Here is a 115343-nt window from a genome sequence, read left to right as displayed (position 1 = left end):
CGCACGGGCGGCTCGCGATCCGCAGCGGCGGCCACTGTTTCGAGGATTTCGTCCACCGCGAGGGGGTCGACGAGCTCCTCGACCTTAGCGGACTGTCCGAAGTGGACTACGCGGACGGCGTCTACTCCGTCGGGGCCGGGGCGCGGCTGCAGGACGTCTACGAACAGCTGTACCGACGCTGGGGCGTGACGATCCCCGGCGGGATCTGCTATTCGGTCGGCGCGGGAGGGCACATCACCGGCGGCGGCTACGGCCTGCTGTCGCGGCGGGACGGCCTTACCGTCGACCATCTGTACGGCGTCGAGGTCGTGCTGGCCGACGGCCGGACCATTGTGGTCACCCGCGATTCGTCCGGGCCCGAGGCCGACCTGTTCTGGGCACACACTGGGGGTGGCGGCGGCTCGTTCGGCGTGGTGACCCGGTTCCTGTTCCGGGAGCCGCTGGTGCAGCCGCCGCCCGAAGTGCTCGTCACGGCGTTGTCGGTGCCGTGGGCCGAGCTCGACGAGCAGCGGTTCGCCCGGCTGCTCGGCGGCTACGCGCGCTGGCACCACGAGCACCGCGCGCCGGACTCGCCCGGCGCGGAGCTGTCGAGCCTGCTGATGCTGAACCATCGCTGCAACGGAACGGTCGGCCTGGTGGCGCAGATCGACGCCGGTGCGGCGAACGCGGACCGGGTGCTGAGCGAGTACCTTTCGCGCGTTCTCGGCGAACTGGCGACGACCGGGTTCGCGCGGGCCGGCGAGTTCGGCCCGATGCCGGGGCTGGCGCGCCCGCGGCGGCTTCCTTGGCTGCGGGCGACGCGGTTCCTCGGCACGAACACGCCAGTGCTCACCGACCCGACGCTGCGCGGCGAGCACAAGTCGGCCTACGTCCGGAGCACGCTCCCGGAGCCGCAGCTGCGGACCGCCTACGAGTACCTGACCCGGCCGGACGTGACCAACCCGGACACGATGCTCGTCGCGTTCTCCTACGGCGGCGCGATCTCGGCCGTCGACCCGGCCGCGACCGCGGTGGCTCAGCGCGACAGCACGTTCAAGCTGCTGTATCAGGCTTTCTGGTCCACTGCGGACGCCGACGCGGCGAACATCGGCTGGGTGCGGGACTTCTACCGCGCGATGTACGCGGACACCGGCGGAGTTCCGGTGCCGGGCGAGGTGGCCGACGGGTGCTATATCAACTACCCGGACGCGGATCTCTCCGATCCGGACTGGAATACCTCCGGGGTTCCGTGGCACGACTTGTACTTCAAAAACAACTACGCGCGGTTGCGGCGGGCGAAGGCGCGATGGGATCCGGAAGACGTGTTCCGGCACCGCCAGTCGGTGCGCCCGGCCTAGCGCGGGCCGAACCACGCGGCGAGGGCCTCGGCGAGCCGCTCCGCGTCCTGCCCCGCCCACGCGACATAGCCGTCCGGGCGCAGCAGGATCGCCGGTTCGCCGAGGTCCTCGTCGTGCGCGACGACGTCGACGCCGTCCTTCCACCCCGCCGCCGCGTCGGCGAAACCGGCTGTGCCCGGGCCGAGCAACAGCACGGGACGCCCCCGGTGCAGCACTTCGGCGACCGTCCGCTCGCCGAGCGGGAAATTCGGCAGGAACTCCCCCGCCATGCCGCGGCCGTCGCCGTACCGCACGCCCTGCGCGCTGATCCGGTCGCTGAGCAGCCGGTTGCCGTCCGAAGTGGACAGCAGGTCGGCGACCAGTGCGCGCAACGGCTCGAACTCCGGGCCCGGGCGCATCAGCGCGGCCTGGGCACGGGTGTTCTCGACGACCGCTTCGGCGACCGGATGCCGTTCCGTGTGATAGGTGTCCAGCAGTTCGTCCGGAGCCGTGCCCGCGACGACCATGGCGAGCTTCCAGCCGAGGTTGAACGCGTCCTGCAGGCCGAGGTTGAGCCCCTGCCCGCCGAGCGGGGCGTGCACGTGGGCCGCGTCGCCGGCGAGCAGGAGCCTGCCGCGGCGGTAGCGGTCGGCCAGCCGCGTGAAGTCGCTGAACCGGCCGACGAACGTCGCGTCGGACATCGGCACGTCGCGGCCGAGAATGCGCGAGGCGGCCGCCCGCAGGTCCTCGATCCCCGCCGGGGCTCCGCGTTCCGGCAGCGGCTCGGTGAACTCGTGAGTGAGGATCCGGCTGTGCCCGGACGGGTTGACATTGATCAGCGTCCAGCCGGTCGGCCCCTGCGTCCAGCCGGGCGGCACCCGCGCGGGATCGTCCAGCCTGGCCAGGCCGAGAAGCCCGGCGAACGTGGCCGGATGGGTGGTCCCGGCGAACCCCGCCGCCTCGCGGACCACGCTGCGGGCGCCGTCGCAGCCCACGACGTAGGCGGCGGCGAGTTCGCCATGGTCGGTAGACACGCTGACCTGGCCGCCGTCGTCCCGGATCCCGGTGACCCGGTGGCCGCGCAGGATCGTGACGCCGAGTTCGCGGGCCTTCGCCTCGAAGAAACGCTCGATGTCGGACTGCGCCTGGCCGACCATCGGCGCGCCCTCGAGAGCGGGCGATTCCAGCGTCAGCACCGGACGTCCGCCGAAATGGAACGGGACCTCGACGACGGCTCCCGGATCGCGCGGCGGGTTCGGCTCGGGCAGATAACCGCGGCGCAGCAACGACTGTGCGGTACGCGCGTGCAGGGTGCCCGCGCGTGGTTCGTCGTGGGTGGCAGTGAGTTTTTCGACGACCGTGGCGGGTACGCCGTGCCTGCCGAGTTCCGTGGCCAGCAGCATGCCGACCGGCCCGCCGCCGACGACGATCACTCCGGGCATCTTCCCCTCCTTCGCTGCGGAGCCGAAAGGTACGAGGTCGTAATGTCCGTCATTGTAGAGTACGAGGATGGAGCGTGACTTCGTCGACGACGTCCTGGACCAATGGCGCGCGCAACGCCCGGACCTCGACCCGGCCCCGCTGTCGGTGCTGGCCCGGCTGACACGGATCGCGCGCCGGGTCACCCGCCGCCTCGACGAGACGCTGAAGGACTACGGCGTGCTCCACGCCGATCTGGACATCCTCGCCACCCTGCGGCGGGCCGGGCCGCCGTACGAGCTGACGCTGTCCGAGATCGCGCGCTGGATGCTGGCGGGCAACAGCACGATGACCAGCCGCCTGGACCGGCTGGTGGCCGCCGGGCTGGCCGACCGCAGGCAGAACCCGGAAAACCGCCGCACGGCGCTGATCCGGCTCACCCCCGCCGGACTGGCTCTCGTCGACGAGGCGGTCGCCGCGGAACTGGCCGCCCAGGAGACGCTGGTGAGCGGCCTGAGCGGCAAGGAGCAGCGCGAACTGGCCGATCTGTTGCGCAGGCTGTGCCGTTCCATGGGCGAGATTCCGGAGTGAGCTTCGCGGCGGCGCTGGGTTAGACCCGGGGCGGAGGGTGCGGGCGGCGCTCACCTCGGGCGGCCAGGGAGGGGGGTGGCCGGGGCAGCCGGATGCGGGGCAACCGCGTGCGGGGGGCCAACCGGATGGGGCACGACCGGGTGCCGAGGGCGGCCACGTGCGGGGGCAACCGGATGCGGGGCGACCGGGTGCAGGGCAGCAGGACGCGGAGTGACCGGATGCGGAGCACCGGACCCGGGGCAGCCGCGTGCGGGGCGAGCGGATGCGGAGCAGCCGCGTGCGGGGCGAGCGGATGCGGAGCAGCCGCGTGCGGGGCAGCCGCGTCCGAGGCAGCCGCGTACGGGGGTTCGCCCAGCTGGACGAACCCCCGCCCCGCTCACCCGATCTGATAAGCCCGGATCACCGTCTGATTCACCGCGTTGCCCTTGTCATCAACCGCCTTCGCCCGCAACGAGGCGAACCCGCTCGCCGGATGGCGGACCTTGGCCGTCCACTTAGGACCATCCGAAGCCACCTCGACCGGTTGCCAGGTGGCACCGTCGTCGTAGGAGATCTCCACCGACAGCGCGGTGACCTTCGGCGGCGAGTCCTGCCGGGTCACGGTCACCGGGAAGCTGATCTCCTTGCCGCCCGGCACCATGTTGCGCAGGTCCGCAGGCGGGGCGAACCCGACCGCGAGCATGCCCAGCGGGCCGTCCGCCGCCAGTGTCGGGGCGACGGTCCACTCGCCGCTGAACTTGGTGGAAACGGGCCACCACGGCTGGTCCCTGGTCACGTCCGCGGTGATCCGGTACGTGCCGTACCGCGCCGGGGCCTGGAAAACCCCGCGGCCCGGGGAGTTCTGGGTGCCGAGCAGCTGACCGTCCAGGTAGGCCGAAGTCGTTCCCCGGTCCAGTTCCTTGGTGTAGTCCGCGCTGCTGCCGTGCCCGGCGGCGTCGGAGAACACCGGCAGCGTGACGTCGAGAGCCCAGTCCTTGGTCCGCCACACCCACGGGCGGCCCGTCCCGGTCGGCCCGGCGAAGGAGGGGCCGATGACCGCGGCGTTCCAGTCGGTGCGGGAGGAACTGCCCGCCGCCAGGGAGCGCTGTCCCTCGACAAGCGTGCCGCCTTCGCGAGGGTAGTCACCGCTGAAATCGACGCCCTGCACCTGGAACCGCCAGTCGCCCGGCGTGAAGTAACGCCGTTGCTCGGACTGCGGTGCGGCGCTCTGCGCGCCCCGGTTGATCTCCCCTTCCGGTCCCACCGCGATCGGGTACACCATCGGGAGGAATTCCTTGGCGTAGCCGTGGTAGGCCATGGTCACCTCGGCCACGTCCGCTGCCTTCGCGTCGTGCGACGGATCGGCGGGGATGCTGCCCTGCGACGGGTAGTACAGGTCGTACTGGTAGTCGCTGCGGTCCCGCACGGTCAGCGAGGAGGTCAGCCCGCCGGCCTTGGCCAGTGCGACGAAGCGGTCGGCGGTGTATCCGTCCAGCTGCAACGTCGGCAACGACCACTTGTCGGGCGCGGTGCCGACCAGCCTGGCCGCGGCACCGGCGTCAACGAGGCGGAAGGCCGCGAGACGCCCGCCAGCCGCCTTCACGTTGTCGATGCGCTTGCCTGCCTCAGTAACGAGAATGCCGTCCGGAAGGTCGAGCACCACCAATTTATCCTTGGCATCCACTTTGGACAGATCAGCCTCAGAGCCGGTGCCGCCGTAAACGACGCCCAGCCGCTGAGCGGACGGCGGAACGCGGTCGGAGAACGGGGTGAAGCCCGCGTCCACGGCGAACGGGCTCGTCCCTTCCGCGGTGAATTCCATCCACGGCTGGTAGAGCCGCATGTCCTCGGTGAAGCGGAAGTACTTCGAACTCGCGCCCGGGGTGGAATAGGCATAGAGCCGCTGGAATTGCGCACCCGCGGCCAGCGAGAGCGACACCGGCTCGCGCGGTCCCTCGGGGCGGGTTTCGAGCCGGGCGCCCAGACCGCCGTCGAGGGCCCCCGTCTGATCCGTGCGGATCGTCACCGGCTTGGCCTGGCGGGCATCGAAGGACACCGTCGCTGTGCGGGTCACCTTGAGACTGGGGTTGGCGAACGCGGTGATCTCCACCGGCGCGTCCGGCCTGCGGCTCGTGAGCCCCGCGCTCAGGGTGTACTCCCCCGGCGGCACCCGCAGCGGCTTTCCGGCATACCCGAAGAAGCTCGCTCCGGTGCGGACGTTGACGGCAACGGAGGTCTGGTAGTCCTGCGCGCCGGGGGCTTTGCCGTCTCTGCCCAGCATGTTCACCGAAAGGTCGTACAGCTCCGGCTCGTCCTTCACTCCGACCGGGGTGCGCACCTGGGCCTTGCCGTCCGCGGTGCCGGCCAGCAGCAGCCCCGTGTAGGTGCCGGGTTTGCCGGTCTTCGAGGTGAACGTGATGTCCACAGTGGACTTCCCGCCCGCAGGCACGGTGATCGAGTTCGCCGAGAGCTTCGCCAGGTTCGCGGCGGACGGCTGCCCTTGCTTGTCCGCCAAGGAGAAAGCCAGGTTCAGCGTGATCGGAGCGGTGCCGGAGTTGGTGTAAGCAACCGTGCGCTTGTCGGTCTTGCCGGACCACCGCACGACGGTGTTCACCGTCGCGGGCTCGGACCGCACGGCCTGGGTCACCGCAGCGGAGACGTCGAGCCGTCCGCTGCCGAGGGCCTGCACGCCGATCCCGGGCAGTTCTTTCGCCGTGCCGACCAGTCCGGCCTTGAGTTGTTCGCCGGTCCACTCAGGATGCTGCTGCGCCAGGATCGCGGCCGCTCCCGCGGTGTGCGGAGTGGCCATCGAGGTGCCGGAGAGCGTAGTGTAATGCTCGTCCACCGGCGTGCCCAGTGCGGTTCCCTTGGCGCGCGCGGCCACGATGTCGCTGCCCGGGGCGCCGATTTCCGGCTTCACCGCGCCGTCGCCGACGCGCGGGCCGCGGTCGGAGAACGGGGACAGCGCGTCGGATTTGGTCACGCTGCCCACCGCCAGCGCCGCATCGGCCGTGGCCGGGGAACTCACTCCCTCATCCTGGCCCGAGTTGCCGGCCGCGACCACGAACAGCGTGCCGTACTGGCTGCTCAGCTTGTTGACCGCCTGCGCGGCGGGATCGGTGCCGTCGGTGGGCTCGGTGCCGAGGCTCAGGTTGACAACCTTCGCCTTGGCCTCGCGCGCGGCCCACTCCATCCCGGCGATGATGTCGGATTCGCGGCCCGAGCCGCCGTCGTTCATCACCTTGCCGATAGCCAGCTTGACGTCCGGGGCGACCCCTTTGTACTTGCCGCCCGAGGCCGCGCCGGAGCCGGTGACGATGGAGGCGACGTGCGTGCCGTGCCCGTTGCCGTCGGCCACGCTGCCCTTGCCGCTGAAGTCCTTGCTCAGCGCGACTTTCCCGGCCAGGTCGGGGTGCTCGGCGTCCACTCCGGTGTCCAGGATCGCCACGGTGACGCCCTTGCCGGTGTAGCCGGCTTGCCACGCCGCGGGCGCGCCGATCTGCGGCACGCTTTGGTCCAGCGAGGCGCGCACCTTGCTGTTGAGCCAGATCTTGCTCGGCCCGCCGGAGAGCGCGGCCGGTCCGCCCGCGCTCAGCCCCGCCCAGAACGTCTTGGCGTCCTTTTTGGACTCGGCGAGTTCGGTGTAGCCGAGCTGGTCGAAGCTGCGGCCGCGCTGGGCGCCGGACGGTGCGGCTGAGCGGGCGGTCGCGCCGTCGGCGTACTCGGCCAGCAGAGGCAGCGTGCTGGTGGCAGCGTCGTCGTAACCCTGGCGGATCAACCCGGTGATGTTGAACAGTTCCCGGTCGAGTCGGCCCGCTTCGACGAGAGGAATGGCGGAGACCGGCATCAGATACGAGTCGGCGCTGTTCCCGTGCCGTGTCCCGAACTGGACGTACGGCGTGCGTCCGGAACGGGCGTCGTCCGGCATGGCCAAGGACCAGCGGCCGTGCGCGTCCCTGCGCGCGCTGACCTGGTCACCGGTGATCAACGTGACCTGGTGGCTGACACCGCCTCCCGCCGCTGGCGGCGCTTCGGCCGCTTGGCCGGGCGCGGCAGTCAAGGTCGCCGCCGCGCAGGCCATGGCCAGCGCTACGGCAGTCAACCGTCTCCGTGCTGTCATCAGTGCTCCCTCGTGAGGTGATCTCCGGGTTTCCGGAGAATGGGGAAACATTTCGGGCCGATCGGCGGGTCAATACCCTGGCGGGACAACTCCCTGTTCGTCGGCGACAGCGGTTCGCACCGAACTGGAAAAGGTCACGGTTCCGGGTTTGACGCCCGCGGTCGTGATGTCGTTTTCCACCGGCTTGAGCTGCGTCCGGCGTTCCCCGATGAATTCCCCGGTAACGGGGTCGACGATGATTTCCATCCGGAAAGTGCCGTCGACGGGGTCCACGCCCAGCGCGACACCGGTACGGCCGTCGAGGTTGGCCGCCTGCTCGGTCACCTTGAGACCGGGGATCTTGGCCACCGCGCGGTAAAGCGACTCCTTGAGGTCGGCAGGCAGGGTGCCGGTTTTGAGCAGTTGCGCGGCGAGGTTCAGCACCCCGCCGAGCTTGGGTTTGTTCACCACCGAAAGGTCGGCCGCCATCAAGTCGTACAGTTTCCGCGGATCGCGCGGCAGCTCGTCCAGCTGCCGTTCGGTAGGTGCGCCCCATTCGTCGTCGCACCGGCCGACGACGGCCATGGCTTTGGCGGGAAACTTTCCGTTCGCGGCTCGCCATTCGCCGCTCGGCCAGTATTCGCGGAGGTCGGCATCGCGGTTTCGCTCGATCCGCTCGGTGGCGGTCTTGAGCGCTCGCTCGTCGCCGACGAGCCATTTCCGGTTCCCGGTGGGCGCGGTTCTGAGCAGCCATTGCCCGGCGAATTCGCTGGGCTGCCAGGTTTGCGTCAGCCGTTCGCCGGAGAAGGCGGCCGGGATCCGGCTGTCGTTCCACAGGAGCCAGGTGCGGGTCGCGATATAGCGAAACTTGCCCGCAGGGATGGGATCCTCGCCGGCAACGCGGATCTTGTCGGCGGCGCTCTTCAGTGCCTGCTGCACCGACACGAACCGCACCCGCGGCGCGGCTGCCGACGATGGGGCCGAGTGGTCGCCGAGGTCGGCTCGCGTGATCGCCGCCGTGGCGCCGACCGTCATCACGAGAGCCGCGGCGGCGGCACCGATCCGCCAGCGCCGCCCGGTGGGAGACACCGGCTTTCCCTTGACCTCGGTCAGCGGAGTGATTCCAGGCGCGGCAGCGTCCTTTCCCTCTATGGACCGCACTGCGTTCAGCAGGGCTTCGTTGGCGGCGGCCAAGGGCTCCTGACCGGGGAGTTCCTTCGCGCGCAGCAAGCACAGCGCCTCGTCCAGCTCTTCGTTCGTCCACAAGCGACGGACGTTGTCCTCAGTCATCGGTGCGCTCTCCTTCCGGGCTGTGCGGCGCCCTGGGTTCGGCTTGGGCTCGAAGCAGCCGCCTGACCCGGTGCAGCCGCGAACGGACAGTGCCCGCGGGAATGCCGAGCACCGCTCCGATTTCGCTGGCGTCCAGCTCTCCCCAGCTGGTCAGCAGCAGCACGTCCCGGTCCCCCGGGGCGAGACCGGCCAGCGCGGCGGCCAGTCCCCGGACCCTGGCCTGAGCGTCGACCAAGTCGGCCACCCGATCGGCATGGCCTTGGGCGACCGGCGCGCCGTGCTCGTCGTGGGCGGCCGCCCGCAAGTACCGGCTTTCGGTCCGGGCGTGGCGGCGCAGCAGGTTGGTGGCGATGCCGAACAGCCAGGCGCGGGCGCTGGCCCGTGCCGGGTCGTAACTGGCCCGCCGCTGCAACGCGGTCAGGAACGTGTCGCTGACCAGATCGTCGGCCACGGACGGCCCGGCGCGGCTGGCCAGATACCGGCGCACGTCTCGGGCGTGTCTGTCGAACAGGTTCTGGAAGACCGAGTGAAGGTCGCCCCCGCACAAGTCCGGTCGATCGTCACCGTCCGCCCCGCTTGCCGCGGCGTACCGCTCAGCCCTGGTCACATCGGATATTCGCCGGAGCCGCCGGAAGTGTTCATCGCCGACCGCGCGCGAGCGGGCCGGGTGAGGTCATGCCTGGCAGCAGCCGCACCGAACCTCACGCACACTCCGCTCGGTGCGTCGCACAGCACTCCGCCGCCGATTGCCCGATACCCTGCGCCCGGGCAACTTGCACGCTCAACGGAAAGGGGGCCGTTCTGACCGCGGCAGAACCGTCGGCGATCACCGAACCAGTCGCGAAGTTCGAGGATCTCGGCTCGGCAGACCTGGTGGTCGACGCCTGGTACCCGGGCGGAACCAGGGGGAACGTCAGCGACGACCCGATCGCCAAGCTCGTTCCCGGTGTGGGCAACCAGGGCGGATTCCGGTACGTCGGCTCGCCCCGCAAAGGCGTCGTCCGCTTGGCGGTCCTCTACACGACCGGGCACCAGGTCGACTGGCCGGACGCTCTCGACCTCCAGACCGGACTGTTCACCTACTACGGGGACAACCGCAAGCCCGGCCACGAGCTGCACAACACCAGCCGCGGCGGGAATCTGCTGCTCCGAGAGGCGTTCAACGCCTCGCACGGCCCTCCCGAGCAGCGGCAAGCCGTTCCGCCGTTCCTGCTGTTCGAAAAGGCAGGACCCGGCCGCGCCGTACGGTTCCGCGGACTGCTCGCGCCCGGCGGACCGGCGCTGACCTTGGACGACGAACTCCAAGCAATCTGGCGCACCACCCGAGGGCAACGGTTCCAGAATTATCGCGCCCGCTTCACTGTCCTGGACTGCGCGGTCATCCCCCGGACCTGGCTCCGTCACCTCGCGGACGGCGGAGATCCGCTCGACGGAGGCTGCCCGCCGCAATGGAGTTCCTGGGTGCAGGGACGCGCATACACCCCGCTTACCGCACCGGCCACATCAGCAATCCGCAGTCACGACGCCCAGCTCCCGCAAGACCGCGACGGCAAAGCGATTCTCACCGCCGTCTACGAATACTTCCAGGGCCGTCCGCACGACTTCGAGGCGTGTGCGATTGCGCTCTGGCGGCTCATCGCGCCCGCCACTGGGCGATGCGACGCCACCCGCCCCAGCCGCGACGGCGGACGCGACGCCGTCGGCGAGTACCACATCGGCCCGGCTGCCGACCGGATCGCCATCGACTTCGCACTCGAAGCCAAGTGCTACGCCACCAGCAACTCAGTAGGCGTTCGCGAAGGAAGCCGCCTCATCTCACGTCTTCGTCACCGCAACTTCGGCGTGCTCGTCACGACGTCCTATTTCAACCGGCAACTCCAGGAAGAGATCCGCGACGACCAGCACCCCGTCGCGCTGGTGTGCGGCCGCGACATCGTCGACATTCTGCGCGAGCACGGCTACTCCACCGTCAAAGCCGTCACGGCCTGGCTTCAGCAGCAATTCCCGCGCACCTGATTTCCCACGGACCTCCGCCGCGCCGTCCTGCCGCGCTGCGCAGGCCGCGGGGAGCGGTCCGGCAGAATGACGGACATGGCGGGGACCTACGAGGGGCGAAATTCGATCAGCGGCGACGCGTCGGGCAACGTTGTCCAAGCACTGCACGTCGATTCCATCACCGTTCACCGGGCGGGTCGCCCGTCGACGGCGCCGCGGCAGCTCCCGGCAGCCCCCCAGACGTTCACCGGACGCGAAGCCGAGCTGGGTCAGCTGACGACGGCGCTCGACGGTGCCTCCGAGCAGGGTTCCACGGTGGTGATCTCCACGCTGGCCGGTTCCGGCGGGATCGGGAAGACGTGGCTGGCGTTGCACTGGGCGCACCGGCACCAGGATCGTTTCCCCGACGGGCAGCTGTTCGTCGACCTGCGCGGCTTCGGCCCCGACAACGACCCGATGCCGCCTTACGAGGCGGTACGCGGTTTTCTCGACGCCCTCGGCGTAGCACCGGACGGCCTTCCCGCGGAACCGTCAGCGCAGGCAGCGCTGTACCGCAGCCTGGTGGCCGAGCGGCGGATGCTCATCGTGCTCGACAATGCCCGCGACAGCGAGCACGTCTTCCCTCTGCTTCCCGGCGGTGCCCGGTGCACGGTGCTGGTCACCAGCCGGGACCGGATGGCCGGCCTGCTCACCCGGCACAGCGCCCGCCCGGTCACCGTCGATGCGCTCGACGACCACCAGTCCCTTGCGCTGCTGGCCCGCCGGCTGGACGCCGACCGGCTGGCGGCGGAACCTGCTGCCGTGGCCGAACTGGTGCGCTGCTGTGCCGGGCTGCCGCTGGCACTGGGCATCGTCGCGAGCAGGGCACTCCTCGATCCGGATATTCCGCTCGCAGATCTGGCCGCAGAACTGAGCGACACCGCCACCCGGCTGCAAGCCCTCGACGAAGGCTCGAGCAGCAGCCTGGACGCGGTACTGTCCTGGTCCTACCAGGCGCTTACCTCGGAACAGGCCACCTTGTTCACGCTGCTCGGCAACGCACCCGGCTCCGACATCAGTGTGCCCACCGCGGCCAGCCTCGCGGGCAAGCCGGAGCACGAAACACTCGCGATCCTGCGGTCGCTCGAACGCGTGTCGCTCATCGAGCATGCTTTCCCGCGCTACCGGATGCACGACCTGGTCCGACTCTACGCCTCACGGAAGGCCGAGCCCTCCAAAACAGACCCAGCCCTGCGCCGCCTGGTGACCTTCTTCTGCCACACCGCGCACGCCGCCGACCGGCTCATCGCGCCCGGCCACGCCCCCATCGAACTCGACGGCCTCGACGACGGGTGCGTACCTCGGGAATTCGCCGGCCGCGACGATGCCTGGGCCTGGCTCACCGCTGAGCAGGGCAACCTGATGGCCGCGCTGCAGCTGGCCTGGAAACGGCGCTGGTGCTCCGCGGTATGGCAGCTCGCCTGGACCCTGACCACTTTCCAGCTCCGGCAGGGTCACTTCCAGGACAACCTGACGGCCTGGGAAGCAGGGCTGGCTGCGTCCGAACACCTGGCCGATGTTCGTCTGCGCACTCGTGCCTACCGCCACTGCGGCCGCGCCGCAGCGCAGCTGGGCCACCACGACGACGCCCTCCGTTACCTGGATCAAGGCATCGCCTGGGCACACGCACACAAGGACCGGCTGGGCGAGGCCCACACCCATCGCGCGCTGGCAGTCGCCTGGGAACAGCGTGGCGACAACCGGACAGCGCTGGGCCACTCCGAACGCGCTTTCCGCTTGTACAAAGATGTCGGCGCGGTCGCCAGCAGCGCTCACGCTCTCAACGAAATCGGCTGGTACACCGCGAAACTCGGCGATTACGACCAGGCACACCAGCACTGCACCCAAGCCCTCGAGCAATGCCGAAACCAGAACGATCACAGCGGCGAAGCGACCGCATTGCTCCGTCTGGGCTACATCGCCCACCACACCGGCAATTGTGAACGTGCGATCGACACGTGCCAAGAATCGCTTTCCATCTACCGAACACTCGGCGACGCCGCGTCCGAAGCCGCCGCGCTTGACCTCCTCGGAGACGTCTACGAAACGCGCGACAGGGCAGCGGCCCACGACGCATGGCAACAAGCTCTTCACCTGTTTCGATCCCAGCACCGCGACGAGGACGCCAGCCGGGTCGGGGAGAAGATCGCCGCAATCAGCTAAATCACAGGTGCCGTCCGGGTCTGCGACGCAACTGCGCGGACCCGATCTTGAGGCAAGAGGATCAGGTTCTCATGAGCGCGTCGAGCAGCTTCGACAGTGCGGTCTGCGCGGAGGCGGAGACGTAAGGCCCGACCGCGACCAGCGACGCGATGAGCGCCGAAGCCTCGCCCGGGGTGAGCGCCACCGGAGGCAGCTGCTGCCGCGCGTCGATCCGGTAGCCGCCGCCACGGCCGCGCCTCACGTCGATCGGCACGCCCGCCGCAGTCAGGCGGGCGGTGTCTCGTTCCACGGTCCGGACTGCCGTTCCCGTCCGGACGGCCAGCGCCGACCCGCCGGCACGAACCGGGGCGCCCGGGCACGGAGTTCTTCGATGAGCGCGTGCTGCCGCAGCTACTCCGCAGTGCGGCGGCGGCTCGGCTGGGCGCTCGTCGGATTCGGCCTCCGGCTCATCCGCCCTCGCTCGCCGCGTGTTCGGCGATGACGAGGTCGACCGCGCGGCGGACCCGAGATTCCTCGGGCAGCTCGCCGAAACAGCGCGCATCCGCTTCGCGCAGGACGTGCTCGAGCCGTTCCGCGGGCACCTGGCCGAGGTCGGCCAGCACGTCCGACAGCAATACCAGCATCTCCCGCACGACATCGGGGTATTCCGGCGTCTGGCCGGGGTAGACGATGTCCTGAAGGTCGGCCTGTTCCAGGCAATGCGACAAGATCGCGGCAGTCTGCGCGAATTGCCGGTTCAACACCGCCTTCACTGCCGCGTATTCTTCCGGCGTATTCAGCAACGCCCAGAAAGGGGCGCTGCGCGACCGGATGTCCTCCGGGAGCGCTCCGCCGTCGAAATCAGTCGCCGCCCAAACAAGGGCTTCCCAGTCGACAGCCTCCGCCGCCGCGCTGATCAGCTTCGCCGCCTCCTGCACAGAGCTGGGTTCGGGGGCGTGGCCGAGGCTGCGGGCCATGGCTTCGCCGACGATGTCGTGGAGCTGTCCGGCGGGCACGCGGCCGAGATTCCCGTTGGCCTCAGCGAGAAGAACGATCGTCTCGAGGACGACGTCGTTCTCGCCGCCGAGGTTTCCCGGGCCCGCGACGTCGCGGGCGAGCACCGTGTCGAAGCTGTCGGCGAGCAGGCTGGCCAAGCGGGGGAATCGGCGGTACAGCACGTCGCGCACGACACGGCGTTCGCCGTCGGAGCCGAACCGCCAGAACGCGGTCGGCGGAGGCTTCGTCTGTCCTGCGGTCACTTACCCTCGCTTGATCAGGATGGTTTTGAAGACGGCGTTTCCGTTCGGTTTGATCTGGTAGACAGCGTAGGTCTTGTCGTTCAGCGGGACCAGCAAGCGGTCGACGCGGGAAGTGTCGGTGATGGTCCCAGTGGGGAAGCCGTTGCCTTCGATCGACTTTCCGAGCCCCTGCACCGCTTCTCGTGCGGTTTTCTCGTCCGGGAATCCGCCCCGTCTCCATCGCTCGTCGTCGCCGAGATGCCGCACCTCGCTGTTGACCACTTTTCGCGGTTTCTCGCCGATCTTGGGCAGGGTGACGCGGGCGGCTCCTTCGCCGATCTTGCCTGCTTCGCGGATGATCTTGGCTCCGCGGCCGGCCGCCCCGGCAGCCATCATGGTGCAGGCTTTAGCGTCCATCAGGGCGCAGGCCTTGATGTCGGAGAGGAAATAGTCGTAGATGAAGCCCGCGAAGCCGCCGAGGGGACCGTCGGGGCGGCATTCGTCGGCGGTGCCGCCGAGGGCGTAGCAGACTTCGGCCTGCGGCCAGGGGCCGCGGGAAGCGAACTCGAGGGCTTCTTGCCAGGTGAAGCGGCGCGAGCCGGTGTAGCCGAGGCCGCGCAGGGCTTCGTAGCGTTCGTCGGACAGGTCGTGCCCGAGCGCGGGCTGGGCGAGGTCGTCCGCGGCGCTGCCGTCGGTGGTGTGTTCCTCGGGGTTGGCTCGGTTGAGCCGGACTTCGGCGGCGACCTTCGCGTAGTAGATGCGGTAAGCGGCGTCGGCGGCGTCCCGGGCTTCGGCGGCATCGTGGGCGGCATCGGCTGCCGAGATGGCGGCGCGCGAAGCGGAAAGAGCGGCCTGCTGCGCGGAAACACGTGCGGTGGCGGCGAAGCGGTAGGCACGCTGCGCCGCAGCAGTGGCGGTGGTCTGGGAATTGTTGGCTTGGTCGGCGGCCGCGCGGGCTTTCCGCGAGGACTCGGCGGCCTGGTTGGCGGAGTCGGAGGCGCGCTGGGCGGCGGCACGGGCTTGCGCGGTGAAGCCGGCGGCCTGGTCGGCGTAGACGCGGGCGCGCTGTGCTTGTTCCGCAGCCTTGTTGGCGGCGGCCAGTGCGGCGGGGACGGCGTTCCAAGCGTCGGCGGCGTCGCCCGCGGCGAGCGCGGCGGCTTCGCGGGCCAGAGTCAGGAAATGCTCGACACTCGCGATGTGCGCAGCGGTCACCTGGTCTTTCGCGAGGGCGAGGTGCTGGCCGCGGTCGAGGAAGTCCCGGACCCCGGTCGCGGGACCGGCGAGGGCTTCCTCTGCGGCGTCGCCGAGGTTCTGCAGTTTGTCGGTACGCGCCTGAGCCCCGATGCGGGCGACCGCGAGGACGTCGTCCCGCTGCTGCCGGTACGCCTGGGTGCGCGAGAGCAGGGCCCGCACGTCGGCCGCGTTCCCGGCGAGCGCCGCGGTCGCGGCGTCGACGAGGGCCTGCTGTCCCGCGGTGCGGGCGGTGTCCAGCACGGCCCGGGCGGCGTTCTGGTCGTCGGTGTCGCGGCCGGGATAGGTGGGATCGGCGAGGAAGCTCCGGATCTGCTCGATCGTCCCGGCCGCCGCGCTCGCCGCTGCCGCCCTGAGCTTGTCGGGGTCGCCGGCGTCGGGAACGACGGTGCCGGGGTCGGCGAGCATCGCGATCCGGTCCCGGTCGTCGGCCTCGGCGGCTGCGCCGAGACCGGCGTAGGCGACCAGTTCGGCCTCGGCGTCGGTGCCGCCGAGCGCGGTTTCGGCGACCGTCCGGGTCCAGGGGCCGGTGGCGGGGTTCTCGGCCAGCCGCAGCGCGGCCTGCCTAGTCAGGCCTGCCCGTGCCGCCTGGGTGGCGTGCGGGTCGCGGGCCGCGGCGAGCAGTTTCTGCGTCTCGGAGTCCCAGCGGCCGGTTTCGGGCCCGGCGGCGGGGTTGTCGCTGGCGGGGTCGTCGGGATGCTCGGCGTTCGGCTGGTCGGCCGCCGCGCGGGCGAGAGCGAGTTTCTGGTCGTGTTCGCCGGTCAGCAGGGCGGCTTCCGCTTGCCGTGCCTTGTCTGCGATGGCCTGGGCTTTGTCCGCGGCGTCGCGGGCGTTGTCAGCGGCGGCGGTGGCTGCCTTCGCGGCGGTGACGGTGGCCTGCGCGGCCGCGGCGGCGTCGCTGGCGTGGGCCGCCGCTGCTTCGGCCTGACTCGCCGACGATTCGGCGAAGTCGGCGGCGTTGTCGGCGTTGTAGGCAGCCATGCGGGCGGCGTTGTCGGCCTGCGAGGCCAGGTTGGTCGCGGTGTTGGCTGCCGCGCGGGCGTGCACAGCCTCGGCCTGCGCGCGGGCCGCGGCTCGCGCCGCCTGCCGGTAGTGCGCGTTGGCGGCCCCGGCCCAGCGGGCAGCATTCGCCGACGCCGCTGCGGCAGCGGCGGCCTTTTCCCCGGCTCCGGCGGCGGCGGACGCGGCGAGGCCCGCCTGGATCGCCGCGTCCCCTGCGGCGCGCCCAGCCTCGGCGGAGGTACGGGCTCCGGCAGCGGCGTCGCGCGCGGCGTTCGCGGCGGCGCGGGCATCGGCAGCCTTGCGCGCGTCTCCCGCCGCAGCCGCTGCGGCGCGCGCGGCTTTCCCTGCCGCGCGAGACGCGACCGCAGCCGCGGCGGCGGCGCGCGAGGCCGCCGACACCGCCGTGCGCGCGGCGGCTGCGGCAGCCTTGGACGAGGCCACGGCCTGCTGGGTCGCCTGCGCGGCCCGGCCGGCCAAATCAGCGGCGCGGGCCGCTTGCTCGCTGGCCTGCCCCGCCTGCTGCTCCGCGTTCCCGGAGGTCCACCCGGCCTGGTCGGCGGCCCAAGCGGCTGCGTCGGCGAGCTTGACCGCGCGGGCGGAGGAATCCTTCGCCACCGCGGTCTGCTCAGCTGCCTGCTGCCGAGCCCACTGCGCCTGCTCGGCCAAGGTCTTCACCGAGAGCAGTTCGTTGTCCCGGGCGACCGCGAGCGCGTACCCGAAGTCCAGGAACTCCCGCTCCTCCTCCGGCGTCCCGTCCAACGCGACCTGGATCGCCTGGTAGACCGCGGATCCCCGCGGCGCGGCATCCAGCAACCGGGCTACCCGCATGTCCACGTCGATGTTCTCGGCGATAGGCCGTTCCCTGTCCAGGAATCCCCGCAGCGCCTCGACGCTGCCCTGGGACAGAGCCGTGTCGGCGCGGCGGCGCACCTCGGTGCCCTCCGCCGCCCCCGCGCGGACCTGCTCCACCTGGACGCGCAGGTCACGCTGATACCCGCCCCGCCACCCGGAGTCCAGGAACGTCCTCAGGTCCTGCGCCGAACCCGCCAGGGCTCTCCCGGCGTCCTCGCGCACCGCGGGGCCGCCCCCAGCGGCGATCTGCTCGACCTGCGCCCGCGCGTCCTGAAGGTCCGCAGCGGCCTGCCCCGTGTCCAGGAACGTCTTCAGCTGCGCGTCCGTGCCGGTCAGCGCCGCACCCGCCGCGACGCGCACCGCCGGGCCGCCGTCCCGCCACACCGCGAGCACCTTCTCCCGATCCGACACGACCGGCGCGGTGACCGGAGCGGGATCCGCGGACGCCGCAGGCGCGCCCGTCAGGCCCGCCGTCACCGCCAGCGCCAGCGCTGCCGCCACCACCCGCGCCGCCGCGCCCCCGCGCACGGCACGACCCGTCCCTGAAGTCCGCACTTGCCCATCCCCCTCGGAAACACGGAAACACGCGCACAGATTTCGCGCATGAGAAATTCACGCCGCGCTGAGATACGTCGAGCACGCCGTGGCAAAGAGATTTCCGGCCCCCGGTTCCGGACGGGACGAATAGTAAGCATCGAGACAAGTGGATCACGCAGGTTTGTGACGTGCGTCATACTCGACAGCCAGGACATGGTACGGGACAACAACTTTTCCACTGTTGGCAATTACCCGATCTTCCGGATGGCCGAGAAAATTGTTTTCCGGCGAAAATAACGAAAGACCTCTTCCCGCTTGAGCCGGTTTCGGAGCGTTTAGGATGTCGTACCGGCGTTGCCGCGATCTCGCGGCACGGAGCCCGCGATTTCGGGCACGCCGGTTCACGATGCTGGTTCTACGAGGGGGAATTGATGGTGCGCGTGTTTCGGACCGGCGTGATCGCCGCGTGCGTCCTGGCCGGGCTGAGCTTGCCGGGCGTGGCGGCGGCCGCGGACCCGGTGCCGCTGGAGCCGGTGAGCTGCGCCGGGCGGACCGACGTGGTGCGGGTGAAGTCGTCGTCGGGCGACGGGCGGCCGGTGTGCTTCGAGATCCCGGACGACTTCGGGGAATACGCGGTGGACGTGCCCGGCGCCTACCTGCTGTCCGGCGACGCCGCCCACCCGATCACCGTCACGCTCATCGACGACGCCGGAAAGGCGGGCGCGGTCGACATCGACCTGGGCGGCTGGACCTCCGTCGGGGCGGGCAAAGAGGGCACCGCCGCGTCCGCGCTGCGGCTCATCAGCGCCGCGACGGCGAAAGGCTACGCCGCGGTCACCGCCGAACGGCAGCGGCTGGCGACCGACGAAGCGGCCGAATTCTTCCTCGGCAGCCCCTACGGCCACGTGCAGCGCGCCAACCCGGCGGCCGCCGAAGCCCCCGAACGCCTCGGCTGGATCCAGCAGTACGAGGCCGGCGCGATCTACTACACCGCGACCGGCGGCGCCCACGCGATCTACGGCCCGCTCTACGCGCGCTACCTGAAAACCGGCGGACCCGCCGGTCCGCTGGGCTACCCGGCCACCAGCCAGGCTCTCGGCGGCGAGATCATGCACGCCGACTTCACCGGCAACCCCGCCGGCGGCGGGGCCATCTACTGGACGCCCGAAGCCGGTCCCGGCGACGATGCGCGCGCTCTCTACGGGCCCGTCTGGGAAAAGTGGGTCGCACTCGGCCGCGAAGCCTGGTTCTCCCACCCCCTCACCGGGCTCGCCCCGACCCCCAATCCGCAAGGTCCCAACGGAGCCGGGTCCTACGTGCATTTCGGCCAGCCCACCGACGCCGGCTTCAAGGACCCGAACGGCCCCGCCAACGCCTCGGTCTACTACAGCGAGCAAACCGGCCAGGCCCACGCTGTCCAGGGCTCGATCCGGCAAACCTGGCGCCAGAACGGCTGGGAACAAGGCCGTTTCGGCTTCCCCACCACTGACGAGCAAACCACCAGCACCGGCTGGACCCAGCGCTTCCAGCACGGCGCCATCACCTGGAACCGCGGAGCCAGTGCGCCGATCCTCACCTTTTTCTGAGCTGTCCCGCTCGGTTCTTCCTGGCAGCTGTGCATGCGGTTTTCGCCGCGACGCAAGGAGATTCTAGATCCAGTGCCGACCGGCAGCGGCTTGCTTCTCGACGCCGCTCCCGGTCGGCACTGAGCACAACGGCGAGGTACGAGGCACCACGCGGCCTGGCGGGGAGGGGTCCCGGCGCCACAGGGGTTCCCTGTGGCGATGAACGAACCCAGAGCTGACAAGTGGGCCCGGCGCCGTACCGCTCGCCGTGCCGGTCCCCCGCCTCGAATTCCGCTCCCGGGCACAGTGCTCGCGAAGCCCGCGAACCTGAAACGAGCTTTCGTCCTCTGGATGATCGTCGGCGTGCCCACAGTGCCGGTCATCATCGGCATCGTCATCGTGCTGGCGGCGTTCTCGTTGCGTGCCGGGTACCGGGGCGCGCGGATCCTGCTCACCGTGTTGGGAGCGCCGGGGCTCATTTCACCAGTCACCGTGCCGATGACGATGATCGCCAATCCGGCCTACGCAGCGTACTTGCTGATTCCGCTGGGCTTCGCCGCGATGGTGATCGCGGCGGTCGTCCTCATGTGGCGGCCGGAGGTGACCGCCTACTTCGACGCCACCCGCACCCGATGCTGACACGCCCCCTCTCCCCCGCGTCTGAGCCGTGACAGCCGCGTGTCCGCCCAGCAGGCGAATGTGGTCACAACGAACCGCAAACCCAGCCAGGGAGACCGAAAATGTCCACGTTCACCACCCCGAACCCCATCACCGCCGCGCTGACCACGGCCGGCGCCCGCGTCCGGATCACCGCGGGCGAGCGCGCCGAGACCGTTGTGCGGGTGCAGCCCGTCGACGCGGCGAACTCCACCGACGTGAAGGTCGCCGAGAAGACCAAGGTCGACTTCGCCGGCGGCGTGCTGGCGGTCAAGACGACCAAGTCCGGCCGGCAGACCGGCTCTGTCGACATCGCGATCGAACTGCCCGCCGGGTCCAAACTGGTCCTGAACACCGCGTGGACCGACGTGCAGGCGGACGGCGTCCTCGGCGACTGCGAGGTCAACATCGGCTCGGGCCAGGTCCAGCTCGACCAGGTCGCCGCCCTGCGCGGCAACCTCGGCGCGGGCGGGCTCGCGGTCGGGCAGGTCGCCGGCGAAGCGGTCGTCGAGGGCAGCACGGCGGGCCTGCGGATCGGCGAGGCCGGCGGCGAGGTCCGGTACCAGGGCACGAGCGGCAAGGTCTGGATCGGGCACGCCCGCTCCGACGTCGACCTCGGCGGTTCGAACGGCAGCTTCGAGATCGGCACGGCGGACGCGAGCGTCGTCGCCAAGGCCGCCAACTGCCCGATCCGGATCGGCCGGGTCACGCGCGGCCAGGTGGAGCTGTCGAACGCGGCCGGCGGAATCGAGGTCGGCGTCAGCGCGGGCACCTCCGCCGCCGTGGACGCGAAGAGCACGAAGGGCCTGGTGCGCAGCACTCTCGGCACGCCGGACAGCTCGGGCGTCACGCTCAAGGTGCACGCCCGCACGCGGCTCGACGACATCGTTCTCTATTCGGCTGCCTGACCTTCCTTGCGGATGGCAGGATCGGGCGGGTGCAGATCAAGATCCTGGGTCCCTTCGAGGTCCGCGACGGCGGCGTGGCCGATGTTCCGGGCGCGCGGCTGCGCGGGTTGCTCGTCGCCCTCGCGCTCCGGCCGGGCCAAGTGGTCCCGAAGGCGACGCTGATCGACTGGATCTGGGGCGAGCACCCGCCCGCCGAGGCGGCGAATGCCCTGCAACGCCTGGTTTCCCGGCTGCGCAAGGCACTGCCGGGCGCCGTGGTCGAGGGGATGACCGACGGCTACCGGCTGGCGATCGACCCGGACGCGGTCGACGCCGTGCGCTTCGAGCGGCTTGTCGCCCAGGCCCGGGAGGACCACGGTCCCGGGCGGCTGCGCGAAGCGCTGGAGTTGTGGCGCGGTCCGGCGATGCAGGACGTCGGCTTGCCGGACAGCGAGGCGTTCGAGGCGGCGGCTACCCGGCTGGAAGCCCTGCGGCTGGCGGCCACGGAAGACCGGTTCGAAGCAGAGATCGATCTCGGACGCGGCGCGGACCTCGTCCCGGAACTGACCGACTTGGTGGCCGCGCACCCGGTGCGGGAGAAGCTGGTCGGCGCGTTGATGCGCGCGCTGGCCGCCGCGGGCCGCAACACCGAGGCGTTGCAAGCGTTCCAGCGCGTCAGGGAAACGCTGGCCGACGAGCTGGGTGCCGACCCCTCGCCCGAACTGTCCGCCTTGCACGTCGCGTTGCTGCGGGGCGAAGTGGGACGGCGCGAGGAAAGCCGCAAGACCAACCTGCGCGCGGAGTTCACCAGCTACGTCGGGAAAGAGGCCGACGTCGCCGCGGTCCGCGACCTCGTGTCGGGCCACCGGCTCACCACCCTGATCGGACCCGGCGGATCGGGAAAGACGAGGCTGGCCACGGAAACCGCCCGCACGATGGTGGCTGACTTCCGCCACGGCGCGTGGCTGGTGGAGCTGGCCGCGATCGGCAGCGGCGACGACGTCGCGCAGGCCACCCTGTCCGGGCTCGGCCTGCGCGACGCGCTGCTCGGCGAACCTTCCTCCGCGGATCCGGCGGACCGGCTGATCTCGGCGATCCGCGACCGGGAAGCGTTGCTGGTGCTGGACAACTGCGAACACGTCATCGAGTCCGCCGCCGCCCTCGCGCACCGGTTGCTCGGCGAATGCCGCGGGCTGCGGATTCTCGCGACGAGCCGGGAACCGCTGGGCATCACCGGGGAAGCGTTGTGGCCGGTCGAACCGCTCGCGCGGGCCGAGGCCGTCCGGCTGCTGCGGGACCGGGCTACGACGCGACGCGACGATCTCGCCGACGACCGGACGCTGGCCCGCATCTGCACCGCACTGGACGGGATGCCGCTGGCGATCGAACTGGCCGCGGTCCGGCTCCGCACGATGTCCGCCGAGCAGCTCGCGGACCGCCTCGACGACCGGTTCCGGCTGTTGACCGGCGGCAGCCGCACCGCTTTGCCCCGGCACCGGACGTTGCGCGCGATGGTCGACTGGAGCTGGGAACTGCTCAGCGACGGCGAACGGCTCGTGCTGCGGAGGCTGTCGGTGTTCGCCGGCGGCGCGAGCCTGAAAGCGGCGGAACGGGTCTGCGCGGGAGATCTGGTCGACGAGTACGAGGTGCTCGACCTGCTCACCGCGCTCAGCGACAAGTCGTTGCTCGTCGCGTTCGGCGAAGGCGAGCCGCGGTACCGGATGCTCGGCACGATCAAGGAATACAGCGCCGCACGGCTCGCCGAAGCCGGCGAAACCGACCTTGCCCGCCAGGCTCATCTCGCGTACTTCACCGAACTGGCCGAGACCGCGGAACCCCACCTGCGCCGCGGCGAGCAGCTGGAATGGCTCGCCGTTCTGAAGGCAGAGCACGACAATCTCGTCTCCGCGATGCGCGGCGCGCTCGCGACCGGCGACGCGCACGCCGCGATGCGGCTCGCCGCCGCCTGCGGCTGGTACTGGTGGCTCGTGGGCCGCAAGGCCGAGGGCATGGAGCTGATCACCGCCGCGATCGCGACTCCCGGCGAGGTCCCCGACGAGATCCGGGCAGTGGTGTACGCCCTGACCTCGATGTTCATCACCTCCGGACCCGGCGATGTGCCGGAAGCCGCGGAGTGGATCCACAAGGCCTACGAATTCGGCAAGGACGGCCGGCACTACCATGCGGCGCTGCGGCTGGTGGTGCCGCTGGAGCGGATGCTGCGCGACCCGGACGCGACCCTGACCGCTTGGGAGTCGCTGCTGGCCGACGACGACCCGTGGGTCCGCGCGCTGTCCCGGCTGCACATCGGCAAGATGCGGATGATGCTCGGCCAGGACTGCGAATCGTGGTTTGACGAAGCGCTGGTCGAGTTCCGGGTGCTCGGCGAACGGTTCGGCATCGCGTTCGCGCAGACCGAACTCGCCGATCGCCTGGCCGTGCGCGGCGAGTTCGCCGAGGCCAACGAGCACTTCGGCCAGGCGGTCGCCGTCGTCGCCGAACTGGATGCGCTCGACGACGTCGTCCAGATGCGCATGCGGCAGGTGCGGCTGCACTGGCTCTCCGGCGACAAGGACGCCAGCGCCGCCGCCGTGGCCGAGGCGAAAAGCCTCGCGGAAGGCGTCACGTGGCCGGGAACGCTGGCTTCGCTCGCGCTGGTCCGGGCGGAGCTGGCCCGGTGGAACGGCAACGCGGAGGCCGCCTTCGACCAGTTCGGCCACGCGATGAGCCTGCTGGGCGAAGAAGCGAGGCAACCGCATCTGCGCGCCGCGGACCACGACCTGCGCGCCTGGTTCGCCGCCGATCTCGACGAGGCACGCGAACACCGTGCCGCGGCTTGCCGTGCGGCGGCGGAAACCGGGCACGCGCCCGTGCTCGCGCAGGCGATCGTCGGGGTCGCGGACCTGGCGCTGCGGCGCGCGCAGTACGACCACGCCGCGCGCCTGCTGGCGGCGAGCGCGCGCGTGCTCGGCCAGAAAGACCTGTCAAACCCGGACGTGCCGCGGATCGAGCAAGAGGCGCGCAGCCACCTCGGCGACGAAGCGTTCGACCGGGCCACGCGGGAGGGCGCGGCGAGCGACTGGACCGAGCTGACAGCAGCGCCGCTCGCGTCCTGACGCGGCTCCCGGCTCGTGTCAGGGCCGTGACTGCCCGGTGTCTGACCTCTCGGCGATCGTGGTGACATCAAGCCACCACGAGAGGATTTCCGATGAGCCAGCAGGGTTCCCCGCTCCACGGCCTGCCGATGGACCGCGACGCCGGCCCGTTCGACCCGCCCGCCGCGATCACCGCGGCGCGCGGGACCCGCCCGGCCAGCCCGATGCTCTTCCCGGACGGCCACGAGGGCTGGCTCGTCTCCGGGTACGACGCCGTCCGGAAGGTCATGTCCGACGCGCGGTTCAGCAGCCGGCAGGACCTCGGCGTCGTCCACGTGCCGTACGAGACGCCGGGAATGCCGGTCGCCACCGAACCGTCGCCGCAGATCCCCGGCCTGTTCATCAGCATGGACGCGCCCGACCACACCCGGTTGCGGCGCAAGCTCACCGGCGCGTTCACCGTCAAGCGGATGAAGCAGCTCGAAGACGGCATCATCGCGATCACCGAACAGCAGCTGGACGCGGTCGCGCGGCTCGCGCCGCCGGTCGATCTGGTGCGGGAGTTCGCGCTTCCGGTGCCGTCGCTGGTGATCTGCGAGCTGCTCGGCGTCCCGTACGCCGACCGCGAGACCTTCCAGTCGAACTCGTCGAAGTTCATGGAACGGGACGTGAACCTCGAAGACAAGATGGCCGCGTTCGGCGCGATGATGGGCTACCTCGGCCAGCTGTGCGCGGACAAGCGCGCCGAGCCGGGCGAGGACATCCTCTCCGACCTCGCCCGCGACGAGGACATCAGCGTCGAAGAGCTGACCGGCATGGCGTTCCTGCTGTTGCTGGCCGGACACGAGACCACCGCGAACATGCTGTCGCTGGGCGTTTTCGCGCTGCTCGAGAACCCCGCGCAGCTGGCCGAACTGCGCGCCGACCCGACGCTGTTCCCGAACGCGGTGGAAGAGCTGATGCGCTACCTGTCGGTCGCTGACATCTTTTACCGCTACGCCACCGAAGACGTCGAACTCGGCGGCGAAACGATCCCGGCCGGTTCGACCGTCGTCGTCTCGCTGCTCGCCGCCAACCGCGACCCGCACCGTTTCGAGAACCCCGACACCCTCGACCTGCACCGCAAGGTCCGCGGCCAGGTGGCCTTCGGCCACGGCATCCACCAGTGCCTGGGACAGCAGCTGGCCCGCATCGAGATGCGCGCCGGGTTCGAGGGGCTGCTGCGCCGTTTCCCCGACCTGCGGCTCGCGGTCCCGGCCGCAGATGTGCCGCTCCGCACCACCATGAACATCTACGGCGTCCACGAACTCCCGGTCACCTGGTCCTGACCCCTGCTGTCCTTTTAGGAGCGAAACCATGAACGCATGGACTGGCATGCTGCCCGTCGACGACACCGAACTGTACGTCCGCGACACCGGCGGCCCCGGCCGTCCCGTCGTCTACCTCAACGGCGCCTACGCCGACCAGAACCACTGGAAGCACGTCATCGCCGACCTCGGCCCCGGCTACCGGCACATCAGCTACGACGAACGCGCCCGCGGCAAGTCCCGGCGCTCCGGGGACTACACGTTCGAAGGGGCCCTGCGGGACCTGGACGCCGTCCTCCGCGCGAGAGGCGTCGAGCAGCCGCTGCTGGCCGGCTGGTCCTACGGCGGCATCCTCGCCTGGCACTGGACCGACCGGCACCCGGACCGCGTCGCGGGCTCGGTGATCGTCGACGCCTTCCCGGTCGGCCTGACCGGCGAGGCCGGGCACGAGCGCATCCGCAAGACGTTCCGCCGCTACCGGTTGCTGCTGCCGATCGCCGCCCGGTTCGGCCTCGGCGCGCGGATGAGCGCCGACGAGCACGCCGACATCAACATCGAACTCAACGAGATCGCCGCCGCCAGCGTGCCGGTGCTGGAGCGGGCGACCCGGCCGGTGAAGTTCGTCCTGGCGTCCGGCGACAGTCTCGGCAGCGAGGCGGGGGAAATGGAGGAGGGCCGCAAGGTGCTCGACCGGATCCTGGCCGCCAATCCGAACGTCACGCTGAGCGCGAAGGTCGCGAGCAACCACAGCAAGATCCTGAGCAAGGACTCCCCCGCCGTCGCGCGGGCCATCCGGGAGCTGGAGCGGGTGCGCGAGCGCTGACGGGGCGGAACCCACGCGAACGGCTCCTTGACACCCCACGGCCGTCATTCATACATTCAAACATCCAGTGTATGAATGACACAGTGCGGGAATGACACAGGGAGTTGATCCCCATGCGGCTCGGCAAAACCGCCGTCGTCCTGGGCGGGAGCGTCGCCGGTCTGTGCACGGCGGCGGCGCTCGCCCCGCATTTCGACCAGGTAGTGGTGCTCGAACGCGACGAGCTGCCGGCGGGGGCCGGGCACCGGCGCGGCGTGCCGCAGAGCAAGCATCCGCACTTCCTGCTGAACTCGGGCCGCCGCGCGATCGGGGCGCTCCTGCCCGGGTTCGAGGACGACCTCGTCGCCGCGGGCGGGCTGCACCTGATGCCGTCGATGGACGCGGCCTACCTCGACGGGGAGGGGTGGTCGGCTCGCAAGCGCAGCACGATGACGATGATCTACAGCTCGCGGATCCTCATCGAACGCGTGCTGCGCGACAAGGTCCGGCAGCTGGCGAACGTCGTCATCCGCGAAGGCGCGAAGGTGCACGGCCTGACCACGCGCGGCGGCGGCACCCGCGACGGGGCGGTGACCGGGGTCCGCTTCTCCGCCGCCGGCGGCGACGAGCACCTGGACGCCGACCTCGTGGCGGACGCGATGGGCCGCGGCTCTTCAGCCGGCAGCTGGCTGGCGGCCGCGGGCTGGCCCGAACCCGAGATCCGGACCCTCGACGCCAAGGTCACCTACACCTCGCGCTGGTACGACCTGCCCGCCCCCGCCGAGCGGCCCCCGTCCTGGTGGTGGCAGCACCTGGTGATCATGCCGACCCCGGACAAGCGCGCCCATCCCGCCGAGCACGAGTTCCTGGTCAACTTCTTCCCGGTGGAGGGAAACCGCGTCATCGCCTGCATGGGTTCCTGGGGCCTCGAAATGCCGCGCGACACCGAGGCGTTCACCGCGTCCGCCCGCCGGGTGCGCACGCCGTTGTTCGCCGAGGCGATGGACCGCTGCTCCCCTGTCTCGGAAGTCCATCTGACCCGGTCGACCGGCAACAAATGGCGGCGCTACGACCTCCTGCGCACGCCGCCGAAAGGCCTGGTGTTCATCGGCGACTCGATCTGCGCGTTCAATCCGTTCTACGCTCAGGGCATCAGCTCCGCTTCGAGTTCGGCGTTGCTCCTGCGCGAGCAGCTTTCCCGCACCACTCGACTCGACGCCAAGTTCTTCGCGCGATTCCTTGCGCAGCAACGCAAACTCCTCGGCGTTCCGTGGCGGCTCGCAATGGCGAGGGACCAGGGTTACGCCTGCGCGACCGGCACCGAGCAGTTGCCCGAGTGGAAACGCCGCTTCCTCTCCGCGGTGTCCGCCCCGGCGTTCAGCCTCATCGTCGGCGCGGCCCGCGAATACCCGGTCGTCGACGAGCATTTCGCCAAGGTGTTCAATCTCGACGAATCGCTGGGAGACATGCTGGCGAATCCGCGGGTCCTCGCGGGGCTCGTGCGCTATCGCCTGCGCGTGGCGCTGGGCCGCCGACGCGTCCCGGCCGGGTTCGATCCGCAGGCCGAACCGCCTGCCACGGACTACTCGCCGGACAGCACCGCGACCCTCGCCGCCGCACGATGAGCGCCGCGTGCGGGCCGGACGCCGAGGCGGTCACCCGCGGCCTCGGTTTCGACTGCCACGACGTCTCCCCCGTGGTCTCGCTGCGCGCCCCGTGGGATCTCGCGCACTGGACGATGCCGCTGCTCGAACTGCTGGTCGTCGCCGGTGCGGTTTTCGCGCTCGTGCACGCCGTCCGCCGCCACCGCGCGGGCGATCCGGCCAATCTGGCGCTGTGGTTCGCTTCGCTGGTCTATCTCTTCGTGACCGAGCCGCCGCTGTATTTCCCGGAATGGTTCGGGCTCGACAAACTGTACGGATTCATCTTCGCGCACAACCAGTTCACCGTGCAGTTCATGGCGGACCGGCTGCCGCTCTACATCGTGGCGTTCTACCCGATGATCAGCCAGCTCGCCTACGAACTCGTGCGGTCGCTCGGGATCTTCCGCCGCCGCGGCCCGTTCGCCGGGGCGGTGGCCGTCGCCTTCGCCTGCCAGGTGTTCTACGAGGTCTTCGACCAGCTGGGCCCGCAGCTGAAATGGTGGGCCTGGAACCCGGGCAACCGCGTCGTCAACCATCCGGCGCTGGCGTCGGTGCCGATGACCAGCATGCTGCTGTTCGCCTCGGTTTCGATGGGAGCCATGACCTACCTGGTCGTCCGCCTGGCCGGCACGTCGCCTCGCCCGGCACGGTCGCTGGCGCCGCGCGTCCTGGCGGCTGGAGTCCTCACCCCGCCGGCCATGGCGATCGCCGGAATCCCGTCGAGCCTCTTCGGCGGCGACCGTCCCGACCCGGCCGCGCAAGCCTGGATCCTCGGCGCCGAACTGGTGCTGATCTGGCTGGCCGGCGCCTGGATCGTCTTCTCGCGAGCGCCGGATCGCGAACCCCTGTCTGCCTTCGCCCGGTTCTATCCCGCCGCCTACCTGGCCGGGATGGCGGTGTTCTGGATCAGCGCCCTGCCGTCCTACTTCTCCGCGCACCACGGCGTCACCAGCGACGGCACGCCCACCGGAAGCGGCCTCTACGCGCTCGCCTGCTTCCTGGGCGCCGGTTTGCTGCTGGCCGCGCTGTACCGGCGGAACCCGGTCCGGCGAACGGAGCCTGCCGCTGCCTGACTCGTTCCCTTCGGGGAGGATGAGGCGCATGGGGCATCACGGATGGCAGGGCAACCCGCCCGGCACCGAGGACGAGGCGCGCCGCCGGATCGTCGAGGCGGCGACGGCCTGCGTCGACCGCGTCGGAGCCGCCAAGACGAATCTCTCCGACGTCGCCGCCGAACTCGGCGTGACCCGGCAGACCGTCTACCGCTATTTCCCCCGCCTCGCCGACATTCTCCGCGCGGTGGCGCTGGCCGGCGTCGAGGAGTTCGCCGAGCGGATGGAACGCCATCTGGCCGCGTTCGGCAGCGCCGAAGAGGCCGCCGTGGAATCTGTCGTGTTCGCCGTCCGGGCCGTGCCCCGCGACCCGCGCCTGGGACTCCTCCTGCAGGCGGACGAGACCGACTTCTTCACCGTCGAAGTCACCTCTCCCCTGGCCTTCTCCCTCGGCGCGCGCATTCTCCGCAACCTGCCCGTCGACTGGCCCGCGGCAGGCGTCGCCACCGACGACGACCTCGAAGGGCTCGCGGAAATCCTGATGCGGCTCTTCATTTCCTTCCTGCACTACCCGACGCCGGGGCTCACCGACGACCGGTTGCGCGCGCTCGTCCGCCGCTGGATCGGGCCCGCCCTTCGCGGCTGACGCGGGTCAGCCCCCGCGGGCACGACGAGCTGCTCATCCGCCGCCGACGCACCTCCGGAGCGACGGGGCCGCGGATTCCGCGCCCGGCTTCTGAACGCGTCGTTCCCGGGCGAGCCGAAACCCGTGCCGGACCGGAAACTCGTGGTCCGCATGATCACCGGCGAGGGCGTTTCCGGCGGGCGCTTCCGGGTACGCAGTCCGCGAACAACTCCAGCGCGACTGCGCCCGGGACGAATCCCGGCGCGGCGCGGGCCCCGCTGCTTCCCTCGGCACGGCCCGCACCTGGATCGCCCGTTCCGAGCTGAGGAGGAAGGCTGTTGCCATCAGAAATCCGCCGCCGCTATGCCGGCGAGGCCGAACGGCCGCTGGGCGGCTATCTGGCTGTCTTGGCCGCGTACGGCGGGGCCGCCGGCGGTCTTGCCGTGCTGGGCCGGGCCGTCGGCGCGCGCCTGCCCGAACGGTGGGGGCTCGGCGACACGATTCTGCTGGCCGCCGCGACTTTCAAGGCGAGCCGGCTGCTCAGCAAGGATGCCGTCACCAGCCCGTTGCGGGCGCCGTTCACGCGTATGAGGAGCCGGCCGGCGAAGGCGAACTGAACGAATCAGCGCGCGGACACGGGGCCCGGCATTCGGTGGGAGAGCTTCTCACCTGTCCGTTCTGCCTCGCGGTCTGGGTCGCGAGCGGGCTGGGCGCCGGCCTCGTCTTCGCTCCCCGCGTGACCCGCTTCGCGGCGACCGTGCTGACCGCGGTCGCCGGTTCCGACGCCCTCCAACTGCTCTACGACGCCGGGAAGAAACTGGCGAGCGAGTAGCTGGCCCGTGTGCGCCGTTCGCGCTCCGAGACCGGAGCCGCGCGCGTTGCGGCGGTGTCGTACGCCCCTCTCCGCGAGGGCAGTGCGCCGAGAACGCGTTTCCTTCCGGTACAAGGGCTTGCGTTCTTTCGCCTGACCCGGGCGAGGGCGTCGCGCGACAGCTCCGGGCGAGCCGGGAGCCTCCGGACCGCCCGGAGCCGGCTCAGCTCCGGATTTCCTTCCGGCCGGATTTCCCGCCGTCGCCGATCTCGATCCTGCGGGGCTTCGCCTTTTCCGCGATCGCGATCCGCAGGGTCAGCACGCCTGCCTCGTAGTCCGCGGTGATGCGGTCGGCGTCGAGCGCGTCGCCGAGGAACAACTGCCGGGAGAAGACCCCGAGCGGCCGTTCGGAGACCTGCATCTGCACGTCCCCGCCGGCATGCTGGGGCCGCCGTTCGGCCTTGACGGTGAGGACGTTGCGCTCGACGTCCAGTTCGATGGCCCGGGGATCGACACCGGGCAGATCGAAACAGACGATGTATTCGTCGCCGGCGCGGCAGGCGTCCATCGGCATCGCGGCCGGCCTGGACCAGGTTCCCGGGGTCCCGGCCCCGAAGACCTGCTGAGCGAAGCGGTCCAGCTCGCGGAACGGGTCAGTGCGCATCAACATCCGGTATCCACCTCCACCTTTCAACGTTGGGCGTCAACACGCACCATCGTTGTAGCATGTCATCGGATCGATGACAACAGAGATGTCGTCCAGAGGACGACGAGTTTCCCGGACCCTGCCGGAGCCAAGGCCACGGCGGCGTCGGACGCACCCGGAGCGGGTCGGCAGACCCTTCGCCCGGCGACGTCCTCCACGCCTCGAAGCAAGCCAGCGGCCCTCGCCCAGAAGTGTCCATTGCGGACAGACCGCTGCCCGATGCTCCGCCCGGCATTTCCCCGCCGTCGCGGCGATCGGCGGGAAGCACGGTTCGACCGTCCCGCTCGCCCGGCTCTCTCTCCGCCGGAAAAACCCGGCAGCCACAGGCGCGCGGCCGCGCGGCAATTCCGGCGACGCGAACGGATTTCGCCCCGCCCGGATCTCGCGTGGCCGCGCAACGGATTCCGTTCCCGCCGCACGGAATATTCTCTTCCGCCCCGCCGCACCCGGCCGCCACCGCCGGTTGACCCGATCCGCCGGAAACACGAAAACCCTGATACGGCATGGAGGTGCCCGGCAACCGGACTACCGGGAGACACGGGCAGCGGAGTCAGAAACAGGAAAGAATCACGCCACGTTCCGCTCCGCCCACACTATCAGGTAAACGCCCGGTCCTCGCGACTGAAACCCATTGTGCTCGCGTCCGGGCGCTCGCATTCTGGTATTCGGAAACCCATCGACCGCCCACTACCCAAGGGGACTATCAGATGGCTAGCGCACCTGCGGATTCCGTCGACTCGGTGATCGCGGCGGAGTTCGACAAACTCGACCTCAACCACGACGGCCGCCTCGACTGGACGGATTACGAACTCCTCATCGACCGCTACCGGAAGACGGCGGGGGTCGGCGACGACGACCGCCGGATCAGGGAACTCCGGGCGTTTTACCAAATGCACTGGATGGAGCTGCTGCGGCACTCCGGGGCTTCCGGGGACCGCTTGTCGAAGGACGAGTTCGTCGAGGCCACCCGGCGCGCCACGGGCGATGCGAGCCGGATGGACAGCGCCAAGGTCGGCGGGCACGTGATCTTCGATCTCGTCGACGCCGACGGGGACGGCAGCATCAGCAGGGAGGAACTCGGCCGCTATCTCCAGGGCGTATGGCAGATCGACCAGTCCGACCCGCGCTACGACTTCGACGCGATGGACGCCAACAAGGACGGCGTGATCTCGCGGGACGAGTTCGTCAGCGGGATCCAGGAACTCCTTCAGGGCTAGCGCCGGAGCCGCCCGCCGCGGCCCGAGGAGTGCCGCGGGAGCACGGAAGTGACGAGTTCAGCCGGTATTTCCCGATCCGGGGCCGGAATCGGCCGGGCGAAACGTCGGCACGTATGCCTTTCGTCGCAGCATGGTTCGCGCGCGGAGGGCATGCGTGCCGACAATGCGTTTCGGCTGCGCTCGGGGGCCGGGCGGCAATAAGGGGTTTTCCCGCAGTGGGCAGAAGCGGCCGGGCGGGTCACCACCGGACGGCCTTCTCCACCGACGAAAACCGCCGGGCATTCACCGCCCGACAGCCCTCGCCACCGGCACAAGCCGCCAGCCGGTCACCACCGCACGAGCACCCGCTCCAGCCCGCCTACCACCAGCCCCTCCCGCACTCCCAGCTCCGCGGACGGCTCGGCCAGTTCCAGCGTGGGCAGCCTCCGCAGCAGCACCCGCAGCACGGCGTGCAGTTCGACCCGGGCGAGCGCCTGGCCGATGCAGCCGTGCGGCCCGGCGCCGAACGCGAGATGCGAGTTCGGGGTGCGGCGCAGGTCCATCCGGGCCGCGTCAGCGAAGGCGCGTTCGTCTCGGTTGGCCGCGCCGATGCTGCACACCACCATCGAACCCGCGGGCACGGTGCGGCCCGCGACCTCGATTTCGGCGGAGAGGTACCGCGGCACCCCGAAGCCCGGATTGGCGTCGAAGCGCAGCGCCTCTTCGACGGCGGTGCGGATCAGGCCCGGTTCGGCGCGCAGCCGGGCCCAGCGGTCCGGTTCGGCGAGCAGCAGCGCGGCCGTCTTGCCGATCATGCCCGCCGTCGTCTCGTAGCCGGCGACCAGCAGGCCCTGGCTGGTGCCGATCAGGATCTCCTCGGGGAGGCCGCCGCCGAACCCGTCGGCGAACCGGATGAACTCGCTGATCAGGTCGTCGCCGGGGGCGGCGCGTTTGGCGGCGATGTGCGCCGAGAAATAGGCGGCGAACTCCGCCTGCGCGGCGTCGATCTCGGCCTGGGTGAAGCGGGTCATCGCAAGCATGGTGTCCGACCAGTGCGCGAACCGGTCCCGGTCGGCGTCCGGCACGCCCAGCTGGTCGCAGATCACCCATCTCGGCAACGGAAAACCCAATTCCCGCAGCAGATCCGCGGGAGCCCCGCGCTCGATCATCGCGTCCACGAGGGATTCGGCCATCTCCTCGATCCGCGGCCGCAGCGCCTGCACGCGCTTCGGCGCGAACGCCCGGCTGATCATCTGCCGCCAGCGCTGGTGCAGTTCGTCTTCCGTCAGCTTCTCGCCGAACACGCCGCCGCCCTCGTTCGCGGTGACCCGCGCGGCGTCCGCGCTCTCCGGGTGCCGGGCGAACCGGGGGTCGGACAGCACCCGCCGGACGTCCTCGTACCGGGTGAGCAGCACTGCCCGGTCCCCGCTGGGCAACCGCACCTCCGCCGCCGGCTCCCCCGCCCGCAGGGCCGCCCATTCCGGCGGCGGGCTCAGCGCGTCGGGAAGACGGAACGGGTAGGCGGGCGCGTCGTCGCTCATCATGGACTCCCGAAATCGGCTCGGCTGCTCGATATCAGCGGGAAAATTCCGCGTGGATCGCACGAGCACGATAACACCTGGACGTCCGGGAAATTCTTCTCGCGCCGCGCTTTCCGGCACGAGCAACGGAGAATATTCCACGCCGCGCGGCTCGCCATCGACTGGACGGCAATTCCCTTGACGGGGAGCGACGCGGCGTCACCTGTCCGGGTTCCGGCACGGACGAAATCTCCCAGTGTCACCACAGAAAGGGGCGTCCGGGACCGACCGCGCGCCGCGCTCACAGCTCGCGAAAATCGCCCGGTAAGACTAACCCCGGAAGACTCGAATTCACCGAAACTCCCCTGTTCGGAGCGCATCCCCGGAATAGCGCTCCCGTGGACCGACGACTGCGTGCACGGTACCTTTCCCCGATTGGTCCGGACGGGCAGTGCGGAGCACTCGATCTTGGGAAAATTCCCCCGAGGGGTTGTTGTTTCTCCTCTTCCTCCTCAATTGTTGAGGACACCGGGCGTCCCCGGGCAAACGACCGCGTACGGAAGGGTGGGCACCGGATGGACCGCGAACCTCGCGAGGAAGCCGCGCACGCCGACCCGCCGTCGATCTGGCGCAGGTACAACGCGGACGGCGCGTCCCCCGAACTGGTGCCGGTGCGCGCGCTGCGGCCGGGCGATTCGCTGCGGGTGGCCGGGGTCGACGACGAGCACGCGGGCGTGCTGGCGAAACTGGACATCCGGCTGCCGCCGATCATCGTGCACCGGGCGACCATGCGGGTGATCGACGGGGCCCACCGGCTGCGCGCCGCGGAACTCGGCGCCCGCCGGCTCATCGAGGCGCGGTTCTTCGACGGCGACGAGCACGACGCGTTCGTGCTCGCGGTGGAGGCGAACACGGCCAACGGCCTGCCGCTCTCGCTGACCGACCGCAAGGCGGCGGCCGGGCGCATCATCCTGAGCCACCCCGCGCGGTCGGACCGGTGGATCGCACAGGTCACCGGGCTGGCCGCGACCACCGTCGGCGCGATCCGCAGGTGTTCGAGTGTCGAGGACGCACGGTCGAACACGCGGGTCGGCCGGGACGGCAGGCTCCGGCCGCTCGACAGTTCGGCGGGCAGGCGGCTGGCCGGGGAGCTGATGCGGGCGGACCCGAACCGGTCGCTGCGCGACATCGCCCGTGCCGCGGGCATCGCCCCGTCCACCGTGCTCGACGTGCGCAACCGGCTGGATCTGGGCCAGGCGCTGGTGCCCGTCCAGCGGACGGGCGGGTCGCGGCAGGCCCGGCGTCCCGCGCCCGGGCCGGACCTGGACCCGGCGGTGATCATGCAGACGCTGCGCCGGGATCCGTCGCTGCGGTTCAGCGAGGCGGGCCGGGCGCTGCTGCGCTGGCTGGACGCGCACGTCCTCGCCGGCCAGGCCGCCGCGCCGCCCGCGGAAAGCATCCCCCGGCATTGCCTCGGCACGGTCGCGGACCTCGCCCGGCACAACGCCCGGTTCTGGGCCGCGTTCGGCGAGCAGGTCGACGAATTGCGCCACCACGGCCGTCAGGCCGAGCGCGCCTGACCGCACCGCCGCCCGGCGAAATCTCGCGAACGACAGCCGATCCGCCGCGGAACTCCCCTCCGGTGCCCGCACCCAGCCCGAAGCCCAGATCGGACCCCCGCATGCAGCGCACCGATTCCGCTCGCGTGGCACTGATCACCGGCGGCCGCGGCTTCATCGGCACGCACCTCGCCGCCGGCTTGGCGCGTCAGGGACTTCGCGTGGTCGCCGCCGACCGGACCGCCTCGCCGGACGATCCGGTCGAGTCCGTCCGCCTGGACGTCACATCGTTCGCCGAATGCCTCGACCTCGTCCGCGAGGTGAAGCCGCACCTCGTGTTCCATCTGGCCGCGTTCTCGACGGTCGACTCGGCGTTCGGCGATCCGCACGCCTCCCTGGCCACCAACATCGGCGGGACGGCGAACCTGCTCGAAGCGGCGCGGGCGGTCCGCGGCGGCCTGACCAGGTTCGTGCTGGCCTCGACGGACAAGGTCTACGGGGAGCTGACCGGCGACGCGTACGTGGAGACCTCGCGGCTCGACGCCCGCGGGGTCTACGACGTGGGCAAAATGGCCGCCGACAACCTCGTGCGGCTCTACGGCGACGAATTCGGCCTGCCGGTCGCGATTCTCCGGCTGTGCAACGTCTTCGGGCCGGGCGATCCGCACACCGCGTCGCGGATCGTGCCGCGGACGCTGAGCAGGATCTTCGATCCCGCCGGGCCGCTTCCGCCGGTGATCTACGAGGGCTCGATGGCGCACGGCCGCGACTACGTCTACGTGTCCGACGTCGTCCGGGCGCTCGCGACGATCGCTTTCGACCCCCGGGCGCGCGGCGAGGCTTTCAACATGGTTCCGGCCGCGCACCGCACCACTCTCGACCTGGTGGCGGAAATGATCGAGCAGGCCGGGAAAGCGTGCGAACCGCACGACCGGGAGCAGGCGGCCGCCATTCGCAAGAACGGCTACGAAGTGGTGCCCGGAGCCGGGCTTCCGAGCGCACTGGAAAAACAGCACTGCGACGGACGGAAACTCTGCGCGCTGGGCTTTTCCAATCAGGTTTCGATGACCGAAGGGCTGCGCCGCACCATCGGCTCTTTCCTGCGCTGCCGGTTGGCCGCTCGTCGAACACGCTGATCGCTTGCCGCCCGCGACAGGCGTGGCTACGTTCAGGAAACCGGCCGGAGAACGCTGATTCCCGCCCGGATTCCCGGACCACGAGCCCTCGTATCGGAGGAGCGCAGCAATGGCGGTACTCGGCCGACGACCGGTTTCCGGCACTGCCGAGACCAGGACGCGCAGGCAGGCTTACGAGCACGAGCGGAAAACGAAATCCGCCGCGTTCTTCCGGCCGCGAAGCGCTTCGTGCCCGTGGTGCGATTCGCACGACATCCGGCACCGGATCACCGTCGCAGACACCCGGCAGTGCAAACCCGGCGCGTTCGATGTGGACGAATGTTCCGCGTGCGGCCACATCTTCCAGAACCCGCAGCTGACCGAAACCGGGCTGGCGTACTACTGCCGCGACGTCTACGACGGGCTGGGCCGCGAGCACTACGCCGCCATGGCCCGGCGATCCCGCTCCGCACACCGCGCGCGAGTCCGGTCGATCGGCGTCCTGGCCGCGCCTCGGCGCTGGCTCGACGTCGGGGCCCGGCAAGGACATTTCTGCCGAGAGGCCCGCACAATGCTTCCCACGACGGAGCTCTGGGCGCTGGACCCGAGCCCGGAGATCCTGGCGGCGGCCGAACGCGGCTGGGCCGACTTCGCGGACCGCGCTCCGCTGGCCGAGTTCGCCGAGGAACACCCGGCGGAATTCGACGTGGTCAGCCTGATCCACTACCTGGAGCGCACCGCCACGCCGCAGCAGGAAGTAGATTCCGTGCGCAAGGTGCTCCGCCCCGGCGGCGTCGCGCTGATCGAACTGGTCAACCCGCAGAGCCGTTTCGCGCGGCTGTACGGGAAATACTGGTACTGCTGGATGGCACCGCAGAACCTGCATCTGATGCCGTGGCGGAACCTGTGCCAGCTGCTGAAGGAACGCGGCTTCGCGGTGGCCCGGGTCGAACTCGGCGCGGCGAACAAGCCGTTCGACACCTTGGCCGCGTTGCTCACCGCGCTCAACCACCGCCTGCCGCCGGCCAGATCCTGGCCGTGGCTCAGCCGTCCGGCGGGCCTGCCCGGCAGGCTCTTCCGAAAAGCGGCGCTGGCCTTCGCCGCACCGGCGCTCGGACTCGCACTGGTGCTGGACCTGGTGTCGCAGGCAGTGGTGCGCCGCGGGCAGGGCGGCAACACCTATCGGATCGTCGCCGTGGCGCGCTGACCCGGACTTCGTTGCGCGGCAAGGCTTCATCACACGGGAAGGCGGAGCGGGATTGGACGTGCACGAGCTTCAGGCCCGGGCGGAAAAGGCCGCGGAACGCGCGATCACGAACCTGTACGATCGGCAGCGCGAGGACGGTTCGTGGGTGGACCGGTTGTCGTCCTCGGCGATCTCCACCGCGCTCGGCGCGCTTTCGCTCCACCGTGCCGATCCGGTCGGGTACCGGGACCGCGTCGACGCGGCCGTCCGGTGGCTGCGCGCCTATCAGCGCGAGGACGGCGGCTGGGCGATGGCCGACGCCGAGTGGCCGAGCAGCCCGGGAATGACCGCGTTCGGCCTGGCTGCGCTGCACGAGATCGACCGGGACGGCGCATCCGACGCGATCGAGCGGGCGTGCGCGTTCCTCGACGACAACGACGCGGTGAACGTCGTTCCCGGCCTGTCCGGCACGGCCCCGAAGACGTGGCCCGCCGCGCTGCCGACCATCTGGGCGCTGACCGGCCTGCGCGACTTCGAGCAGCAGCCGGACCTTCCGGTCGAGACCGTGCTGGTGCCGCGGAAGTGGCGCAACAAGGTGTCCATCGCGCTGCCCGCCATCCTCGGCCTCGGCATCATGCAGAGCCGGACCATGAAGCGCGGTCTCCCCCGCAGGCTCCTCGGCCGGATCGCCGAGCCGAAGGCGCTGGACTGGCTGCGGGAGATCTCGGGAACCAACGGCGGCATCGAAGAGTGCCCGATGATCGCCGGTTTCGTCTACCTCGGGCTGCGGCACGCGGGCGTCGGCACCGATCTGCAGCTGTCGTCCCTGCACTACCTGTTGCAGACCCAGCGCGACGACGGCTCGTGGGCCATCGACCGGGACCTGGAAATCTCGGTCACCGCCTACGCGGTCATGGCGCTCAGCGAATTCCGGGACCCGGCGGACGATCCGCTGCTGCGCAGGACCCGGGAATGGCTGCTGCGCAACCAGTGGACCAAGCCGTTCCGCCAGTTCGGCATCCCGGCGGGCGGATGGGGCTGGGCGAACCCGTCGGGCTGGCCGGAGTCCGAGGACACCGCCGTCGTGCTCGGCGCGCTGGCCGACCTCGGCGTGCCCCGTGCGCACCCCGCGGTCCAGCTCGGCATCCACTGGCTGCTGAAGATGCAGAACCGCGATGGTTCGTGGTCGGAGTGGGTGCGCGACACGCACATCATGAACGACCGGCCGTGTCCCGGCGTCACCGCGCACGCCGTGCTGGCGCTGCACCGGTTCGGCCTGCCGGACTCCCCCGGCTCGGCCCTCGCGCGGGCCCGCGAGTACCTGCGCGACCACCAGGACCGCGACGGTTCGATCGCGTCGGTGTGGTTCCGCGACAACACCCACGGCACCAGCAGGCTGCTGGAGGCGTTCGCGGCGACCGGCGAAGGCTGCTCGCCCACCGCCGGGGCGGCCCGGAAGTGGTTGCTGGCCAACCAGTCCGGCGACGGAGGCTGGCCGCTGCGGCACGAGCTTCCGCCGGAGGGCAGCACCGCGGAGGAGACGGCGTGGGCTTTGTTCGCGCTCCTCGCGGGCGGTGAAGACCCGGGCGGCCCCGCCGTGCTGCGCGCCGTGGAGTGGGTGGTGAACCACCAGGACGACCAAGGCGCGTGGCGGCCGAGCAACGTCGGGCTGTACTTCGACGACCTCTGCTACACCGACGACTTGATCGCGCACACGTTCGCGCTGCGCGGCCTCGGCCGCTGGCTCAAGGCGATGGCCCGCCGCGACGGAGCCGAGCGATGACTGGGCTGCGCGAGCGACGGGCCGCCCTGGACGCCTCGCCGGTTCGCCGATCGCTGCCGCCCGGGCCGCGGCTGCCCGCGCTCGTGCAGACCCTGATGTGGGCGGCGGCTCCGGTGCGATTCGGCAGTTCCTGCCTGCGGCGTTACGGCCCGTTGTTCACCGCTCGCATCCTCGGTTTCGGCAACGTCGTCTATGTCTGCTCTCCGGAGGGCATCCGCCGGATCCTGCGCGACGACGCAAGCGACTTCACCGCGGCCGCCGCGAACGAGCCGATCAAGTTCGTCGTCGGCCGCCACTCGCTGCTGATGTCCGACGGAAGCAGGCACGCCAGCCGCCGCAAGGAGCTGATGCCGCCGCTGCACGGCGGCAACGTCGCCGCGTACGTGGAGGTGATGGTGTCCATTGCGGAGCAGGAGATCCGGCGCTGGCCCGCCGGGCGCACCGTCCGGCTGCTCGACTGCTTCCAGCGGGTCACGCTCGAGGTGATGATCCGCGCGGTCTTCGGCATCACCGACTCGGCCCGGCTGGACCGGCTGCGCGTGCTGGTGCCGCGTCTGCTCGACCTCAACCCGCTGCTCGTCCTGCTGCCCGCGCTGCGCCGGAACTTCGGCGGATTCGGCCCGTGGGCGCGGTTCCAGCGGCTGCTGCGCGAGGTCGACGGGATCATCTACGCGGAGATCGCCGGCCGGCGGGCAGCGGGCCCAGCCGTCAGCGGCCGCGACGTGCTCTCGATTCTCCTTGCCCGCCAAGGCGAACCCGTCTCCGACGACGAGTTGCGCGACCACCTCGTCACTCTGCTCGCCGTCGGCCAGGAGACGACGGCGACCCAGCTGGCGTGGTTTTTCGAACGCGTGCTGCGCACTCCCGGCGCGCTCGACCAGGTCCGCACCGCGGCCCTCGGCGCGGACTCGAAGATGCTCGACGCGGCCATCCACGAGGCGATCCGCCTCCGCCCGTCCACTTTGGACGTAGGCCGGATCGGGACCCGGCCGTGGACCTGCGGTGCGTGGACTTTCCCTGCCGGGACGATGTTCGCGGTGTCGCTCGGCCTGCTGCACCGGTCCGCGGACCTCTACCCCGAACCCGAGACCTACTCGCTCGGGCGGTTCTTCCCCGCTGAGCCGCCGAGCGCGCACTTCCTGCCCTTCGGCGGCGGCACGCACCGGTGCCTCGGCGCGTCGCTGGCGATGGTCGAGATGCGCACGATCATCAGCACGATCCTGCGGCACGTCCGGCTGGAACCCGCTCGCACCGCGCCGGAGGCGGTCGCGCCGAAGGGGCCGATGCTCGTCCCCCGCCGGGGTGCGGAGGCGGTCGTGACGGAAAACCGCCTGCTGCCGAGCGAGCCGGAGGTCCGGGCGTGAGGGATTCGACCAGGGATTCGGCCGTGGCCGCCGCGCGCTTCCCGTTCCCGCGCGCGGCCGCCTTGGACCTCGAGCCGGAATACCGGTTCCTCCAACGATTCGAGCCGGTCAGCCGGGTCGAATTCCCGTACGGCGAGCCAGCCTGGCTGGTCACCCGGTACGCCGACGTCCGCACAGTGCTGACCGATCCGCGGTTCTCCCGCGCCGCCTCGCTGGGGCGCGACGTCCCCCGGGTCACCGAGGAGAACTTCACCGGCGGGATCGTCGCGATGGACCCGCCGGAACACACCCGGCTCCGCTCGATCTGCCGCCACGCGTTCGTCCCGAGGACTGTGGCCCGGTTGCGCGACCGCGCCACGGCGATCGCCACCGAACTGATCCTCGACGCTGTCTCGGGCGAGGAATTCGACGCCGTCGAGGAGTTCGCCCTGCCGTTCACCCTGAAGATGATCTGCGAACTGCTCGGCGTGCCCTACGCCGAGCGCGCCCGCTTCCGGGCCTGGGCCGAAGCGGGACTGGCGACCACCTCGATCTCCGAGGCGGAGCGGCTGGCCGCGACCGGGAAGATGTGGGACTTCGTCGTCGCGCTGGTGGCGCAGCGGCGGCGGCGCCCAGCGGACGACCTGATCTCGGCGATGCTCGCGGCGCAGGCGACCGGCGACGCGACCGACGCCGAACTGGTGATCGTGGTGATGACCGTGCTCGTAGCGGGCTACGAAACCACGTCCGCCCAGCTGCCGAATTTCCTCTACCTGCTGCTGGCCGACCGCGCCCGGTTCCAGGCGCTGGCGGGCGACCCGCGGCTGATCCCGTCCGCGGTCGAGGAGCTGATGCGCTACGTGCCGCTGGAGGCCAACGGCACGACCCCGCGCTACGCCGTCGAAGACGTGGTGCTGAGCGGGACGCGGATCGAGGCGGGCTCGCCCGTCGTGCCCGCGTCCGCCGCGGCCAACCGGGACCCGGACGTCTTCGCCGACCCGGACCGGCTCGATTTCGCCCGCGCGCCCAATCCGCACCTCGGGTTCGGCGCCGGCGCGCACTTCTGCCTCGGCGCGCCGCTGGCCCGGCTGGAACTGCGGGTGGCGCTGGAAGTGCTGGTCTCGGCGGCGCCGGGACTGCGGCTGGCCCGCGGCGAAGCGGGAATCGACTGGAAGACCGGGATGCTCGTGCGCGGCCCTTCCCGGCTCGCGCTGACCGAGAGGACTTGAGCCCGATGTCCGACCTCTCCGGAGGAACGCAGGCACCGCCCGCCACGTCCCGGCGGCCGCCGCCGGTCGAACGGTTCCGGCCCGCCGACCTCGACGGCTTCGACTGGCGCAAGCTGCGCGCGACCTGTCCGGTGTCACCGGTGGCCGGGCCGGACGGCTCGCGCGTCTGGCTCGTCAGCCGCTACCAGGACATCCGCAAGGTATTGAGCGGCCCGGCTTTCAGCGTGTCGCCGATCGACCCCGAAAGCGGAACCGGCACCGCCGAGGCGAACGAGTCGATTTTCCAGGACCCGCCGGAGCACACCCGCCTGCGCGGCCTGGTGGCCGGCCCGTTCGCGGCGAGCCGCGTCGAGAGCTGCCGGCGTTCCGTCCGCGCCAAGGCCGGCCAGTTGCTCGCCGAGGCGGGGGCCGCTGCCGGACCGGTCGACGTGATGGCGGATTTCGCGAAACCGCTCACGATGAACGTCATCTGCGAGGTGGTCGGCGTGCCGGAGCCGGACCGGGCGATGTTCCAGCGGCTGTCCGACCAGCTGCTCGTGCCGTTGTCGGAGGCACAGGGCGCGGTGGCGATCGCGGGCTGGAAGCAGCTCAACGACTACGTGCGCGAGCTGATCGCGCACCGCCGCCGCACGCGCGGGACCGACGGCTCCGACCTGCTCGCGCACCTCATCCGGGCCCAGCGGGAGCAGGGCGCGGTCGACGACGTCGAACTCGCCACGATGGTGCTCGGCCTGCCGGTCGCCGGGTACGTCAGCACGGCCAACGCGATCTCCGTGGCGGTGCGCTACCTGCTGGAGTTCGGGTGGCTGGCCCGGTTGCGCACCGCGCCGGACGGGCCGGACCTGCGCGCGAAGTTCGTCGAGGAGGTGCTGCGCGTCCAATCCGGCGAAAACGGCGAGTCGATGCCGCGGTTCGCCGTGCGGGACGTCCGGATCGGCGAGGTCGCCGTCGGCAAGGGAGACCAGGTGGTGGCCCCGCTCGTGGCGGCCAACCGGGACGAGGAGCTGTTCGCCGATCCGGACGTGTTCGACCCGCGGCGGCCCGGGCTGGCCAAGCACCTCGCGTTCGGGTTCGGCGTCCACCGCTGCCTCGGCGCCAACCTCGCCCGGCTCGAACTCCAGGTCGCCGTCGACGCGCTGGTCGGGTGCGGACTGGAGTTCCGGATGCTGGAAGCGTGGAAAGCGGTGCCATGGAAGCAGAACATGCTCGGCGACCGCTTCCCGGAACGGATGCTGGTGCGGGCGCGCCCGGCGGGCGGGGGTGCCTGATGGGACGGCAGGTGCTGTTCGCGTCCGTCCCGGCGTGGGGCCATGTCTACCCGGTGCTCGCCGGTCTCGCCGAGCTTGCCCGGCGCGGGCATCGCGTGCGCTGTCTCGCGTCCGGGAGCTTCGCGGCCGAGGTCGGCAAGGTCGTCGAGGTGGTGCCTTACGAGTCGCCGATGGACTCCGCGCAAGCGGACCTGGCCGACATGGGCAAGGTGCTGCCGTTGCTGCTGGAGGAGACGCGGGCCTCCTACGCGGCGCTCGGCCGGGCCGTTGACGAACACCGACCGGACGTGCTCGTGTCGGACGTGCTGGCGACGTCGGGGTGGCTGCTCGGCCGGGCGCGCGGCGTCCCGGTGGTCCGCACGTGGCCGGTTTTCGCGTCGAACTCCGAGTTTTCGCTGCACCAGGACTACCAGTCGCGAACGGACACCGGCGAGTCGATGTCCGCGTTCTTCGGTGCTGCGGCGGGGTTTCTGCGGGAGATCGGCCTGTCGTCCGAGGTGTCGCCGGAGGAGTTCTTCGACAACGAGGCCGAGCGCAACATCGCGTTGTTTCCTCGCGAACTCCAGCCGCGCGGGGAAACGTTCGGCTCGCGGTTCACCTTCATCACGCCGTGCGTGCGGCCCGCCGAGCAGTCGCCGGAACTGGCCTGGTTGCGCCAAGCCGAGCCGCTCGCGGTGGTTTCGCTCGGCACGGTCTTCACCGGAAACCTCGATTTCTTCCGCGCCTGCGTCGAAGGAGCCGACCGGCTGGGCTGGCACACCGCCGCCGCGCTGGGCGCCAAGGTCTCCCCCGCCGACGTCGGCCCGGTCTCGGAACGCGTGCTGCTGCGGGCGAAACTCCCGATGATCGACGCGCTGCGGCACGCGTCGGCCGCGATCACCCACGGCGGGCTGACGAGCACGCTGGAGGCACTGGCGCAAGGCGTTCCGGTGCTGATCGCGCCGCAGATCGGGGAACAGCGCGCCGTCGCGGACCGCGTCGAAGCGCTCGGCCTCGGCGTCCGGCTGACCGAGCCGTTCACCTCGGACCAGCTGGCGGACCTGCTCAAGCGGGTCACCGACGACGCCGCCATGGCCGGGCGGCTGGCCCGGTTCCGGCAACGGCTGCGCGGCGGACAAGGCGCGGGCGAGTTCGCCGACGCCGTCGAGGAAGCGTTCCCGGCATGACCGAAACGACGGAGGCGACAAAGGACCGCCTGGCCGGACCGCTGCCGGACTATCCGTTCGGGCGCGACTCGATCATCGACCCTTCGCCGGAGCTGGCGCGGCTGCGCGAGTCCGCACCGATCCGGAAAGTCCGCACCGTGGCGGGAACCGAGGCGTGGCTGGTCACGCGGTACGCGGAGGTGCGCGCGGTGCTGAACCACCCGGCGTTCGGCACGCAGTACCCGGGAACGATGCCCGCCGCGGACGAGAACAATCTCGCGGCCGGGTTCATGTTCCTCAAGGACCCGCCCGAGCACACCCGGTTGCGGCGCAGCGTGAGCCGGGCGTTCACGGCCCGCCGGATCTCCGAAACGCGCGAGCGCGCACAGGAGGTCGCCGACGGCCTGGTGACCGCGATGCTGGCCGAGGGCGGCGTAGTCGACGTGCAGGAGGCGTTCGCCTATCCGCTGCCGATCGCGATCGTCAGCGAACTGCTGGGCATTCCGGCGGCGGACCGCACGCGGTTCCGCGGCTGGGCGGACGTCGTGCTCCGCTCGGCCGGCGGGTCGGCCGAAGACCTCGGGACGGCTTTCGCGGACCTGCAGCGGTTCGTGGTCGACCTGGTCGCGGCGAAACCGGACGGCGGGGATCTGCTCAGCGACCTGGCCCGGGAGTCCGCCGGACCGGACGGGCTCAGCAGGCTGGAGATCTCCTCGATGGCGATGGGCCTGCTGATGGCCGGTTACGTCACGACCGCGTCGGCGATCGCGCACGGCCTGCTCCGGCTGCTGGGAAACCCGCCGGTGCTGCGCGCGGTCCGGACCGGCGAGGCACCGATCGGCGAGGTGGTCGAGGAACTGCTGCGGCTGCAGGACGAGGAGGTCGGCATCCAGCGGATCGCGCAGTCCGATGTGGACATTTGCGGGGTGCGGATCGCCGCGGGCGAGACGGTCATCGCGTCGCGGGTGGGAGCCAACCGCGACCCGGCGGAATTCGCCGACGCCGAGGCGATCGTCCCCCACGCCGGACGCAGCCCCCACCTCGCGTTCGGACACGGCATCCACCACTGTCTCGGCTCCGCGCTCGCCCGGATGGAACTGACCGTCGGGCTGGGCACCCTGCTCTCCCGGATCCCCGGCATCCGGCTCGCCGGTCCGCCGCACGAGGTGCGCTGGCGGGCCGAGGGCATGGACGTCAGCATCGAGCGGCTTCCCGTCACCTGGTGAACTCCTCGTCCGGGGCTGGGCCTCTCGCGTCACCACGGCAAAACCGAATCGGAAGGTGGTTCACCACATGGACAGCATCGTCCCGCGGCTGGCCCGGCCCTACGACACCGCGGCGATGGACGCGGCGTTCCGGGAGGAGGGCGCGGTCGTCCTGTCGGGCGCGTATTCCGGCGAGGAGTGCGACACCTACGTCACCCAGGTGCAGAAGTACCTCGCCGAGAACCCGGACGAGGCGGAGTACGCGGCCAACTCGCTGCTCGCCCAGTTCCAGGGCGACACCTCGGTCACGCTGCACCAGCTGATCGGCACCGTCCCCAGCGCGGCGGACATGGTGCTGCACCGGGACATCGTCAGCGCCGCCCGCCGGCTGCTGAAGCCGTTGTCGGACACGATCCTGCTGATCATCGCCGAATACATGTGCCGCAAGCCCGGCGCACCGCGCCAGGAGCTGCACCGCGACACGTTCTCGTGGCGGCACGCCCCGTACGGGGAGAATCCGATCGCGCTCTCGGTGATGTGCGCGATGAGCGACTTCACCGCCGAGAACGGGGCGACCTGGGTGGTGCCGGGCGCGCACACCGGTTCTCCGCTCGACCCGCCGCCGGACTGGAGCGAAGCGGCTCAGGTCGAGATGGCGAAGGGCGACGCGCTGCTGTTCCGCCAGGACCTGTTCCACGCGGGCGGCGCGAACACGACCGAAGCGGACGAGCGGCAGATCCTCTCGTTCGGATTCCAGGTGGGCTGGCTGCGCCCGGTGGAGAACAGCCTGCTGAGCGTCCCGCCGGAGAAGGTCGCGGAGCTGCCGTCCGAACTGCAGGAACTGCTGGGCTACTCGCACGAGCTGGTGCTCGGCCTGTACAAGGGCGGGGATCCGAGGAACGCGCTGAAGGTCTGAATTCCGCGGGTGCGGGACCCGGCGGGGCCGTTCACCCGCCGGGTTCGTACCGCGTCCGCATCAGCCGCCGGGCCAGGACGGTCAGCAGCAGCGACGGCACCCCGATCGCCAGCGCCAGCCCGGCGCGACCCGCCGCTGCGATCAGGAAGGTGCCGAGAATGATCCGCTCGACCACCACGATTTCGTGGGCCCGCACGCTCACCGCGCGGGCGATCGGCCGAGGCGCGCGGAGCACGCTGCGCAGCGACACCCAGCCCAGCGCGATCGCGACGGAAAGCGGCACGCAGTAGGCCACCGGATCGACCCGGTCGCCGAGCACCGCCAGTCCGGCCAGCGCCAAGGCGACCCAGCCGGCGTAGAACCCGGTCAGGCCGCGGAGAGTCGCCTCGTCGCCGCGCTGGACCGGATAGGTCAGGCAACCGCCCCGGCGGTCCCCGTCGCGGTCGCACAGCGCGCCGAGGAGATTCGACCCGGAGTCGTGCACCCAGAACATCAGCGACAGGACGACCAGCTGCGGCGCGGGCAGCGGCTGCACAGTCATCGAGCCGTAGAGCACCGTGAGCGCGCTGGGCAGGCCGCGGCTGGCGTTGCCCCACAGCCCCTTCCCTTTCAGGCACCGCGCGTACGCGATGCCGAACACCGTCGCCGGTATCGCGAGCAGCACGGTCAACGGATTGACCACCACCGCCAATAGACCTGCCGCGCCGATGAGGGACACCATCGCGTTGCGCGCGGTGAGCGCGCGGATCCGGCCGGACGGTATCGGCCGATGCGGTTTCGTGAGACCGTCGAGCTCTCGATCGAAATAGTCGCCGCCGTACAGCGAAGCGAGCCAGGCGAGCGTCGGGACGAACCAGGCCGGAAACAGCAGCGTGAATCCCGCGTCCGGCCGGGTGAGAATCGCGCCGCTCACCCCGATGGCACCGGCGTAGAAAACAGTGTCCGGGCGGCACGCCTCGACATGGGCGAGCATCCGGGCCTTCAGGGAATAGGCGCTGTGCATGATCCGGAAGGTAACAAGAACAACTGCTGTTCGGCGGCATCCGGATCGACGGCGAATGGAGAGTGCCGAATGGCTTCCTCGGCGAATGTGATCGGCGCCGGAATCGCGGGGCTGTCCGCCGCCGCGGCACTGGCCGGCCGCGGGTGGACCGTGCGTGTCTTCGAACGCGGCCCGGAACTGCGCGCCGCGGGCGGCGGGATCGGCATCACCCCCAACGGGATGCTGGCCCTCGACGCGATCGGCGTCGGCGACGCGGTGCGGGCCCGGTCCGTCGTCCAGCAGGAGGGCGGGGTGCGGGCGCCCAGCGGCCGGTGGATCGCGCGCAGCTGCCTGCGTTTCGTCGAAGAGCGGTACGGCGAGCCGATTCGCGCCCTTCCCCGGTCCGATCTGGTCACGGCACTCGCGGACGCGCTGCCGCCCGGCACCGTCCAGTTCGGAGCGCGCGCTGAACCGCGCAGCGCGGGCGACGCGGATACGCCCGCCACGATCCGGGTGAACGGGGCCGAGCTGGAATCGGATCTCGTAGTAGCCGCCGACGGCATCCGCTCGGCGGCCCGCCGCGCGCTGCATCCGGGACACCCCGGGCTGCGGTGCACCGGCGCGGTGAGCTGGCGCTGCGTGGTGCCCGCCGAAGGACTCGAACTGGCGGCGGCGGAGACCTGGGGAGCAGGACTGCGGTTGTCGATCCTGCCGCTGCCCGGCGGGCTCGTGCACTTTTCCGCGCTCGCCAAGACAACCGGACGCCACCCGGCGAACCCCGAGGACGGTCCGGTCCCGCTCTTCGGGCACTGGCACGAGCCGATCCCCCGGCTGCTGGAACGCTCGGCACGGGAGGTGCTGTTCTTCGACCGGATCGAGGAACTGGCGCGTCCGGTCGACCGGTTTTTCTCCGGCCGCCTGGTCCTGACCGGCGACGCGGCGCACCCGATGACGCCCAACGCGGGCTCGGCGAACCTCGCGCTGGAGGACGCGGTGGAACTCGCGCACGCCGCCGGCCCGGGCCGGTCGTGGAACGAACTGCGGGCGGGCCTCGTCCGCTACGACGCGAGCAGGCGGCCGCGCGCCGCCCGGCTGAGCCGGATGTCGCGGTGGATGGGCCGGTTCGCCGAACTGTCCTCGCCCGCGGCGGTGGCCGCCCGCACCGGCGGCGTGTGGCTCGGCGGATTCCTTCCGGAAACGGTTTCCCGGCGTTCGATGGACGCCATTGTCCGGTGGGCGCCGCCGATCGGCTGACCGGGACGGCGTTCGCCGCGATTTTATTGCGCGGCACGAATGGAGCTGTTTGACTTCGGTTGCTTTCTTCTCCGCGACTGCCGGAAATTCCTACGCGAAGACGGGACAGAATGGAAACGCGGGATTTCGAACTGCGCATCGGCCGGAACATCATCGGCAAATACCGTGGGGACCGGAACCGGCCGGCGGTCTTCTCCTCGGCCGGTCTGGAATGGGATCTGCTCGACGAGGTGTGGCCGCCGACCTATTCGCCGGGCGGCGAACTGTTCGCCGGCCGGATTCCGTTCGGCGGCATGTCCTCGTTTCTGGAGATGGGCTGCGGAACCGGGATCATGTCGGTGCTCGCGGCCCGGGCGGGGGTCGAGCGCGTGCTCGGGCTGGACATCAACCCGGCGGCGGTGCGCAACACCGAGCTGAACGCGGAGCGGCACGGGGTCGCCGGCCGGGTCTCCGCAAGGGAGAGCGACCTCTACTCGGCGATCGGGCCGGACGAGCGGTTCGACGGGATCTACTGGAACCCGCCGTTCCTGAACGCGCCCGGGGACCGCGTGGACTCCTCGGTCTGGGACGAGACGATGTTCGACCCGGATTACGCCAAGCTGCGCCGGTTCCTCGCCGAAGGCCGCGCACTGCTCACCGCGCGGGGCAAGGTCTACCTGTGGTTCGGCGAGGCGCTGGGCAATCCGGCGCTGGTCGGCGACCTGGCCGAAGAAACCGGCTACGACCTCGGCGTGCTCGCCAAGCTCGAAATGGCCGAAATCCCCGAGGCGCTGGCCGATGCCTTCCCTGCGGACCTGATCGGCGGGGACGGGGGCCAGGACGCGGCCTGGCATCTGCACTTGCTGGAGCTGAGCCCCCGGCAATCCTAGGCGGCGAACCGCCGTCCGCCTTCAGAACCGTCGACCAGCACGAGGGGAATCAGCAATGTCGGATCGGCCGCTTCGGGTCTGGCTGGTGCAGCAGGGAGTCTGGGCGATGTCGCTCGAATCGATGCCGCTGGCGTCGGGCTATCTCAAGGCGACCGCGCTGCGGGACGAACGCGTCGCGGCCGCCGCGGAGATCGAGATCCGCAACTTCGACGGCGGGGCCACGCTGTTCGGGATGGCCAACGAACTGTTCGCCGACGGGGCGCCGGACGTGCTCGCGTTCTCCGTGCTCGGCTGGAACTACCGGGAGTTCGCCGCGCTGGCCGAGACGTTCAAGCACCTCAACCCGGACGGCTGGGCGGTTTTCGGCGGCAACCACGTCTCCGGGCAGGCCGAGCGGGTCTTCGGCATGCACCCGTACGTGGACGTCGTGGTCAACGGCGAGGGCGAGTTCACCTTTCGCGACCTGCTGCTGGCCCGCCTCGACCGGACGCCGGTGCGGTCGCTGCACGGCGTCGACGGCATCTCGTTCCGCGACGAAACCGGTGCGGTGACGACCACAAAGGACCGGCCGCGCATCGAAAACCTCGACGACATCCCCTCCCCGTTCCTCACCGGCGCGATTCCCCTGACCGGCAAGGACGGCCGGTTCCGCTACGACGTCGCGCTGCTGGAGACCAATCGCGGCTGTCCCTACAAATGCTCGTTCTGCTACTGGGGCGGTGCCGTCGGCCAGCGGGTCCGCGCGTTCTCCCGCGAGCGGCTGCGCCAGGAGATCGAGATCTTCGCCCAGCACGAGGTGCACACGCTGGTGCTGTGCGACGCGAACTTCGGGATGCTGCCGATCGACCTGGAATTCGTCGAGGACGTCATCGAAAGCCGTGCCAGACACGGCTATCCCAAGAGCATCGAGACGTCGTGGGCGAAGAACAAGTCCGCCGTGTTCTACAAAATCGTGAAGGCGATGAAGGACGCGGGGCTGCATAGCTCGTTCACCCTCGCGCTGCAGACCCTGGACGAGGACACGCTGGACCTGATGAACCGGCGCAACATGAAGGTCAACGACTGGGAAAGCCTCGCCGAATGGCTGGGCAAGGAGGGGCTCGACTGCTACGCCGAGCTGATCTGGGGCGCGCCCGGCGAAACGGTCGAGACCTTCATGAAGGGCTACGACCGGCTGGCCGGCCACGTGTCGCGGGTCGCGGTGTACCCGATGCTGATCCTGCCGAACACCACCTACCACGCCGAACGGGAACGCTTCGGCCTCGTCACCGTGCGCGGCAACACCGACGACTTCGAGTACCTGCTGTCGCACGACACCATGTCGCCGCGCGACAACCAGTACATGCACCGCTTCATCTTCGTGTCGCGGCTGATCGCCGAGAACCCGGTCTTCCGCTACGTCTGGGGCCCGATGCGCGTCCTCGGCGGGATCACCCAGTCCCAGCTGATCCGGTCGCTGATGGACTTCTTCGAGAACGATCCGCATCCGGGCACCGAACCGTTCCGCTCCGGCATGGTCAATTCGTTCACCGACTCGGACGTGCTGGCCCCGGTGGTCGCCCTCCTCTACGGCAGCGAAGAGGCGAAGGACATGCTGCGCCGCTGGTGGCGCGAATCCGTGCTGCCGCTGGTTCCGGAAACCGCTCGGTCCATTGTGGACACCGTCTTCGAGTTCGACCTGATCACCCTGCCCGCCTACACGCTCCCGGGCCGCATCCCCTCGCCCCGCCGCGCCGGCGAAACTCTGCCCGAGGCCGTGATCGACGGCGAGCGCTACTACGTGCGGCGCGACATCTGGAAAGGCTTCGACGTGCCCGCGTTCACGCTGGCGCTGCTGCGCGAAGAGCCGTGGGAGCACCTGCTCGCCGACACAGTCAGCTCCGTCTATTACAAGGTGGGCGCCGATCGCTTCCTGCCGTCGACCAACCACGAGGAAATCATCTACTACATGGGCAGGCTCGAAACGCAGCTGGCGCGGCGCGAGTCCCTCGCCCAGGAGGGACGACGATGACTGTTCAGGCAGCGGCGGAGACCGCGGAAGGCGGCGCACGAGCGTTCGCCCGGTTGCCCGGCTCCGGCGTCCCCGCCGCGCTGGTCGAGAAGATCTGCGACCGGCTGGCCGAACGCTGGCGGGCCGAGACGAGCCTGCTCGGCACGATGTGCGCGGAGGCGCTCGTGCCGTCCGGCAAGCTGTTCCGGCCGATCCTGCTGCTGGAATCGGCGCTGGCGGTCGGCGGCGACGCCGAGGTCGTGCTGCCCGCGGCGGTCGGCGCGGAGTGCGGGCACGTGGCGAGCCTGGTGCACGACGACATCATCGACAAGGACGACCTGCGCCGGGGCAGGCCGTCGGTGCAGCACAAATTCGGGGCGGACAACGCGATCCTCGCCGGGGACGCGTTGATCTTCGACCTGTTCATCGCGCTCGCCGAATGCCGCCGCACCGGAGCCCGCGACGACCGGATCGTGGCGGCGCTCGAGGTCGTCGCCCGGTGCGGCATCGACCTGTGCCGCGGCCAGAGCCTCGAAGCGGAACTGTGCGAACGGAGAGACTTCGACCTCGACGCCTACCTGACCGTGGTGCGGCTGAAGACCGCCACGCTGTTCAAGAGCGCGTGCGAATGCGGCGCACTGCTGGCCGGCGCGGACGAGCGGATGGTGCGGACACTGGGCAGCTACGCGGAAAACCTGGGCTGCGCCTTCCAGATCCAGGACGATCTGATGTCCTACACGCGGGAGGCCGACGTGATGGGCAAGCCCGGCACCAGCGACGTCCGCAACGGCAGGGTGACGCTGCCGGTGATCCTGGCCTACCAGGCAGCCGCGCCCGACGACCGCGCGGCGGTCGCCGAACTCCTCTCCGGCGACGGCGATCCCGCTGTCCGCCGGGACCTGCTCGTATCCATTATGGACCGTACCGGCGCACTGACCGCCGCCGGTGCGCTGGCCAGGAAGTACTCGGAGAACGCCGTCGCCATGGCGAGCAGGCTGCCGTTCACCGCGAGCCGCGGCCGGTTGTGCGGCTTCGCGCGGGCGGCCGTCGAACGGGAACGGTGACCATCCGATGCTTCTCCGGACGGGAAATTCCCTTGGACGACACCATGACCCAGCGCGCTGACCTGCCGACCAGCCCCTTCGCCCGGCCGGACCTGCTCGCCCTTCCCCCGGCGCTGCGGGAGATGCGGGACCGGTGCCCGGTGTCCCGGTTCCGGACCATGGTCGGCGACGAGGCGTGGATGGTCACCGGGTTCGACGAGGCGAAACGGCTTTTCACCGATTCGCGGCTGACCCGGTCCCACCCCGATCCGGAGAACGCCCCGAAGGTCACGCATTCCGCGCTGGTCGACGGTTCCGGCTGGGACTACGAGGACAATCAGTCCGAATTGGACAACGAGGCCGCGATGCACGCCCTGCTGTCCAAGTGCTTCTCGGCGAAGCGCATGGCCGCGCTGACGCCGTGGATCGAAGAACTGGTGGACCGGCTCCTCACGGCCATGGCGGAGCACGGCGCCCCGGCGGATCTGATCGAGTCGCTCGCCGGGCCGCTTCCCGCACTGGTCATCTTCGAACTGCTCGGCGTCCCGCGCGCCGAGCACGAGCGCTTCCTGAAGTGGTCGCGGCAAAGCGCTGACGCCGCGGACTCGCGGGCCTCCGGTGCCGCTGCGGAAAAACTCTTCGCCGGGATGAGCGAACTCCTGGAGCGCAAGCGGGCGGAACCGGCCGAGGACGTGCTGTCGGATCTCGCCGCCGCGTGCACGTCCGGCGCGCTGACGATGCCCGAGGCGAGCGCGACAGCGAGCGGCCTGCTGTTCGCCGGGAACTCGACCACCGGCGACGTCATCCAGTGGGGTGTCCTGCACCTGCTGGCCAATCCCGGGCAATCCTCGGCGCTGCGCCGGGATCCCGCGTTGCTCGCCTCCGCCGTCGAGGAAATCCTCCGCCGCCGGATGACCGGCGGGGACACTCTCGCGCACTACGCCGCAACGGACATCGAGATCGGTGGAGTGACGATCAAAGCGGGCGAAGCCGTCGTGATCAACTTCGTCGGGGCGAACCACGACCCGCGCACGTTCCCTCAGCCCGAACAATTCGACATCGCCCGGAAACCCAATCCGCACTTGGCTTTCGGGCACGGCAGGCACCTGTGCGTCGGCCGGAACCTGGCGCGCGCCGAACTGCGGGCGGTGTTCGGCAGGCTCTTCGCGAAGTTCCCAGCCTTGCGCCTCGCGGTGCCGGTGCGGCAGTTGCGACCGAACGACAATCCGATCGTCGGCGGCCTGCGCGAATTGCCGGTGGCGTGGTGACCGCGCACCGGCCGGACCGAGAGGCAGCGACGACGGCACAGGAAGACGCCGCTCGGCTGGTGAATCTGGTGTTCGGTTTCGTCCCCGCGCAGATCGTGCGCACGATGGCGACCCTTGACCTCGCCGACCGGCTCGCCGACGGGCCCGCTTCGCCGGAAGAGCTGGCGAAGCTGACCGACTGCCACGCACCGTCGCTTCGGCGGTTGCTCCGCGGCGCTGCTTTCGTGGGCCTGCTCGCGGTGAACGAAGACGGCGCCTATGAACTCACCCCGGCCGGGCATCTGCTGCGCGCGGACGTACCGGGCTCGGTGAAGCAGCTGGCGGTGTACTTGACCGGCGAACCCACCTGGAGCGCCTGCGGGAGCATCGAACACACCGTGCGCACTGGGCAGCCCGCGGTGGACCACGTGTCGGGTTACGCGTGGCTGGCCGAGAACCCCGCGGCGCAGGCCGAGTTCTACGAATCCTGCGCGGCGGTGGCACGGCAGGACGTGCCGCAACTGGTCGAAGCCTTGGACCTGTCGGGCGTCCGCGATCTCGTCGACTTGGGCGGCGGCAACGGCATGCTCATGGCCGGGCTGCTGGCCGCACACCCCGGGCTCCGCGGCGTCGTCTTCGACCAGCCAGCGGGTCTTGCGAACACTCGCCACGTGCTGCTGGAGGCCGGGGTCACCGACCGTTGCGCGCTGACCGCCGGGGACTTCCTCGCCGATCCGCTTCCGGACAGACGCGACGCCTACGTGCTCAAAAACGTGCTCTGCGACTGGGGCGACGACGACGTCGTCCGCATCCTGCGAGGCTGCGGTCAGGCGATGCGCGCCGACAGCACGTTGTTCGTGCTCGACATGGTCCTTCCGGAGGGGAACGCCGCGCCCGATCCGGTGGCCGCGATGAGCGACCTGTGCACGCTCGCCTGCGGCGGCGCCGTCCGGACCGAGAGGGAGTTCCGCGACCTCTTCGCCGCGGGAGGCTTGCGGTTGGCGGAGGTCAGCGGGGGCGGAGGCGCTACCCGCATCCTGCGTGCGGTCAAGGCTTGAGCGCGGCGCCCGGACCGCCAGCACAGTCCTCTTCGGACACTTCACGCGGAGACCACGCCCCGGACTTCTCAGCGCCTCAGCGATCCCGCCGGGATCACCGGGCCTGGTTCATCGCCTCGATCAGGGACTTCGGCCGCAGATCGGTCCAGTTCGCCTCGACGTAGTCCAGGCAGTCCCGGCGGCTCGCCTCGCCGTGGACCTTCGTCCAGCCGCTGGGGATCCCGGCGGAGGCGGGCCACAGCGAGTGCTGCCCCTCTTCGTTGACCAGCACCAGAAACACGCCGTCTTCCTGATCGAACGGATTGCTCATCGTCAGCGCCTTCCTCGCGGGTCCGCCCTTTCTAGCGAATCGCCGCGGGCGGGTTCCAGTGTTCGGCCGGCCGGTCGTCCTCCAGCAAGGCCGCGAGGTCCGACCACGCCGCGGCGTACATCCGCGCGAAGTTCGCCACCGGCGACGCGCTGTGGCTCGGCACCGACCGCGCGTGTCCCGCCCACTCCCCCATGCCCGCGGCGTGCCGGTCGAGCCATCGCAGCAGGCCGCGGCCGGTTTCGGTGAACCGCAGTGCCGGGTCCCGCTTCATCTGCTCCAGCGACTGGCGCAGTTCCGCCGCCGACGCCTGCCAGGCGCGGCTCTCGGCGGGCCGCCGCTCGCGGGCCTGCCGCTGCGCGGGGACCGGATCGTCCCCGGCCGCCAGCCGCCGTCGCACGTCCTGCACGGTCGCGGGCGAGATCCCGGCCCGCCGGGCGATCGAGCGCAGCGAGGCCTGCGGCTCCTCCGCCAGCAGTTTCCCGGCCAGGCGGCGGCCCACCGCCGCGTTGACCGGACGGCGGCGGCCGTCCCGTCCCACCCGGGCGTTCGACTGCCGATCCTCGTCGGTCGAACGCTCGCGCAGCGCGGCCACGGTGCCCGCGGCCAGTCCGGCCGCCGCCGCGATCCGGCGGTTCGACCAGTGCGGGTGCGAGGCGAGGATCCGCTGCGCCGCCGCCCGCCGGTCGGCCCGCGTCAGCGGCAGCCCGTGCGCGGTGTTGAGGCACACCGACAGCACGAACGCGTCCGCTTCGCTGCCCTGGTAGCAGTGTGCCTCAAGGTGCGTGGTTCCGCGCAGCAGCGCCGCGCGCACCCGGTGCGCGCCGTCGATCACGCGCATCGACGGGACGTGCACCAGAATCGGCGGCAGCTCGCCGCCCGCTTCGGCCAGGGATTCCGTGTGCGCTTCGTTTTCGCCCGCCCGCCGCGGCGAACCCGCGACCGACAGCGCGGCGACCGCCACCAGCTCCACCGGGCAGCGCCCGAGTTCGGCCCGGACCCAGTCCGCGCAGGCCCCGGACACACCGCTGCCATCCGCCCGCACCATCAGCACCCCACAGGAATTGTCGCGCCACAGAACATGAATGGAAAACTCGCGGTGCACGGAAACCGGCGGAAGCGACACCGGCGCTCGTCCGGCGACCGACCCCGGGCCCCCAACCCAGCCATGTCCCCTCGGGCCCCCAGGCCACCCATGTCAAGGCATACTGACAATCCGAGATTAGCAACGGAATTCTCGCCCCCGCAACAAGACGGAAGTCCCGCGCGCGGCGCCGCCGCACCGCGAATCGCTGGGCTGTCCGAGTGATCCGGCCCCCGGGGAAAGGGCCGCGCCGGTCCACCCTGGACACGACGCGCGGGCTCGGCTAGGAACGGGGACAGGACAATCGACTGGGGCGAAGGGAAAACCGCCGTGACCGCACCGACCGGCCCGCTGGCCGGCCTCCGGGTGCTCGAACTGGCCGGGCTCGGGCCCGCGCCGCACGCCGCGATGCTGCTGGCCGATCTCGGGGCCGACGTGGTGCGGGTCGACCGGCCCGGCGGCGGGTTCGACGTCGCGGGCGGACGGCCGGACCATCTGCTGCGCGGCAGGCGGGCGCTGGTCGCGGACCTGAAATCGGCGGCGGGGCTCGATCTGGTGCGCCGTCTCGCCGTCCGCGCGGACGTGCTGCTCGAAGGATTCCGGCCGGGCGTGGCCGAACGCCTCGGCGTCGGCCCGGACGACTGCCTCGCCCGCAATCCCCGGCTGGTCTACGGCCGCATCACCGGCTGGGGCCGCACCGGGCCGCTCGCCGACCGCGCCGGCCACGACATCAACTACCTCGCGCTGACCGGCGCGCTGCACGCGATCGGCACCGGCGACCGCCCCGCGCCCCCGCTCAACCTGATCGGCGATTTCGGCGGCGGTTCGCTGTTCCTGGTCGCCGGGGTGCTCGCGGCGCTGTGGGAGCGGGAGCGCTCCGGGGCCGGCCAGGTGGTCGACGCGGCGATGATCGACGGCGCCGGGCTGCTCATGCAGATGATCTGGATGCTGCGGGGCTACGGTTCCTGGCAGGACGAACGCGCGGCCAACCTGCTCGACGGCGGCGCGCCTTTCTACGACACCTACACCTGCCGCGACGGCCGCTGGGTCGCCGTCGGCGCCATCGAACCGCAGTTCTACCGCGCGCTGCTCGAAGGTCTCGGCCTGGACACCGAAGACCTGCCCGGCCAGCAAGACCGCGAAGGCTGGCCGGTGCTGCGCGCGCGGTTCGCCGGCGCGTTCGCCGCGCACCCGCGCGATCACTGGGCCGAGGTCTTCGAAGGCACCGACGCCTGCGTGAGCCCGGTGCTCTCGCTCGACGAGGTCGCCGAGCACCCGCACAACCAAGCGCGCGGCCGGTTCTTCACCCGCGACGGGATCCGGCAGCCCGCCCCGGCGCCGGAGTTTTCCCGCACCGTCCCCGGCGTTCCCGCCGCTCCCCCGCCGCCCGGCGCGCACCACGAAGCGGTGCTGCGCGACTGGGCCGCCTGAAGCCGTCCGGAAGAGGAAAACCGATGCCCGCACTGGGGAACTACAGCGCCGACGACGTCCGCGCCGCGGTCGGGATGCCCGCGGCCGTGGGCGCGGTCCGCGAGGCGTTCGCCGACCTGGCGGCCGGGCATTTCTCCCAGCCGCCCCGGCTCGTCTTCGGCACCGACGAGCAGGCGGTGCTGGTGATGACCGCGCACCACGCTCCCAGCGGCGCGGCGGTGGTCAAGACCGCGGGCGTGGTGCTCGACCGCGACCCGGCAATTCTCGCGACTCTCGTGTGGACGGACGACGGCGGCCAGCTCACTGCTGAGGCGGGCGCGGTCACGGCCCTGCGCACCGGTGCCGCGGCGGGCGTCGCGACGGATCTGCTCGCCGCGCCGGACGCGACCGGGCTCGCCCTGCTCGGGGCCGGAGCGCAGGCGGCCGACCAGGTCCGCGCGGTGCTGGCGGTCCGCAAGATCAGCGAGCTGAGCGTGTGGAACCGGAGCGCGCAGCGGGTGAGTCCGCTGCTGGACGTGCTGGCCGCCGAGTTTCCCGGGTTGCGTGTACAAGTAGCGGCGAGCGCCGCCGAGGCGGTGGCCGACGCCGACGTGGTGTGCTGCGCGACCTCGGCCGAAGACCCCTTGTTCGAGCTGTCCGCGTTGCCGGAACGCGTCCACGTCAACGCGATCGGCTCGTTCCGGCCGTCCATGCGGGAGCTCCCCGCCGAGTTGCTGGCCACCGCTTCGACGGTGCTGGTCGACCAGTTCGACGCGGCCGCCGGAGCCGGGGAAATCCGGCACGCGCTGGACAACGGGCTGCTGGAGCGCGAAAGCGTGCTCGAACTCGGGGACGCGTTGTCGAAGCCGCCAGAGGCGACCGGGCGCACGGTGTTCAAATCGGTCGGCGTGGCCGCCCAGGACTGGGCCGTCGCGCGGTTGCTGGCACAGCACGCGCGCCGCTGAGCAAACGCCGCCAATTCGCTTTTTTATCAGTTTTCCGCGTCTCATTTGGCGTTCAATCGACGGCATTTTCCGGACGCATTTCCCTCGCTAGTTTGACGGTTGCCGGTACCGCACGAGCGAGGGGTTTTTCGTGGCCAGTCCCAATCTGTCCCGCGTCGCGGCCCAACAGCGCGCGGCGCTGCTGGCCGTCGAGTCGTACCGGATCTTGCTCGACCTGACCGGCGACGCGACTTTCTCCTCGACCACCACGGTCCGGTTCGCCAGCGCCCGGCGCGAGCCGACCTGGATCGACCTGATCGCCGACCGCGTGCACTCGGCCACGCTCAACGGCGTTCCGCTCGACGTGTCCGGCTACCGCGAAGAAGACGGTCTCGCGCTGCCCGAACTGGCCGAGACCAACGAACTCGTCGTGCACGCCGAGTGCCGGTACATGAACACCGGCGAGGGCCTGCACCGGTTCGTCGACCCGGTCGACGACAGCGTGTATCTCTACACCCAGTTCGAGACCGCCGACGCGAAGCGCATGTTCGCCTGCTTCGACCAGCCCGACCTGAAGGCGAGCTTCACCCTCGAAGTGACCGCGCCCGCCGAGTGGTCGATCGTCGGCAATACCAAACCCGCAGCAACCCACGATGCCGGGAACGGCGCGGTCACCACGGCGTTTACGCCGAGCGCCCGGCTCCCGACTTATCTCGTCGCGCTCGTCGCGGGTCCGTTCGCCTCGTGGCACGACACCTACCGCGACGAGCACGGCGAGATCCCGCTCGGTCTCTACTGCCGCGCGTCGCTCGCCGAGCACCTCGACGCCGACCGGCTGTTCGCCGAGACCAAACAGGGTTTCGCCTTCTACCACGAGAAATTCGGCACGCCGTACCCGTTCTCCAAGTACGACCAGCTGTTCGTACCGGAGTTCAACGCGGGCGCGATGGAAAACGCCGGCGCGGTCACGTTCCTCGAAGACTTCGTGTTCCGGTCTCGGGTCACGCACTACGCCTACGAGCGGCGCGCCGAGACGCTGCTGCACGAGATGGCGCACATGTGGTTCGGCGACCTGGTCACCATGCGCTGGTGGGACGACCTGTGGCTGAACGAGTCCTTCGCGACCTTCGCCAGCGTGCTCGCCCTGACCGAGGCGACGGAGTACCGGAACGCGTGGACCAGCTTCGCCAACGTCGAAAAAGCGTGGGCATACCAGCAGGACCAGCTCCCGTCGACGCACCCGATCGCGGCCGACATCGTCGACCTGCACGCGGTCGAGGTCAACTTCGACGGCATCACCTACGCCAAGGGCGCGAGCGTCCTCAAGCAGCTCGTCGCCTACGTCGGCCTGGACAACTTCCTCGCCGGGCTCAAGGTGTACTTCGGCAAGCACGCCTGGGGCAACGCCACGCTCGCCGACCTGCTGGCAGCGCTGGAAGAAGCCTCTGGCCGCGACCTGTCGTGGTGGAGTGCCGAATGGCTGGAAACGACCGGCCTGAACACCCTGCGGCCGCGCTACGAAGTCGACAGTGAAGGCCGGTTCGCCAGCTTCGCCGTCGAACAGAGCGGTGCCGAACCCGGGGCGGGCGAACGCCGGACGCACCGGGTCGCCATCGGCGTCTACCGGTCCGACGACGCCGGGAAACTGGTGCGCGCCAACCGGATCGAGCTGGACATCACCGGCGAGCTGACCCCCGTCCCCGAACTCGACGGCACCCCGGCAGGCGAGCTGGTGCTGGTCAACGACGACGACCTGACCTACTGCGGCCTGCGCCTTGACCCGCGGTCGCTGACGACGCTGATCGACCGCATCGCCGACATCACCGACCCGCTCCCCCGCAGTCTCTGCTGGTCGGCGGCCTGGGAAATGACCCGCACGGCCGAGTTCCGCGCCAGGGACTACGTCAAGCTGGTCGCCGGGGGCATCGCCGCCGAGACCGAGCTGAGCGTGGTGGAAACCCTGCTCACCCAGGCGCGCACCGCGCTCGATTCCTTCGCCGACCCCGAATGGGCAAGGCAGCACGGCTGGCCGGAATTCGCCCGCGTGCTCCGGAAACTGGCCGCCGACGCCGAACCTGGCTCGGACCGGCAGCTCACCTTCGTCAACGCGCTGGCCGCCGCTCCGCTGGAGGACGCACTCCTCGACCAGTTGTCCGGCTGGCTGGACGGAACCGCGCCGCTGGCCGGATTGACGGTGGACACCGACCTGCGCTGGCGGTTGCTGCAGGCACTGGTCGCCCACGGTCGTTGCGGGGAAAAGGAAATCGGCGCGACGCTCGAGCTGGACGACACCGCCGCGGGCCGACGGCAAGCGGAACGGGCCCGCGCCCTGATCCCCACCCCGGAAGCGAAAGCCGAGGCGTGGCGGCGAGCGCTGACCGACGACGAACTGCCCAACGCGGTCAGCGACGCCATCGTCAGCGGCTTCCGCCACCCCGCGCAGCGCGAACTGCTGACCGGGTACGGCGCCCGCTATTTCGCCGAGATCGGCGAGGTCTGGGCGCGGCGGTCCAGCGAACGCGCGCTGCCCGCGGTGGTCCACCTCTTCCCCGGCTGGGAACTGACCCCGGGCAACCTCGCCGCGGCGGACGACTGGCTCGCCGGAGAGCACCCGGCCGCGCTGCACCGCCTGATCGTCGAGCTGCGGACGGAAATGCTGGTGCGCCCGCTCGCCGCCCGCGAGCGCGACCGGAAACCCGCGTGACTCCCCCGTACAACCCGGAAACCTGCGGACGAGAGGGCATCCTTCGGTGGACTTCAGCATCACTGCCGAGCAAACGGCGCTGCGCCGGTCGGTCATCCGGTTCGCCAGGGCCGAGCTGAACGAAGCGGCGGCCGAGAGCGACCGCCACGCCCGGCTGGACCGGGAATCGTGGAAAAAATGCGCGAGCTTCGGCCTCACCGGCTGGCCGATCCCCGCCGCTTACGGCGGATCCGGGCTCGACCCGGTCACCATCGCCGTCGGCCTCGAAGCGCTCGGCTACGGCTGCCGGGACAACGGCCTGGTGTTCGCGCTGAACAACCACCTCTGGGCGTGCGCGGTCTACCTCGTCGAGCACGGCACCGAGGAGCAGAAGCAGCGCTTCCTGCCGGGACTGGCCGACGGTTCGCTGATCGGGGCGCACGCGCTGACCGAACCCGGCTCCGGCTCGGACGTGCTGGGCATGCACACCACCGCTGTCCGCGACGGCGACGAGTACGTATTGCACGGCACCAAAACCTTCATCTCGAACGCCCCGGTCGCCGACGTTTTCCTGACCTTCGCCCGCACCGGCGGCCCGGACGCCCCCGCGGCCGGCGCATTGACAGCGTTCGTGGTGACCCGCGACCTGCCCGGGGTCTCGGTGACCCGCAGCTGGGAGAAGGCCGGGCTGCGGTCGACCGAGATGGGGCAGGTGGAATTCGACGGCTGCCGGGTGCCCGCGGACCGCCTGCTCGGCGCCGAGGGCAACGGGTTCAACCTGTTCACCAGCTCCATCGACTGGGAGCGCAGCCTGCTGTTCGCCAGCCAGATCGGCGTGATGGACCGGGTGCTCGACGACTGCGTCGCCCGCGCCCGCGACCGCGTGCAGTTCGGCAAGCCGATCGGCGTCAACCAGGCGGTCCGGCACCGCATCGCCGACATGAAGGTCCGCCTGGAGCTGGCCCGGCTGGCGCTGTACAAGGTCGCCTGGCGCAAACGCGAGGGCCACCTGGCTCCGCTCGACTCCGCGATCGCCAAGCTGGCGATCAGCGAAAGCCACCTCAGTTCCATGCTCGACGCCGTCCAGCTGCACGGCGCGCGCGGGTACCTGACCGAGTTCGGCGTCGAACGCGAACTCCGGGACGCGCTCGGCGGCACGATCTACGGCGGCACCTCGGAAATCCAGCGCGACATCGTCGCCAGCCTGCTCGGCGTGCCCGGCTGAGCGCAACCGCAGAGGAGCCACCATGGCCGAACACCGCATCGCGCTGACCGAACCGCTGCCCGCCGAACTGGCCGGCGAGCTGGCCCAGCGCGTGTACTTCCTTTCCGAGTCCATTGTGGACTTCAAGCTGCCCGGGGACGGCGGCGACCTGACCGAGGTCGTGCTGAGCACCGACGGTCCCGCCGACCCCGGCGCGCTCGCGGCCAAGCTCAACCGGATGGCCGACGAGGAGGTCCGGCCGCAGCGGGCCGGGCCGCCGAGGATCGTCTGGACCTCGCCGCATTCCGGCGCGGTGCACGACGTCGCCGAGGAACTGCTCGGCTCGGGCGAACTCGTCCACATGGGACCCGGGCAGTTCGCCCTCGGCCCGGTCGTCACCGGGCTGATGGAGTACTTCGACCGGCGCCTGACCGGACTGGTCTCCGCCGAATTCGGGGCGCGCCAGTACCGGTACCCGACGCTGATCGCGACCGAGACGATGCGCCGGTGCGGGTATTTCAGCTCGTTCCCGCACTTTTTGATGCTGGTCACCCGGCTGCACGCGGACGCGGACAACTACCGCGGCTTCCTCGCCGACGTCCAGGCCGCCGACGGCGGGCTGCCCGGGCTGCTGGACTACTGCGGGGACACCTCGCACTGTCTCCCGCCGACCATGTGCTACCACACCTACCGGCATCTGCAGGACCGGCCGCTGCCCTCGCCCGGCCTGGTGATCACCGCGCGCGGCAAGTCCTTCCGGCACGAATCGCGGTACTGGCGCTCGCTGGAACGCCTGTGGGACTTCACCATCCGCGAGATCGTCTTCCTCGGCGACCGGGAAACGGTGCTCGACCAGCGGCGCCGCATGCTGGAGCTGACCACCGCGTTCGCCGCGGAACTGGGGCTGGGCGGGCACTGCGAGGTCGGCAACGACCCGTTCTTCGGCAGCGTCGAATCCCCGCAGCGGGCGTGGTCGCAGCGGCTGCTGGAACTCAAATACGAACTGCGGCTGCCGATCGGGCCGGACAAGACCCTCGCCGCCGCCTCGTTCAACTTCCACGACGACTTCTTCGGCCGGTCGTTCGGGATCAGCCCGCACGACGGCGGGCCCGGCCCGGTGATCACCGGCTGCGCGGGCGTCGGCCTGGAGCGGTTCACCTACGCGTTCCTGTGCCGCCACGGCGTGGACCCGGCCGGATGGCCGGAGGACGTGCGTACCGAGACGAATCCGAGGGTGAGGCTGTGATGGTTGCGATGGCTGTGCCGCAGGCAAAGGAAAACATCGGCGTCGTCGGCGCCGGCACGATGGGCACCGGGGTGGCGCACCTGTTCGCCGCGGCCGGGCACCAGGTGGTGCTGGTCGACACCGCCGAGGCCGCGCTGACCAGGTCCCGCGAGCTGATCGAGCGCAACGTGGCCTGCTACCCGCTGGTCGACGCTTCGATGCCGCGGCTGGACCCGGCGGAGGTGACCGGCCGCATCGTGTTCTCCGGCAATCTCCACGACCTGAAGAACAGCGACTTCGTGGTGGAGAACGTCACCGAGAAACGGGAGATCAAGGAAGCGCTGTACCCGCAGTTGGACTCGGTGTGCCCGCCGCACTGCGTCATCGGCGTGAACACCTCGGCCGTCTCGATCACCCGGCTGGCCGGGCGCACCGAACGGGCCGACCGGGTGATCGGCACGCACATCATGAACCCCGCGCCGCTCAAGCCGCTGGTCGAGGTGATCCGCGGGACGCACACCTCGGCCGCCACCGTGGAGCGCACCCAGGAGCTGTTCCGCTCGGCGGGCCGCGACAGCATCGTGGTCAACGACGCGGCGGGCTTCGTGACCAACCGGGTGATGATGCTGACCGTCAACGAGGCGATCTTCCTGCTGCACGAGGGCGTCGCCGATTCGGCCGCCGACATCGACCGGCTGTTCAAGGACTGCTTCGGGCACCGGATGGGGCCGCTGGCCACCGCCGACCTGATCGGCCTCGACACCGTCCTGCTGTCGCTGGAGGTGATCCACGACAGCCTGCGGGACAGCAAATACCGGCCGTGCCCGCTGCTGACCCGGCTGGTCGACGCCGGGCTGCACGGGGTCAAAACCGGCCGCGGTTTCTACGAATACGCCTGAACGAAAGGTGCCATCCATGGAGAACCACCTGACCACGGTGCGCGAGTTCATCACCGCGCACCTCGGCGGCAAAACCCTGCCCGACGACGAGGACCTGTTCACCGGCGGGCACCTGAACTCGCTGTTCGCCGTGCAGATCGTGGTCTGGCTGGAAAAGGAGTTCGGGATCGCCGTGCGCGGCGGGGATCTCACGCTGGACAACTTCCGGTCGATCGGGGCGATCGCTTCGTTCATCGAGGCCAACAACGCGCCGGTCGGCTGAGACTGGCGCACCGAGAAGCCCCCGCTTCCCAAGGAAGCGGGGGCTTTTCCCTGCGCGCCGCTGCCGTCGCCCCGGGCCAAAGTCCGTGAGGGGAACCCCGAAGGAATCAGATTCCTTCAGGGTTCCCCTCACGGACGTCAGCGGGAGCGGGGAGCCAGAAGCTCAGTCAGCCACGCGTTCGGTGTACATCTTCGCCGCCGAAAGCTTGTCGATCTTCGCGTTCAGATCGTCCAGCGAAGCCTTCAGCTCCGTCAGCTCGTTGATGTGCGCGGTGTTGTCCCCGCTGCTGACCGGGGCCTTGATCGAGCCCCAGATGTCGTTCTCGGCGTGCTCGACCTCCTTCAGCACCCGGTCGATGACGCCCTCCGTGCTGCGCACGATGCTGGCCAGGTACAGGAAAATCGTGTTCTTGTCCCGTTCGACCAGCGTCTTGGTGCTGTCGAGGATGTCGTTGATGTAGTTCTTGATGAAGTTGCCCTCGGCGGGCTTCTTCTCTTCGGTCTCGGCCATTTTCTTCCTCTCCTTGGGTCTCCGGGCCGCCTTCGCGTCCCGGTCAGGCCCGGCGCACCGCCACCGGGATCCGCCGCGGCGCCCACATGCCCTGCTCGTAGAAGGGCAGCGGGTCGCCGCTTTCGATGCGAAGGTCGGCGAAGCGGTCGAACAGCAGGTTCGCCGAGACCGCCGCCTCCATCCGGGACAGCGGGGCTCCCACGCAGAAGTGGATGCCGTGCCCGAAACTGATGTGCCCGTTGGGCGTGCGGCCGATGTCGAACTCGTCGGGCCGCTCGAACCGCCGCTCGTCGCGGTTGGCCGAGGAGAACCAGAGCATCACCAGCGACCGCGCCGGGATGCCGACGCCGGCCACCTCGGTGTCCTGGCTGGTCACCCGCATGAACCGGGTGCCCGACGGCCGGTAGCGCAGCACTTCCTCGACCGCGGCCGGGATCAGGCTCCGGTCGGCGCGCAGGCGGGCCGCCACGTCCGGGTGCTCGTCCAGGCAGAGCAGCATGTTGCCGATCAGCCCGTTGGTGCTGAAGTGCCCGACGAACAGCAGCGCCAGGCAGATGTTGACGACCTCGTCCTCGTCCAGCCTGCTGCCGTCGTCCTCGGCCGCGGCGAGTTTGCTGATCAGGTCGTCGGCGGGGGCGGCGAGCCTGCCGCGGTACTGCTCGGTCAGGTAGCCGCGGATCTCGCCGGTGACGCGGCTCATCATGCCGCCGTAGCCCTCTTCGTCGTCGGTGGGATCCCCGACCTGCAGCGACGCGAGTTTGTCCGCGTAGCTCAGGAACAGCTGGCGGTCCGACACCGGCACGCCGAGCAGTTCGGCGATCAGCATCGCCGGCAGCGGCCAGACGAACTTCTCGACGAGGTCGAACCGGTCCTGCCCGTCGAGTTCGTCGAGCAGCGCGTTGCCCAGTTCGTAGGTGCGGCGCTCGTATTCGCGCACGTTCGTCTTGGTGAACGCCTGGCCGACCAGCGAGCGCAGCCTGCGGTGCTCGGGCGGGTCGGTCCACGCCGGGTTGCCGCGGGTGATGTCCTCCGCGCCGAGCACGTCGCGGTTGAGGCCGGAGGAGAACACCCCGGGATCGCTGGCCACCCGCCGCACGTCGTCGTACCGGAAGATGTGGAACACGCCGTGCTCGTCGCGGTGCACCGGTTCCTCGGCCCGCATCCGCCGCAGCCATTCCAGCTGTGCCGCGCCGCCGTCGGTCAGCGGCGGGGGCGGCCCCGGACGCGTGGTTTCGGTTGTCGTGGTTTCGGTCAACTCAGCCTTCTTTCCCCTGGCTCGCGCTCAGCCGCTCCAGGCGCTGGTGCAGTTCGTCCACATAGGTCTCGGATTCGGGCTTCATCAGCACGCTGCGCAGGATCCGGGTGGACTTCGCGTCCGGCCGCACCTGCGGGTGCAGCTGCGCGAACGCCTCGCGTTCGATCCGCATCAGGCTCAGGAACACCGGGTCGGCGCCGTCGTGCATGCCCGCCTCCAGCATCGCCGCGCAGGCGCGGTCGATCCCGGACAGCGAATCCCCCGCCCGGCGCGGGAAGTAGGTCACGATGTCCAGGTCCGGTTCCTGGTGCAGCCGCAGCCGGTCCGAATCCGCCATCAGCTCCGAGAGGCGCAGCGCGGCGCGGCGGTTGGCGGCGAGCACCTCGCCGAGGCCGTCCGCGGTCGGGGCCAGCAGCTGGAAGGTGAACCACAGCGCGGCGGCCGTCGCCCCGGCCCGCGAGCACTCCAGGCTGATCTCGCCGAGGTGCAGGTCCGCCGGGGTGAAGTAGGTGTAGGGCGAATCGTGCACGTAGAACTTCGCGACGTCGGGATCGGCGAAGATCACCGACCCGCAGCCGTAGGGCTGCAGGCCCTGTTTGTGCGGGTCCACCACCACCGAATCGCAATCGCGGATCGCCGCCCACGGCGCGGGGTCCAGCCCGAGCGTGCCCGCGAGCACCGAGTAGAACCCGCCGTAGGCGGCGTCGACGTGGAACCGCACGCCGTAGCGCTCGCGCAGTTCCATCGCCTCGGCCAGCGGGTCGAGCGCGCCGACGCCAGTGGTGCCGAGGGTGAGCACGACCGTGCCCGCCTTCCCGGTGCGCAGCAGGTCTTCCAGCGCGTCCAGGTCCATCCGGCCGTACCGGTCGGCTGGCACCGCGTAGGAGTCCATGCCCAGCAGCCGGGTCATCCGCTCGTGCGTGTAGTGGCTGGCCGAGCTGTAGGCCACGCCGCGGTCCGGGTGCAGGCAGCGGGCGACGTAGAGCGCCTCCAGGTTCGCCATGGTGCCGCTCGAGGTGAGGTGCCCGAGATGGGTCTCGAAGCCGAACATGGCGGCGAGCTGGTCGATCACCTCCCGCTCCATCCGGTCGGTGACCGGGCCGCCATCGGAGGAGTGGTTGTTGGGGTTGATCAGCATCGCGCTGAGGTAGGCGACCACCGCGGCCTCGTGCGGCGGCTTGAGCATCTGCCCGATGTAGCGCGGGTGGAAGAACGGGTAGTTGCCGTGCAGCAGCTTCTCGTAGTTCTCGAAGACCGTGCCGAAACGGTCGTCGCTGATCTCCAGCGAGGGATGCCGCTCGTACGGCGCGAAGGTCGACGTCCACTGCCCGTGCCCTTCGACCGCACGCCCGATCCAGTAGGGAAGATCCACCGTGTCCAGCCTTTCGAGAAGCTTCACCTGGTGACGGTCACCGGCAGCGTCTTGATCCCGTTGACGAAGTTGGACCGCAGCCGGGTCACCGGGCCCGCGAGCCGGATCTGCTCGACTCTGGCCAGCAATTCCTCGAACAGGATCCGCAGTTCGAGGCGGGCCAGCGCGGCGCCGAGGCAGAAGTGCGGACCGCCGAGCCCGAAGGTCAGGTGCTCGTTGGGCTTGCGCCCGACGTCGAACTCGTACGGCTTCTCGAAGGCGGCCTCGTCGCGGTTGCCGGAGGCGAACCACAGCACCACCTTCTCGCCCGCGCGCACGCGCCGGCCGCTGATCTCCGCGTCCCGGGTGGCCGTGCGGCGGAAGTGGTAGACCGGCGACGCCCAGCGCAGGAACTCCTCCACCGCGGTGTCCAGCAGCGCCGGGTTCTCCTTGAGCCGCCACCATTGCGCCGGGTTCTCCGCGAGCGCGTGCACCGCGGCCGAGATGGCGTGCCGGGTGGTTTCGTTGCCCGCGACCACCAGCAGCAGGAAGTAGTTGTCGAAATCGGTGGGCGTGAGCGGGATCCCGTCGCGCGGCACGGTGTTCACCAGCCTGCTGACCAGGTCGGTTCCGTTGCCGCCGCGCCGTTTCCCGGCGAGCGCCCGGCCGTACTCGAAGATTTCCAGCGCGGCCGGGCTGCGGAACGGGACGTGCTTGTAGCGTTCGCTGTCCTCGCTCTCCAGCAGGACGTCGGCGCAGTCCGGGTCGTTGTTGCCGATGATCCGGTTGCCCCAGGCGATCAGCTTGCCGGTGTCCTCGGCGGGCACGTCCAGCATCAGCCGCGCCAGCACCATGATCGGCAGCTCGGCGGCGATCTCGGCGACGAGGTCGAACGAATCCCCGGCCAGCGCGTTGTCCAAAGTGGACGCTGTCAGCCCGCGAAGGAACACCGCGTACCGCGACACGAGCTTCGGGCTGAACTCGCGGCTGAGCAGCAGCCGCATCGCCCGGTGCCGTTCGCCGTCGGTCTCCATCAGCGAACGCCGCCGGTCCCGCAGCGCCGGATCGGTGACCTCCTCCAGGTTGGTGAACTGCTCGGAGGTGAAGGTCGCCGGGTCCCGGTTGACCGCGACCAGGTCGCGGTAGCGGGTGACCGCCCAGAACCCGCTGTTCGGCGCGGCCTCGGGCTGCCAGTGCACCGGGCTCTGCTCGCGCAGGACGTCGAACATCCGCCACGGGGTCTCGGGGTCCAGGAACCGGTCCACGTCGGACAGGTCCACTTCGTCCAGGCGCATCGGGAATCCTCGTCAGCTCGGTCTCGGGGGTGCGTCACAGGTGCGGCAGGTACTCGCGCAGCTCCCAGTCGGTCACCCAGCGCCGGAAGCGGGCCGTCTCGTCGCGTTTGACCCGGTCGAAGGCGGCCACCAGGTCCTTGCCCGCCGCGTCGGCGAACTCGTCGTCGGCGGCCAGCGCGTCGAGCGCGGCGTCGAGCGTTTCCGGCAGCGCCGGGGCGCGGGCCCCGTCGTAGCCGTAGCCGCTGGTCGGATCGGGCGGCTCCACCCGGCCCTCGATGCCGAGCGCGACCGCCGCCAGCACCCCGGTGACGGCCAGGTACGGGCTCGCCGCGGCGTCGCCGAGGCGCACCTCCAGCCGGGTGGCCTCGCCGCGCTCGGGCGGCACCCGCACCATCGTGGAGCGGTTGTCCAGGCCCCAGTCGGCCAGCGCGGGAGCCAGCGTGTCCGGGCCGAGCCTGCGGTAGGCGTTCACCGTCGGCGCCAGCAGCGCGCACAGCGCCGGGGCGTGGCGGAGGATGCCGCCGACGGCGTGCCGCGCGGTGGCCGAGAGTCCCGCGGGCGCGCCGGCGGCGGCGAACTGGTTGCGGCCGTCCTCGTCGAGCAGCGACAGGTGCAAGTGGAAACCCGAGCCGCCCTCCTCGTTGAACGGCTTGCCGACGAAGGTCGCGGTCAGCCCGCGCTGGGCGACGAACTCGCGCACCGCGTGCTTGAACCGGAACGCGCGGTCGGCGGCGTCCAGCGCGGCCGAGTGGCCGAGGTTGACCTCGAACTGGCCGGCGGCGAACTCGTGGTTGACCGCGGTCGCGTCCAGGTCGGCCGCGCGCAGCATGGTCAGCAGCGCCGGGGCCAGCCCGTCCGGATCGCCGCGGTGCCCGACGCGGTAGACGTTGCCGGAAGAATCCCCGTAGCGGGTCCAGCCGCCGTCCTGGCCGGACAGCACGAAGAACTCCAGTTCCGGCCCGATCACCGCGCTGGAGCCGAGCCCGGCGAGCCGCTGCACCGCCGTTTTCACCGCGCCGCGCGGGCATTCCCCGATCGCCAGCCCGGTCGCCGGGTCGAGCATGTCGCCGAGGCAGGACTGGTAGCCGGGTTCCCACGGCATCGGGGCCAGCGTCGAGCGGTCCGGCCGGAACAGCACGTCCGGCAGGCCGTCGGACAGCGAATGCTCGCCGTCGAGCGCGACTCCCTGGGTGGTGGTGTAGTAGACCGCGCGGCAGAAGTGCAGCCCGCCGGAAAGGGAATCGAATACCTCCGACGGCAGATCGCGCCCGCGTTCGGTGCCGATCAGGTCGGGATACTGGATCCGCACCGTTCCGGCGTTCTCCACGATCAACCATCGCCTTTCCGGGAAATGGGGAAACACGAACAGAAACGACCGCGTCGCCTGTTCTCTCGGCTCAGCGTAGCGACCCGGAAGACCCCTAGCCATGGGAAAAACTGTCTCTGTTGGCACCCGGGTGTCTCGAATGGCAGGCGGGCCAGCGCACTTTATTGCCGATTCGCCGAAGCGCCGACTAACGTCGCGAACGTCCACCCAGAATTCGTTCGAGGGAGCTGCATGCCGGTGACGACAGTTTCCGGGACCCCGGTCGGCACCGGGCACTGGATCGGCGGCAAACGAGTCGAATCCGCCGAACGCTTCGCGTCGATCTCGCCGATCGACGGGCGCGTGCTCGGGGAGTTCGCGCGCGGCGGCCCGGCCGAAGCGGACGCTGCGGTGCGGGCCGCGGCCACCGCGTTCGGGCAATGGCGGCGCACCAGCCCGCAGCGGCGGGCCGAACTGCTGCACCGGATCGCCGACGAGGTGGAGCGCCGGACACCGGAACTCGCGGCGGTCGAAACCGAGGACAACGGCGCCTTGCTGCGCTCGCATCTGCGCGGCGTGATGCCGCGGGTGGCGCACAATTTCCGTTTCTTCGCCGACTGGCTCACCGGCGAGCTGAGCCATCCCGAGTTCGACACCCGGGGCCACCGCAACCGCGTGTCGTGGGATCCCGCCGGGGTCTGCGCGCTGATCACCCCGTGGAACGCGCCGCTGATGCTGGCGTCGTGGAAGATCGCCCCGGCATTGGCCGCGGGCAACACCGTGGTGCTGAAGCCGGCGGAATGGTCGCCGATGACCGCGTCGCTGCTGGCCGGCATCACCGCCGATGCCGGATTGCCGGACGGCGTGTTCAACGTGGTGCAGGGACTCGGCCCCGAGGCGGGCGCGGCGCTGTGCGCGCATCCGGACGTCCGGCGGATCAGCTTCACCGGTTCCGAGCCGACCGCCCAGCGCATTTCGGCCGCCGCGGCCGAGCACCTCACGCCGGTGTCGATGGAACTCGGCGGGAAGTCGCCGCTGCTGGTCTTCGACGACGCCGACCTCGGCCTCGCGGTCGAGCTGGCCGTCGAGCAGTTCGACAACGCGGGCCAGGTTTGCCTTGCCGCCACCCGGATCCTGGTCCACTCGCCCGTCGCGGCTGAATTCACCGAACGGCTCCGCGCCGCCATCCGCGGCCTGCGCCAAGGCGACCCCCGGCTGCCGGACACCGACCTAGGCCCGAATATCCACCCGGACCACCTCAAGCGCGTCGACGGCTTCGTCCGGCGGGCCGTCGCCGACGGCGGGCAGATTCTCGAAGGCGGCGGCCCGAACACCAGCCTCGGCGGCAACTACTACCGGCCCACGCTGCTCGCCGGTGCGCAAGAGGGCGCGGAAATCCTCCGCGAGGAGGTGTTCGGCCCGGTGCTGACGCTGGAGGAATTCGGCTCCGAGGACGAGGGCGTCGCGCTCGCCGGGAACACGCGTTTCGGGCTGGCGGCCACTGTGGTCACCGGCGATCCGGCCAGGGCGGAACGGGTCTCCGCCGCGCTCACCGCGGGCACGGTCTGGGTGAACTGCTTCTTCGTGCGCGACCTGCGCGCGCCGTTCGGCGGTGCCCGCCGCTCCGGCATCGGCCGCGAGGGCGGCACCTGGAGCTTCGATTTCTTCTGCGATGTCAAGAACACCGTCACCAGCCCGAAGGGATGGATGTAGATGGGCGAGACAGCCGGCGGCGGGCTGCTGTCGCACGTGCCGACGATCATGTTGCCGGAAGCGACGCGGCGGGAACTGAACCACGGCGAAGAGTCCACTTTGGTCACCGGATTGCGCAAGCTGCGCAAGGAGGTTTTCGACGTCGTCGACTACGACACGGTGGTCGTCTTCGATTCCCACTGGGCGACCACCGTGGAATTCGTGGTCGCCTCGCATGCCGTCCGCGCCGGACTGTTCACTTCGGACGAACTCCCGCGCGGCATGAGCCGCGTCCCGTACGACTTCCCCGGCGACCCGGAACTGGCGCACGCATTGGCCGCTCGCGCCGAGGCGCACGGCACGTGGATCACCCCGATCGACGACCCGTGCCTGCCGATTTCGTACGCCACCGTGAACCTGTGGACGTATCTGGGAGTTCCCGGCAAACGCTGGCTCAGCGTCAGCGTCTGCCAGACCGGCGACGCCGAGGACCACCTCCGGCTGGGCCGCGCACTCGCCGACGCGATCGCCGCCACCGACCGGCGGGTGCTGTTGATCGCCTCGGGCGCGCTCAGCCACCGGTTCCGCTCGCTGCGCGAACTGCGCGACCACGAAGCAGCGGGCGCCGAGCACATTTTCAGCCCGGAAGCGGTGACCGCCGACGCCGAGCGCATCGACTGGTTCGAATCCGGCGACCACGCGAAGGTGCTGGCCACCATGCCGGACTTCCTCCGGTTCAAGCCGGAAGCCGGTTTCGCGCACTACCTGATGCTGGCCGGTGCGCTCGGCGAACAGGACTGCACCGCCTCCGCGCGGCGCTACAGCGAATACGAGAACGCGATCGGCACCGGGCAGATCCACCTGTGGTTCGACCGGCCGGCCGGCGGATGGACGGGAGCGAACCGATGACCACCGAATACCGCAGGATCCTCCTCGAGGGCGCCCCGGTCGAAGTCCGCCGCGACGGCGACACACTGGTCGCCCCGGACGGCCGCACGATCGCCGCCGAGGACGCCGTGCACCTGCCGGCCGCGACTCCCAGCAAGATCATCGCCGTGCACCTCAACCACCGGAGCCGGTTCGAGGAGTTCTGCGCGAAACCGCGTTCGGCCCCCACCTACTTCCACAAGCCGGTGTCCACTTTGACCGGCCACAATGGACACGTGGTGCGGCCGGAGGGCTGCAAGTGGCTGAACTACGAGGGCGAGATCGCCGTCGTGATCGGCCGGACCGCGCGCAACATCAGCGTCGACGAGGCTCCCGCGCACATCCGGGGCTACACGCTGGCCAACGACCTCGGCCTGCACGACTTCCGGGACACCGACGAGGGCTCGATGCTGCGGGTCAAAGGCGCGGACACCCTCTGCCCGCTCGGCCCCGGCCTGGTCGAAGGCTGGGACCCGCGCGGGCGCTGGCTGCGCACGCGGGTGAACGGCGAGGTGGTCCAGGAGGGCAGCACGGACGAGATGACCTGGGACATGCACTACCTCGTCGCCGACATCGCGCGCCTGATCACCCTGCACCCCGGCGACGTCCTGCTCACCGGCACCCCGGCGAACTCCCGGCCGATCCAGCCGGGCGACACCGTCGAGGTCTCCGCGGACGGCCTCGGCACCCTGCGCAACACCGTGGTGTCCGGCCCGGTCCCGGTCACCGGCCCGATCGGCGCGCAGCCGACCGAATCCGAGCAGGTCCGCTCCACCGCGCTGGGCGGCGACTGGGAATTCCGCGGCATCCGCGCGCCGCACCCCGCCTGAGGAGCACCCGCGGAAAAACGAATGCGGCTTTCGGGACTCTCCCGAAAGCCGCATTCGCGTTGCCTGGCGCGCGCTCACCCGGTCTGCACAGCCACCCAGTCCCCGCCCAGAATCGGCACGTTCTCGTCGTACCGGCCTCGCGCGGCCTGTCCGGTCAGGTACAGCCACGCGGGCACCTCCGCCCATTCGCCGCTCGCGGCGAGGTAGGAGACCGGCCTGCGCACCCGGGTGTAGAGGCAATCCCCGGGGCGCTCCGGATGGTATTTCTCCAGCCGGTCCAGATCGGCCATCGCGGCCTCGTACTGCGCCTCGGCGAGCACCATCAGCTCGCCGATCACCTCCTGGCCCGGGCGGTCCAGCGCGAACGGGATCCGATCGCCGAACAGGCCGAGCCCGCTGACTCTGGCCGGGAACCGCTGCGCCACCCGTTCGGCGATCAGCCCGTGGTTGCGCTGCCCGCTGCGCAGGGTCCCGTACACGAACACCGGAAGCTGTTCCATCCCGGTCACCGCCCTTCTCTCCGCACCGGCCCGGTCAGTACCAGCGCAGCACTGCCGCGCCCGCGGTCATCCCGGACCCGATCGCCGCCATCATCACCAGGTCGCCGCGCTTGGCCTCCAGCTGGCTCAGCACCAGCGGGATCGACGCCGAGCCGGTGTTGCCGCTGTAGACGCCGGGAACCGGGCACTTCGCCGGGTCCAGCCCCATGGTCTCGATGCAGTCCGCCAGCATCTGCGGATTGGCCTGGTGGAAGACGAAGTGGTCGATCTGTTCCAGCGAAACCCCGGCCTGTTCGGCGACCTCGTGCACCAGCTTCGGCACCACGTCCTCGAAGTACTCCCGCACCGGCCGCCCGTTCATCACCATGTACCGCTCGCGCGAGTCCACCGTCTCCGCGTCGAGCGGGCGGCGGCTGCCGCCGGCGGGCTGGCCGACGTAATCGGCGTGGCACCCGTCGGTGATCAGGGTGTGCGCGAGCAGGCCGTAGCCCTCGGGGACCCGGCCGACCCGGGTGGCCGCCGCGCCGTCGCCGAACACCGTGACGGTCTTGCGGTCGGGTTTGTAGAGCACCTTCGAGATCGTGTCCGACCCGATGACCAGCACCTCGTCCAGGTTCGGGTCGGCGGTGAGCAGGGAGTGCGCCATCACGAACGAGAACACGTACCCGGAGCAGGCGGCGCTCAGGTCGAACGCGAACGCGCGGCCCAGCCCCATCCGGCCCTGCACGATCGCCGCGGTGGACGGGAAGCTGTGGTCCGGCGTGCTGGTGCCGAGGATGACCGCGCCGACGCTGGCCCGCTTCTCCGGGCAGTGCTCGTACAGTTTCTCCACCGCGAGGCACGCCATGTCCGAACTGGACACGTCGTCGGCGGCGTAGTGCCGTTCGACGACGCCGGTGCGTTCGAGGATCCAGTCCGGCTCCTGCCCGACCCAGGCCCCCACCTGGTCGTTGCCGACCACCCGGGGCGGCAGGTAACCGGCGGCGCCGAGAATTCCTGTGGACATGACAAAGCTCCTTCTGGCAGGGCGGGCGAGGAAAAGGCCGATCCGTCCGGAAAATTACCAGTCCGGCGACAAGCCGTTCAAGGAAATGCGTGCACGACGACAAGAACCCGGTGTTTCAAATGGTTGCGCCGCCCCCGCAGTTCAGCACTTCGCCGGTGACGTAATCGGAATCCGGGCCGCAGAACAGATAGATCGCGCCGGCCGCCTCGGCCACCGTGCCGAACCGGCCCAGCGGCACCGTCGCGCGGATCCGCTCGAGCACGTCTTCGTTGATGCCGATGGGGATTTCCCGTTCGCCGACGGTGATCGTGCCGCGGTCGCCGACCGCCCGGATCAGCCGGGTGTCGATCAGCCCGAACGCCACCGAGTTCACGTTGACGCGGTACCGGCCCCATTCCTTGGCCAGGGTTTTGGTGAGCCCGAAGATGCCCGCTTTCGCCGAGGAGTACCCGACCTGCCCGACATTGCCGAAAACTCCGGCGATGGAGGAAACGTTCACCACTTTCCGGTGCACCGGGACGCCTTTTTCTTCATCCTTGCGCGCCTGCTCCCGCAGCACGGGCTGGGCGGCGCGAAGAATGCGGAACGGTGCTTTCAGGTGCGTGTCGAGCACCGTGTCCCACTGTTCGTCGGTGGTTTTCTGGATCACGTTGTCCCACGGGAACCCCGCGTTGTTCACCACGATGTCGAGACCGCCGAACTCGCGCACAGCGGTCTGCACGAAGTGCTCGGCGAATCCGTCCGCGGTCACGTCGCCGACGCACGCCGCCGCGGCGCCGCCCGCCGAGACGATCGCGGCCACGGTGTCGTCCACCGCGCGTTTGTCCATGCCGTTGATCACGACCGAGGCGCCTTCGGCCGCCAGCCGTTCGGCGACGCCGCGCCCGATGCCCCGGCCGGACCCCGAAACGATCGCGGTCCTGCCCGCCAGTGGTGTGCTCACTGCTGTCCTCCGGTGTTCGTCGTTCGCCCGGCCGCGGCGGCCGGTTCGGTGCGGGGCAGGAACCAGGCCACCGCTCCGCAGAGCAGGACCAGTCCGGCCCCGGTGAGCTGTGCCGCCGAGATCGCCCCGGCGAAGGCGGAGCGCGCGTGCTCCGCCTGGCCGCCGGATCGCGCGCGGGCGAGCGCCTCGGCGAGCGATCCCGCTTCGAGACCGCCGGGCAGGCGCGCGGTGAACAGCGCCGCGCTCACCGCGCCGAGCACCGCCACCCCGAGCGACGCCCCGGTTTCGTGCAACATCCCCTGCGTGCCGGACGCCGCCCCGGTCTGCTCCGGGGGCACCGAGCCGAGCAGCGCGTTCGCCACCAGCGGCCCGGCGATGCCCAGCCCGCATCCCGCGGCGAGCAGCCCCGGAGCCAGCGCCGGATACCCCGCCGCCGAGGGCGCCAGCGCGATGGCGGCCAGCCCGGCGGCGGCGAGCGTCATCCCGGCGGTGATCCCGCGCGCGGCCCCGAGCCGGGCCCCGACGCGGGCGCTGACCAGGCTGCCGCAGACCAGCAGCCCGGCGGCCATCGGCAGCGTCCGCACCCCCGCCTCCAGCGGCGAGTAGCCGAAGTCGAACTGCAGGTGCTGGGTCAGCAGGAAGATCGACCCGGCCAGGCCGAAGGCCGCGAGCAGGCTGGTGACCACCGAGAGCCGGAACGCCGGCACCCGGAACAACGCCATGTCCAGCATCGGGTCCCGGGTGCGCTTCTCCTGGCGGACGAAGGCGGCCAGCAGCGCCGCCCCGAGCACCAGCGAGCCCAGCACCTCCGGCGCCGTCCAGCCCCGGCCGGGCGCGGCGATGATCGCCCAGCCGATGCCGACCATCGCCGCCGCCGAGAGCAGCGCGCCCGCCACGTCCGGCGCCCGTCCGCCCGGACCGCGGAACTCCGGCACCCAGGTGCGGGCGAAAACCAGGCACAGCACCGCGATCGGGATGTTCAGCGCGAACACCGCCTGCCACGGGAACCGCGCCAGCAGCGCGCCGCCGAGCAGCGGGCCGAGCGCCTGCCCGCCCGCCGCCACCGCGGTCCAGACGCCGATCGCGCGCGGCCGGTCCTCCTCGGAGAACACCCGGGTCAGCACGGCGAGCGTGGCCGGGATGACGCACGCGCCGCCGACGCCCATGCCCGCCCTGGCCGCGATTAGCTGCGCCGGCTCCGACGCGGTCACCGCCAGCACGGAGAACCCGGCGAACAGCGCCAGCCCGAGCAGCCACATCGCCCGGTAGCCGATCCGGTCGGCGATCCCGCCCGCCGCCACGGCCAGCGAGCCGACCGCGACGGTGTAGGCGTTCACCATCCACTGGATGTCCGCGGTGGTCGCGCCGAGCTGCTCGACGATCGACGGGATCGCGACGTTCACGACGGTGTTGTCCAGCACGGTCATGAACAGCGTCAGGCACAGGGCGAACAACACCCACCAGCGCCGGGGTTCGCCCGCGCTCATGCCCGGCTCCGCCGCCGCGCCAGCCGGGCCCGCCCCGCCGCCGCACGGGCGCCCAGTTCGGCGGCCGTCCGTTCCGGTTCGGCGGGCTCGGCAGGCGCCGTGTCTTCACTGGCCGCGGCGATGGCGCGCGCCTGCGCGGTGACCGTGGTGTGCCGGAACAGCTCCACCACGCCGAGCCGGACGCCGGTGGCCGCGCTGAGCCTGCTCTGCAGTTTCAGCAGCACCACCGAATGCCCGCCGAGGTCGAAGAAGTTGTCGCGCACGCCCACGCGTTCGAGGCCGAGCAGTTCGCCCCACACCTCGCTGACGATCCGTTCCAGCCGGTCGCGCGGCGCGACGTACCCGCTGTCCCCGCCGGGACGGGCGCGGTCGGGCACCGGCAGCGCGCGGCGGTCGAGTTTCCCGCTCGGCGTGCGCGGCAGGCCCGGCACCTCGGTGAGCACCGCGGGCACCATGTACTCCGGCAGGCGCTCGCCGAGGAAGGCGCGGACCGCGGGCAGGTCCACGGATCCGTTGCGGGGCACCACGTACCCGGCCAGCCTGCTCCCGCCCTCGTCGGTGTGCACGGCGACCGCCGCTTCGCCAACCTGCGGATGCGCGGTCAGCGCGGCCTGGATTTCGCCCAGTTCCACCCGGAACCCGCGGATCTTCACCTGGTCGTCGATCCGGTCGAGGTATTCGAGGAACCCGTCCGGGGTCCAGCGCACCAGGTCGCCGCTGCGGTACATCCGGGAGCCGGGCGGGCCGAACGGATCGGGCACGAACCGGTCGCCGGTCAGCCCCGGCCTGCCGAAGTACCCGCGCGCGACCTGCGGTCCGGCGATGAACAGCTCGCCGGGCACGCCGGGCGGGGTCAGCCGCAACCCCGCGTCGAGCACGTACATGCGCATGTTGCCCAGCCCCCGGCCGATCGGCACGCGGTGCGGCCAGCTGCCGGGTGCGGGGTCGAGCAGATGCGCGGTGGCGGCGTGCGTTTCGGTGGGGCCGTAGAAGTTGTACGCCCGGCGGTCCGGGCGGGCGAGGAAGAATTCCCGGATCGCGTCGGTGACCATGAACGCTTCGCCGCCCTGGAGCACGTCGGTCAGCGAATCCAGGCCGCTGCCCTGCGCGGTCGCCGCTTCGATCATCGCCTCGATCGCCAGCCGGGGCGCGAAGAGCTCGTTCACCCGGTGCCGGTCGATCCAGCGGACCAGCTCGTCCGGGTCCCGGCGCACCTGCTCCCCCGGGATCGCCAGCGCCTTGCCCATCAGCAGGGTGACCAGGGTTTCCTGGACGGAGAAATCGAAACTGATCGCGGTGAACTGCGCGGTCCGCCAGCCGGGGCCGCCGCGCAGGGTCGCGCGGTGCCAGTCCAGCACGTTGACGATGCCCGAGGTCGGCATGACCACGCCCTTGGGCCGGCCGGTGGACCCCGAGGTGTAGATGACGTAGGCGGGATTGCCCGGCAGCGCGGGGCGCACGCGGTCCGCGTCGCTCGGCGCAGTGTCCGTTGTGGACAGATCGGCGAGCGTTTCCGGGCCGGTGACGACCAAGCGCGGGGCACCGTCGGGGACCAGGTGTTCCAGCCCGGGTGCGGTCAGCACCAGCCGGGGCGAGCTGTCGGCGATCATGTAGCGGACGCGGTCGGCCGGGTACTCCGGATCGATCGGCAGGTAGGCCGCGCCCGCCTTAAGCACCCCGAGAATCCCGGCGACCAGTTCGAAGGACCGCGGCAGCAGCAGCGCGACCACCTCTTCGGTGCCGACCCCCTGCGTGATCAGGTGGTGGGCGAACCGGTTCGCGGTCCGTTCGAGTTCGGCGAAGGTCATCGACGCGTCGTCCTGGATCAGCGCCGTCGCCTCGGGCGACTCGGCGGCCCGTTCCTCGAACAGTTCGGCCACGCTCGCTGTGGTCACTTCGCGGCCCACGTCGTTGAACTCGATCAGCAGGCGGTGCCGTTCGTCCCCGGACAGCACGTCCGGGGCGCCGATCCGCTGCCCCGGGTCGGCGGCCAGCGCGCGCAGCAGCTGCCGCCAGCGCCGGATCATCAGGTCGATGTCTCCGGCGTCGAACAGGTCCGTGCTGAACTCGATGTCGCCGTCGAGCCCGCCGGTGCCCGGCCGCTCGGTCAGGCTGAACACCAGATCGAACCGCGAGGTGCCGGTGGCGACGGTGATCGGCTCACTGTCCACATCGGACAACGACAGGGCCGCGCTGCCCGCGTTCTGCAGCACGAACATGATCTGGAACAGCGGGTGGTGCCCGGTCGAGCGCACCGGGTTCAGCTCTTCGACCAGCCGCTCGAACGGAACCCGCTGGTGCTCGTAGGCGGCCAGGTCGGTTTCGCGGACGCGGTCCAGCAATTCGGCGAAGGTGGGGTCGCCCGCGGTGTCGGTGCGCAGGACCAGCGTGTTGACGAAGAAGCCGATCAGCTCGTCGAGCACCTCGTCGGTCCGGCCCGCGATCGGGCTGCCCAGCGGCAGATCGGTGCCCGCGCCCAGCCGGGTCAGCAGGGCGGCGAGCCCGGCGTGCAGCACCATGAACAGGGTGCACCGGTGCTGCCGCGCCACTTCCGCCAGCGCGGCGTGCAGTTCGGCGTCCAAGGCGAACTCGACGGTCCGGCCGCGCTGGCTCGCCCGTTCCGGCCGCGGCCGGGCCATCGGCAGGGTCAGCTGGTCGGGAGCGCCCGCGAGCCGTTCGTGCCAGTAGGCGATCTCGGCGTCGGCTTCGGAATCGCGGTCGAGCCGTTCGGTCTGCCAGAGCGTGTAGTCGGCGTACTGCACCGGAAGCGGTTCCCAGTCCGGTGCCTGCCCGCCGAGCCGGGCGCGGTAGGCGGTGGCCAGGCCGCGGCAGAGCGGGGCGAGCGACCAGCCGTCCCCGGCGATGTGATGCAGCGACAACAACAACGCGTGGTCATCGGGGGCGGTGGTGAACAGGTAGGCGCGCAACGGCGGTTCGGTCGCCAGGTCGAAACCCTCGCGGGCGGCCGTTTCCAGTGCTGCGGTCAGGTCGGCGGAGTCGACTTCGGCGGTGTGCAACCGAGGCCGGGCATCGGCGAGCACGAGCTGTTCCGGTTCCCCGTCGGTTTCCGGGAAAACCGTGCGCAGGCTTTCGTGTCGTTCGGCGAGATCGGCCAGTGCCTGCTCCAAGGCACCGGTGTCCAGTTCGCCGCGGAGCCGGAAGGCGATCGGCATGTGATAGGCCGCGCTCGGCCCGGATGCGTGGTGCAGGAACCACAACCGGCGCTGCGCCGAGGACAGCGGCACTCGCTGCGGTCGCGGCCGGACGGTCAGCCCGGCCTCTTCCGTGCGGTACTCGGCGATGCGCGGGGCAAGCGCGGCGACGGTCGGCGATTCGAACAGCGCGCGGATCGGCACGTCCGCGCCGAGCACCGGGCGGATCCTGCTGACCAGCCTGGTAGCCAGCAGGGAATGCCCTCCGAGCGCGAAAAAGTCGTCGTGGACGCCCACCTCGGGCACGCCGAGCACGCTGGCGAAAATCCCGCACAGGGTCTCCTGGAGCGGGGTCGCCGCCTCCGCCGCGCCGGCCGTCTCCGGCGGCTGGGGATCCGGCAGCGCCGAGACGTCGAGCTTGCCGTTCGCCGTGACCGGCACCGTTTCCACCGGCGTCCAGGTCGCGGGCACCAGTTGTTCGGGCAGCCGCGACCGAGCGAACGCCCTCAGCTCCGCCGGGTCGGCGGCGGTCGAGGGCACGACGTAGGCGTCCAGGCGCAGCGAGCCCTGGCCGTCGTCGCGGGCGAGCACCACCGCCTGGCGCACTGACGGGTGCGCCCGCAGCACCGCCTCGATCTCGCCGGGTTCGACGCGCAGGCCGCGGATCTTCACCTGCCGGTCGCCGCGGCCGGTGTAGGCGAGGCTGCCGTCGGCGCGCCAGCGGCACCGGTCGCCAGTGCGGTACATCCGCGCACCGGGCGGCCCGAACGGGTCCGGCGCGAACCGCTCGGCGGTCAGATCCGGCCGCCCGGCGTAGCCGCGCGCGACCTGCACCCCGCCGATCCACAGTTCGCCGTCGACGCCCGGCGGGAGAAGACGGCCCCAGGCGTCGGTGACGTAAAGCAGGGTGTTGGGCGCGGCGAAGCCGATCGGGACGTCCGGTTCGCGCTCGCGGGCGCATGGCCACCAGGTCACGTCCACCGAGGCTTCGGTCGGCCCGTACAGGTTGTGCAGGCGCGCCCCGGGCAGTACCTCGGCGACCCGGTCGCGCAGCGCGCCCGGCAGAACCTCGCCGCTGCACACGATGTCGCGCACGCTCGGGCAATCCGCCGCCGAAGGTTCCTCGGCGAACACGCCCAGCATCGACGGCACGAAGTGCAGCACCGAAACACCTTCGGCCCGGATCAGCCCGGCCAGGTAGCGGGGGTCGCGGTGCCCGCCGGGTTCGGCCAGCACCAGCCGGGCTCCGGTGATCAGCGGCCAGAACAGCTCCCACACCGACACGTCGAAACCGATCGGCGTCTTCTGCAGCACGACGTCGTCTGCGGTCAATTCGAAGGCGCGCTGCATCCAGTCGAGGCGGTTGAGCACCCCCGGTTCCTCGACGACCACACCCTTCGGCCGCCCGGTGGAACCAGAGGTGAACATGACGTACAGCGCGCGGTCGCGGCGTCCGTCCACAGTGGCCGTTTCCGCGGGCAGGTCGTCGATCGCGAGCCAGCCGTTGCCGGGCAGGCTGTCCCGGAGTTTGGCGAAAGTCAGCCCGGTCTCGGCCCCGGCGTCGGCGAGGATCGCCGCGATCCGGTCCCCCGGGAGTTCGGGATCCACTGGGAGGTAAGCGAAACCAGCCTTGAGCACGCCCCAGAGCGCGACCATGAGTTCCGCCGACCTCGGCAGCGCAACGGCCACCACCGAACCGCTCGCACGGGCGGCCAGCACGCTCGCCACGCGGTCCGCGCGCCGGTCCAGTTCGGCGTAGGTGAGCCGTTCTCCGCCGAAGACCACCGCGACGGCGTCGGGTTGACGGCGCACCACGTCGGCGAACCGCTCGGTGAGCGAGGCGGTGCCCGGATCGGTTCGCTCGCCGGTTCCCCAGCCGAGCACTCGCTGGGATTCGGCGGCGTCGAGCACCGGTATCGCCGACAGTTTCCCGTCCGGGTTCGCCGTCACCGCGTCGAGCAGCCTGCTGAAGTGCGCCGCGAAGGCGCGCACGGTTTCCTCATCGTAGAGATCGGTGTCGTATTCGAGTTCCCCGGCCAGTTCACCGTCCTTTTCGGACAGATAAACGGTCAGGTCGAGTTTGGCGGTGCCGTTCGGCACGAACCCGACCTCGGTCTCGGCTCCGGGCAAGTCCAGTTCCGCGCCCTCGCCCCGCACCACGAGCATGGTGCGGAAGAACGGGTTCGCGCCGAGCGCACGATCCGGCCGGAGCCGGTCGACCAGCTTCTCGAACGGCACGTCCTGATGCCGGTAGGCGCCGAAACAGGCTTCGCGGACGCGGCCGAGCAGCGTGCGGAAGTCCGGGTCGCCCGCGAGGGAGACCCGGATCGGCAGCGTGTTCAGGAAATAGCCCGCGACCCGCTCGAAATCCGGGTCCGCGCGGGCGGCCATCGGAGTACCCGTCACGACATCGTCGGTGCCGGTGCGGGCGCCCAGCGCCGCTTGGAAAGCGGCCAGCAGCACCATGAACGGGGTGCACCGCTGGGCGCGCGCGAGATCCTTCACCCGTCCGGCGGCCTCGCCGGGCACGGCGAACCGCAGTTGCGCCCCGCGGAACGACGGCGCCCCGGTGCGCCGCCGGTCCGGCCGGAGCCCGGTGTCCGCCGGCGCGTCCGCCAGGTTCGCCGCCCAGTACTCCAGTTGTTCGGTGAAGGCGTCGTCCTTCCGTTGCCTGGCCGCGAAATCCGCGTACCCGGCGTCCGCTGGCGGCGGCAGCTCCTCGCCGCGATAGCCGCGGGCCCAGTCCTCGAACAGCAGGGACAGCGAATGCGCGTCGCACACCAGGTGGTGCAGCACGACGCCGACGAGGTGGTCGCGCTCCCCCAGCCGCCACACGGTGACGCGCACCAGCGGCTCCGCGGCCAGATCGAAGCGGTACGCCGCCTCGGCGCGCAGTTCCTCCTCCGCCCGCGCCGGGTCCCCGGTCCGGACGACGGCGACCTCGGCCGCGTCCAGCAGCTCCGGGCGCGGGTCGCCGTGCTCGGCGCGCACCACCGTGCGCAGCACCTCGTGCCGGGCCACCACCCCCGCCCACGCCCTGGTCAGCGCGGCGACGTCCAGTTCGCCGCGGACCCGGACGGCCACCGGAACGTTCTGCGCGTGCCCGGTGGCGTCGAGCTGGTGGGTGAACCACAGGCGTTCCTGGCCGTAGGACAGGTTCATCGGAAGGGACTCCTCACTCGGGAAGATCGGCGACCGCTCAGGCCGCGCCGTCCATCTGCCGCCGGACGCTCAGCGGGCGCATGTCGGTCCACACACGTTCGATGTGGGCGAGGCAGTCGGCCTTGGGCCCGTGGCACCCCGCGTCGCGCCAGCCCGCGGGCAGGTCCCGCTCGCGCGGCCAGATCGAGTACTGCTCCTCGTCGTTGACCACGACTGTGTAGACGGTGGTCTGGTCGTCGTCCTCGAAAGCCATGTCCTTCTCTCCTTGCTCTCCTCGGGGTGGTGGGCCCGCTCAGCGCACGGCGGCGAGCGGGACGGCGGGCCGGTCCGCGGCCGCCTCGATCAGGGTCAGCACCGACCGCGCCAGCCCGGCGAACTCCCGGACCGTTTCGCGCGGCGGGCCGAGGTGCTCGGTCGCCGCGAAGTGGAACGCCGGGGTCGCGGTGTCGATCACCAGCACCGAGGCCGTGCCGGGCGCCGGATCGAGCCGGGCCCCGGTGCCGGTCACCGCGAGCGCGAGCGGCATCGGCCGGTTCGCGAGGCCGTGCAACGGATAGCGCGCCGGGAGGTCGCGCAGGTAGCTGCCGCGCAGTCCGGCGATTTCCCGGGCGACCGCGGCGGTCGCGCCGGCGAAGCCGAGTTCCGGCGGCAGCTCGACTGGGAGCGGCACGTCCCGGGCGACGAGCGCTTCCAGCCCGGCTACCTCCGCGCGCCGGACATCGTCGCTGTACCGGACGGTTCCGTACCGGGAGCCGAGGCAGACCAGCCAGGCGGTCAGCAGTTCGGTCGCCGGGTCGCGCAGCCGGTCCACGAGCGCTCGCCGGACGAGCGTGGTGCCGCGGGTCACCGGCGACTTGGTCCACAATGGACTAACTACTCGGTCCGGGACGCCGGTGCAGGCGGCGAGCCGGTCGAGCCAGCTGGCTTCGCGACGTGCCCATTCCTCGAACCAGTCAGTGAACACGGCACCCGGGGCACCGAGGCGGTCGCCCGCGTTCAGCACCGCGTCCGGCGAAACTGATTCACCGTCCACTGTGGACAACTTGGTCAGCTCGACCGAACCGTCCACAGTGCTCAGGCGTCTCTCCGGCCCGGCGGCCAGCACCGTGCCCGGCTCGGCCTCGACCGGCCCCGGCAGCGGGCGCAGGCCCGTCACCAGGAAAGCCTCGTCGCCGACGACGATCCGGGGCCTGCCGAACCGGTTGTCGAACCGGCCGAACTCGCCCGCCCGGCACCAGCGGTCCAGCTCCGCCGCCGGCTGCTCCCCGGTGACCAGGCCGCCGCCCGGGAACAGCCGCCGGGCCGGGAAGTACGTGCGCTCGGCCGGATCCTGGGCGATCGGGGCGAGCGCGTCCGCCTCCAGGTCGTCCAGCAGTTCCTTCAACGACAGCAAGGCGTGCTCGTGACAGCGCACGTCCAGCGCGAGCGTGGTGTCTCCGGGCCCGACCGGGAACCTGGCCTGTTTGAGCATCCGGCCCGCGTCGACCTCGGCGACCATCTCGTGCCAGGTGACGCCGTGCTCGGTCTCGCCGTGCAGCAGCGCCCACGTCGTCTGGTGCACGCCCGCGTACTTGGGCAGCAGCGAGCTGTGCAGGTTGATCGCCATCCGCCGGGGCAGCGCCAGGTCCTCGGCCCGGAGCAGCACGTCGTTGGTGATGCTGAACAGGTAGTCCGGGCGGCTGGGCAGCTCGGCGAGCCGGGCAGCCGCCGGCACGCCGTGCTCGCGGGCCCAGTCGAGCGCGGGCGGGTACCGGGTGACCACGCCGGTCACCCGGTGCCCGCGGGCGGTGAGCAGTTCCGCGCTCTCCACCAGCAGCGCGCCCCAGCCGATCAGCTGGCAGTCGTACGCTGTCACGGTTCGACCAGCGATCCGGACAGCACCTTCGCGACCGTGGCCACGTGCGGTTCGCGCAGCATCGTCTCGTGGCCGCCGGGCACCTGGTGCGCCTCGATCGTGCTCGCGTAAGACCGCCAGCCGTAGCAATCCGTGCCGTCCGCGCCGCTTTCCTCAGCCTGGAGGAAGACCACGCGCCCGGAGTACGGCTCGGGCCGGTACGACTGCCACGCGGTCAGGTTGTGGTGCGCGGCAACGAACAGCCGCACCAGCCGGTCGGTGTCCGGACCGGGTTTCACCAGCCCGCGCTCGCCGGCCCACTCGGCGTAGCCGCGCATCCGCTCGGCCACCGGGCCGGTGCCCGGCTCGGGCAGGTCGGACGCCGCGAGGTCGCGGGCGTCGAGCAGGGCCAGCACGATCTCGGCCTCGGTGGTGCGCACCGGCTGGTCCGGGTCCGGCGGCTCGACGTCCATGATCACCACTTCGGCCACCCGCTGCCCGGCCGCGGCGAGCTGCCGGGCCATCTCGTAGGCGATCGCCCCGCCGAGCGACCACCCGCCGAGGTGGTACGGGCCTTCCGGCTGCTCGGCGCGCAGGTCGGAGACGTACCGGGCGGCCAGTTCGGGCACGGTGGCCGGGCCGTCCCCGCCGGACACCGACGGCGACTGCAGCCCGTACAGCGACCAGCCGGGGGCCAGCTGCGCGGCCAGCGCGTGGTAGCAGAGGACCGTGCCGCCGAGCGGGTGCACCAGGAACAGCTTCGGGGCGCCCGCGGAGGTGTGCACCGGGACCACGCACGAGGCGTCCCCGCCGGAGGAGGCGCCCGCGACCGCTCCGGCGAGCAGTTCCACGGTGGTCGCCTTGAGCACGGTGGCCAGCGAGACCGTGGTGTCGCCGAATTCCGCCTGCATCGCGCTCACCAGCCGGACCGCCAGCAGGGAATGCCCGCCCAGCTCGAAGAAGTTGTCCCGGACGCCTACCCGGTCGATGCCGAGCAGGCCCTGCCAGAGCCCGGCGATCCGGCGCTCGGTTTCGTCCCGCGGGGCCAGGTACTCGGTCGCGAGGTCCGGCCGGGGGTAGACCGTTTCGGCGGTTTCCCGTTCCGGGGCCCCGGTTTCCGGGCCGCCCGCGGCCTCGGCGATCCGGGCGGGCAGGTTTCCGGTGGACACCACCAGCTGCGGCAGCGGGTCGGCGGCGAACATCCGGCGCAGCACCTCCCGCGCCTCGCCGCCGTCCAGGCCGAGCTTGCCGGAGTTGCGCCAGCTGTCCCAGGCGACCGCGATCCACGGCGTCTCCCCGGCGATCGACTGGCGCGCGGCGAACAGTTCGGCATAGACCGCCGCGGCCGAGTAAGCGCCGAAGCCGGCGCCGCCGAGCACCGAGGAGATCGACGAGCACAGGAAGACGAAGTCCAGTTCCCGTCCGGCGAACACCTTGGCCAGCACGGCGGCGCCGCCGGCCTTGGCGGCGAGGTGCGCGCGGGCGGATTCGGCGGTCGCGTCGGCCACCGGGACCAGCCGGTCGCCGGAAACCACCCCGGCGGCGTGGAAAACGCCGTCGAACCGGCCGAGCCGCTCCTCCAGCTTGGCCACCGCCGCGCCGAACGCGGCCTCGTCGGCGACGTCGGCGGCGATCGCGGCCACCTCCGAACCGGCGGCCTGCAGTTCCTGGACCACGCGGATCTCGTCGGTGGTCCGGTCGCCCGGAGCCGCTTCGGCCAGCAGCGCGGCCCACTGTTCGCGCGGCGGCAGCTCCGACCGCCGGATCAGGCCGATCCGGGCCCCGGCGAGCACCCGCGCGATCTCCGCGCCCATCCGGCCCAGCCCGCCCACGATCAGGTAGCAGCCGTCCGGCCGCAGCACCGACGATTCGGCTTCCGGCAAGGGAACCGCCGCGTGCCCGGGCACCCAGCGGTGCTCGCCGCGATAGGCAGCGCACGGCTCCGCGCCGGCGAGCACTTCGGCGGCGAGCCGGTCCAGGAGCCGCGAACGCCGCTTGCCGGAGCCCACCGGGGCGACGTCGACAAACCGGCAGCGCACGCCCGGAGCCTCCTGCGCGACCACCCGCAGCAGACCGGAGATCATGCCGCGTTCGGGCACCACGCGAGATTCGTCGGCGAGGGCGAGGCCGGAAACCGTGAGCACGGAAAGGTCCGCGCCGGTGACCCCGGCCCTGGCGAGCGCCCTGGCGTGGAACAGCACGGCCAGGAACGAGTCGTAACCGCCGAGAGCGGTGTCGTCGTCCAGAGATCCGGCTCCGTGCACGATCCGGTCCGGGGTCTCCCCGGCGTCCCGCAGCGCCTGGACCAGGCTTTCCCAGTCGGCGGGCGATTCCGGGTCCACCAGGTAGCCGTCCTCGCCGAGATCGGCGAACGACCGTCCCCAGTGGACCGGGATCACCCGCTCCGCGCCGAGTTCGGCGACGTCCCCGGCGATCGTGTCCGTCCCGGCGACCAGCCAGGTGCCCCCGGAGCCGGTCGCGACCGGGCGCGCGGCGCGCTTCCACGAGGGCGCGTAGAACCAGTCCGCCGGATCGGCGACCCGCTCCCCCGCCGGAACCGCGACCGCCGACGGCTTCGCCTCGGCGGGCGGTTCCAGCCAGTAGCGGCTCCGCTCGAACGGATAGGTCGGCAGCAGCAGGCGCGCCCGCCGCTGCCCTTCGTACAAGGACTTCCAGCGCACCGCCGCGCCGGAGAGCCACAGCCTGCCCAGCGCCGCGGCGAAGTCGTACTCGGCGTCCGCCGAGTCCTCGGGCAGCACTTCGACCAGTTCGCCCGACGGCGTCTCCCAGCCCGGCACCGCGGCGGTCGCTCCCGCCACCACCAGCACCTGCGCCGGGTCGTCCAGCAGCGGTTCGAGTACTTCGCCGAAGTCGCCGTCGGCCCAGATGCCGCCGGTCCAGTACTCCGGATCGGTCAGGTCGTCCTCGGTGACGAATCCGTTGCACGCCACCGAACTCCACGGCGTCTCCGGCTCGGCGCCGATGTCCGGCGTGCCTTGGCCCAGCAGCACGGCCGCCGCTTGCGGCAGGTCCAGCACGCCGGTCAGGCACGCGGCCACCAGCTCGCCGGCTCCGGACGCGGCGATCTCGTCCGGCTGCAGGCCCAGCTCGCCGAGGCCGCGAGCCAGCGCGTAGAGCGTGACGAACCGCGCGGGGTTCTCAAGGCGCGGGTCGACCGGTTCGTCGGCGGACGCCAGGAACACCGCCTCGCGCAGGTCGGCGCCGAGCCCCGGGGCGAGCAGTTCGCTGCATTCGTCGACTGCCGACCGGATCACCGGCAGCCGCCAGTACAGCTTCGCCAGCCTGCCCGGCACCACCGGGAAACCGCCAGGGAGCACCAGTGTCCAGGAACTCTGCACGTCGCCGCTTTCGCGCACCCGCAGGAAATCCTCGCCGCCGTCGCGCGCCAGGTCGGCCGCGGCGGCGGTGGTTTTGGCCAGCACCACCCGGCGCTGGTCCAGCGCGGTCCGGCCGAGCTGCAGCGTGTAGGCGACGTCGGCGAGATCGGTGTCCGGCGCGCCGGCGAGGTGGTCGGCCAGTTCCTTCGTCGCGGTGTCCAGCGCGCCGCGGCTGCGGGCCGACAGCGGCAGGATCTGCCAGCCCCGGCCCGGAGTCGACGGCTGCCGCTCCGGCGGCTGCTCCAGCACGACGTGGGCGTTGGTGCCGCCGATGCCCAGCGCGGTGACGCCCGCGCGGCGCGGTCCTTCGCCGGGGAACGCGGCCGGTTCGCTGCTGACGAAGAACGGGCTGCCCTCGAGATCGGTGTTCGGGTTCGGGCGTTCGAAGTGCAGCGACGGCGGCACGACGCCGTGCTCCACGGCGAGCGCCGCCTTCATCAGCCCGGCGACCCCGGCCGCGGTCCCGAGGTGGCCGAAGTTCGACTTGGCCGAGCCGAGGGCGCACGACGCGGGCGGCAGCGGACCCGGTTCGGTGAACGCCTGGGTCAGCGCGGTCACCTCGATCGGGTCGCCGAGCACCGTGCCGGTGCCGTGCGCCTCGATCAGCCCGATGCTGCCCGGTTCGGTGCCCGCGGCGGCCAGGGCCTTGCGGATCACCTCCACCTGCCCGGCCACGCCGGGTGCGGTGTAGCCGACCTTCGCCGAACCGTCGTTGTTGATGGCCGAACCGCGGATGACCGCGTGCACCGGGTCGCCGTCGGCGAGCGCGTCTGCCAGCCGCCGGAGCACGACCACGCCGACGCCGCTGCCCGGAAGCGTGCCCTGCGAAGCGGCGTCGAACGGGCGGCAATGCCCGTCCGGGCTGAAAATCCCGCCCTCGACCCATTTGTAGCCCACGTTCGGGATCAGGATCGACGCGCCGCCGGCCAGTGCCATGTCGCATTCGCCCGACAGCAGCGCGCGGGCGGCGACGTGGGTGGCCACCAGCGAGGTGGAGCACGCGGTCTGCACGGTCATCGCCGGTCCGCGCAGGTTCAGCTTGTAGGACACCCGGGTGGCCAGGTGGTCCTTGTCCCAGGAGATCAGCAGGTGCGCGCCGTTGGAGTTCGGCAGCGTCTCCTGGTTGACGAAGGTGTTGTTCCACATGTAGTCGCTATGCCCGACCCCGGCGTAGACGCCGATGCCGCCGTCGAACTGCTCCGGGTCGTGCCCGGCGCGCTGCAGCGCCTCGGCCGAGCACTCCAGGAAAAGGCGCTGCTGCGGGTCGATCAGCTCCGCTTCGCTGGGGCTGTAGCCGAAGTAGCCCGCGTCGAAGTACTCGATGCCGGTGAGCGCGCCCCCGCGCGGCACGAAGTCCTCGGCGAAGGCGTCGTCGCCAAAGCCCGCCGCGCGGATCTCGTCCGGGGTGGCGGTGGTGATCGTTTCGAGGCCGTCCAGCAGCACCCGCCAGTACTCCTCCGGGCTGCTCGCGCCGGGATAGCGGCAGGCCATGCCGACCACCGCGATGTCGGTGTCGCTAGGTTTCTCGCTGCTGCGCACCGGTTTCTCCTCCTTCGGGACGGCTTTCGGCGTGACCGGTTCGGCGAGTTCGCGGAGGTAGGCCGCGAGCGTGCTGACGGTGGTGTGGCGGAACAGTTCGGCGAAGGGCACGGTCACCGGCAACGCCTCGGAAAGCGCGGTGTGCATGCGGATCAGCAGCAGCGAATGCCCGCCGAGGTCGAAAAAGTTGTCGTGCGGGCCGACGTCCTGGCGCGACAGCACGTCCTGCCAGATGCCGAGGACCAGCCGTTCCATCCGGTTGCGCGGGGCCACCCGCTGCGTTTCGCGGGCGGCGGGCCGCGGTTCGGGCAGCCGCGAGCGATCGGGTTTCCCGCTCACCGTGCGCGGCATTTCGTCCAGCCGGACCAGCACGCCGGGCACCAGGAAGGCAGGCAGGCGCTCGCGCAGGAACGCCTTCACCGCCTCGGTTTCCGCGTCTCCGGTGAAGTATCCGGCCAGCAGCCGCTCCCCGGCGTCGGTGGTGACCGCCTTCGCGGCGGATTCGGCGATGCCGGGGAATCCGGCCAGCGCGGCTTCCACCTCGCCCAGTTCGATCCGGAACCCGCGGATCTTCACCTGGTGATCAGCCCGGCCGCGGAATTCCAATCCGCCGTCGGATCGCCAGCGCACCACGTCGCCGGTGCGGTACATCCGGGCCCCGGCCCGCCACGGATCGGGCACGAACCGCGAGGCCGTCAGCGCCGGATTGCCGAGGTAGCCGAGGCCGACGCCGGGACCGGCGATGTACAGCTCGCCGAACACCCCGGTCGGCGCGAGCGCGCCGGCGCCGTCGAGCACGTAAACCCTGGCGTGCCCGAGCGGGGTGCCCAGATGCACGTCCGGCTGTTCGCCGGCAGTCAGTTCCAGGCTGGTAGCGACGACCGTGGTCTCGGTGGGGCCGTAGACGTTGACGACCCGGTCGGCACCCGCGTCGAACATCGCCCGCGCGGTGGCCGCGGGCAGTTCCTCGCCCCCGGCGATGTAGGTGCGCAGGCCCTCAGGCAGGTGCCCGGCTCGCAGCAGTTCGCCGACCACCGAGGGCACCGCGAAGAAATACCGCGCCATCGCGGCGGCTTCTCCGGGCAAGGTCCCGAGGTGCATCGCGTTGTCCACCAGCACCACCCGGCCGCCGAACGCGAGCGGCACCCACAGGTCCAGCACGGACGCGTCGAAGCAGACCGAGGACGTCGCGACCGCGCCCGCCAGCTCGTCGTCGTCGAGCAGGTCGCGGCCCCAGGACAGCAAATGGCGCACGGCGTCGTGGGAAATGACTGTCCCTTTTGGACGGCCGGTGGAGCCGCTGGTGTAGATCACGTAAGCGGCGCTCTGGCCGGACGGTGGTTCCGGCAGCGGGGCCTCGTCTCCGGAACCACCGACCGCGAGCACCTGGCCCGCGTAGCCGTCGAAGGCACCGGGATCGTCGGTCACCAATGCGGGGGCGTCCGCGTCGGCGAGCATGAGCCGCCGCCGTTCGGCCGGGTATTCCGGGTCCAGCGGCACGTAAGCCCCGCCCGCGCGCAACACCGCGAGCAGCGCGATCACCAGGTCCGGTGTGCGCGGCAAGCACACACCCACCCGCACGTCCGGGCCGACCCCGGCCGCCCGCAGCCGCCGGGCCAACTGACCGGACTCGCGCTCCAGATCGCGGTAAGTCAGGACGCGATCCGCGTGCCACACCGCCGTGGCGTCCGGAGCGGACCCGGCAGCCCGCAGCACCAGTTCCGGCAGAGTGGCTTCCGGCACCGCGACTTCGGGCCAGCCGCGCTCGCCCCACTCCAGCAGGCAGTCGCGTTCACCGCCGTCCAGCAGCGGCAGGGCGGACAGCCGGGCGCTGGGGTCCGCGACGATCCCCGCCAGCAGCGTGGTGAAGCGGCGGCCGAGGCGTTCGATGGTCCCGGCGTCGAACAACGCGGTGGCGTACTCGAAAGAACACCGCAGTCCGTCCTCGGCCTCGCCCGCGTACAGCGACAGGTCGAACTTCGAGGTGTTGTTGTTCTTGCCTTGGTACTCCAGGGAAAGGTCGCCGACGCCGACCTCGGCGCTGGCCGGTCCCTGGAACACCAGGATGTTCTGGAACAGCGGATCGTGGCTGGGGTCGCGGTCCGGGGCCAGCTCCTCGACCAGCTTCTCGAACGGCACGTCCTGGTTGGCCACGCCGTCCAGGCACGTGCGGCGCACCCGGGCGAGCAGTTCGGAGAACGCCGGATCGCCGGAGAGATCGGCCCGCAGCGGCAGCGTGTTGACGAAGAACCCGACCAGGTCCTCCAGTTCCGGACGGCCCCGGCCGGTGATCGGCGAGCCGATCACCAGGTCGTCCTGTCCGGCCGACCGCGAAAGCAGCACCGAGAAGGCCGCGAACACCGCCATGAAAAGCGTGCAGTTGTGCGCCCTGGCGAGCGCGCGCAGTTCGTCCAGCACAGCGGCGGGGACCACGAAGTCGTGCCAGGCGCCGCGGTGGTCGCGTTTCGCCGGGCGCGGCCGGTCCAGCGGCAGTGCCGAGAGCCGGGGCGCGTCGCGCAGGTGCTCGCGCCAGTAGCCGAGCTGCCGGGCGAACTCCGGGGTGTCGGCCAGATCCCGTTGCCAGACCGCGAAATCCGGGTACTGCACGGCGAGTTCAGGCAGTTCCGGGCTCTCGTTCCGGGCGAACGCGGCGTAGCACTCGCCCAGTTCGCGGAAGAAGATGTCCTGCGACCAGGCGTCGCAGACGATGTGGTGGATGGTGATCAGCAGCTGGTGGTCGGCCTCGCCGAGCCGGACCAGCAGCGCGCGCAGCAACGGCGGCTCGGCCAGGTCGAACGGGCGCGCGCCGAGTTCGGTCTCCAGCCGGGCCAGCTCCGCCTCCGGGTCGGCGTGCCCGCGCAGGTCGGTCACCGGAAGCGGCACGTCGACCCGGCCGTGCACCACCTGCACCGGTTCGCCGTCCTCGACGGCGAATCCGGTGCGCAGCGCCTCGTGCCGGTCGACCACCGCGGCCAGCGCCCGGCCCAGCGCGGCGACGTCGAGTTCGCCGCGCAGCCGCATCCCCATCGGGATCAGGTAGAACGGGTTGCCCGGGTCCACCTGCTGGACCAGCCACAGCCGCCGCTGGGCGAACGAAGCCGGGAACCGGTGGATCTCCGGCGTTGCACTGCTCATCGGGTCGCTCCTGTCGGCTCGGCCGCCTCGCCGCTGCGGCGGTAGCCGCCGCGGTCGACGCGGGTGATCGACGGCGCCGCCGGCGCGGCCTGGAGTTCTTCCACCGCGGCGGCGAGTTCGGCCACCGTGGGACTGGTCAGCAGGGTGTGCAGCGGCACCTGGACCCGCAATTCCTTCAGCACCCGCGAAATCACCCTGGTGCCGAGCAGCGAATGGCCGCCGAGTTCGAAGAAGTTGTCGTGCACGCCGACCCGGTCGATGCCGAGCAGGCCCGCCCACACGCCGGCGAGCAGCTTTTCGGTCTCGGTGGCCGGTGCCGCGTAAGCGGTTTGCAGCTCCGGGCGGGCGTGCCCGCCGCCGGCGCGGGGCGCGGGCTCGCCGTCGTCGCCCGACCACTGGTCGAACCGGGACCGCAGATCGCCGGTCGAGTTCACCAGCTGCGCGGGCAGGCTCCCGGCGAGCACGCGGTCGAGCACGTCCGCCGCGTCGGCCTCGTCGATCAGGTACTCGCGCAAGGTCGTCGCGGCGGCGTCGTCGCCTTCGACGGTCCAGCCTTCCCAGGCCAGCGCCGTCCACGGGGTGCCGCCGTCGGCGGACCGCGCGGCCGCGAACAACTCGAGGTACAGATTCGCCGCGGCGTAGGCGGAGAACCCGATCCCGCCGAGCACCGAAGCGATCGACGAGCACAGCAGCACGAAGTCCAGCTCCCGCCCGGCAAACACCCCGGCGAGCACCCGCACGCCCCGCGCCTTCGCCGCCAGGTGCGGTTCGGCGTTCTCGGGCGTCGCTTCGGCCAGCGGCACCACACCGTCCGCGGTCACCACACCGGCCACGTGGAACACGCCGTCGAACGGGCCGAGTTCCTGTTCCAGCCGCGCCACCGCGACCGCGAAGCCCTCGTCGTCGGCGACGTCGGCCGAGGCGGTGGCCACCGTCGCACCCGCCGCTTCCAGCCGCCGGATCGCGGTGATCTCGGCGGCGACCGAGTCGTCCGGATCCGCTCCGGCCAGATAGGCGTCCCACTGGTCGCGGGCGGGGACGGCCGAACGCCGGATCACCCCGATCCGGGCCCGGCGGGTCGCCAGCAGATCGCCGATCACCGCGCCGATCCGGCCCAGCCCGCCGGAAACCAGGTAACAGCCGCCCTCGCGCAGCCGGGTGGCGCCGGCGGCCTCCAGCCGGGCGGGCACGAAGTCGCGCACCCAGCGGGTGTCGCCGCGGTAGGCGACGCAATCGTCCGTGCCCGCAACGATTTCCGCGTGCAGGTGCGTCAGCAGCCGGTTGCGCTGCCGCGTCGAGGCCACCGGAGCGGTGTCGACGAACCGGCAACGCGCCTGCGGCAGTTCCTGGCCGATCACCCGGCACAGCGCCGCGGTCATGCCGCGCTCCGGCCGCACCTCGGCCTCCCCGGCCACGACCAGACCGGACACCGACAGCACGCCGATCTCCACGTCGTCGACGAATCCGCATTCGGTCCACGCCCGCATCAGCGAGACCAGGCCGTGGAACGCGGTGAAGTCCCACTGCGGACCGTCCGCTCCGAACACCACGCGCCCGGGCACCGCGCCCTTCAGCCCGCGGAGCAGGGTCAGCCAGCCGTCCAAGTCGCCGGGATCGACGGTGTACCGGTCGTCGCCGCAGTCGGCGAATTCCTCGGCCCAGCTGACCCGGATCACCCGGGCGGCCGAACGGGCGGCGACCTCGCCCGCGATCGACGCCGCGTCCCCGGCGACCAGCCAGGTCTCCCCTTCCGCCGCGTTCGCCGCGGCCTCCGGGGGCAGGCCGCGCGAGAAGCTCGGCAGGTGGAACCAGTCCGCCGGATCCGCCTGCCTGCCGGTGGCCCGCGGAGCGGAACCGGGCTTGTCCGACGGGCGCGCGGAAAGCCAGTAACTGGTGCGCTCGAAGGGATAGCCGGGCAGGCCGACCCGACCCCACTCGCCGCTCGCGTGCAGGGTCGCCCAGTCCACCTCGACCCCGGCGAGCCAGGCCCTCGACAGCGCTTCGAGCAGCACCGTCCGGTCGTCCGCGCGGTCGTGCGCGGCGGGCGAGGAGGCCAGCACGAGGCCGTCGTCGGCGCGGTCCGGGTGCTGCACCAGCAGGCTCCCCAGCGCGCGGCCCGGACCCAGTTCGACCACCACCGGCGCGGTCAGCTGCCACATCGCGGCGATCTGGTCGGCGAACCGGACGGTGGCCACGCTGTGCCGGGCCCAGTGCCCGGGATCGGTCGCCTCGGCCGGAGTGATCCACTGCCCGGTGACATTGGACAGGTACGGGATCTCCGGCGCTTTCAGTCCCACTCCGGTGAAGTCGGCGCGCAGGCTTTCCTCCAGCGGGCGCATCATCCACGTGTGGAACGCGTGCTCGGCGGGGACGCGACGGCTCGCGATCCCGTCGGCGCGCAGGCGTTCGGCGAGCGCGTCGACCTCCTCGGCCGGACCGCCGACCACGCACAGCGAAGGAGCGTCCACAGCGGACAGTGAGAGCCGGTCGCCCAGCAGCGGCTCGACCTGCTCGGCCGCGCTCATCACCGCGAGCATCGCGCCGCCGGGCAGCCCGCCGATGTGCCGGGCGCGCCGGGCCACCAGCCAGGCGGCGTCCGCCAGCGAGAACACCCCGGCGACCGCGGCCGCGACGTACTCGCCGACGCTGTAGCCGAGCAGGGCGTCCGGGCGCACGCCGTAGTGCATCCACAGCTGCGCCATCGCGTACTGCACGGCGAAAAGCAGCGGCTGCGCGACGATCGTCTCGTCGAGCGGCCCCGCTTCCCGTTCCTGCAACAACCGTGCGAGCGGGTCGGCGGGCAGCTCGGCCGACGGTTCGGCCGTCGCGTCGAACAGCCGCTCCCGCAGGTCGAAACCCAGGTGCGGCAAGAACAATTCGGCGCACCGGTCGAGTTCCGCGCGGAACACCGGCTCGTCGCGGTACAGCCCGGAGCACAGGTTCACGTACTGGTCCCCGACGCCGGAGAACAGGAACACCACCGAACGGGTCCCGGCGGGTCCGGCCGAGGTGAACACCTCCGGCGACCGGCTCTCGAGCGCCTTCGCCGCGCCCGCGGTGTCGGCTGCCACGACGGCCCGGCGGTGGGCGTGCACCCGGCGGCCTGCGGCGAGCGTGCCCGCCACGTCGGCCAGCGACAGGTCCGGGTGCGCCCGCAGGTGCTCGGCCAGCCGGTCGGTGGCCCGCTCCAGCGCGGCAGGGGTGCGCGCGGAGAGCAGGATCGGCCGCGGTCCTCCCGCCTGCGCCCGCGGTCGCGGTTCCGGAGGCTGTTCGACGACGATGTGCGCGTTGGTGCCGCCGATGCCGAACGAGCTCATGCCCGCCCGGCGCGGCGACCCGTTCACCGGCCAGTCGGCGAGTTCGCGGTTGACGTAGAACGGCGTCGAGGAAAAGTCGATGTTCGGATTCGGTTCCCGGAAGTGCAGGCTCGGCGGGACCTTGCCGTGCTTGACCATCAGCACCGACTTGATGAACCCGGCCACTCCGGCCGCCGAGTCGAGGTGCCCGACGTTCGACTTCAGCGAGCCGATCGCGCACCGGTGGCCGTCGCCAGCGCCGAGCGCGCGGAAGGCGTCGGAGAGCGCGGTCATTTCGATCGGGTCGCCGAGCGGGGTGGCCGCGCCGTGCGTTTCGACGTAGCCGATGGTGTCGACGTCCACGCCCGCGGCGCTGACCGCGTCGGTGATCACCTGGGTCTGCCCGCGCGTTCCGGGCGCGGTGTAGCCGACCTTCGCCGCGCCGTCGTTGTTCATCGCCGAACCGCGGACGAGAGCGTGGATCACGTCGCCGTCCGCGAGCGCGTCTTCCAGGCGCCGCAACACCACCACGCCGACACCGCTGCCAGGGACAGTGCCCTTGGCGTCGGCGTCGAACGAGCGGCAGTGCCCGTCCGGGGAGAGCACGCCGCCCTCCTCGTACACGTAGCCGCGCACCTCCGGCAGGATCAGCGAAGCCCCGCCGGCCAGCGCGAGATCGCATTCGCCGGTCAGCAGGCCCTGGCAGGCCAGGTGGATGGCCACCATCGAGGTGGAACAGGCGCTCTGCACGGTGACCGCAGGCCCGCGCAGGTCGAGTTTGTAGGCCGCCCGCGTGGCCAGATAGTCCTTGTCCACCGACAGGATCATCTGCATCTGGCTGACGTCGGCCAGATCGGCTTCGCTCGGGTAGATGTTGTTCCACATATACGAGCTCAGCCCGACCCCGGCGTAAATCCCGGCCACGCCGTCGAACCGGGCCGGGTCGTAGCCGGAGTCGTCGAGCGCGCCCGCCGCGCATTCGAGGAACAACCGCTGCTGCGGGTCGATCAGCTCGGCCTCGCGCGGGCTGTAGCCGAAGTAGGCGGCGTCGAACCGGTCGATGTCGCTGAGCACCCCGCCCCGCGGCACGAACCCGGGGTGGTCCAGCGCGGCCGGGTCGACCCCGGCGGCCCGCAGCTCGTCCCGGTCGAAGGTGGAGATCGACTCCACGCCGGCGGTCAGGTTGGCCCAGAACCGCTCGGGGTCGTCCGCGCCCGGGAACCGGCAGCTCATGCCGACGACCGCGATCGCGTCTACCGGATCACTCACAAACCTCACCTGACCGTCTCGTAGTCATTCGTTTCGTTCACCGCGCGCCCCTGGCCCCGAGGCGTTTCTGCCGCAGTTCGGCGGCGGCCCGCCGCCTGCCCGCCCTCGGCCGCGCGACAGGTTCGCTCTCCGCGCCGCCGAGGTGCGCGGCCAGCGCGCGCACCGTCGGGTGGCTGAAGAGGTCCACGATCCGGAGCGGGCGGTCCAGCGCCCGCTGCAACCGCGCGTGCACCCGCAGCAGCAACAGGGAATGCCCGCCCAGATCGAAGAAGTTGTCCGTGACCCCGGGCACCGGCCTGCCCAGCGTCTCCTCCCAGACCGCCGCGATCGCCGCCTCCAGTTCGGTGGCGGGCACGACCGCGGCCGAGGTTTCGGCGGCGTCGGCCGGGACGGGAAGCGCGCGGTGGTCCAGCTTGCCGTTCGCGGTGACCGGCAGCGCGTCCAGCACGGTCCAGGTCGCCGGGATCATGTAGCCCGGCAGCACCGCCCTTGCCCTCGCTCGTACGTCCTCTGTGGACAGTTCGGGGCCGGTCGGCACCAGGTAGGCGTCGAGCAGGACGTCGCCTTCGCCGCGACCGCCGTCGCGGGCCCGGACCACCGCTTCCCGGACGTCCTCGTGCGCGGCCAGCACGACCTGGATCTCGCCCAGTTCCACGCGCTGGCCCCGGATCTTGAGCTGGCCGTCGTCGCGGCCGAGGTAGTCCAGCGCCCCGTCCGCGCGCCACCGGCAGCGGTCCCCGGTGCGGTACATCCGCGAACCCGCCGGGCCGTAGGGATCCGGCACGAACCGTTCCGCGGTCAGCCCGGGCCGCCCGGCGTACCCGCGGGCCACCTGCACCCCGCCGATGCACAACTCGCCCGCCACGCCGGGCGGCACCAGCCTGCCCGCGGCGTCGAGCACGTGCAGCCTCGTGTTCGGCACGGTGCGGCCGATCGGCACCGACGGCCCGGAATCCTCCGCGCATGCCCAGCGCGTCACGTCGATCGAAGCTTCGGTCGGGCCGTACAGGTTGTGCAGACGCGCGTCCGGCAGCACTTCGGCTACCCGGTCCCGCAGCGAACCCGGCAGGACCTCGCCGCTGCACACGATGTCGCGCACGGTCGCGCATTCCGGCGCTTCGGCGTCTTCGGCGAACACGCTCAGCATCGAAGGCACGAAGTGGAGCACCGAAACCCCTGCGGCGCGGATGACCTTCGCCAGCTGACCGGGATCGCGGTGGGCGCCGGGCGGCAGCACCTCCAGCCGCGCACCGGCGACCAGCGGCCAGAAGAATTCCCACACCGAGACGTCGAACCCGGCAGGCGTCTTCTGCGCCACCACGTCGGAGCCGGTCAGCTCGAACTCGTCCTGCATCCACCGCAGCCGGTTCACCACCCCGCCGTGCTCGACGACCACGCCCTTCGGCCTGCCGGTGGACCCGGAGGTGAACAGCACGTACATCGGCGTCCGGGCGGAGACTTCCGGCTTCAGGTCGTGCGAAGGCAGTTCGGCGAGCTGCGCCGCAGCGGCCGCGTCGTCCAGCACGAACCACTTCAGCTCGGGCAGCACCGGCAGCGTGCCGGCGACGGTGAGGCCCAGCCGCGCACCGGCGTCGCCGATCATCATCGCCACCCGCTCGGCGGGCAGCTCCGGATCGACCGGCAGGAACGCGGCCCCGGTCTTGACCACGGCCAGCAGCGAGACCACCAGCTCGGCCGAACGCGGCACCGCGACGGCGACCACCTCGCCCGGCCCGGCGCCCAGCGCGGCCAGCGCGCGAGCCAGCCGGTTCGCCCGCTCGCCCAGCTCGCGGTGGGTGAGCTGGCGGTCCCCTTCGGACAGGACGACGGTGTCGGGCTGAGCCGCCGCGGTGTGCTCGACCCACTCCAGCACCGTCTCCCAGCCCGGTTCGACACTGGAACCGGTGCCGGCCTGCCGCAGCCAGGCTTCGGCCTCGCCGTGCACCGACGGCACCGCGGACAACGGCCCGCCGGACACCGCGGCGACCGCGAACCGGGCGAACGCAGCGGCGAAATGCTCGCCCCACAGCAGATCCGGCGCACACTGGAAGAGCAGTTCGATGTGGTCGTCGTGCTCGCGCAGGGTCAGATGCGCCTCGTCGAACGGGACGTCCTCGTAGGTGGCGTACCCGGTGTCGCCGCCGACCTTGGCGACCAGGTTGGCGGGCAGGAAGTTGAACACGAACCGGACGTTGTCCGCGGGCAGGATCCGGCGCTGCTGGAAGGCGGACACGGCCTCGTGCCCGCGGGCGTCCCGCCGCCGCTGCCGGAACCGCGCGGCGTAGTCGGCCGCCGGTTCCGCCGGGCCCGGCCGGGGCACGTGCACCGGCAGGACGTGCAGGTAGCAGCCGAGCGAATCCGCCTGCTCCGGCGGACGGCCGCCGGCCAGCGTGTAGACGAAGTAGTCGTCCTCCCCCGGCGCGTGCCGTCCGGCGAAGGCGGCGAACAGCGCGAGCAGGACGCCCGGCAGCCGCTGTCCGTTTTCCTCGCACCAGGTGCGGAGCGCGGCCAGGTCGTCGCCTTCGAGCGAGGCCACCGGCTGCAGCACGGCCCGGCCGTCGCCTTCGGGCACCGGCGGGATTTCCAGTGCCGACGAATTCGCGGCCAGTTCGCGCCAGTAGTCCAGCGTTTCCGGGCGGTCGAACCGCGCCGCGATCTCCGGCACGCGGTCGAGGAAGGCTTCCGTTTCTTCGGTATCCGGGGAAACGCCGTGGTAGGCGTCGACCAGCCGCCGGAACATCAGCGGCACCGACGGCCCGTCGATCACCGCGTGGTGCGCGCCGACGACCGCTTGCAGGTGCCCGTGCTCGTCCCGGACGAGCAGATGCCGGATCAACGGCTCGCCTTCCGGAGCATAAGGCCGTTGCGCGTGCTCGGGAATCGCGTCGAGCAGGCCGTACGGCTGCTCGGCCGCCTCGCGCACGTCGAGCAGCGGACAGTCCACTTCGGACGGTGTGAGCACGGCCAGCGCCGGTTCGCCGTCGAGCAGCACCGGGGCGCAGCGCATCATCTCCTCGGCCGCGGTGACCGAGCGCACCGCGGCGCGCCACCGGTCCGCGTCCCCGTCCGGCCCGAGGTCGAGCGAGAAGGCCGGGATGAACGCGCCGACGTCGGGGCGGGCGGCGTGTTCGAGGTACAGGTCGCGCTGCACCGGGGTGATCGCGGAGATCCGCTCGACCCCGCCCGGCGCCAGCCCGAACCGTTCGGCCGCCCGGTCGGCCAGCCCGGTGGGCCTGCCGTACGGGGCCGAGGGATCGGCGGCGAACCGCTCCAGCGCGGCCAGGTACTTCCCGGCGACCCCGTCGATCCAGTCCGCGCCGAACCGGTGCCCGTCGTACTGGACCCGGACGAGGATCTCCGCGTTCTGCGGGTCCGCGACGAAGTAGACCGCGAACGGGAATTCGGTCTCCTCGAACAGGGTCGAGTCGAGCACGTGCACGTCTTCGTTGTCCGCCAAGGATTCGTAGGCGAGGTAGCGGACGAAGTTGACCCCGGTCTCCACGGCCAGTCCCGGCCCGGCGAGCTGGTGCACCTCGGCGTAGGGGAAGTGCCGGTAGGGCATCAGCTCGCATTCGGCGTCGAACACCGTGCGGGCGAGATCGGTCCAGCTGCCGTCGGCGAGCGTGGTGCGCACCAGCGCGCCGTTGACGAACAGGCCGCATTCCTCGGCGACGCCCGACTGCGGCGGCCGTCCGTTCGCGGCGAGCGCGGTGTAGACCTCGGCGTGCCCGGTCACCTGGCCGAGCACCCACAGGTGCGCGGCGAGACAGGCGTACTTGACGGTGAGGCCTTCGGCTCGCATGGCCTCGCGCAACCGGTCGGCGACGCCGCCGTCCAGCAGGTACTGGCGCGCCGCGCCGCGCGGCCCGGACACCGTTCCCGCGGTCTCCGGCAAGCGCAGCGACGGCAGCGCGCTGGTCTTGCGGTACCAGTAGTCCCGCTGTTCGGGGTCGCGGGCGGCCCGGCGCTCCAGCGCGACGAACTCGCGGCAGGCGCCGGAGTCGCGCTCGTCCAGCCCTCCGGGCTCGCCCCGCAGCCGGCGCCGGTAGTCGCTCAGCCAATGGCCGAACAGGGTCGAAATGCTCCAGCCGTCGAGGATCGAATGGTGGAAGCTGACCACGATCGTGAAGCGGTCCTCCGCCCGGCGGAACACCCTGATCCGGGCCAGCGGCGCACGGGTCCAGACGAAGCCGCGGGTCTTCTCCTCCTCCAGCCACGCCTCGATCCGCGACTCCTGCTCGGCGTCGGCGAATTCGCGCAGATCGCCGAATTCCAGCGGCAGTTCGGCTTCGGCCCAGACCAGCTGCATCGGCTCGCTGTAGGCGACCAGGTCGAACGAGGTGCGCAGCGCCGGATGCCGCCGGACCACCGCGGCCAGCGAATCGCCCAGCGCCTGTTCGTCGTAGGGCGCGCGGACGTGGTAGCCGATCAGGTCGTGGTAGATCGGCGTGTTCGGGTCGATCGTGCTGTGGTAGAGCGTTCCGGCCTGCGCGGCGGCCATCGGGTAGGCGTCGGCCAGCCCGTCCGGCAGCAGCTCGCTGTCCTTTTCGGACACCAGGCCGAACGGCGCGGTCGGCTCCGGGACCCGGCCGCCGTGTTCGAGCGCGGCGGCCAGTTCGGCGACGGTCTGGCAGCGGAACAGGTCCTGCAGTTCGAGGGCGAACCCCCGTTCCCGCAACAGGCCCAGCACGCGCAGGCTCCGCAGGGAATCGCCGCCGAGCGCGAAGAAGTTGTCCTCCGGGCCGACCTCGCCCGCGCCGAGCACCTTGGCCCAGATCCCGCTGACCACCTCTTCGGCCGCGGTCCGTGCGGCGCCGCGGCCACCGCCGCGAGCGGACGTCGACACCTCGGGCAGCGCGCCGCGGTCGAACTTGCCGTTCGGCGTGCGGGGCAGCGCGGCGAGGCGGCGCAGGTGCGCGGGCACCATGTACTCGGGCAGGATCTCGCGCAGGGCGGCCCGGATCGCGTCCTCGCCCGGGTCTTCCCCGTCCGGCACGTAGAACCCGGCGAGCTGGACGCCGCCGCGTTCGGCGGTCGTGGTGACCGCCGCTTCGAGCACCCCGGCCCGGCTGCGCAGAGCCGATTCGACCTCGCCCAGCTCGATCCGGAAACCGCGGACCTTGACCTGGTGGTCGGCGCGGCCGAGGAATTCCAGCGTGCCGTCCGGCCGCCAGCGCGCCAGGTCGCGGGTGCGGAACATGCGCGACCCCGGGGCGCCGGAGGGATCCGGCAGGAACCGCTCGGCGGTCAGGCCGGGCCGGTCGTGGTAGCCGCGGGCGACGCCGGGTCCGGCCACGTACAACTCCCCCGGCACGCCGAGGGGCACCGGTTCCAGGCGCTCGTCCAGCACGAAAACGCGAACGCCCGGCACCGGGCCGCCGATGGTGGCGTTGCCGTCCTCCGGTCCGCCGGAAAGGTCCGCGAACGTCGAATAGACGCTGGCCTCGGTCAATCCGTACAGGTTCAGCACCCGGCGCACGCCCGGCAGCCGGTGCAGGTCGGCGACCACGGCGTTCGGCAGCGCTTCCCCGGCCATGCTGACTGTCTCGACCCCGTCCGGGATTCCGCCGGTCCTGGCCAGCTCGGCCGCGGCCGACGGCACGGTGTTGACGATCCGGACCCCGGCTGCCACCTGTTCGGGGAGTCGCGGCAGTGCGAGCACGTTTTCCACCAGCACGACGCAGCCGCCGTGGCACAGCGGGAGGAACAGCTCCCACACCGACGAGTCGAAGCAGACCGACGACGAGGCGAGCATCCCGGCGAGCAGTTCGTCGGAGAATAGGCCCCGGCCCCAGTCCAGCAGCACCCGCAGGCCGCCGTGTTCGGTGATCGCGCCCTTCGGCCGTCCGGTCGAACCGGAGGTGTAGAGCAGGTAGGCCGCCGACCGGTGGGTCAGCTGCCGAGGCGGCGGGGTCGCCGCGTGCCCGGCGATCCCGGCTGCCTCGGCGGCGTCGTCGAGCCGGAGGACGTAGGCGGACGAGCCGGACAGGGCGGCCGCGTCCGCCTCGGTCGCGACCACCACCGAAGCACCGGAGTCGGCGAGCATGAACGTCAGCCGCTCGGCCGGGTAGGCGGGATCGAGCGGCACGTAGGCGGAACCGGCCTTGAGCACCGCGAGCAGGGTCACCACCAGGTGCTCGTCGCGCGGCAGGCAGACCGCGACCGGTGCCTCCGGTCCGGCGCCGAGTTCGGCCAGCCGCCGGGCCAGCCGGTTGGCCGCTTCGTCCAGTGCGCCATAGGAAAGCGTGGCGTCCGCGGTGCGCACGGCGGGCCGCGCGGGATTCGCCGCGGCCTCGCGCTCGAAGAGGTCGACGAGGGTTTCCTCGGCAGGCTCGGGATCGGAGTTCCCGGCCCAGCCGGTGAGCAGGGCCTGCTCGGCGCTCTCGATCAGCGGCAGGCGGCCGACCGGGGTGTCCGGCGCTTCGACGGCGGCGCCGAGCAGGGTGGTGAAGTGCCCGGCCATGCGCTCGACGGTTTCCGGGTCGAACAGGTCGGCGTTGTACTCGACCAGCCCGTGGAAAGCGCCCCGGTCCTCGCCCGGGAAGACGATGAACAGCAGGTCGAACTTCGCGGTGCGGTTGTCCAGCGCGCGGACGTCCACCTCCAGCCCGCTGGCCCCGATCTCGCCCACCGGCGCGGATTCGAGCACCAGCATCACCTGGAACAGCGGGTTGCTGCTGAGGTCGCGGCCGGGCGCGATCTCGTCGACGAGCCGTTCGAAGGGCACGTCCTGGTGCTGGTAGGCGCCGAGGCAGGTGTCGCGCACCCGGGCCAGCAGCTCGCGGAAGCTCAGCTCGCCGCCGACCTCGGTGCGCAGCACCAGCGTGTTGGCGAACAGGCCGATCACCGGTTCCAGCTCGGCCTTGGTTCGGTTGGCGTTGAACGTGCCGACGAGCAGGTCCTCGCGGCCGGTGTAGCGGTGCAGCACGGCCTTCAACGCGGTCAGCAGCACCATGAACGGCGCCGCGCCGGACTCCCGGCCCAGTTCCTTGAGCCGTTCGGTGGCGGCCGGGCTGAGCGAGAACTCCTGCCAGCCGCCGCGCCGGCTCTGCACCGCCGGGCGCGGGCGGTCGGCGGGCAGTTCGAGCAGCGGCGCGGCGCCGGCGAGCCGCTGCTTCCAGTACGCGATCTGGTCGTCGAGGTGGTGGCCCTCGTGCACGGCGGCCTGCCAGCGCGCGTAGTCGCGGTACTGGACGGTCAGTTCGGGCAGCTCCGGCGAGCGGCCGGCGGCGAAAGACTCGTACAGCCGGAAGATCTCGTGGAACAGCAGGCCGCTGGACCAGTAGTCGGAGACGATGTGATGGGTCGAGACCAGCAGCACGTGCCGCGTCGGCGACAGGCGCAGCAGCCGCGTCCGCAGCAGGTCGCCCGCGCGCAGGTCGAACGGCTCGCGGCAGAACCCGGCGGCGATCCGCGCGACCTCGGCTTCCGGATCGTCCGCACCGGACAGATCCAGCTCCGGCAGCGGCTGCGCGCGCGGCGGGCCGACCACCTGCACCGGGCGGCCCTCGGCCAGCGGCATCGCGGTGCGCAGCGTTTCGTGCCGCCGGACCAGTTCGTCCAGCGCCGCGCGCAGAGCGCCGGTGTCGAGTTCGCCGGTGAGCCAGACGTCGTTCGCCATCACGTAGAACGCGCTGTCCGGGTCGAGTTCCTGAAGGAACCACAGGCTTTCCTGGGTCGACGACGCCGGGGCGGGGCCGTCGGCGGGCGTCGGGCGCAGTTCGGGGAGCGCCTGCCCGACGGGGGTCGCACGGAGCCCGTCGAGCGCCGCCGCGATGCCCGCCACGGTCGGTTCGGCGAGCAGCTCCCGCACCGAAAGTTCGACGCCGAAGCGGTCGGTGAGCTGGGCGGCCAGCTGGGTGGCGAGCAGCGAATGCCCGCCGAGAGCGAAGAAATCCTTGCGCAGCCCGACATCCGGCACGCCGAGCAGATTCGCCATCAGCCCGGCGACCTGCTCCTCGGTGGCGGTGCGCTGCGGTTTCTCCACCGGAACGTCTTCGACGTCCCCGGTGTCGACCCACGCCACCGCGGGGGCGGACGCGCTCAGCGTCGTCGCGCGGGTGGCGGCCAGCGCGGCAGCCCATTCGGCCGGGCGAGGCTCGCCGTCCCATTCCAGCACGACCCAGTCCACGTCGGCTTCTTCGGCGAACATGCCCAGACGGCGCGCGAAAACCCGCTCTTCGCCGGTGGTGCCCGGCAGCACCAGCACCACGGATTCCGCCTCCAGCCGGGCGGCGGTCTCAAGCAGTTCGCGCCCGATCCGCTCGACGTCCCCGTCTGCGGTGCCCTCGAACAACACGCCGTCCGCGGAAGCCAGCTCGGCGGCAGGGCGAACCGTGACGTCGGCGAGCACGTCAGCGAGCGGCCCGCGGACGCCTGCGACAGCGAAGGTGGTCCCCGCGCGCAGCCAGCCCGTTCCGCTGCTTTCCACTGGCCGTAGCCCCGGCACGTAACGCCGTTCGCCGCGATACGCCACCACCTGCGGCCCCTCGGCGGCCGACGCGTCGGCGATCACCGAGCGCGCCGCCGCAGACCTCCGGCGGCGACCGGCAGGAAGCCGATCGACGTCCACCACCCGGTGCGCTCCGACGGCAGCCAGCGTGACCGCGAATTCCTTCGCGCGATCGGCACTTTCCACCGACAGCCCACCCTCGGTGAGCACCGTGATGCCGGTGAGCAGCCCGTCCGCGACCAGCTGCTCGTAGCGCTCCGGGTCGGCCGAGGTCACCAGTCGCAGGGGGCCGTGCTCCCGCGCGGCGGCCTCGACGTCGTCCGGATTCGTTGCCACCGCGGCGTTTCCGAGTTCGGCGGCCAGCGGGCTGTCCGGCCCGGCGACCAGCAGGAACGGGCCGCCCTCGGCGGGCGCGGCACCCGATTCCCAGGTCCGGACCTGAGGACCGGCCGCTCGCGCGCCGTCGTCGGCGGGCGGGTCGATCCAGTACCGCCGCCGCTCGAACGGATAGGTCGGCAGCTCGACCCGGGACCGGCGTTCCACCCCGCGAAGCCCGGCCCAGTCGACCGGCACTCCTCCGGCCCACACCGCGCCGGTGGCCTCGGCGAGTTGCGCGCCTTCGGTGGCCGGGTCGGCGGCGGGCAGCGTGGGGACCACGCCCTCGGCACCCGTCTGCGCGGCGGCCAGCGCACTGAGCGTCCGCCGCGGCCCGGCTTCGAGCAGCACACCGCCGACGTCCTCGCTCAAGGTGCGGACGCCTTCGGCGAAACGGACCGTCCCTCGCAGGTGCCGGCACCAGTGCGCGGGGTCGGTCGCTTCCTCCGGCCGGACCCAGGTGCCGGTCACGTTGGTGACGTACGGAATTCGCGGCGCGTGCAGCGCGACGCCGTCGAAGGCCGCGCGGAACTCATCGAGCACCGGGTCCACCAGCGAGGAGTGGAAAGCGTGCGCGGTGCGCAAAAACCGGGTGCGCACTCCTCGTTCGGCCAGCCGGTCCCGCAGGGCCTCGACGGCTGCCGCCGGACCGGAAGCGACCGAATCGGCCGGGCCGTTGTCCGCCGCCAGCGCCAGGTCCCCGTCCAGCAGGCCGGCCAGTTCAGCGGCAGGAAGCCGCGTCGCCAGCATCGCTCCGCCGGGCATCCGCTGCACCAGCTCGCCGCGCCGGACGACCAGCCGAAGCGCGTCTTCGAGGCTGAACACCGCGGCCAAGTGCGCGGCGACGAACTCGCCGATGCTGTGCCCGAGCATCGCAGCGGGCCGCACGCCCCGCGACTCCCACAACCGCGCCACCGCGTACTGCACGGCGAACAACGCGGGCTGAGTGAATTCCGTGCGCGCCAAGCGTTCCGACGCTTCTTCGCCGGTGGTGAACAGCAGTGCGCGCAGATCGAAGTCCAGCAGGCTCGCGCACTCGTCCAGCGCTTCGCGGAACGCGGGCTCCTCAGCGTGCAGTCCGCTGCCCATCCCCGCGTACTGGCTGCCCTGGCCTGGGAACAGCAGCGCCACCGTCGCCGTGCCGTCTCCGGCCTCGGCCGTGGTGCCCGCCTCGGGATCCCGCAGCGCGCGTACCGCCTCATCGACGTCGTGCGCGCTGAACGCCCGCCGGTGCGCCATTGCCGTCCGGCCGGTCTGCAGCGTGTGCGCGACATCGGCCAGGTTCGTTTCCCGGTGCGCGGCCAAATGGTCGGCGAGCCGCTCGGCGGACCGCTCCAGCGCGGCGGCCGACCGCGCCGAGACAACGATCGTCTCGGCCGCGCGCACCCGCTTGTGCGCCGCCTTCGCGGGCGGCTGCTCCAGCAGCAGATGCGCGTTCGTGCCGCCGATGCCGAACGAGCTGACCGCGGCCCGGCGCGGGCCGTCGCCGCCGAACTCGTGCAGGCCGGTGCTGACGTAGAACGGGCTGCCGGCGAAGCCGATCTCCGGATTCGGCTCGGTGAAATGCGGGCTCGGCGGGATCAGGCCGTTCTCGACCGCCAGCACCGCCTTGATCACCCCGGCCACGCCCGCCGCGGAATCGAGGTGGCCGACGTTGCCCTTGAGCGAGCCCAGCGCGCAGTACCCGGCGCCGGACGCGCCCGCCGAACGGTAGGCCTGGGTCAGCGCGGCGACCTCGATCGGATCGCCCAGCGGGGTCGCCGTGCCGTGCGCCTCCACCATGCCGACGGTGTCCGGGTGCACCTCGGCGGCGGCCAGCGCGGCACGGATCACCTCGGCCTGCCCGGTCACGCTCGGCGCGGTGTAGCCGATTTTCGCCGCGCCGTCGTTGTTGATCGCCGAACCGCGGATCACCGCGCGGATCGGATCGCCGTCGTCGAGCGCGTCCTGCAGCCGGCGCAGCACCACCACGCCCGCGCCGTTGCCCGGGACCGTGCCCGCCGCGAGCTTGTCGAACGGGCGGCAGTGCCCGTCCGGCGAGGCGATGCCGTTCTCCCCGCCGTGGTACCCGATCCGCTGCGGCACCCGCACCGTGGCGCCCCCGGCCAGCACCAGATCGCTCTCCCCGGCCAGCAGCGACTGGCAGGCCAAATGGATCGCGACCAGCGAACTGGAGCACGCGGTCTGCACGGTCACCGCCGGCCCGCGCAGGCCGAGCTTGTACGCGGTGCGGCTGGCGATGAAGTCCTTGTCGTTGGCCAGCAGCTTCTGCAGGTAGCCGACCACCTCGTCGAGGCCGCGGTGCGGGTAGACGTTGCGCAGGCCGTACTCGTTGACGCTGACCGAGGCGAACACCCCGATCGCGCCCGGTTCCTGCTCCGGGTCGTGCCCGGCCGACTGCAGCGCTTCGGCGGCGCATTCCAGGAACAGCCGCTGCTGCGGGTCGAGCAGCGCCGCTTCGCGCGGGGTGCAGCCGAAGTAGCCGGCGTCGAACCGGTCCTCCCCGTCGACCGCCGCGGCCGCGCGCACGTACCCGGGCGCGGCGGCTTCCGCACTGTCCACACCGGACTCGCGCAGCTCGTCGCCGGTCAGTTCGCGGATGCCCTCGGCTCCGGCGCACAGCAGGGACCAGAACTGTGCGACGTCCGGCGCCTGGGGAAACCTGCCGCCGAGGCCGACCACGGCGATCTCCAGCCCGGTTCCTTGCTCCATCGAGTCTTCCCCTGTTCTCAGGCGTCCTTCTTGAGCAGCAGTTCGAGTGCGTCGCCGAAGCGGTCGATCTCGTCTTCGGTGTTGTAGTAATGGACCGAGGCGCGCAGCTGCGCGGTTTCCTGGCGCTGCGCGGGATCCAGCGGAGCCAGTTCGCGTTCGGAGACCGAGACGTTCACGCCGCGGCGGCGCAGCTCCCGGCGGACGCGGTGCGGATCGGCTCCCGGCAGCCGGAACCGGACCAGCCCGCTCGGCGCCACGGCGGCGGCGTCGGGCAGCAGCACGCCCGGCACGTAGCCCAGCCGTTCGGTGAGCCGCGCCGACAACAGCTGGATCCGTTCCCAGATCGCGTCGAGGCCCCAGTCCAGCGCGTAGTCGATGGCCGCGCCGAGCCCCAGGCGGATCGCGAAGCTGGCCTCCCAGCTCTCGAACAGCCTCGCGTCCTGACGGGCGCTGACCTCGCCGTTGCCCGACCAGCGCAGGCCGCGCGTGTCCAGGCAGGCGCCGCGCAGTTCGGGCATCCTCGCCGAGTTCACGTAGAGCAGCCCGGTGCCGCGCGGGCCGCGCAGGTACTTGCGGCCCGCCGCGGTAAGCAGGTCGCAGCCGATGCCGGCCACGTCCAGCCGCAGCTGCCCGGCCGTCTGGCAGGCGTCGACCAGATAGAACGCAGGGGTGTCGCGCAGCAGTCCGCCGACCTCGCGCACCGGGTTCACCGGCCCGCCGTAGACCGGGACGTGGGTCAGCGCGACCAGTTTCGTGCGCTCGTCGAGCACCTCGCGGAAGAACTCGACGTCGAACCGGCCGTGCTCGTCGTCCGGGACCACGGTGACCGCGGCCCCGGTGGCCTCGCGGACCGCCTGCAGCGCAAGGTGATTGCTCACGTATTCCGCCGCGCCGACCACGATCCGATCCCCGGCCGACAGCGGGACCGCCTGCACCGCCGCCTGCCAGGCGCGCGAAGCGTTCTCGGTGAGCGCGACCTCCGACGGCAGGCAGCCGAGCAGGGCTCCCGCCGATTCGTAGACCCCGAGCACCGCGGGCTCGGCCAGTTCGGCGGCCTCGTACCCGCCGATCCGCGCCTCCAGTTCCAGATGCCCGACCACCCGGTCCAGCACCGGGCCCGGCATCAGCGCCGAACCCGCGTTGTTCAGATGGATCACCCCGGCACAGCCGGTGGTCTCCGCCCGCGCCCGCGCGATGTCGAAGCGCGGCACGCCGCCCAGCTCCGGCTCGGCAAGCTCCATCCGACCGCCGCACACGCCAGCAACCTCCGAGGTATTAGTGCCGCAAGCATGGGAACAAACCGACCCTGCAATTGCGCGCCGACAAACGGGAAGAAGCGGCCGCGCCAGTGCGGAAACAAATGTCGGCAATCAGTTTCCGACGATCACCGGACGGCCTCGACACTACCACCGGAAAGCGCCGGGGCAAGCCGCCTTGAACACCGCCCGAAGCGATCCAAGACAGCATTGCCGCTATTGCTTGCCCGGCCTTTCCGCAGGTCGGCTCAGACCGCGACGCGGACCGGCCCCGGCCCGCGCTGTCTCATTTGGACATCCCCGCGCGGCAGCTGCACCGGCACCTCGGCCGGCGCTCCCGCGGCCATCGCGGACATGCTCCGCTGGTCGGCCGCCCCGGCCCTGGCCACCGCGGACTCGACCAGCACGGTCAGCCATTCCCGCAGCTCAGGGTCGAGATCCCGGCCCTCGGCGGCGAGCATCAGCCGTTCCCAGACCCCGGCCTCGGTCCACCGCGCGAACCAGCGGTGCGCGGTCGGCACGGCCACGCCGAACGCGGGCGGCACCGACCGCCACGAGGTCTGGCCGCTGAGCACGAGCGCCACCGCGGCGAACACCCGGCGCGACTCGGCCCTGGCCCGGCCGCCGCCCTGCGGGCGCTTCGGGGCTTTCGGCAACAACGGTTCCACCAATTCCCACAGCTCGTCCGGAACCAATCTCCGCATCAACGCATCGGCCATGGAAAAGACCATCGCACCGCGTCCGGCGATCAGGCAATCGTGTTCGTTTTCCGGCCATTTCCCGCGTTTCGCCGGTCCTGACAAGAACCGGGGCCGCCGATAGAGTCGGCCGCGCAAATCCCCTTGGAAAAGCGCACCGGGAGCGAACCATGTCCGCACCGCCGAAGGTCGCGGTCGTCTACGACCTCGGTTCGGCCGGGCCCGCCGACGTGCTGCGGGCCGCGCGGGGGCTGTGCTCCCCGCTCTTCGTCTACGACCGGGCCGACGAGCATCCGGCCGAGGTGTCCGGCCTGCTCGCGGACCTCGGCGAAACCCTCGACACCACCGGCTGGGACGTCCGGCGCACCGCCGCGGAACTGCGCCGCCGGGGCGCGGCCGGGATCGTCACCTTCGCCGAGTACCAGCTCCGGCGCACCGCCGAACTGGCCGAGGCGCTCGGACTTCCTTACCAGGACCGGGAAACCGCGGAACGCCTGACCGACAAGGCCGCCCAGCGGGCCGCCTTCGCGAAGGCCGGGGTGGACGCCACCCGCATCGCCCGCGTCGACACCCCGGAAGGCTTCGACACCGCGCTGACCGCCGTCGGCCTGCCCGCGGTGCTCAAGCCCTCGGTCGGCGGCTCCAGCCGGAACACCTATCTGGTCAGCTCTCCCGAGGAAGGAAGGGAACTGGCCGCGCGCCTGCTCGCCGGTCCCGAAGACCGGTTGGTGCTGGAGGAATTCCTCCACGGCGAACCGCTCGGCGCGTGGGGCGACTACGTGAGCGTGGAGTCGCTGACCTCCGGCGGCGTCACGACGCCGCTCGCGGTCACCGGAAAGTTCCCGCTCGCCACGGGATTCCGCGAGACCGGCATGTTCGTCCCGGCGGACCTGCCCGCGGACCTGCGCGCCGAAACCGAGGACCTGACCCGGCGCGCGCTCGCCGCGCTCGGCGTCCGGCACGGCCTGACGCACACCGAAATCAAGCTCACCGCCGCCGGGCCGCGGCTGATCGAGGTCAACGGACGGCTCGGCGGGCACGTGGCCGATCTGATCCGCCGCGCCGGGGGCCCGGACCTGGTCCGGCTCGCTCTGCGGACCGCGCTCGGCTCCGGGACCGTCCCGGACCGGCCGAGCTGGGACCGCGTGTCCTTCCAGCATTTCGTGCTGGCCCCGGACGGAACCCGGGTCGTGCGGCGGATCGGCGGCACGGACGCCGTCCGCGCCCTTCCCGGGGTGAGCAAGGTCGACCTCGCCGACCTGCCCCGCGTGCTGCCCGCCGTCGCGACCGGCGCGAGCAGCCGGGTCGGCACGGTGTACGGCGCCGTGGCCGACCACGCCCAGTTGCGTTTCCTCAGCCAGCTCGTCGGCGAAACCCTTCGCCCGGCGGCCGAACCGGAGGTGGCCCGATGACCGGCACCGTGCCCGAACTCGTCGACCGACAGGCCGCGGTCGCGCCCGACGCGATCGCCCTGCGCCACCCCGGCGGCACACTCACCTACGCCGCACTGAAGGCCCGCTCCGACGAACTGGCCGGCGCGCTGGCCGCCCGGGGCGTGCGCCGCGAGACCCCGGTCGCGCTCCAAATGCCGCGCAGCGCCGAAGCCGTGGTGCTGATGCTCGCGGTGCTGAAATGCGGCGGCTTCTACGTACCGCTGGACCCCAGCCACCCGGCCGCGCACCGAGACCGGGTCATCGCCGACTCCGGGGCGCAGCTCGTGCTCACCGGCACCGCCGACCTCGACTCCACAGTGGACTACGCGACGCCCGAGACTCCGCTGCCGGGCGGTGCCGCGTACCTGGTCTACACCTCAGGTTCCACCGGCGTCCCCAAGGGCGTGCTGGCCACCCACCAGGCCGTGGCGAACCTGGTGACCGAGCCGAGGCTCGGCATCAAGCCGGGAGACCGGGTCCTGCAGTACGCGCCGCTGGCCTTCGACGCCTCCACCTTCGAAATCTGGGGCACTCTCGCCCGCGGCGGCACCCTCGCCATCGCACCGCCCGGCGCGCTGGGCACCGCCGACCTGCTCGATTTCCTGGAGCAGGAACAGGTCAGCGTCGCCTGGCTCACCGCCGGGCTCTTCCACGAGCTGGTGACCGCCGAAAAGCGCCTGCCCGCCGGGCTGCGCCTGCTGTTCGCCGGCGGGGACACCGTGCGCGCCGACGTCGTCCGCCAGGCCGCCGCCCTCGCGCCGGGAACGCGGCTGGTCAACGGCTACGGCCCGACCGAATGCACCACCTTCGCCACCCTTCAGCCCGGCCTCGGCGAGCTGGCCGCGGACGGCCGGACCACGATGCCGATCGGGCGGCCGCTGGCCGGGATCACCGCGCACGTGCTGGACGACCAGCTCGCCGCGGTGCCGGACGGCGAGATCGGGCAGCTCTACGTCAGCGGGGTGAATCTGGCCCGCGGCTACCACGCCCGGCCCGGCGCGACGGCCGCCCGCTTCGTCGCCGGCCCGGACGGCACGCGCCGCTACCGCACCGGCGACCTGGTGCGGCGGCTGCCGGACGGTGTGCTGGAGTTCTGCGGCCGGGCCGACCGGCAGGTGAAGGTCCGCGGCTTCCGGGTGGAACCCGGGGAACTGGAAGCCCTCCTCGGCGAACACCCCGATGTGCGAGCCGCCGCCGCGCTCGGCGTGCCGGACGAGGCGGGCGGCTCCCGGCTGCTCGCGTACGTGGTGCCCGAGCGCGGCGAGGTCGACCTGACGGCCCTTCGCGCGTGGCTGGCCGAGCGGGCGCCCGCCTACCTGGTGCCGTCGTCGCTGCTCCAGCTGCCGGCGTTGCCGTTGTCCCCCAACGGAAAGGTCGACGCCGCCGCGCTGCCGGTGCCCGGCGAACCGGCGGCCGAGTCCGGCCCCGCCCCGGCCACCCCGGCCGAGAAACTGGTCGCCGAGACCTGGCAAGCGGTGCTCGGCGTGGAGACGGTCGGCATGGACGACAACTTCTTCGAACTCGGCGGCGATTCGCTGCGGATGAACCGGGTCGCCGCCGAACTGCGGCGGGCGACCGGGCTCCCGATCGCGCTCGCCGACCTCCTGCTCGCCGAAACCGCGGGCGAGCTGGCCCGTTCGCTGGAAGAGCGCTGACCGCGGTGCCGCGCGGTGACGTTCCCGCGCGGCACCGCACCAGGCAAGA

Annotated in this window: 71 protein-coding genes and 1 pseudogene (1 of these 72 running past the window's edge); 43 read left to right on the top strand and 29 right to left on the bottom strand. The window is 71.4% G+C overall.

Translation table 11 applies throughout. From position 1 onward, the window contains the following. A protein-coding gene (locus tag ACWGIC_RS12255) for an FAD-binding oxidoreductase (RefSeq protein ID WP_452075952.1) crosses the window boundary here: on the top strand, positions 1-1337 show its 3' portion. Its footprint begins 139 nt before the window's first position; 1337 of the gene's 1476 nt are visible here — the last part of the coding sequence; its start codon lies beyond the left edge, outside the window; the stop codon is at positions 1335-1337. Here ACWGIC_RS12255 and ACWGIC_RS12250 read toward each other — a convergent pair. After that, positions 1334-2758, bottom strand: coding sequence for an FAD-dependent monooxygenase (locus ACWGIC_RS12250; protein ID WP_452075951.1), 1425 nt, complete (start codon positions 2756-2758; stop codon positions 1334-1336). The two genes, ACWGIC_RS12255 and ACWGIC_RS12250, sit on opposite strands and share 4 nt — an antisense overlap. 67 nt (positions 2759-2825) lie before the next feature. On the opposite strand from ACWGIC_RS12250, the gene ACWGIC_RS12245 reads away from it, so the two are divergent. Next, the gene (locus tag ACWGIC_RS12245; RefSeq protein ID WP_452075950.1) at positions 2826-3326 is read left to right on the top strand and encodes a MarR family winged helix-turn-helix transcriptional regulator; all 501 of its coding nucleotides are present in this window, start codon (positions 2826-2828) and stop codon (positions 3324-3326) included. A gap of 376 nt (positions 3327-3702) precedes the next feature. Here the strand turns inward: ACWGIC_RS12245 and ACWGIC_RS12240 are convergent, their stop codons facing one another. The 3 genes from ACWGIC_RS12240 to ACWGIC_RS12230 form a co-directional block, all read right to left on the bottom strand. After that, on the bottom strand, positions 3703-7425 hold the full coding sequence (locus tag ACWGIC_RS12240) for a S8 family serine peptidase (protein ID WP_452075949.1): 3723 nt from the start codon (positions 7423-7425) through the stop codon (positions 3703-3705). 69 nt (positions 7426-7494) lie between these two features. Continuing rightward, positions 7495-8694: a CU044_5270 family protein gene (locus tag ACWGIC_RS12235; protein ID WP_452075948.1), complete on the bottom strand. Its 1200-nt coding sequence runs from the start codon at positions 8692-8694 to the stop codon at positions 7495-7497. Then, positions 8687-9301 (bottom strand): RNA polymerase sigma factor, encoded by a 615-nt coding sequence (locus ACWGIC_RS12230; RefSeq protein WP_452075947.1) that lies wholly within the window; start codon positions 9299-9301, stop codon positions 8687-8689. The genes ACWGIC_RS12235 and ACWGIC_RS12230 overlap by 8 nt, the downstream gene beginning before the upstream one ends. Positions 9302-9369: 68 nt before the next feature. Between ACWGIC_RS12230 and ACWGIC_RS12225 the strand changes: the two genes are divergently transcribed. Together ACWGIC_RS12225 and ACWGIC_RS12220 are read left to right on the top strand one after the other, a co-directional pair. Next, entirely contained in the window at positions 9370-10710 is a 1341-nt protein-coding gene (locus ACWGIC_RS12225) for a restriction endonuclease (protein WP_452075946.1), read from the top strand. 75 nt (positions 10711-10785) lie between these two features. Next, positions 10786-12891 (top strand): ATP-binding protein, encoded by a 2106-nt coding sequence (locus tag ACWGIC_RS12220; RefSeq protein WP_452075945.1) that lies wholly within the window; start codon positions 10786-10788, stop codon positions 12889-12891. A 61-nt stretch (positions 12892-12952) separates the two neighbouring features. On the opposite strand, the gene ACWGIC_RS12215 is transcribed toward ACWGIC_RS12220, so the two are convergent. From ACWGIC_RS12215 to ACWGIC_RS12205, 3 genes are all read right to left on the bottom strand, one after another. Continuing rightward, complete coding sequence (locus ACWGIC_RS12215) at positions 12953-13180, bottom strand: hypothetical protein (RefSeq protein WP_452075944.1); 228 nt, start codon at positions 13178-13180, stop codon at positions 12953-12955. 157 nt (positions 13181-13337) lie between these two features. Next, complete coding sequence (locus ACWGIC_RS12210) at positions 13338-14129, bottom strand: hypothetical protein (RefSeq protein ID WP_452075943.1); 792 nt, start codon at positions 14127-14129, stop codon at positions 13338-13340. After that, positions 14130-17741: an ALF repeat-containing protein gene (locus tag ACWGIC_RS12205; RefSeq protein ID WP_452075942.1), complete on the bottom strand. Its 3612-nt coding sequence runs from the start codon at positions 17739-17741 to the stop codon at positions 14130-14132. 440 nt (positions 17742-18181) lie between these two features. On the opposite strand from ACWGIC_RS12205, the gene ACWGIC_RS12200 reads away from it, so the two are divergent. The 10 genes and pseudogenes from ACWGIC_RS12200 to ACWGIC_RS12155 all read left to right on the top strand — a co-directional run bounded on the left by ACWGIC_RS12200 (position 18182) and on the right by ACWGIC_RS12155 (position 30215). After that, positions 18182-19336, top strand: coding sequence for an LGFP repeat-containing protein (locus ACWGIC_RS12200; RefSeq protein WP_452075941.1), 1155 nt, complete (start codon positions 18182-18184; stop codon positions 19334-19336). 198 nt (positions 19337-19534) lie between these two features. Then, positions 19535-19954 carry a hypothetical protein gene (locus ACWGIC_RS12195; protein WP_452075940.1) on the top strand — a complete coding sequence of 140 codons (420 nt, stop codon included), beginning with the start codon at positions 19535-19537 and terminating at the stop codon, positions 19952-19954. 101 nt (positions 19955-20055) lie between these two features. Further along, positions 20056-20880 (top strand): hypothetical protein, encoded by an 825-nt coding sequence (locus ACWGIC_RS12190; protein WP_452075939.1) that lies wholly within the window; start codon positions 20056-20058, stop codon positions 20878-20880. A gap of 29 nt (positions 20881-20909) precedes the next feature. Next, positions 20910-23975 (top strand): BTAD domain-containing putative transcriptional regulator, encoded by a 3066-nt coding sequence (locus ACWGIC_RS12185; protein ID WP_452075938.1) that lies wholly within the window; start codon positions 20910-20912, stop codon positions 23973-23975. Positions 23976-24067: 92 nt separating this feature from the next. Further along, positions 24068-25282, top strand: a complete 1215-nt coding sequence (locus ACWGIC_RS12180) for a cytochrome P450 (RefSeq protein WP_452075937.1) — start codon at positions 24068-24070, stop codon at positions 25280-25282. Between the two features lie 28 nt (positions 25283-25310). Then, complete coding sequence (locus ACWGIC_RS12175; RefSeq protein WP_452075936.1) at positions 25311-26084, top strand: alpha/beta fold hydrolase; 774 nt, start codon at positions 25311-25313, stop codon at positions 26082-26084. Between the two features lie 113 nt (positions 26085-26197). Further along, the gene (locus ACWGIC_RS12170) at positions 26198-27688 is read left to right on the top strand and encodes an FAD-dependent oxidoreductase (RefSeq protein WP_452075935.1); all 1491 of its coding nucleotides are present in this window, start codon (positions 26198-26200) and stop codon (positions 27686-27688) included. Continuing rightward, positions 27685-28779, top strand: coding sequence for a hypothetical protein (locus tag ACWGIC_RS12165; protein ID WP_452075934.1), 1095 nt, complete (start codon positions 27685-27687; stop codon positions 28777-28779). The genes ACWGIC_RS12170 and ACWGIC_RS12165 overlap by 4 nt, the downstream gene beginning before the upstream one ends. A gap of 28 nt (positions 28780-28807) precedes the next feature. Beyond that, a complete protein-coding gene (locus ACWGIC_RS12160) occupies positions 28808-29404 on the top strand; it encodes a TetR/AcrR family transcriptional regulator (RefSeq protein WP_452075933.1) in 597 nt (198 codons plus the stop codon). Between the two features lie 422 nt (positions 29405-29826). Further along, positions 29827-30215: pseudogene (locus tag ACWGIC_RS12155) on the top strand (DUF1360 domain-containing protein). Between the two features lie 202 nt (positions 30216-30417). On the opposite strand, the gene ACWGIC_RS12150 reads toward ACWGIC_RS12155, so the two are convergent. Beyond that, the gene (locus ACWGIC_RS12150) at positions 30418-30864 is read right to left on the bottom strand and encodes an Hsp20/alpha crystallin family protein (RefSeq protein WP_452075932.1); all 447 of its coding nucleotides are present in this window, start codon (positions 30862-30864) and stop codon (positions 30418-30420) included. 743 nt (positions 30865-31607) lie between these two features. Here ACWGIC_RS12150 and ACWGIC_RS12145 point away from each other — a divergent pair. Then, a complete protein-coding gene (locus ACWGIC_RS12145; protein ID WP_452075931.1) occupies positions 31608-32117 on the top strand; it encodes an EF-hand domain-containing protein in 510 nt (169 codons plus the stop codon). A 326-nt stretch (positions 32118-32443) separates the two neighbouring features. Here the strand turns inward: ACWGIC_RS12145 and ACWGIC_RS12140 are convergent, their stop codons facing one another. Then, positions 32444-33640 carry a cytochrome P450 gene (locus ACWGIC_RS12140; protein ID WP_452075930.1) on the bottom strand — a complete coding sequence of 399 codons (1197 nt, stop codon included), beginning with the start codon at positions 33638-33640 and terminating at the stop codon, positions 32444-32446. A gap of 551 nt (positions 33641-34191) precedes the next feature. On the opposite strand from ACWGIC_RS12140, the gene ACWGIC_RS12135 reads away from it, so the two are divergent. From ACWGIC_RS12135 to ACWGIC_RS12090, 10 genes are all read left to right on the top strand, one after another. Further along, on the top strand, positions 34192-35196 hold the full coding sequence (locus tag ACWGIC_RS12135) for a streptomycin biosynthesis protein (protein ID WP_452075929.1): 1005 nt from the start codon (positions 34192-34194) through the stop codon (positions 35194-35196). Between the two features lie 101 nt (positions 35197-35297). Then, positions 35298-36311, top strand: a complete 1014-nt coding sequence (locus ACWGIC_RS12130) for an NAD-dependent epimerase/dehydratase family protein (protein WP_452075928.1) — start codon at positions 35298-35300, stop codon at positions 36309-36311. Positions 36312-36420: 109 nt separating this feature from the next. Next, entirely contained in the window at positions 36421-37497 is a 1077-nt protein-coding gene (locus ACWGIC_RS12125) for a class I SAM-dependent methyltransferase (protein ID WP_452075927.1), read from the top strand. 58 nt (positions 37498-37555) lie between these two features. Further along, the gene (locus ACWGIC_RS12120) at positions 37556-39259 is read left to right on the top strand and encodes a hypothetical protein (protein ID WP_452075926.1); all 1704 of its coding nucleotides are present in this window, start codon (positions 37556-37558) and stop codon (positions 39257-39259) included. Further along, positions 39256-40623, top strand: a complete 1368-nt coding sequence (locus tag ACWGIC_RS12115; RefSeq protein ID WP_452075925.1) for a cytochrome P450 — start codon at positions 39256-39258, stop codon at positions 40621-40623. Before ACWGIC_RS12120 ends, ACWGIC_RS12115 begins: the two co-directional genes overlap by 4 nt. A 23-nt stretch (positions 40624-40646) precedes the next feature. Next, the gene (locus ACWGIC_RS12110) at positions 40647-41831 is read left to right on the top strand and encodes a cytochrome P450 (RefSeq protein ID WP_452075924.1); all 1185 of its coding nucleotides are present in this window, start codon (positions 40647-40649) and stop codon (positions 41829-41831) included. Positions 41832-41836: 5 nt separating this feature from the next. Continuing rightward, positions 41837-43099, top strand: coding sequence for a cytochrome P450 (locus tag ACWGIC_RS12105; protein WP_452075923.1), 1263 nt, complete (start codon positions 41837-41839; stop codon positions 43097-43099). After that, a complete protein-coding gene (locus tag ACWGIC_RS12100; protein WP_452075922.1) occupies positions 43099-44265 on the top strand; it encodes a nucleotide disphospho-sugar-binding domain-containing protein in 1167 nt (388 codons plus the stop codon). The genes ACWGIC_RS12105 and ACWGIC_RS12100 overlap by 1 nt, the downstream gene beginning before the upstream one ends. Then, complete coding sequence (locus tag ACWGIC_RS12095; protein ID WP_452075921.1) at positions 44262-45470, top strand: cytochrome P450; 1209 nt, start codon at positions 44262-44264, stop codon at positions 45468-45470. Before ACWGIC_RS12100 ends, ACWGIC_RS12095 begins: the two co-directional genes overlap by 4 nt. A gap of 67 nt (positions 45471-45537) precedes the next feature. Then, complete coding sequence (locus ACWGIC_RS12090) at positions 45538-46365, top strand: phytanoyl-CoA dioxygenase family protein (protein WP_452075920.1); 828 nt, start codon at positions 45538-45540, stop codon at positions 46363-46365. Positions 46366-46396: 31 nt separating this feature from the next. Here ACWGIC_RS12090 and ACWGIC_RS12085 read toward each other — a convergent pair whose 3' ends face one another. Further along, a complete protein-coding gene (locus ACWGIC_RS12085) occupies positions 46397-47368 on the bottom strand; it encodes a UbiA family prenyltransferase (RefSeq protein ID WP_452075919.1) in 972 nt (323 codons plus the stop codon). Between the two features lie 69 nt (positions 47369-47437). Between ACWGIC_RS12085 and ACWGIC_RS12080 the strand changes: the two genes are divergently transcribed. The 6 genes from ACWGIC_RS12080 to ACWGIC_RS12055 all read left to right on the top strand — a co-directional run bounded on the left by ACWGIC_RS12080 (position 47438) and on the right by ACWGIC_RS12055 (position 54808). Continuing rightward, positions 47438-48601, top strand: coding sequence for an FAD-dependent monooxygenase (locus ACWGIC_RS12080; RefSeq protein ID WP_452075918.1), 1164 nt, complete (start codon positions 47438-47440; stop codon positions 48599-48601). A gap of 110 nt (positions 48602-48711) precedes the next feature. Then, the gene (locus ACWGIC_RS12075) at positions 48712-49470 is read left to right on the top strand and encodes a methyltransferase (protein ID WP_452075917.1); all 759 of its coding nucleotides are present in this window, start codon (positions 48712-48714) and stop codon (positions 49468-49470) included. 55 nt (positions 49471-49525) lie between these two features. Beyond that, positions 49526-51481, top strand: coding sequence for a KedN5 family methylcobalamin-dependent radical SAM C-methyltransferase (locus ACWGIC_RS12070; protein ID WP_452075916.1), 1956 nt, complete (start codon positions 49526-49528; stop codon positions 51479-51481). Next, positions 51478-52524 (top strand): polyprenyl synthetase family protein, encoded by a 1047-nt coding sequence (locus ACWGIC_RS12065; protein WP_452075915.1) that lies wholly within the window; start codon positions 51478-51480, stop codon positions 52522-52524. The genes ACWGIC_RS12070 and ACWGIC_RS12065 overlap by 4 nt, the downstream gene beginning before the upstream one ends. Positions 52525-52568: 44 nt before the next feature. After that, on the top strand, positions 52569-53771 hold the full coding sequence (locus ACWGIC_RS12060; RefSeq protein WP_452075914.1) for a cytochrome P450: 1203 nt from the start codon (positions 52569-52571) through the stop codon (positions 53769-53771). Further along, entirely contained in the window at positions 53768-54808 is a 1041-nt protein-coding gene (locus ACWGIC_RS12055) for a methyltransferase (protein ID WP_452075913.1), read from the top strand. The genes ACWGIC_RS12060 and ACWGIC_RS12055 overlap by 4 nt, the downstream gene beginning before the upstream one ends. A 94-nt stretch (positions 54809-54902) precedes the next feature. On the opposite strand, the gene ACWGIC_RS12050 is transcribed toward ACWGIC_RS12055, so the two are convergent. Together ACWGIC_RS12050 and ACWGIC_RS12045 are read right to left on the bottom strand one after the other, a co-directional pair. After that, a complete protein-coding gene (locus tag ACWGIC_RS12050; protein ID WP_452075912.1) occupies positions 54903-55118 on the bottom strand; it encodes an MbtH family protein in 216 nt (71 codons plus the stop codon). A 31-nt stretch (positions 55119-55149) separates the two neighbouring features. Next, the gene (locus tag ACWGIC_RS12045; protein ID WP_452075911.1) at positions 55150-56241 is read right to left on the bottom strand and encodes a ParB/RepB/Spo0J family partition protein; all 1092 of its coding nucleotides are present in this window, start codon (positions 56239-56241) and stop codon (positions 55150-55152) included. A 288-nt stretch (positions 56242-56529) separates the two neighbouring features. On the opposite strand from ACWGIC_RS12045, the gene ACWGIC_RS12040 reads away from it, so the two are divergent. The 7 genes from ACWGIC_RS12040 to ACWGIC_RS12010 all read left to right on the top strand — a co-directional run bounded on the left by ACWGIC_RS12040 (position 56530) and on the right by ACWGIC_RS12010 (position 64826). Then, on the top strand, positions 56530-57630 hold the full coding sequence (locus ACWGIC_RS12040; RefSeq protein WP_452075910.1) for a CaiB/BaiF CoA transferase family protein: 1101 nt from the start codon (positions 56530-56532) through the stop codon (positions 57628-57630). A gap of 23 nt (positions 57631-57653) precedes the next feature. Further along, positions 57654-58574 (top strand): ornithine cyclodeaminase family protein, encoded by a 921-nt coding sequence (locus ACWGIC_RS12035; protein ID WP_452075909.1) that lies wholly within the window; start codon positions 57654-57656, stop codon positions 58572-58574. Between the two features lie 130 nt (positions 58575-58704). After that, a complete protein-coding gene (gene pepN / locus ACWGIC_RS12030; RefSeq protein WP_452075908.1) occupies positions 58705-61257 on the top strand; it encodes an aminopeptidase N in 2553 nt (850 codons plus the stop codon). A 46-nt stretch (positions 61258-61303) separates the two neighbouring features. Then, positions 61304-62461: an acyl-CoA dehydrogenase family protein gene (locus tag ACWGIC_RS12025; RefSeq protein WP_452075907.1), complete on the top strand. Its 1158-nt coding sequence runs from the start codon at positions 61304-61306 to the stop codon at positions 62459-62461. 22 nt (positions 62462-62483) lie between these two features. Next, on the top strand, positions 62484-63686 hold the full coding sequence (locus ACWGIC_RS12020) for a hypothetical protein (protein ID WP_452075906.1): 1203 nt from the start codon (positions 62484-62486) through the stop codon (positions 63684-63686). After that, complete coding sequence (locus tag ACWGIC_RS12015) at positions 63686-64564, top strand: 3-hydroxyacyl-CoA dehydrogenase family protein (RefSeq protein WP_452075905.1); 879 nt, start codon at positions 63686-63688, stop codon at positions 64562-64564. The genes ACWGIC_RS12020 and ACWGIC_RS12015 overlap by 1 nt, the downstream gene beginning before the upstream one ends. Positions 64565-64580: 16 nt before the next feature. Further along, positions 64581-64826: an acyl carrier protein gene (locus ACWGIC_RS12010; RefSeq protein ID WP_452075904.1), complete on the top strand. Its 246-nt coding sequence runs from the start codon at positions 64581-64583 to the stop codon at positions 64824-64826. 162 nt (positions 64827-64988) lie between these two features. On the opposite strand, the gene ACWGIC_RS12005 is transcribed toward ACWGIC_RS12010, so the two are convergent. The 5 genes from ACWGIC_RS12005 to ACWGIC_RS11985 are packed head-to-tail and all read right to left on the bottom strand — an operon-like array spanning position 64989 to position 70564. Beyond that, positions 64989-65336, bottom strand: coding sequence for a hypothetical protein (locus ACWGIC_RS12005; protein ID WP_452075903.1), 348 nt, complete (start codon positions 65334-65336; stop codon positions 64989-64991). A 43-nt stretch (positions 65337-65379) separates the two neighbouring features. Then, positions 65380-66591, bottom strand: a complete 1212-nt coding sequence (locus ACWGIC_RS12000; RefSeq protein WP_452075902.1) for a cytochrome P450 — start codon at positions 66589-66591, stop codon at positions 65380-65382. A 1-nt stretch (position 66592) separates the two neighbouring features. Next, the gene (locus tag ACWGIC_RS11995) at positions 66593-67963 is read right to left on the bottom strand and encodes a pyridoxal phosphate-dependent decarboxylase family protein (protein ID WP_452075970.1); all 1371 of its coding nucleotides are present in this window, start codon (positions 67961-67963) and stop codon (positions 66593-66595) included. Positions 67964-67986: 23 nt separating this feature from the next. Further along, on the bottom strand, positions 67987-69237 hold the full coding sequence (locus tag ACWGIC_RS11990) for a cytochrome P450 (RefSeq protein WP_452075901.1): 1251 nt from the start codon (positions 69235-69237) through the stop codon (positions 67987-67989). A 34-nt stretch (positions 69238-69271) separates the two neighbouring features. After that, the gene (locus ACWGIC_RS11985) at positions 69272-70564 is read right to left on the bottom strand and encodes a glutamine synthetase family protein (RefSeq protein WP_452075900.1); all 1293 of its coding nucleotides are present in this window, start codon (positions 70562-70564) and stop codon (positions 69272-69274) included. Positions 70565-70795: 231 nt separating this feature from the next. Here ACWGIC_RS11985 and ACWGIC_RS11980 point away from each other — a divergent pair, with 231 nt between their 5' ends. The 3 genes from ACWGIC_RS11980 to ACWGIC_RS11970 are packed head-to-tail and all read left to right on the top strand — an operon-like array spanning position 70796 to position 73992. Next, a complete protein-coding gene (locus tag ACWGIC_RS11980) occupies positions 70796-72256 on the top strand; it encodes an aldehyde dehydrogenase (protein ID WP_452075899.1) in 1461 nt (486 codons plus the stop codon). Then, complete coding sequence (locus ACWGIC_RS11975) at positions 72257-73144, top strand: DODA-type extradiol aromatic ring-opening family dioxygenase (RefSeq protein WP_452075898.1); 888 nt, start codon at positions 72257-72259, stop codon at positions 73142-73144. It abuts the gene before it with no gap. Next, a complete protein-coding gene (locus tag ACWGIC_RS11970) occupies positions 73141-73992 on the top strand; it encodes a fumarylacetoacetate hydrolase family protein (protein WP_452075897.1) in 852 nt (283 codons plus the stop codon). The genes ACWGIC_RS11975 and ACWGIC_RS11970 overlap by 4 nt, the downstream gene beginning before the upstream one ends. Positions 73993-74066: 74 nt before the next feature. Here the strand turns inward: ACWGIC_RS11970 and ACWGIC_RS11965 are convergent, their stop codons facing one another. The 12 genes from ACWGIC_RS11965 to ACWGIC_RS11910 all read right to left on the bottom strand — a co-directional run bounded on the left by ACWGIC_RS11965 (position 74067) and on the right by ACWGIC_RS11910 (position 112227). Continuing rightward, complete coding sequence (locus ACWGIC_RS11965) at positions 74067-74492, bottom strand: gamma-glutamylcyclotransferase family protein (protein WP_452075969.1); 426 nt, start codon at positions 74490-74492, stop codon at positions 74067-74069. A gap of 34 nt (positions 74493-74526) precedes the next feature. Beyond that, entirely contained in the window at positions 74527-75498 is a 972-nt protein-coding gene (locus ACWGIC_RS11960; RefSeq protein WP_452075896.1) for a 3-oxoacyl-ACP synthase III family protein, read from the bottom strand. A gap of 115 nt (positions 75499-75613) precedes the next feature. Then, positions 75614-76441 (bottom strand): SDR family NAD(P)-dependent oxidoreductase, encoded by an 828-nt coding sequence (locus ACWGIC_RS11955; RefSeq protein WP_452075895.1) that lies wholly within the window; start codon positions 76439-76441, stop codon positions 75614-75616. Then, entirely contained in the window at positions 76438-77928 is a 1491-nt protein-coding gene (locus ACWGIC_RS11950) for an MFS transporter (protein ID WP_452075894.1), read from the bottom strand. The genes ACWGIC_RS11955 and ACWGIC_RS11950 overlap by 4 nt, the downstream gene beginning before the upstream one ends. Then, on the bottom strand, positions 77925-84242 hold the full coding sequence (locus ACWGIC_RS11945; RefSeq protein WP_452075893.1) for an amino acid adenylation domain-containing protein: 6318 nt from the start codon (positions 84240-84242) through the stop codon (positions 77925-77927). Before ACWGIC_RS11945 ends, ACWGIC_RS11950 begins: the two co-directional genes overlap by 4 nt. Before the next feature lie 37 nt (positions 84243-84279). After that, positions 84280-84495, bottom strand: coding sequence for an MbtH family protein (locus ACWGIC_RS11940; protein ID WP_452075892.1), 216 nt, complete (start codon positions 84493-84495; stop codon positions 84280-84282). A 39-nt stretch (positions 84496-84534) separates the two neighbouring features. Continuing rightward, positions 84535-86097, bottom strand: coding sequence for a formyltransferase family protein (locus tag ACWGIC_RS11935; RefSeq protein ID WP_452075891.1), 1563 nt, complete (start codon positions 86095-86097; stop codon positions 84535-84537). Beyond that, positions 86094-94148 (bottom strand): amino acid adenylation domain-containing protein, encoded by an 8055-nt coding sequence (locus ACWGIC_RS11930; protein ID WP_452075890.1) that lies wholly within the window; start codon positions 94146-94148, stop codon positions 86094-86096. The genes ACWGIC_RS11935 and ACWGIC_RS11930 overlap by 4 nt, the downstream gene beginning before the upstream one ends. Then, positions 94145-98713, bottom strand: a complete 4569-nt coding sequence (locus ACWGIC_RS11925) for a beta-ketoacyl synthase N-terminal-like domain-containing protein (RefSeq protein ID WP_452075889.1) — start codon at positions 98711-98713, stop codon at positions 94145-94147. The genes ACWGIC_RS11930 and ACWGIC_RS11925 overlap by 4 nt, the downstream gene beginning before the upstream one ends. 37 nt (positions 98714-98750) lie before the next feature. Continuing rightward, positions 98751-110252, bottom strand: coding sequence for an amino acid adenylation domain-containing protein (locus tag ACWGIC_RS11920; protein ID WP_452075888.1), 11502 nt, complete (start codon positions 110250-110252; stop codon positions 98751-98753). Between the two features lie 17 nt (positions 110253-110269). After that, on the bottom strand, positions 110270-111508 hold the full coding sequence (locus ACWGIC_RS11915; protein ID WP_452075887.1) for an aminotransferase class V-fold PLP-dependent enzyme: 1239 nt from the start codon (positions 111506-111508) through the stop codon (positions 110270-110272). A gap of 248 nt (positions 111509-111756) precedes the next feature. Further along, positions 111757-112227 (bottom strand): transposase, encoded by a 471-nt coding sequence (locus ACWGIC_RS11910; RefSeq protein WP_452075886.1) that lies wholly within the window; start codon positions 112225-112227, stop codon positions 111757-111759. A gap of 149 nt (positions 112228-112376) precedes the next feature. Between ACWGIC_RS11910 and ACWGIC_RS11905 the strand changes: the two genes are divergently transcribed. Both ACWGIC_RS11905 and ACWGIC_RS11900 read left to right on the top strand, forming a co-directional pair. Continuing rightward, the gene (locus tag ACWGIC_RS11905; protein WP_452075885.1) at positions 112377-113618 is read left to right on the top strand and encodes an ATP-grasp domain-containing protein; all 1242 of its coding nucleotides are present in this window, start codon (positions 112377-112379) and stop codon (positions 113616-113618) included. Beyond that, positions 113615-115294 (top strand): non-ribosomal peptide synthetase, encoded by a 1680-nt coding sequence (locus ACWGIC_RS11900; RefSeq protein ID WP_452075884.1) that lies wholly within the window; start codon positions 113615-113617, stop codon positions 115292-115294. The genes ACWGIC_RS11905 and ACWGIC_RS11900 overlap by 4 nt, the downstream gene beginning before the upstream one ends. The last annotated feature ends 49 nt before the right edge of the window (positions 115295-115343 follow it).

This window comes from Amycolatopsis sp. NPDC054798 (assembly GCF_053611505.1).
The sequence above is the reverse complement of the archived record's forward strand: the minus strand, read 5'-3'. Positions and strand labels throughout refer to the sequence as shown.

Excerpts from the sequence above, each read along its gene's own strand:
- ACWGIC_RS12250 (WP_452075951.1), bottom strand. The coding sequence starts at position 2,758 with ATGCCCGGAGTGATCGTCGTCGGCGGCGGGCCGGTCGGCATGCTGCTG.
- ACWGIC_RS12245 (WP_452075950.1), top strand. The coding sequence starts at position 2,826 with ATGGAGCGTGACTTCGTCGACGACGTCCTGGACCAATGGCGCGCGCAA.
- ACWGIC_RS12240 (WP_452075949.1), bottom strand. The coding sequence starts at position 7,425 with ATGACAGCACGGAGACGGTTGACTGCCGTAGCGCTGGCCATGGCCTGC.
- ACWGIC_RS12235 (WP_452075948.1), bottom strand. The coding sequence starts at position 8,694 with ATGACTGAGGACAACGTCCGTCGCTTGTGGACGAACGAAGAGCTGGAC.
- ACWGIC_RS12225 (WP_452075946.1), top strand. The coding sequence starts at position 9,370 with ATGCCTGGCAGCAGCCGCACCGAACCTCACGCACACTCCGCTCGGTGC.
- ACWGIC_RS12220 (WP_452075945.1), top strand. The coding sequence starts at position 10,786 with ATGGCGGGGACCTACGAGGGGCGAAATTCGATCAGCGGCGACGCGTCG.
- ACWGIC_RS12200 (WP_452075941.1), top strand. The coding sequence starts at position 18,182 with ATGGTGCGCGTGTTTCGGACCGGCGTGATCGCCGCGTGCGTCCTGGCC.
- ACWGIC_RS12195 (WP_452075940.1), top strand. The coding sequence starts at position 19,535 with ATGAACGAACCCAGAGCTGACAAGTGGGCCCGGCGCCGTACCGCTCGC.
- ACWGIC_RS12190 (WP_452075939.1), top strand. The coding sequence starts at position 20,056 with ATGTCCACGTTCACCACCCCGAACCCCATCACCGCCGCGCTGACCACG.
- ACWGIC_RS12180 (WP_452075937.1), top strand. The coding sequence starts at position 24,068 with ATGAGCCAGCAGGGTTCCCCGCTCCACGGCCTGCCGATGGACCGCGAC.
- ACWGIC_RS12175 (WP_452075936.1), top strand. The coding sequence starts at position 25,311 with ATGAACGCATGGACTGGCATGCTGCCCGTCGACGACACCGAACTGTAC.
- ACWGIC_RS12170 (WP_452075935.1), top strand. The coding sequence starts at position 26,198 with ATGCGGCTCGGCAAAACCGCCGTCGTCCTGGGCGGGAGCGTCGCCGGT.
- ACWGIC_RS12165 (WP_452075934.1), top strand. The coding sequence starts at position 27,685 with ATGAGCGCCGCGTGCGGGCCGGACGCCGAGGCGGTCACCCGCGGCCTC.
- ACWGIC_RS12160 (WP_452075933.1), top strand. The coding sequence starts at position 28,808 with ATGGGGCATCACGGATGGCAGGGCAACCCGCCCGGCACCGAGGACGAG.
- ACWGIC_RS12150 (WP_452075932.1), bottom strand. The coding sequence starts at position 30,864 with ATGTTGATGCGCACTGACCCGTTCCGCGAGCTGGACCGCTTCGCTCAG.
- ACWGIC_RS12145 (WP_452075931.1), top strand. The coding sequence starts at position 31,608 with ATGGCTAGCGCACCTGCGGATTCCGTCGACTCGGTGATCGCGGCGGAG.
- ACWGIC_RS12140 (WP_452075930.1), bottom strand. The coding sequence starts at position 33,640 with ATGATGAGCGACGACGCGCCCGCCTACCCGTTCCGTCTTCCCGACGCG.
- ACWGIC_RS12135 (WP_452075929.1), top strand. The coding sequence starts at position 34,192 with ATGGACCGCGAACCTCGCGAGGAAGCCGCGCACGCCGACCCGCCGTCG.
- ACWGIC_RS12130 (WP_452075928.1), top strand. The coding sequence starts at position 35,298 with ATGCAGCGCACCGATTCCGCTCGCGTGGCACTGATCACCGGCGGCCGC.
- ACWGIC_RS12125 (WP_452075927.1), top strand. The coding sequence starts at position 36,421 with ATGGCGGTACTCGGCCGACGACCGGTTTCCGGCACTGCCGAGACCAGG.
- ACWGIC_RS12115 (WP_452075925.1), top strand. The coding sequence starts at position 39,256 with ATGACTGGGCTGCGCGAGCGACGGGCCGCCCTGGACGCCTCGCCGGTT.
- ACWGIC_RS12105 (WP_452075923.1), top strand. The coding sequence starts at position 41,837 with ATGTCCGACCTCTCCGGAGGAACGCAGGCACCGCCCGCCACGTCCCGG.
- ACWGIC_RS12100 (WP_452075922.1), top strand. The coding sequence starts at position 43,099 with ATGGGACGGCAGGTGCTGTTCGCGTCCGTCCCGGCGTGGGGCCATGTC.
- ACWGIC_RS12095 (WP_452075921.1), top strand. The coding sequence starts at position 44,262 with ATGACCGAAACGACGGAGGCGACAAAGGACCGCCTGGCCGGACCGCTG.
- ACWGIC_RS12090 (WP_452075920.1), top strand. The coding sequence starts at position 45,538 with ATGGACAGCATCGTCCCGCGGCTGGCCCGGCCCTACGACACCGCGGCG.
- ACWGIC_RS12085 (WP_452075919.1), bottom strand. The coding sequence starts at position 47,368 with ATGCACAGCGCCTATTCCCTGAAGGCCCGGATGCTCGCCCATGTCGAG.
- ACWGIC_RS12080 (WP_452075918.1), top strand. The coding sequence starts at position 47,438 with ATGGCTTCCTCGGCGAATGTGATCGGCGCCGGAATCGCGGGGCTGTCC.
- ACWGIC_RS12075 (WP_452075917.1), top strand. The coding sequence starts at position 48,712 with ATGGAAACGCGGGATTTCGAACTGCGCATCGGCCGGAACATCATCGGC.
- ACWGIC_RS12070 (WP_452075916.1), top strand. The coding sequence starts at position 49,526 with ATGTCGGATCGGCCGCTTCGGGTCTGGCTGGTGCAGCAGGGAGTCTGG.
- ACWGIC_RS12065 (WP_452075915.1), top strand. The coding sequence starts at position 51,478 with ATGACTGTTCAGGCAGCGGCGGAGACCGCGGAAGGCGGCGCACGAGCG.
- ACWGIC_RS12060 (WP_452075914.1), top strand. The coding sequence starts at position 52,569 with ATGACCCAGCGCGCTGACCTGCCGACCAGCCCCTTCGCCCGGCCGGAC.
- ACWGIC_RS12050 (WP_452075912.1), bottom strand. The coding sequence starts at position 55,118 with ATGAGCAATCCGTTCGATCAGGAAGACGGCGTGTTTCTGGTGCTGGTC.
- ACWGIC_RS12035 (WP_452075909.1), top strand. The coding sequence starts at position 57,654 with ATGCCCGCACTGGGGAACTACAGCGCCGACGACGTCCGCGCCGCGGTC.
- ACWGIC_RS12020 (WP_452075906.1), top strand. The coding sequence starts at position 62,484 with ATGGCCGAACACCGCATCGCGCTGACCGAACCGCTGCCCGCCGAACTG.
- ACWGIC_RS12015 (WP_452075905.1), top strand. The coding sequence starts at position 63,686 with ATGGTTGCGATGGCTGTGCCGCAGGCAAAGGAAAACATCGGCGTCGTC.
- ACWGIC_RS12010 (WP_452075904.1), top strand. The coding sequence starts at position 64,581 with ATGGAGAACCACCTGACCACGGTGCGCGAGTTCATCACCGCGCACCTC.
- ACWGIC_RS12005 (WP_452075903.1), bottom strand. The coding sequence starts at position 65,336 with ATGGCCGAGACCGAAGAGAAGAAGCCCGCCGAGGGCAACTTCATCAAG.
- ACWGIC_RS11990 (WP_452075901.1), bottom strand. The coding sequence starts at position 69,237 with ATGCGCCTGGACGAAGTGGACCTGTCCGACGTGGACCGGTTCCTGGAC.
- ACWGIC_RS11980 (WP_452075899.1), top strand. The coding sequence starts at position 70,796 with ATGCCGGTGACGACAGTTTCCGGGACCCCGGTCGGCACCGGGCACTGG.
- ACWGIC_RS11975 (WP_452075898.1), top strand. The coding sequence starts at position 72,257 with ATGGGCGAGACAGCCGGCGGCGGGCTGCTGTCGCACGTGCCGACGATC.
- ACWGIC_RS11970 (WP_452075897.1), top strand. The coding sequence starts at position 73,141 with ATGACCACCGAATACCGCAGGATCCTCCTCGAGGGCGCCCCGGTCGAA.
- ACWGIC_RS11965 (WP_452075969.1), bottom strand. The coding sequence starts at position 74,492 with ATGGAACAGCTTCCGGTGTTCGTGTACGGGACCCTGCGCAGCGGGCAG.
- ACWGIC_RS11960 (WP_452075896.1), bottom strand. The coding sequence starts at position 75,498 with ATGTCCACAGGAATTCTCGGCGCCGCCGGTTACCTGCCGCCCCGGGTG.
- ACWGIC_RS11950 (WP_452075894.1), bottom strand. The coding sequence starts at position 77,928 with ATGAGCGCGGGCGAACCCCGGCGCTGGTGGGTGTTGTTCGCCCTGTGC.
- ACWGIC_RS11945 (WP_452075893.1), bottom strand. The coding sequence starts at position 84,242 with ATGAACCTGTCCTACGGCCAGGAACGCCTGTGGTTCACCCACCAGCTC.
- ACWGIC_RS11940 (WP_452075892.1), bottom strand. The coding sequence starts at position 84,495 with ATGGCTTTCGAGGACGACGACCAGACCACCGTCTACACAGTCGTGGTC.
- ACWGIC_RS11930 (WP_452075890.1), bottom strand. The coding sequence starts at position 94,148 with ATGAGCAGTGCAACGCCGGAGATCCACCGGTTCCCGGCTTCGTTCGCC.
- ACWGIC_RS11920 (WP_452075888.1), bottom strand. The coding sequence starts at position 110,252 with ATGGAGCAAGGAACCGGGCTGGAGATCGCCGTGGTCGGCCTCGGCGGC.
- ACWGIC_RS11910 (WP_452075886.1), bottom strand. The coding sequence starts at position 112,227 with ATGGCCGATGCGTTGATGCGGAGATTGGTTCCGGACGAGCTGTGGGAA.
- ACWGIC_RS11905 (WP_452075885.1), top strand. The coding sequence starts at position 112,377 with ATGTCCGCACCGCCGAAGGTCGCGGTCGTCTACGACCTCGGTTCGGCC.
- ACWGIC_RS11900 (WP_452075884.1), top strand. The coding sequence starts at position 113,615 with ATGACCGGCACCGTGCCCGAACTCGTCGACCGACAGGCCGCGGTCGCG.